The sequence below is a fragment of the Bilifractor porci genome (genome assembly GCF_009696005.1).
GTDB classification, from domain to species: Bacteria; Bacillota; Clostridia; order Lachnospirales; family Lachnospiraceae; genus Bilifractor; species Bilifractor porci.
Window position 1 is genome coordinate 1 of record NZ_VUMV01000009.1, and the last position, 110,437, is coordinate 110,437.

103 protein-coding genes, 2 tRNA genes, 1 rRNA gene and 2 pseudogenes are annotated in these 110,437 nt (G+C 47.6%); 85 read left to right on the plus strand and 23 right to left on the minus strand.

All coding sequences use genetic code 11. The annotated features are described in order from the left end of the window. Positions 1-89 (plus strand): 23S ribosomal RNA (locus tag FYJ60_RS10880); the annotation flags it as partial. Positions 90-234: 145 nt separating this feature from the next. Then, positions 235-305 (plus strand) — tRNA-Trp (locus FYJ60_RS10885). Positions 306-438: 133 nt separating this feature from the next. Here the strand turns inward: FYJ60_RS10885 and FYJ60_RS10890 are convergent. Both FYJ60_RS10890 and xylB read right to left on the minus strand, forming a co-directional pair. Further along, complete coding sequence (locus tag FYJ60_RS10890) at positions 439-1,461, minus strand: GntR family transcriptional regulator (protein ID WP_205839076.1); 1,023 nt, start codon at positions 1,459-1,461, stop codon at positions 439-441. 92 nt (positions 1,462-1,553) lie between these two features. Beyond that, a complete protein-coding gene (gene xylB, locus FYJ60_RS10895; protein WP_154458708.1) occupies positions 1,554-3,053 on the minus strand; it encodes a xylulokinase in 1,500 nt (499 codons plus the stop codon). 277 nt (positions 3,054-3,330) lie between these two features. On the opposite strand from xylB, the gene FYJ60_RS10900 reads away from it, so the two are divergent. The 12 genes from FYJ60_RS10900 to yfbR all read left to right on the plus strand — a co-directional run bounded on the left by FYJ60_RS10900 (position 3,331) and on the right by yfbR (position 18,469). Continuing rightward, positions 3,331-4,209 carry a glycyl-radical enzyme activating protein gene (locus FYJ60_RS10900; protein WP_154458709.1) on the plus strand — a complete coding sequence of 293 codons (879 nt, stop codon included), beginning with the start codon at positions 3,331-3,333 and terminating at the stop codon, positions 4,207-4,209. Positions 4,210-4,308: 99 nt separating this feature from the next. Next, complete coding sequence (locus FYJ60_RS10905) at positions 4,309-6,702, plus strand: pyruvate formate lyase family protein (protein WP_154458710.1); 2,394 nt, start codon at positions 4,309-4,311, stop codon at positions 6,700-6,702. Positions 6,703-6,917: 215 nt separating this feature from the next. Continuing rightward, on the plus strand, positions 6,918-7,337 hold the full coding sequence (locus FYJ60_RS10910; RefSeq protein ID WP_154458711.1) for an RrF2 family transcriptional regulator: 420 nt from the start codon (positions 6,918-6,920) through the stop codon (positions 7,335-7,337). Positions 7,338-7,381: 44 nt separating this feature from the next. Continuing rightward, entirely contained in the window at positions 7,382-9,289 is a 1,908-nt protein-coding gene (locus FYJ60_RS10915; protein WP_154458712.1) for an acyl-CoA dehydrogenase family protein, read from the plus strand. A gap of 217 nt (positions 9,290-9,506) precedes the next feature. After that, on the plus strand, positions 9,507-10,721 hold the full coding sequence (locus FYJ60_RS10920) for an FprA family A-type flavoprotein (RefSeq protein ID WP_154458713.1): 1,215 nt from the start codon (positions 9,507-9,509) through the stop codon (positions 10,719-10,721). 91 nt (positions 10,722-10,812) lie between these two features. Beyond that, positions 10,813-11,421 carry an ECF transporter S component gene (locus FYJ60_RS10925; RefSeq protein WP_154458714.1) on the plus strand — a complete coding sequence of 203 codons (609 nt, stop codon included), beginning with the start codon at positions 10,813-10,815 and terminating at the stop codon, positions 11,419-11,421. A gap of 204 nt (positions 11,422-11,625) precedes the next feature. Beyond that, on the plus strand, positions 11,626-12,435 hold the full coding sequence (locus FYJ60_RS10930; protein WP_154458715.1) for a type III pantothenate kinase: 810 nt from the start codon (positions 11,626-11,628) through the stop codon (positions 12,433-12,435). A 27-nt stretch (positions 12,436-12,462) separates the two neighbouring features. Further along, complete coding sequence (locus FYJ60_RS10935; protein ID WP_154458716.1) at positions 12,463-14,331, plus strand: serine hydrolase domain-containing protein; 1,869 nt, start codon at positions 12,463-12,465, stop codon at positions 14,329-14,331. Between the two features lie 531 nt (positions 14,332-14,862). Then, entirely contained in the window at positions 14,863-15,456 is a 594-nt protein-coding gene (locus tag FYJ60_RS10940) for an ECF transporter S component (protein WP_154458717.1), read from the plus strand. Between the two features lie 97 nt (positions 15,457-15,553). Next, complete coding sequence (locus tag FYJ60_RS10945; protein WP_205839077.1) at positions 15,554-16,699, plus strand: pyridoxal-phosphate-dependent aminotransferase family protein; 1,146 nt, start codon at positions 15,554-15,556, stop codon at positions 16,697-16,699. A 177-nt stretch (positions 16,700-16,876) separates the two neighbouring features. Continuing rightward, entirely contained in the window at positions 16,877-17,764 is an 888-nt protein-coding gene (locus tag FYJ60_RS10950; RefSeq protein ID WP_205839078.1) for a homocysteine S-methyltransferase family protein, read from the plus strand. A 96-nt stretch (positions 17,765-17,860) separates the two neighbouring features. Beyond that, a complete protein-coding gene (gene yfbR / locus FYJ60_RS10955; protein WP_154458719.1) occupies positions 17,861-18,469 on the plus strand; it encodes a 5'-deoxynucleotidase in 609 nt (202 codons plus the stop codon). 5 nt (positions 18,470-18,474) lie between these two features. On the opposite strand, the gene FYJ60_RS10960 is transcribed toward yfbR, so the two are convergent. Both FYJ60_RS10960 and FYJ60_RS10965 read right to left on the minus strand, forming a co-directional pair. After that, positions 18,475-19,446, minus strand: a complete 972-nt coding sequence (locus FYJ60_RS10960; protein WP_154458720.1) for a M15 family metallopeptidase — start codon at positions 19,444-19,446, stop codon at positions 18,475-18,477. 56 nt (positions 19,447-19,502) lie between these two features. Continuing rightward, positions 19,503-20,243, minus strand: coding sequence for a PrsW family intramembrane metalloprotease (locus FYJ60_RS10965; RefSeq protein WP_154458721.1), 741 nt, complete (start codon positions 20,241-20,243; stop codon positions 19,503-19,505). A gap of 119 nt (positions 20,244-20,362) precedes the next feature. Here FYJ60_RS10965 and pilM point away from each other — a divergent pair, with 119 nt between their 5' ends. The 5 genes from pilM to FYJ60_RS10990 all read left to right on the plus strand — a co-directional run bounded on the left by pilM (position 20,363) and on the right by FYJ60_RS10990 (position 25,131). Then, positions 20,363-20,875, plus strand: coding sequence for a type IV pilus biogenesis protein PilM (gene pilM, locus FYJ60_RS10970; RefSeq protein WP_154458722.1), 513 nt, complete (start codon positions 20,363-20,365; stop codon positions 20,873-20,875). 229 nt (positions 20,876-21,104) lie between these two features. After that, a complete protein-coding gene (locus tag FYJ60_RS10975) occupies positions 21,105-21,632 on the plus strand; it encodes a flavodoxin family protein (RefSeq protein ID WP_154458723.1) in 528 nt (175 codons plus the stop codon). 59 nt (positions 21,633-21,691) lie between these two features. Continuing rightward, complete coding sequence (locus tag FYJ60_RS10980) at positions 21,692-22,603, plus strand: TIGR01212 family radical SAM protein (RefSeq protein ID WP_330579197.1); 912 nt, start codon at positions 21,692-21,694, stop codon at positions 22,601-22,603. A 228-nt stretch (positions 22,604-22,831) separates the two neighbouring features. Beyond that, positions 22,832-24,349, plus strand: a complete 1,518-nt coding sequence (locus tag FYJ60_RS10985; protein WP_154458725.1) for a sodium-dependent transporter — start codon at positions 22,832-22,834, stop codon at positions 24,347-24,349. Positions 24,350-24,474: 125 nt separating this feature from the next. Next, positions 24,475-25,131 carry a lysoplasmalogenase gene (locus FYJ60_RS10990; protein ID WP_154458726.1) on the plus strand — a complete coding sequence of 219 codons (657 nt, stop codon included), beginning with the start codon at positions 24,475-24,477 and terminating at the stop codon, positions 25,129-25,131. A 69-nt stretch (positions 25,132-25,200) separates the two neighbouring features. Here the strand turns inward: FYJ60_RS10990 and FYJ60_RS10995 are convergent, their stop codons facing one another. Together FYJ60_RS10995 and FYJ60_RS11000 are read right to left on the minus strand one after the other, a co-directional pair. After that, on the minus strand, positions 25,201-27,636 hold the full coding sequence (locus FYJ60_RS10995) for a TRAP transporter large permease subunit (RefSeq protein ID WP_154458727.1): 2,436 nt from the start codon (positions 27,634-27,636) through the stop codon (positions 25,201-25,203). Beyond that, positions 27,633-28,181, minus strand: a complete 549-nt coding sequence (locus FYJ60_RS11000; RefSeq protein ID WP_205839079.1) for a TRAP transporter small permease — start codon at positions 28,179-28,181, stop codon at positions 27,633-27,635. Before FYJ60_RS11000 ends, FYJ60_RS10995 begins: the two co-directional genes overlap by 4 nt. Positions 28,182-28,544: 363 nt before the next feature. Between FYJ60_RS11000 and FYJ60_RS11005 the strand changes: the two genes are divergently transcribed. The 3 genes from FYJ60_RS11005 (at position 28,545) to FYJ60_RS11015 (ending at position 31,328) form a co-directional block, all read left to right on the plus strand. Further along, positions 28,545-29,420: a putative manganese transporter gene (locus FYJ60_RS11005; protein WP_154458729.1), complete on the plus strand. Its 876-nt coding sequence runs from the start codon at positions 28,545-28,547 to the stop codon at positions 29,418-29,420. Beyond that, positions 29,417-30,853 (plus strand): 23S rRNA (uracil(1939)-C(5))-methyltransferase RlmD, encoded by a 1,437-nt coding sequence (rlmD, locus tag FYJ60_RS11010; protein WP_235903408.1) that lies wholly within the window; start codon positions 29,417-29,419, stop codon positions 30,851-30,853. Before FYJ60_RS11005 ends, rlmD (FYJ60_RS11010) begins: the two co-directional genes overlap by 4 nt. A 178-nt stretch (positions 30,854-31,031) precedes the next feature. Then, entirely contained in the window at positions 31,032-31,328 is a 297-nt protein-coding gene (locus tag FYJ60_RS11015) for a type II toxin-antitoxin system RelB/DinJ family antitoxin (RefSeq protein ID WP_154458730.1), read from the plus strand. A 572-nt stretch (positions 31,329-31,900) separates the two neighbouring features. On the opposite strand, the gene FYJ60_RS11020 is transcribed toward FYJ60_RS11015, so the two are convergent. Continuing rightward, positions 31,901-33,412, minus strand: a complete 1,512-nt coding sequence (locus FYJ60_RS11020) for a DUF438 domain-containing protein (protein ID WP_154458731.1) — start codon at positions 33,410-33,412, stop codon at positions 31,901-31,903. A gap of 190 nt (positions 33,413-33,602) precedes the next feature. On the opposite strand from FYJ60_RS11020, the gene FYJ60_RS11025 reads away from it, so the two are divergent. Further along, positions 33,603-34,175 carry a DNA-3-methyladenine glycosylase I gene (locus FYJ60_RS11025; protein WP_154458732.1) on the plus strand — a complete coding sequence of 191 codons (573 nt, stop codon included), beginning with the start codon at positions 33,603-33,605 and terminating at the stop codon, positions 34,173-34,175. Between the two features lie 127 nt (positions 34,176-34,302). Beyond that, a complete protein-coding gene (locus tag FYJ60_RS11030) occupies positions 34,303-34,668 on the plus strand; it encodes a YraN family protein (RefSeq protein ID WP_154458733.1) in 366 nt (121 codons plus the stop codon). 39 nt (positions 34,669-34,707) lie between these two features. Here the strand turns inward: FYJ60_RS11030 and FYJ60_RS11035 are convergent, their stop codons facing one another. After that, complete coding sequence (locus tag FYJ60_RS11035; RefSeq protein WP_154458734.1) at positions 34,708-35,874, minus strand: ribose-phosphate pyrophosphokinase; 1,167 nt, start codon at positions 35,872-35,874, stop codon at positions 34,708-34,710. Positions 35,875-36,078: 204 nt separating this feature from the next. Between FYJ60_RS11035 and FYJ60_RS11040 the strand changes: the two genes are divergently transcribed. The 10 genes from FYJ60_RS11040 to FYJ60_RS11085 all read left to right on the plus strand — a co-directional run bounded on the left by FYJ60_RS11040 (position 36,079) and on the right by FYJ60_RS11085 (position 45,734). After that, positions 36,079-37,461, plus strand: coding sequence for a DUF512 domain-containing protein (locus FYJ60_RS11040; protein WP_154458735.1), 1,383 nt, complete (start codon positions 36,079-36,081; stop codon positions 37,459-37,461). Continuing rightward, a complete protein-coding gene (gene der / locus FYJ60_RS11045) occupies positions 37,424-38,755 on the plus strand; it encodes a ribosome biogenesis GTPase Der (RefSeq protein WP_154458736.1) in 1,332 nt (443 codons plus the stop codon). Before FYJ60_RS11040 ends, der begins: the two co-directional genes overlap by 38 nt. Continuing rightward, the gene (gene plsY, locus FYJ60_RS11050) at positions 38,752-39,417 is read left to right on the plus strand and encodes a glycerol-3-phosphate 1-O-acyltransferase PlsY (protein WP_154458737.1); all 666 of its coding nucleotides are present in this window, start codon (positions 38,752-38,754) and stop codon (positions 39,415-39,417) included. The genes der and plsY overlap by 4 nt, the downstream gene beginning before the upstream one ends. 24 nt (positions 39,418-39,441) lie before the next feature. Continuing rightward, complete coding sequence (locus FYJ60_RS11055) at positions 39,442-40,446, plus strand: NAD(P)H-dependent glycerol-3-phosphate dehydrogenase (RefSeq protein WP_154458738.1); 1,005 nt, start codon at positions 39,442-39,444, stop codon at positions 40,444-40,446. A gap of 73 nt (positions 40,447-40,519) precedes the next feature. Beyond that, positions 40,520-40,591 (plus strand) — tRNA-Gly (locus FYJ60_RS11060). 458 nt (positions 40,592-41,049) lie between these two features. Then, on the plus strand, positions 41,050-41,301 hold the full coding sequence (locus FYJ60_RS11065) for a 4Fe-4S dicluster domain-containing protein (protein ID WP_154458739.1): 252 nt from the start codon (positions 41,050-41,052) through the stop codon (positions 41,299-41,301). A 145-nt stretch (positions 41,302-41,446) separates the two neighbouring features. Beyond that, positions 41,447-42,412 carry a PfkB family carbohydrate kinase gene (locus FYJ60_RS11070; RefSeq protein WP_154458740.1) on the plus strand — a complete coding sequence of 322 codons (966 nt, stop codon included), beginning with the start codon at positions 41,447-41,449 and terminating at the stop codon, positions 42,410-42,412. Positions 42,413-42,429: 17 nt separating this feature from the next. Next, complete coding sequence (locus FYJ60_RS11075) at positions 42,430-44,028, plus strand: VanW family protein (protein ID WP_154458741.1); 1,599 nt, start codon at positions 42,430-42,432, stop codon at positions 44,026-44,028. A 201-nt stretch (positions 44,029-44,229) separates the two neighbouring features. After that, positions 44,230-45,228, plus strand: coding sequence for an AIR synthase family protein (locus tag FYJ60_RS11080; RefSeq protein WP_154458742.1), 999 nt, complete (start codon positions 44,230-44,232; stop codon positions 45,226-45,228). 2 nt (positions 45,229-45,230) lie between these two features. After that, on the plus strand, positions 45,231-45,734 hold the full coding sequence (locus FYJ60_RS11085) for a tRNA (cytidine(34)-2'-O)-methyltransferase (protein WP_154458743.1): 504 nt from the start codon (positions 45,231-45,233) through the stop codon (positions 45,732-45,734). Positions 45,735-45,799: 65 nt separating this feature from the next. Here the strand turns inward: FYJ60_RS11085 and FYJ60_RS11090 are convergent, their stop codons facing one another. Genes FYJ60_RS11090 through FYJ60_RS11100 form a run of 3 tightly spaced genes read right to left on the minus strand, consistent with a single transcriptional unit; the run spans position 45,800 to position 50,427 of the window. Then, positions 45,800-47,245, minus strand: a complete 1,446-nt coding sequence (locus tag FYJ60_RS11090) for a sensor histidine kinase (RefSeq protein WP_154458744.1) — start codon at positions 47,243-47,245, stop codon at positions 45,800-45,802. Positions 47,246-47,288: 43 nt separating this feature from the next. Then, positions 47,289-48,005 carry a response regulator transcription factor gene (locus FYJ60_RS11095; RefSeq protein WP_154458745.1) on the minus strand — a complete coding sequence of 239 codons (717 nt, stop codon included), beginning with the start codon at positions 48,003-48,005 and terminating at the stop codon, positions 47,289-47,291. Positions 48,006-48,042: 37 nt separating this feature from the next. Then, positions 48,043-50,427: an endonuclease MutS2 gene (locus FYJ60_RS11100; RefSeq protein ID WP_154458746.1), complete on the minus strand. Its 2,385-nt coding sequence runs from the start codon at positions 50,425-50,427 to the stop codon at positions 48,043-48,045. 761 nt (positions 50,428-51,188) lie between these two features. On the opposite strand from FYJ60_RS11100, the gene FYJ60_RS11105 reads away from it, so the two are divergent. The 3 genes from FYJ60_RS11105 to rlmD (FYJ60_RS11115) all read left to right on the plus strand — a co-directional run bounded on the left by FYJ60_RS11105 (position 51,189) and on the right by rlmD (FYJ60_RS11115) (position 55,283). After that, positions 51,189-52,616, plus strand: coding sequence for a S1C family serine protease (locus FYJ60_RS11105; RefSeq protein ID WP_205839081.1), 1,428 nt, complete (start codon positions 51,189-51,191; stop codon positions 52,614-52,616). 233 nt (positions 52,617-52,849) lie between these two features. Next, positions 52,850-53,812, plus strand: coding sequence for a 3'-5' exoribonuclease YhaM family protein (locus FYJ60_RS11110; protein ID WP_154458748.1), 963 nt, complete (start codon positions 52,850-52,852; stop codon positions 53,810-53,812). Continuing rightward, positions 53,802-55,283: a 23S rRNA (uracil(1939)-C(5))-methyltransferase RlmD gene (rlmD, locus tag FYJ60_RS11115; RefSeq protein ID WP_154458749.1), complete on the plus strand. Its 1,482-nt coding sequence runs from the start codon at positions 53,802-53,804 to the stop codon at positions 55,281-55,283. The genes FYJ60_RS11110 and rlmD (FYJ60_RS11115) overlap by 11 nt, the downstream gene beginning before the upstream one ends. 123 nt (positions 55,284-55,406) lie before the next feature. On the opposite strand, the gene FYJ60_RS11120 is transcribed toward rlmD (FYJ60_RS11115), so the two are convergent. The 6 genes from FYJ60_RS11120 to FYJ60_RS11145 form a co-directional block, all read right to left on the minus strand. Continuing rightward, the gene (locus FYJ60_RS11120; RefSeq protein ID WP_154458750.1) at positions 55,407-56,684 is read right to left on the minus strand and encodes a tyrosine-type recombinase/integrase; all 1,278 of its coding nucleotides are present in this window, start codon (positions 56,682-56,684) and stop codon (positions 55,407-55,409) included. Between the two features lie 145 nt (positions 56,685-56,829). Further along, on the minus strand, positions 56,830-57,585 hold the full coding sequence (locus tag FYJ60_RS11125) for a DUF1829 domain-containing protein (protein WP_154458751.1): 756 nt from the start codon (positions 57,583-57,585) through the stop codon (positions 56,830-56,832). 8 nt (positions 57,586-57,593) lie between these two features. Further along, on the minus strand, positions 57,594-58,028 hold the full coding sequence (locus FYJ60_RS11130) for a DUF6978 family protein (RefSeq protein WP_154458752.1): 435 nt from the start codon (positions 58,026-58,028) through the stop codon (positions 57,594-57,596). A gap of 102 nt (positions 58,029-58,130) precedes the next feature. Next, positions 58,131-58,517, minus strand: coding sequence for a PH domain-containing protein (locus FYJ60_RS11135; protein WP_154458753.1), 387 nt, complete (start codon positions 58,515-58,517; stop codon positions 58,131-58,133). Positions 58,518-58,791: 274 nt separating this feature from the next. After that, positions 58,792-59,490 (minus strand): Ltp family lipoprotein, encoded by a 699-nt coding sequence (locus tag FYJ60_RS11140; protein ID WP_154458754.1) that lies wholly within the window; start codon positions 59,488-59,490, stop codon positions 58,792-58,794. A gap of 54 nt (positions 59,491-59,544) precedes the next feature. Next, positions 59,545-60,189: a LexA family protein gene (locus tag FYJ60_RS11145; RefSeq protein ID WP_154458755.1), complete on the minus strand. Its 645-nt coding sequence runs from the start codon at positions 60,187-60,189 to the stop codon at positions 59,545-59,547. A gap of 151 nt (positions 60,190-60,340) precedes the next feature. Here FYJ60_RS11145 and FYJ60_RS11150 point away from each other — a divergent pair, with 151 nt between their 5' ends. The 33 genes and pseudogenes from FYJ60_RS11150 to ltrA all read left to right on the plus strand — a co-directional run bounded on the left by FYJ60_RS11150 (position 60,341) and on the right by ltrA (position 89,944). Further along, positions 60,341-60,553, plus strand: coding sequence for a helix-turn-helix transcriptional regulator (locus tag FYJ60_RS11150; RefSeq protein WP_205839082.1), 213 nt, complete (start codon positions 60,341-60,343; stop codon positions 60,551-60,553). 966 nt (positions 60,554-61,519) lie between these two features. Beyond that, the gene (locus FYJ60_RS11155) at positions 61,520-61,765 is read left to right on the plus strand and encodes a hypothetical protein (RefSeq protein WP_154458757.1); all 246 of its coding nucleotides are present in this window, start codon (positions 61,520-61,522) and stop codon (positions 61,763-61,765) included. Then, positions 61,762-61,983: a hypothetical protein gene (locus FYJ60_RS11160; protein WP_154458758.1), complete on the plus strand. Its 222-nt coding sequence runs from the start codon at positions 61,762-61,764 to the stop codon at positions 61,981-61,983. The genes FYJ60_RS11155 and FYJ60_RS11160 overlap by 4 nt, the downstream gene beginning before the upstream one ends. Before the next feature lie 82 nt (positions 61,984-62,065). After that, positions 62,066-62,425 carry a hypothetical protein gene (locus FYJ60_RS11165; protein WP_154458759.1) on the plus strand — a complete coding sequence of 120 codons (360 nt, stop codon included), beginning with the start codon at positions 62,066-62,068 and terminating at the stop codon, positions 62,423-62,425. Position 62,426: 1 nt separating this feature from the next. After that, the gene (locus tag FYJ60_RS11170) at positions 62,427-63,086 is read left to right on the plus strand and encodes a YqaJ viral recombinase family protein (RefSeq protein WP_154458760.1); all 660 of its coding nucleotides are present in this window, start codon (positions 62,427-62,429) and stop codon (positions 63,084-63,086) included. 27 nt (positions 63,087-63,113) lie between these two features. After that, the gene (locus FYJ60_RS11175; protein ID WP_154458761.1) at positions 63,114-64,040 is read left to right on the plus strand and encodes a DUF1351 domain-containing protein; all 927 of its coding nucleotides are present in this window, start codon (positions 63,114-63,116) and stop codon (positions 64,038-64,040) included. A gap of 8 nt (positions 64,041-64,048) precedes the next feature. Further along, entirely contained in the window at positions 64,049-64,750 is a 702-nt protein-coding gene (locus FYJ60_RS11180) for a DUF6291 domain-containing protein (protein ID WP_330579205.1), read from the plus strand. A gap of 98 nt (positions 64,751-64,848) precedes the next feature. Further along, a complete protein-coding gene (locus tag FYJ60_RS11185; RefSeq protein ID WP_154458763.1) occupies positions 64,849-65,133 on the plus strand; it encodes a hypothetical protein in 285 nt (94 codons plus the stop codon). Positions 65,134-65,154: 21 nt separating this feature from the next. Further along, entirely contained in the window at positions 65,155-65,589 is a 435-nt protein-coding gene (locus FYJ60_RS11190; protein ID WP_154458764.1) for a single-stranded DNA-binding protein, read from the plus strand. Positions 65,590-66,171: 582 nt separating this feature from the next. Beyond that, positions 66,172-66,480 carry a hypothetical protein gene (locus FYJ60_RS11195; RefSeq protein ID WP_154458765.1) on the plus strand — a complete coding sequence of 103 codons (309 nt, stop codon included), beginning with the start codon at positions 66,172-66,174 and terminating at the stop codon, positions 66,478-66,480. Between the two features lie 109 nt (positions 66,481-66,589). Next, positions 66,590-67,024: a hypothetical protein gene (locus FYJ60_RS11200; RefSeq protein ID WP_154458766.1), complete on the plus strand. Its 435-nt coding sequence runs from the start codon at positions 66,590-66,592 to the stop codon at positions 67,022-67,024. Positions 67,025-67,113: 89 nt separating this feature from the next. Further along, positions 67,114-67,581 (plus strand): hypothetical protein, encoded by a 468-nt coding sequence (locus tag FYJ60_RS11205; protein WP_154458767.1) that lies wholly within the window; start codon positions 67,114-67,116, stop codon positions 67,579-67,581. Beyond that, positions 67,553-68,854, plus strand: a complete 1,302-nt coding sequence (locus FYJ60_RS11210; protein ID WP_154458768.1) for a phage terminase large subunit — start codon at positions 67,553-67,555, stop codon at positions 68,852-68,854. Before FYJ60_RS11205 ends, FYJ60_RS11210 begins: the two co-directional genes overlap by 29 nt. A 14-nt stretch (positions 68,855-68,868) precedes the next feature. Further along, complete coding sequence (locus tag FYJ60_RS11215; RefSeq protein ID WP_154458769.1) at positions 68,869-70,233, plus strand: phage capsid protein; 1,365 nt, start codon at positions 68,869-68,871, stop codon at positions 70,231-70,233. Next, on the plus strand, positions 70,230-72,080 hold the full coding sequence (locus tag FYJ60_RS11220; protein ID WP_330579198.1) for a phage minor capsid protein: 1,851 nt from the start codon (positions 70,230-70,232) through the stop codon (positions 72,078-72,080). The genes FYJ60_RS11215 and FYJ60_RS11220 overlap by 4 nt, the downstream gene beginning before the upstream one ends. Positions 72,081-72,085: 5 nt before the next feature. Then, on the plus strand, positions 72,086-72,310 hold the full coding sequence (locus tag FYJ60_RS11225) for a hypothetical protein (protein ID WP_154458770.1): 225 nt from the start codon (positions 72,086-72,088) through the stop codon (positions 72,308-72,310). 161 nt (positions 72,311-72,471) lie between these two features. Continuing rightward, complete coding sequence (locus FYJ60_RS11230) at positions 72,472-73,032, plus strand: phage scaffolding protein (protein ID WP_154458771.1); 561 nt, start codon at positions 72,472-72,474, stop codon at positions 73,030-73,032. 13 nt (positions 73,033-73,045) lie between these two features. Continuing rightward, the gene (locus FYJ60_RS11235; RefSeq protein ID WP_154458772.1) at positions 73,046-73,882 is read left to right on the plus strand and encodes a hypothetical protein; all 837 of its coding nucleotides are present in this window, start codon (positions 73,046-73,048) and stop codon (positions 73,880-73,882) included. 16 nt (positions 73,883-73,898) lie between these two features. Beyond that, positions 73,899-74,279, plus strand: coding sequence for a head-tail connector protein (locus FYJ60_RS11240; protein WP_154458773.1), 381 nt, complete (start codon positions 73,899-73,901; stop codon positions 74,277-74,279). Then, complete coding sequence (locus FYJ60_RS11245; protein ID WP_154458774.1) at positions 74,276-74,656, plus strand: DUF6751 family protein; 381 nt, start codon at positions 74,276-74,278, stop codon at positions 74,654-74,656. The genes FYJ60_RS11240 and FYJ60_RS11245 overlap by 4 nt, the downstream gene beginning before the upstream one ends. Before the next feature lie 3 nt (positions 74,657-74,659). Further along, on the plus strand, positions 74,660-74,992 hold the full coding sequence (locus FYJ60_RS11250) for a minor capsid protein (RefSeq protein ID WP_154458775.1): 333 nt from the start codon (positions 74,660-74,662) through the stop codon (positions 74,990-74,992). Continuing rightward, positions 74,989-75,414, plus strand: coding sequence for a hypothetical protein (locus tag FYJ60_RS11255; RefSeq protein WP_154458776.1), 426 nt, complete (start codon positions 74,989-74,991; stop codon positions 75,412-75,414). The genes FYJ60_RS11250 and FYJ60_RS11255 overlap by 4 nt, the downstream gene beginning before the upstream one ends. Before the next feature lie 3 nt (positions 75,415-75,417). Further along, on the plus strand, positions 75,418-75,933 hold the full coding sequence (locus FYJ60_RS11260; protein ID WP_154458777.1) for a hypothetical protein: 516 nt from the start codon (positions 75,418-75,420) through the stop codon (positions 75,931-75,933). A gap of 19 nt (positions 75,934-75,952) precedes the next feature. Continuing rightward, positions 75,953-76,294 (plus strand): DUF6673 family protein, encoded by a 342-nt coding sequence (locus tag FYJ60_RS11265; protein ID WP_154458778.1) that lies wholly within the window; start codon positions 75,953-75,955, stop codon positions 76,292-76,294. Beyond that, positions 76,278-76,904 (plus strand): Gp15 family bacteriophage protein, encoded by a 627-nt coding sequence (locus FYJ60_RS11270; protein ID WP_154458779.1) that lies wholly within the window; start codon positions 76,278-76,280, stop codon positions 76,902-76,904. The genes FYJ60_RS11265 and FYJ60_RS11270 overlap by 17 nt, the downstream gene beginning before the upstream one ends. Positions 76,905-76,917: 13 nt before the next feature. After that, positions 76,918-80,859: a tape measure protein gene (locus FYJ60_RS11275; RefSeq protein WP_154458780.1), complete on the plus strand. Its 3,942-nt coding sequence runs from the start codon at positions 76,918-76,920 to the stop codon at positions 80,857-80,859. A 294-nt stretch (positions 80,860-81,153) separates the two neighbouring features. Then, positions 81,154-83,889, plus strand: a complete 2,736-nt coding sequence (locus tag FYJ60_RS11280; protein ID WP_154458781.1) for a Cna B-type domain-containing protein — start codon at positions 81,154-81,156, stop codon at positions 83,887-83,889. Positions 83,890-83,917: 28 nt separating this feature from the next. Further along, positions 83,918-84,568 (plus strand): flavodoxin family protein, encoded by a 651-nt coding sequence (locus FYJ60_RS11285; RefSeq protein ID WP_154458782.1) that lies wholly within the window; start codon positions 83,918-83,920, stop codon positions 84,566-84,568. 1 nt (position 84,569) lies between these two features. After that, positions 84,570-85,511: an MBL fold metallo-hydrolase gene (locus FYJ60_RS12945; protein WP_154458783.1), complete on the plus strand. Its 942-nt coding sequence runs from the start codon at positions 84,570-84,572 to the stop codon at positions 85,509-85,511. A 137-nt stretch (positions 85,512-85,648) separates the two neighbouring features. Further along, positions 85,649-85,864 carry a helix-turn-helix domain-containing protein gene (locus FYJ60_RS11295; protein WP_154458784.1) on the plus strand — a complete coding sequence of 72 codons (216 nt, stop codon included), beginning with the start codon at positions 85,649-85,651 and terminating at the stop codon, positions 85,862-85,864. 417 nt (positions 85,865-86,281) lie between these two features. Further along, a complete protein-coding gene (locus tag FYJ60_RS11300; RefSeq protein ID WP_235903409.1) occupies positions 86,282-86,785 on the plus strand; it encodes a replication initiator protein A in 504 nt (167 codons plus the stop codon). 437 nt (positions 86,786-87,222) lie between these two features. Then, positions 87,223-87,855, plus strand: a pseudogene (gene mobQ, locus FYJ60_RS11305) (MobQ family relaxase); the annotation flags it as partial. A gap of 691 nt (positions 87,856-88,546) precedes the next feature. After that, positions 88,547-89,944 (plus strand): annotated as a pseudogene (gene ltrA, locus FYJ60_RS11310) (group II intron reverse transcriptase/maturase). A 70-nt stretch (positions 89,945-90,014) separates the two neighbouring features. Here ltrA and FYJ60_RS11315 read toward each other — a convergent pair. Beyond that, positions 90,015-90,686, minus strand: coding sequence for a sigma-70 RNA polymerase sigma factor region 4 domain-containing protein (locus tag FYJ60_RS11315; protein WP_154458786.1), 672 nt, complete (start codon positions 90,684-90,686; stop codon positions 90,015-90,017). A gap of 268 nt (positions 90,687-90,954) precedes the next feature. Further along, the gene (locus tag FYJ60_RS11320) at positions 90,955-91,140 is read right to left on the minus strand and encodes a hypothetical protein (RefSeq protein WP_154458787.1); all 186 of its coding nucleotides are present in this window, start codon (positions 91,138-91,140) and stop codon (positions 90,955-90,957) included. Positions 91,141-91,449: 309 nt separating this feature from the next. Here FYJ60_RS11320 and FYJ60_RS11325 point away from each other — a divergent pair, with 309 nt between their 5' ends. After that, positions 91,450-92,052, plus strand: a complete 603-nt coding sequence (locus tag FYJ60_RS11325) for a helix-turn-helix domain-containing protein (protein WP_154458788.1) — start codon at positions 91,450-91,452, stop codon at positions 92,050-92,052. Positions 92,053-92,071: 19 nt separating this feature from the next. After that, a complete protein-coding gene (locus FYJ60_RS11330) occupies positions 92,072-92,353 on the plus strand; it encodes a helix-turn-helix domain-containing protein (RefSeq protein WP_154458789.1) in 282 nt (93 codons plus the stop codon). A 79-nt stretch (positions 92,354-92,432) separates the two neighbouring features. Here FYJ60_RS11330 and FYJ60_RS11335 read toward each other — a convergent pair whose 3' ends face one another. Then, positions 92,433-93,269, minus strand: coding sequence for an SHOCT domain-containing protein (locus FYJ60_RS11335; RefSeq protein WP_154458807.1), 837 nt, complete (start codon positions 93,267-93,269; stop codon positions 92,433-92,435). Positions 93,270-93,350: 81 nt separating this feature from the next. On the opposite strand from FYJ60_RS11335, the gene FYJ60_RS11340 reads away from it, so the two are divergent. Next, positions 93,351-94,556 (plus strand): hypothetical protein, encoded by a 1,206-nt coding sequence (locus FYJ60_RS11340; protein WP_154458790.1) that lies wholly within the window; start codon positions 93,351-93,353, stop codon positions 94,554-94,556. Between the two features lie 524 nt (positions 94,557-95,080). Here FYJ60_RS11340 and FYJ60_RS11345 read toward each other — a convergent pair. Next, the gene (locus FYJ60_RS11345) at positions 95,081-95,617 is read right to left on the minus strand and encodes a TetR/AcrR family transcriptional regulator (protein WP_154458791.1); all 537 of its coding nucleotides are present in this window, start codon (positions 95,615-95,617) and stop codon (positions 95,081-95,083) included. 311 nt (positions 95,618-95,928) lie between these two features. Here FYJ60_RS11345 and FYJ60_RS11350 point away from each other — a divergent pair, with 311 nt between their 5' ends. From FYJ60_RS11350 to FYJ60_RS11390, 9 genes are all read left to right on the plus strand, one after another. Further along, positions 95,929-96,861, plus strand: a complete 933-nt coding sequence (locus FYJ60_RS11350; protein WP_154458792.1) for an alpha/beta hydrolase — start codon at positions 95,929-95,931, stop codon at positions 96,859-96,861. A 4-nt stretch (positions 96,862-96,865) separates the two neighbouring features. Further along, positions 96,866-98,071, plus strand: coding sequence for a pectin acetylesterase-family hydrolase (locus FYJ60_RS11355; protein WP_154458793.1), 1,206 nt, complete (start codon positions 96,866-96,868; stop codon positions 98,069-98,071). A 1,205-nt stretch (positions 98,072-99,276) separates the two neighbouring features. Continuing rightward, the gene (locus FYJ60_RS12805) at positions 99,277-99,780 is read left to right on the plus strand and encodes an ORF6N domain-containing protein (RefSeq protein WP_330579201.1); all 504 of its coding nucleotides are present in this window, start codon (positions 99,277-99,279) and stop codon (positions 99,778-99,780) included. Continuing rightward, complete coding sequence (locus FYJ60_RS12810; protein WP_330579202.1) at positions 99,746-100,189, plus strand: hypothetical protein; 444 nt, start codon at positions 99,746-99,748, stop codon at positions 100,187-100,189. Before FYJ60_RS12805 ends, FYJ60_RS12810 begins: the two co-directional genes overlap by 35 nt. A 25-nt stretch (positions 100,190-100,214) precedes the next feature. Next, the gene (locus FYJ60_RS11365; protein ID WP_154458794.1) at positions 100,215-100,595 is read left to right on the plus strand and encodes an SdpI family protein; all 381 of its coding nucleotides are present in this window, start codon (positions 100,215-100,217) and stop codon (positions 100,593-100,595) included. Positions 100,596-100,981: 386 nt separating this feature from the next. Next, positions 100,982-101,671 carry a response regulator transcription factor gene (locus FYJ60_RS11375; RefSeq protein ID WP_154458796.1) on the plus strand — a complete coding sequence of 230 codons (690 nt, stop codon included), beginning with the start codon at positions 100,982-100,984 and terminating at the stop codon, positions 101,669-101,671. Next, positions 101,668-102,918 carry a sensor histidine kinase gene (locus tag FYJ60_RS11380; RefSeq protein ID WP_330579203.1) on the plus strand — a complete coding sequence of 417 codons (1,251 nt, stop codon included), beginning with the start codon at positions 101,668-101,670 and terminating at the stop codon, positions 102,916-102,918. Before FYJ60_RS11375 ends, FYJ60_RS11380 begins: the two co-directional genes overlap by 4 nt. A 112-nt stretch (positions 102,919-103,030) precedes the next feature. Beyond that, positions 103,031-103,705 carry an ABC transporter ATP-binding protein gene (locus FYJ60_RS11385; protein WP_330579204.1) on the plus strand — a complete coding sequence of 225 codons (675 nt, stop codon included), beginning with the start codon at positions 103,031-103,033 and terminating at the stop codon, positions 103,703-103,705. Beyond that, positions 103,702-106,131 (plus strand): ABC transporter permease, encoded by a 2,430-nt coding sequence (locus FYJ60_RS11390; RefSeq protein ID WP_154458798.1) that lies wholly within the window; start codon positions 103,702-103,704, stop codon positions 106,129-106,131. Before FYJ60_RS11385 ends, FYJ60_RS11390 begins: the two co-directional genes overlap by 4 nt. A gap of 97 nt (positions 106,132-106,228) precedes the next feature. On the opposite strand, the gene FYJ60_RS11395 is transcribed toward FYJ60_RS11390, so the two are convergent. Then, the gene (locus tag FYJ60_RS11395; protein ID WP_154458799.1) at positions 106,229-106,417 is read right to left on the minus strand and encodes a hypothetical protein; all 189 of its coding nucleotides are present in this window, start codon (positions 106,415-106,417) and stop codon (positions 106,229-106,231) included. A 77-nt stretch (positions 106,418-106,494) separates the two neighbouring features. Further along, positions 106,495-107,019 carry a nitroreductase family protein gene (locus FYJ60_RS11400; protein ID WP_154458800.1) on the minus strand — a complete coding sequence of 175 codons (525 nt, stop codon included), beginning with the start codon at positions 107,017-107,019 and terminating at the stop codon, positions 106,495-106,497. Positions 107,020-107,370: 351 nt separating this feature from the next. On the opposite strand from FYJ60_RS11400, the gene FYJ60_RS11405 reads away from it, so the two are divergent. From FYJ60_RS11405 to FYJ60_RS11415, 3 genes are all read left to right on the plus strand, one after another. Next, on the plus strand, positions 107,371-107,862 hold the full coding sequence (locus tag FYJ60_RS11405) for a GNAT family N-acetyltransferase (protein WP_154458801.1): 492 nt from the start codon (positions 107,371-107,373) through the stop codon (positions 107,860-107,862). A gap of 35 nt (positions 107,863-107,897) precedes the next feature. Next, positions 107,898-109,070, plus strand: coding sequence for an MFS transporter (locus tag FYJ60_RS11410; protein ID WP_154458802.1), 1,173 nt, complete (start codon positions 107,898-107,900; stop codon positions 109,068-109,070). A gap of 205 nt (positions 109,071-109,275) precedes the next feature. Then, entirely contained in the window at positions 109,276-109,932 is a 657-nt protein-coding gene (locus tag FYJ60_RS11415) for a nitroreductase family protein (protein ID WP_154458803.1), read from the plus strand. Positions 109,933-110,437 lie beyond the last annotated feature (505 nt).

Sequence of the window (110,437 nt, forward strand, 5' to 3'; positions counted from 1 at the left end):
CCTTGAAGACGACGAGGTAGATAGGGCAGAGGTGGAAGTGCAGCAATGCATGGAGCTGACTGTTACTAATCGGTCGAGGGCTAGATCAGGGAAGCGCGGAAGCGGAGCAGAAGAAGCGAGGCGGAGGTGTGGAGCGGTTCATGGAATTGCGGGACGTTTGGAAAGAGTATATGCAGTTTTGAAGGTACGAAAAAAATGGCGGAGACGTCATTTTTTTTTATAAACTTCATGACTAGGGGATTGGTCAAATGGTATGATAGGGGTCTCCAAAACCTTTGGTGGGAGTTCGATTCTCTCATCCCCTGTATTTTTATGAGAGAAAAAGAGAAGTCTGAAATTATCTGGTTTTCCAGAATTTCAGACTTCTCTTTTTCGAAAGTCCGCAGATAACAAATTAAATTTATATTCCTTCAAAACAAATATCAATTAAATAAAACATCACTGCTTTTCAATCAACTGACCGGCAATTGGATACACAGAAGCCTTCCACGTATCACCTTCGTGGATTTGAGAGTCAAGGCATTTAAAGATCTGGCTAACCATTTCATTGAGATTTTGCCTGTATACAAAAGTATGTAATTTACCGATAGAAGGAATATCATCTATACCTGCAAGTATATTGTCGCTTTTTTTCATCTGATCAAGTGCATAAGCGGCTGCGATTCCGCACTCGCGATTTCCATAAAAAATAATTTCTCCAGGTTCTCCGATTTTATTAAATAATTCTCGTGCCAGAATATCACTCGATTTATTTCTGTCCACCCAGGAAAGCCGCACGACGTTTCCTGCTGGAAAAGATTCTCGAAAAGCGTTTTCCCTGCTTCGACAACTGTACAAGGCTTCGGTATCCCATCCAATATAGGTGATTTTTTTATATGTATGTTTTCTGGCAACATCAGTAAGAAGTGTTTTAACAGCAAGATTGTTGTTCAGTGTAACACAGTCTGCGTAGGGCAGACCCAGATCGGAATCAAAAAAAACGAGATTCATACCCATCGCACGAAGGCGTTTTATTTTACTGTGGTCTACAGAACAATCGTCCGGCCAGACGACTGCATTTCGCAGACCTTTACGATAAAGACGATACAGGCTGTTGGCCAGATCTTCTTTTTGGGGCTTTTCCACATACAAAATCATGGATTCTTCTTTTTGCCCATATTCCTGGAATTTACGGATAAAACTTGAAAAAAATGAATTCTGAGCGGGAGCTATCAGTACAACCATATCCCTCTCGAATGCATTCCCGTGGTTTGGCATTTGTACAACGTTACCGCTTCCGGCGTCCTTGCGGATTAGACCGTCTTCACTGAGAATGTCCAAAGCTTTTCGAAGGGTTACCCTGCTGACACCCAGCTGCTCGGAAAGGTTCCTTTCAGCAGGAATTCGTTTTCCTTCCGGGAATGCACCGTTATAGATGAGGTCACAGATTTTTTCTCTTACGTTTTCATATAAATTATCCATAAGGGCTCTACCAGTATTTTTTACTTTATTTTTTGTATCCTTCAGAAAAAGGAGTTGAAAGCTGTCCATGCCATCAAACCTGATAGATGGAATCAGAGAATGTTTGCGTTTTGGTGCATAAGATCACGATTTATCGGATACAGGCTGCGAAATATCTGAAAACGTTCGTCATACAGTTTCATTCTTTCAGGATCCGGCTTAGTTACTTCCTCGCTGAAATGTACGATATGTGCGCAAGCCTCTTTATAATCTTTAAAAGCACCGCAGCCGACCGCCGCAATAATTGCTGCGCCGATACAGCCCTGCTCATTGATTTTATTCGTGAATACTTCACAGCCAAACATATCCGCTTCCAGCTGCCGGAACAAAGATCCTCTGGCACCGCCACCTGAAGCAAGGATGCGATTGCAGGATATACCCATGTCTTTCAGGATTTCCAATGAATTTTTCTGGTTAAAAATGATTCCTTCCATGGTAGCCCGGATAAGATCTGCCTTCGTATGCTTCAGGTTTAGGCCAAAGTAGATGCCTCTTGCATCGGGGTCATTCCATGGTGTCCGTTCTCCGCTGAGATACGGCAAAAATAGAAGGCCATCGCTCCCAGGATGGGCACTTTCTCCCAGTTTATTCATCTGATCGTAATTGTCCATACCCAGTATGTTGTTTTTCAGCCATTTTAATGAGACACCTCCGCTCAGGTTTGCCCCCATGATGAGCCATGTCCCTCTTTGTGAATAACAGAAAGTGTTGGTGCGGAATTTGGGATCATAGAAAGCATGGTCGGAAATGGTGACTAACTGACTGGCAGTTCCGATATTGGAGATCAGTGTCCCCGAGCTTACCAGACCGTTTCCGATTGCCTGAACAATGGTATCGCCACCGCCAAAAGTGACTTTTGTGCCGACCGGAAGGCCTGTTTCGGCAGCGCATGCTGTTGTAATTTTTCCTGCAATTTCTGAAGATTCATGAACAGATACGAAAATTTCCCTTTTTAAACCGAGACGGTCAATTAAATTCCATGCCCAGTCCATTTTGGCGTTATCAAAAATAAGAGTACTCGAAGCGTCCGACAGGTCTGTCCCGAGTTCTCCGGTCATTCTATAGCGTATGTAATCTTTGGGAAGAAGAACTTTGTCTATTTTTTCAAAATTCTGTGGCTCATTCATTCGCATCCAGATCAGGGAGCTGACCAGAAAACCGGTGCTGATAGAATTCAAAGTAATGTTCCGGTACTCGTCTGCGGGAATGATATGATAGATTGTGTGAATAGCATCTGTAGAACGCTGGTCAGCCCATATAATTGCATTGCGGATCAGCTTTCCATTTTTATCCAGGGGAACAAGTCCGTGCATCTGTCCTGAATAACTAATACCGTCCAGATTTTTTATCTGATCCGTACATTCGGATGAAAGTTTCTGAAGGGTTTCCTGTACAGCTTTCCAAAGTACGTGCATGTCCTGTTCTGCCCATGTCTGTTCGGGCTTGATAATATCATACTCTTTTTGGGCACTTCCGATCATTTTGCCATCTTCGTCCATCAGAAGAGATTTTACGCTCGAAGTTCCCAGATCGATTCCAAGATAAGTTCTCATATTTTACCTCTTTTTGATTTTTTATCTTGATTGGCATTATATAGGGATACCAATTTGATTGCAAGAAGAAATACTTAGAAAATATGAACAAATATGCAGGCTGTTTATATGTAGATTTTTTCCTGCTATATCAGCAAAATGTAAAAAACAGTTATTTGTTTTTCAGTAATAATTTTCATAAAAATCTCTTGCGCCTAAATTGGTATTACTATATAATGCCAATTGAAACAAGACAGGTATACCTCAGAAATATTGATCGAAAAGAGGAATATTGTCCATGAAGATTTTTCAGAAGGGCTTTAATTATTCTCAGGATGGACAGGGAAATCGGTTGGTCATACATATGCAGGGCTGTAACATGCGGTGTCCATGGTGCGCAAACCCGGAAGGGCTTTTGGCAGAAGGAGTTTTGATGACAGATCCGCAGTGGCTGGTACCCTCATTATGCGAACATGGTGCTGTATCGGAACAAGACGGCGGTTGTTTTTTAGATCGTCTGGTATGTTCCGGCTGCCCGGATCATGGGTGTATCTCAAAACATCGCAGCAAGGGAATCTATTATTCCTGTCAGGAAATGTCTGTTAAAGAACTCTTAGAATATATCGAGTCCAACAGCATGATGTTTTACGACGGGGGCGGAGTTACTTTTACTGGCGGCGAATGTACAATGCAGTTTGCGGAATTAATGGATACGCTGAAACAGCTGAAGAGAAAGAAAATTCATACAGCGATCGAATCAAACGCATCTCATGCCAGGCTTCCGGAGCTCTTTCCCTATGTGGATCAGCTGATTCTGGACTGTAAGCTTATTAATGGGGAGAAACATTGTTGCGTTACAGGAATTGGTAATGCGCAGATCCTGACTAATATTAGAAAAGCGGCTGCAGAACATCCGAACGTGCATATCAGAATTCCACTTATAGGTGGATTTAACAACAGCCCGGAAGATATAAAGGATTTTCTTGACTTTTTTAGTGAGATCGGAAATAAGAATATATCTTTTGAAGTCCTTAAATATCACGAGTATGGGAAAAAGAAATGGGAGGAATGCGGCTGGAACTACAGGATGGATCAAAAGGCGCGGGTGACAGCAGATGAAGTGCAGGCATTTCAGGAACAAATTGAGGCAAAAGGACTTCGATACGAAAAAACCTAATCAGGATGAGCCGTCGGCAGATCTGTTTGCCATGCAGGGAGCAAGAAGTGTATTAGAAGTTTTATATGAAGATTACAATTGTAGTCGAAAGGAGAGCATATGGAAATAGAAAAGATTGTAAACGCCGATCAGATTACAGATCTGGCCAAGAAAAGATTTCAGGAAGAACGCGGGATCAATCATTTGGAAGGATGGTTTCTGGCCAAAGAGATTCAGCGCAGTTGTGACAGCTTATTCGCAAACGAGCCGGACTGCATCCGTATCGCGAAGACACAGGTGAAGGTGGCAGAACAGCTGCCACTTTGGATCAGCGATTATTGTCTGTTTGCCGGTACGCAGGACGATGCATTTGCCAGATCTTACGCACTGATTAATCCGGCTTTTAAAGTGGATTCTTTTAAGGGATACTGCGATCCGGTTGCTGTTTTCGGTGACATCGATCCGATTGGGGACATCACGCAGGAAAGAATCAATGATCTGAGGGAATATAATAATCACACGAAATTTGCCGATACGCTTCGTCACGCATACGATATGGGTGATGGATTGATGGATGAAGCGATCTTTTTTGTGGAACAGGTAAGCGGACATCTGATCCCGGATGTTCGTCCGATGCTGAAACATGGTATCAGCGGTATCAGAAAGCAGATTCGCGCAAACAAAGAAAAAGAGACGGATGATTCTAAAAAAATATATTTCGAAGCAATGGATATTTCGCTTGAAGCTTGTCTGACTCTGGCCAGAAGATATCGTTTGCTGGCAGAAGAAAAGGTAGGGAATGCAGGGACAGAGGCGGATCGTGCCCGGTTCAAGCTGATGGCCGACACCCTCGCGAAAGTCCCTGAAAACGGAGCAGAAAATTTGTTTGAGGCAATTCAGTCTTTCATACTTATCTGGCAGACAATGTGTCTGGAACAGACACCGAATCCTTATGCCTTTTCCGTCGGCAATGCAGATCGGATTTTTGAACCATATCGTCAGGCAGAGGGTACAGACAGAGAAATGACGGCAGCGCTTTTTAAACATCTGCTGGTGTTTTTCAACGTGGCGGATCGCAGCTGGGCTATCTCACAGAACCTTTTGATCAGTGGGAAGTCTGTGAACGGTGAGGATCTGACGAATATGTCTTCTTACGCGCTGATGGATGCCTATTACGATATGAATCTTCCGCAGCCAATCTTATCAGCAAAGCTCCATAAAAATACGCCGGAAGAGCTTTATAGAGAGATGGGCAAATTTTTCTTTACACCAGGCTGTCTTACACCTTCACTCTTTAATGATGATTCCGTTCAGAAAATTGAGAGTGAACGCAACCACGTGAAAAAGGAAGACCTGGAGGATATTGCAGTTGCCGGATGTCAGGAGCCATTGATCATGGGAAAGGACAATGGAAATACAACAAACAGCTGGCTCAATTTGGGGAAAATATTGGAACTGTCCGTTAACGGAGGAGTTTCTGAGTTAACCGGCAGAAGATTCGGGCCTTCTGATGAGGAAAACGGATACCACAGCAAGCTTGAGGTCCTGAAGGATATTCGTAATCTTTTTTATAAGAATGTACAGAAATACACAGACCGTATGGTTGCCTGCGCCAATGCCGCTTCCGAGGCGATAGGACTTCTGCAGGTTCCGTTTCTCTCAACAATGATGGGCGGAGTGGAAAGTGGAATTGACTGCCGTGATACAAAGCGCCAGGGCACCAGGTATAATGGAAGCGGATGCCTGATTCACGGATTGTCAGTTGTAGCAGATTCCTTTGTGGCCATTGATATGCTTGTCAGAGAAAGACCGCAGGATGCAGACAGGATGGTAGAAGCACTTCGCACTAATTTTGAGAATGACGAGGAGATGCACCAGTATCTGCTGACTGCGCCGAAATTTGGAAACAATATTCCGTTGGTAGACAATGAGGCGGCCGAGATTGCAAAACGTGTCAGTGATATTGTAGATAGCGAGAAAAATTACCTTGGAAATCCGTTCCGTGCGGATTGGTCGTCACCGTCTACGCATCTGCTCTACGGATACTGGGTCGGTGCAACACCGGATGGCAGAAAAGCAAGAGAAGAACTGAATTATGGTGTGGATCCGCTCTTTGGGGATGCAACACAGGGACTGGGTTTCCGGATGCTGTCAAATATGAAGATCCCGTTTGAAACATTCAACGGTGGATATGCTTCCCATCTGGGCATTAATCCTAACTACTTTAAAGAACCGACGTATGAAGGAAAGGGGAAAGAGTTTCGGGATAAGATTATCAATCCGCTCTTTTACAATCCGAAAAATGACAAACTTTCGCCGTTTTACCTTTATGTAAATGTGACAACGCCGGAGATGTTGAGAAAAGTTCTTGCAAATCCGAAAAAATATGCGCCCAGTGGTGTTTACATCATGCGAATTCATGGGACATTTGTGAATTTCCTTGATCTTTCTCCGGATATCCAGGAAGATATTATCGCCAGACTGGATCCGGATTCAACAAGCATGGCCAGTTAAGCAAGTCCAAATGAATATAAGTATTCCGCCTCGTTCCAGGATCAGCGAGGCGGTTTTTTTATTCATTCTGCACTGTTTTCTATTGAAAAAATTATGCGTTCCGTAAAAAATGATTTATTTCCTGCTGAATTGTTGACTAAAAAAGTCAATAATTATATATTGATACTATCAAAAGACCTTTGCGAAGATGTGCATATCAGAAGTGGCAGGGAACTATGATTACAAATGAAACAGATTATGCAATCCGAATCATACGTGCGCTGGAAGACGGGCAGGTACATTCTGTGAAAGTGCTTTGTGAAGAGGAAAACATACCTCTGAAGTTTGCCTATAAAATTCTGGGAAAACTCAGGGATGCGGGAATTGTCTCAAGCACAAGCGGCGTACACGGCGGCAGCAGGCTGATTGGAGATCTGCGTCAGTTTACGCTGCTGGACCTGATGGGAATTTTGGAAAACAGGTCCGAGCTCAGAAAATGTCTCACACCGGGATACCGGTGTGACTGGAAGGATAAAAAAAACTGCTCCTGCCAGGTGCAGGAGGGACTTTTGAAAATTCAGAAAAAGATCGACAGGGAGCTGAGCCGCTATACCATCTATGATCTTCTGCACGGTAATCCGGATCTCAAGGAATAGCCACGAACGAAAAGTAAAAAGCTGATTGGAAAAGGAGGACTGCTATGCAATTCAAATGTACGGAGACACATGAAAAATTCCGCGAAGAAATCAGGGCATTTGCGGAAGCGGAGATTAAGCCTTATGCGTTCCAGTGGGACAGGGAAAACCATTTTCCCGGAGATGTGGTCAGAAGAATGGCGGATAACGGCTGGATGGGACTTCCTTATCCAGTGAAATACGGCGGAGCCGGCAAAGACATTCTGACCTATTCCATTGCAGTGGAAGAGCTTGCGCGGGTGGATGCCGGAACAGCGGTAATTCTTTCGGCTCATGTCTCGCTGGGAAGCTGGCCGATTTATGCCTTCGGGACAGAGGAACAGAAGATGAAGTATCTGGTTCCTCTGGCAAAAGGAGAGAAGCTTGGAGCCTTCGGCCTTACCGAATCGAACGCGGGTTCGGATGCCGGAGGAACTGAGACTACGGCTGTCCGGGACGGAGATTTTTATATCCTGAATGGAGAGAAAATTTTTATTACAAACGGCGGAGAGGCTGACACCTATGTGATTTTTGCGGTCACGACGCCGGGTATCGGCACAAAGGGTATCAGCGCATTCATCGTAGAGAAGGGCTGGGAAGGCTTTACCTTCGGCGACCACTATGACAAGATGGGAATCCGTTCTTCCGCCACCGCCCAGCTGATTTTCCAGGATGTTAAAGTGCCGAAAGAGAATCTGCTCGGCAAAGAAGGCGCGGGATTCCGCATTGCCATGGCAACGCTGGACGGAGGCAGAATCGGAATTGCCTCGCAGGCGCTTGGAATTGCGCAGGGAGCTTATGAAAGCTGTATGAACTACGCAAAGGAGCGAGTTCAGTTTCATAAGCCGATTGCCTTCCAGCAGGCTATCGGTTTTAAGATCGCGGATATGGCTACGCGCATCCGGGCGGCCAGAATGCTTGTCTACAGCGCGGCAGAGCTGAAGCAGAACGGGGAACCCTACGGCATGGAAGCGGCTATGGCAAAGCAATACGCTTCGGATGCCGCTGTCCGGATTTCTGAAGAAGCTGTCCAGATTTACGGCGGGAACGGCTATCTGCGGGGAATGGATGTAGAGCGGATGTACCGCGACGCCAAGATTACCCAGATCTATGAGGGAACAAATGAAATTATGCGTGTGGTTATTTCCGGACATCTGCTGGGAAAACCGCCGAAAAAGGAGAGCGCGGGGGCTGTACAGGCAGAAAGCGCCGGGATTACCGGCCCGCGTAAAAAACAGATTTTCAAGAAAGGCACCGCCCAGGAAAGGGTAGATGCCCTGGTGGAGAACCTGAAGGCGGACGGCTATGATTTTACGGTCGGAATTCCGGCGGATACCCCGATCAGCAAGGCGGAAAGAGTCGTCTCTGCCGGCCGTGGAATCGGCGATAAAGGAAATATGAAGCTGATCCGTGATCTTGCGGAGGCTGCCGGTGCCGCGATCGGATCCTCGCGTCCGGTTGCGGAGACGCTCCAGTATGTTCCGATGGACCGTTATGTAGGGATGTCCGGACAGAAATTCCGCGGAAATCTGTATATCGCCTGCGGCATCTCCGGGGCGGTGCAGCATCTGAAGGGAATTATTGACGCTTCTACAATCGTAGCGGTCAACAACAATGCCAATGCTCCGATTTTCAAAAACTGCGATTACGGCATTGTCGGAGATGTAAAGGAAATCCTTCCGCTGCTTGCAAAAGCCCTGGATACGGGAGCCAAGAAACCGGCGCCGCCCATGAAGAGAATCAGACGGGCAGAGCCGAAGAAGGAGAAACCGTCTTACAAAATGATGGTTTGTGACGGATGCGGGTATGAATACGATCCGGTAAAGGGAGATCCGTCTGCGGATATCGCGCCGGGGACACCGTTCGAGAAACTTCCGGACGATTGGGTATGTCCGGAGTGCGCGGAGCCGAAGGCGCATTTCCAGGAAGCATGAATGCTGCGGCTTTTTTCAGCCGCAGTTCCGGCCGGATACGTACCTTAGCACCTTATTACTTATCAGATGAAAGGGCAGGGGCAGAAGTCCCGGAGAAAGAAAAAGCAGGGACAGGAAAATAACCCGGAAAAAGCAGGGGAAAACGAGAACAATACTGAGAAGAACAAGATGACAGATTATCAGAGGAAAAGATGCAATACCAGACAGGAGGTCTCACATGCATATTGTTAGAAAGGTGACAGATAATTTATACTGGATCGGCGCCAATGACCACAGGCTGACGCTGTTTGAAAACATTCATCCTATCCCGGAGGGAGTCAGCTATAACTCCTATCTGCTGCTGGACAAGAAAGCGGTGATGTTTGATACGGTGGACTGGGACGGGTGCCGTCAGATGATGGAAAATCTGGAATTCGTCCTGGATGGAAGGGAACTGGACACGGTTGTGGTCAACCACTGGGAGCCGGACCATGCCGCTTCTCTTCAGGTGGTGCTGAACCGTTACCCGAAAGCGGAAATTATCAGTACAGAAAAAGGTTTTATGCTGATGAAGCAGTTCGGCTTTCATGCCGACGGACATAAAACAATAACGGTAAAAGAAGGAGACAAGACCTGTTTCGGAGAGCATACGGTTACGTATCTGGAGGCTCCTATGGTGCACTGGCCAGAGGCGATGGTCACACTGGATCTGACAAACGGAGCACTGTTTTCCGCGGACGCCTTCGGATCTTTCAAGGCGCTGGATGGAAAACTGTTTAATGACGAGGTGGATTATGACAGGGACTGGATCGACTCCAACCGTCGGTATCTGACGAATATTGTCGGAAAATACGGTCCGCATATCCGGAAGCTGCTGAACAAGGCGGCGCCGGTTCTGGATCAGATAAAGTTTATCTGTCCGCTTCACGGGCTGGTCTGGAGGAACAATCTGGACTACCTGCTGGACAAATACACTCACTGGGCTTCCTATGAACCGGAAGTCAAGGGCGTCATGATCGTGTATGCCTCCATGTACGGAAATACCGAGCAGGCGGCTCAGGCAATCGCGGCAAAGCTGGCGGAAGAAGGAATCCGGAATGTGTCTCTGTTTGATGTTTCCAGCACCCATGTGTCCTATCTGATTGCGGAGGTGTTCCGCGTCAGCCATGTGATCCTTGCTTCCTGCACCTACAATCTGGGAATCTTTCCGCCGATGTTGAATTTCCTGGAGGATATGAAGGCGCTGAATGTGCAGAACAGAGTATTTGCACTGATCGAAAACGGTTCCTGGGCGATTCGGTCCGGGGATCTGATGTACCGGTTCCTGGATGAAGAAATGAAAACCATTACGGTGCTCAATGAAAGGGTTACTGTGGCGTCTCATCTGGGAGAGAATCAGGAGGAGGATCTCGGGCTGCTGGCGGACGCAGTGGCGGATTCTCTGCGAGGATGAATTCTGATTCTTGTCACAGGTATCCCTATGCGTTATAATAATCCTGCGCTATATTCGGGATTGACCCGGAACAGCAGCAGGAGGTATAAAAATGAATAAGAAACAAGGTAACACGCAGAAACTCGCTGTACTGGCTGTATTAACAGCTATTGTCATTATCCTGCAGGCGGCGGTCGTCATACCGCTGGGGCCGTTTACAGTGACGCTGACAATGCTTCCTATTATTATAGGAGCCATTATGTACGGCCCGCTGGGAGGAGCTGTCCTGGGAACGGTATTCGGAGCCGTGGTGTCCATACAGGTTCTGACGGGAGCGGCAGGCGCTTTTTCTACTGCCATGCTGGAGTATCAGCCGGCAGCCACAATCCTGATCTGTCTGCTGAAAGGTATTGCGGCGGGTCTGGCAGCAGGTGCTTTTTTCTGTCTGTTTCGGAAAGTCAGTTTTTACTTCGGTGTGGTTATGGCAGCTGTCATTGCCCCGGTTGTGAATACGGGGATCTTCAGCGTGGGATGTCTTACCATCTTCAGAAGCTTGATCCAGGATGCGCTGGGAACCGGCAGCAATCTGCTCCTGGTTTTCCTCACGACGTTTATCGGCTTGAATTTCCTTGTGGAGTTTGGAATTAACGTCGCGCTTACACCGGTGGTGATGCGTATTTTCCGCGCGGTAAAGCTGGAGCCGGCAAAGGCGGCAGGCTGAAAGTAAAAAGAACAGAGAAGTAACAGTAGATGATAGAGGGACGCATAAGGGAATATTCTCTTCGGTGTCCCTCCTTTGCTATTTCGTCCGGCTGGCAGCAGAGAAGGAATTTATCCTGTCGAGGTGCCGGGACTTGCAGAAGAACCGCCGCGTCGGCGCAGATGCGGTTGGATCACCTGCGTGATTATTGATATGAGGAAAAAAATGATTCTGGCAATAGATATCGGGAATACCCACATGGTTCTGGGGTGTTTGAATGAAAAGAATGAAACGGTAAAAAGAGTGCAGATGACGACAGACCGGCAGCAGACCTCCCATGAGTATGCGGCCGGAATCCGCCAGGTGCTCCAGATGGAGAGGGAAGAAGCCGTTTCTTTCGACGGAAGCATTCTGTCTTCTGTTGTACCGGAGTTAACGGATGTAGTGGCGGAGGCAGTGCGGATTCTTACCGGAAAACGTCCCCTTGTGCTGGGACAGGGAGTGGAAACCGGCCTTGCCCTGGATATGAACGGCCTGACTGCCGACCAGATTGCGGGGGATCTTCTCGCAACAGCGGTTGCGGCCGTACACAATTACCCGCTGCCGGCTGTGGTGATCGACATCGGCACCGCAACGACCATGACGGTTGTGTCGGCGGAAGGGGTCTATCTTGGCGGGGTCATTCTCCCGGGTCCCGGAACCTCTCTGCAGGCGCTTGTAAAGGATACTTCCCTTCTTCCCGCTGTCGATTTTTCCAGGCCGGACAGGGCGATTGCCAAGGATACGGTAAATGCCATGCGCGCGGGAATTGTGTACGGATCAGCCGGGGCGATAGACGGAATACTGGACCGGTTCGAGGAAGAACTTGGCGTCTCCCCGACGATTCTTGCCACAGGAGGAATGGGGCGGATTCTGGCACCCTACTGCCGTCACCGGATTACCGTTGACGACAGTCTGCTGTTAAAGGGACTGGGTATTATCTGGAGAAATAACAGGAAGCCTGCGGAGAAGGCAGCGGAACCGGAAACTGTGTAAAGAGATGGCAAAAAAGGGAAGAAATATATGGCAGAAATCAGCTTTTCGTTTATTCAGCTTTTCTTCAAACTGATGGCGCGGCAGACCGGGCAGATCGGAAAAATCGATTTTATTCCGCAGAAACCTCATTTCCGGGGAGAACCTGTGGAACAGCCGTTTCCGAGAGAGTCGCCGGAGTCCCAGGGGGTGGAATCCGCTCATGTCAGGGAGTATCTGGAGGCTCTGAAAATGAGTCCGGATGCCAATATTCATCAGGCTATCGTCATCCGTCACGGGAAGATTATCGCGGAGTGCAGTTTTTCTCCATACCAGAGGGGAATGTGGCACATCACACATTCCATGTGCAAGACCTTTACCGGCCTGGCGGCCGGCCTTGCCATCCAGGAGGGGCTGTTTGGCCTGGATGAAAGCATTGATGATATTTTTCCGGATAAGATACGTCTGCTCAGCCGGATCGGAAGAAAAAAGGTGACAATTCGCCATCTTTTGACGATGACCAGCGGGGTGGAGTATTCCGAGGCGGGCGCCATAGAGAGCAGCGACTGGTGCACGAATTTTATGTCCGCGGGCTGTAAATTTGAGCCCGGAACAAAATTCGAGTATAATTCCATGAACTCCTTTATGCTTTCCGCTGCCATTCAGGAGCGCTCCGGAATTACCATGTTCCAGTTCCTGAAAACAAGGATTTTTGATCCGATGGGGATTAAGGAAATTTTCTGGGAGGAAAGCCCCAGAGGCTATACAAAGGGAGGATGGGGATGCTTTATCCGCCCGGAGGATGCCTGCAAAATCGGACAGCTGATGCTGAATAAGGGGCTGTGGAACGGACGGCAGCTGGTTCCCGCCTACTGGATTGAGAGTATGACCTCCCGTCAGGTGGAGAATGATAAATTCGGCTACGGCTATCAGTGCTGGATCGAACAGCGTCCGGGCGGTTTCGCCATGAACGGCCTTTTCGGACAGGATGTGATCTGTTATCCGGATGACGACATGATCCTGATGGTAAATTCAGGAAACCGCGAGCTTCTTCAGGAGGGCAGTCTGACGGAGATTCTGCGTAAATTCTGGGGAATTTCCTATCATCCGTCACCGGTTCCTCTCCGTGAAAATCCGAGGGAGCTGAAAAAGCTGGCGGAACAAATAGCTTTGTACAGCGGTCATGATACGTACGGGGGATCCGGCCTTGGGAGTGCGATTCTGGAGGATGCCGTAAACCGGAATCTTGCCCAGCTGCCTCCGGATTTCAAAAAGGCCAGAAGGACAAGGAGAGGCTGGGGTCTCTGGGCGCCAAAAGCCACCGTCATGTCGCCGCAGGAGATGCTGGAAACCCTGAAAAATCACACGTTCCAGATGAAAAACGGGAGAACCGGTGTTTTCCCCCTGATCTGCCAGGTGGTCCACAACAATTATACGGACGGGATCAGAAAAATAGGTTTTGCGGATGTAAACGGAACCATGAACGTTCTTTTGTATGAGGGAGAAGAAATTCTCCCTGTTAAGGTCGGGTTCGAGGAGCCTGCGGTCAGCGAGATCAGTATTCACGGAGAGCCGTATTACATCGGAACAGCCGGCCGGATCGCGACCGATGAGTATGACCGGGTTGTGCTTCTGCTGAACATTTCGTTTATCGAGGAAGCCTGCTGCAGAAAGATGAATCTTTATTTTGACGGAGAGGATCTCGAGGTGCGCTACAGTGAAACGCCGGGGGATGCGGTCATCGCGGACGCACTGGCCTATACGGGAGACAGCCAGGATGTTTTCCGGCTTCCGATTATCAGACAGATTGTGGAGCAGGGAGGAAAGGATTTTCTGGATGTTTCCATCCAGGGAACGGTCAATCCCACGGACAGGGGGCATCTGGTCAGAGAGGGAGAAAAAACAGGGGACAGGCCGTAAGCTTTGTCAATTTATGAACAATCTGTAACAGGAAAGTTTACGAAATGTCCAAATCGAATACACAGGGGAATCACATTTAGCCTATATGATAGGGAGCATAGAAACAAGATAAAAAGATTTCAAGTTTCTAGTTTCTTTTTCATATGAGTGGCTGAAATGCCACATTCTCCTTCCTTTTTAAGAACGGGAAAGTCAGTGCTGAGGCTTTCCCGTTCTTTGCGTTTCAGGCCGGGTGTTTTTAGCAGCCGGGGTCAAGCCGGATTATCTTTTGCCGCTATATGCAGAAAAATGAGCATATAACGGATGGAAACGTCCTCTGGCCAGCGCTTTTGCCCGTATGTGGGAAAAAGAGAGCCTCCGGTACAATTGATCATAAAAAATAATCAACAGTTGGCAATACCAATATAACCAGAAAAGAATTATACATGTGTATAGTCAGTGCGTGTGGAGCATGGGCTGTACAGTATTCGTTGAACCGGATGTTATTCAGAGAGTATCCGGCAGGCTGGACAAAGAAGGAGGAATTCTGATATGCAGAGCAGGACAGAAAAGGACGGAAAGAGCATATCAAAGAAAACGTATGCACAGGATGAAAACAGCAGGATTCAGGACATGGTGATTACCGCGCTGATGATAGCGCTGACCTATGTCGCGACCTGGCTGATTAACATCCGGCTTCCTTTTATGGGCAGCGGCGGACTGATTCACCTGGGCAATGTCCCTCTTTTCATAGCCGCTATTCTTTTCGGAAAGAAAACCGGCGCCCTTGCCGGGGGAATCGGCATGGGACTGTTTGATCTCCTGAGCGGCTGGACCGCATGGGCGCCGTTTACCTTTGTCATTGTCGGACTTATGGGGTATGAGGTCGGCTGGTTCGCCGAGCGCAGGCCGATCAAAAATACGGCGCTGAATGATGCTGTCTCCATGATCCTTGCCCTGATCATTAAGATTGTCGGCTATTATTTCGCGGAGGTTATTTTGTACGGAAACTGGATCGCCCCGATCGGGTCTGTTCCCGGAAATATCTGCCAGGTCGGTGTGGCAGCGGTTATTGTCATGGCAATGCTCCCCGTCCTGCGGAGAGTAACCCGTTCTATGAGGCGGCCGGCAGGCAGGACAGCGTAAGCGGAAAACAGCAGAAATGCAGCAGAAGGAAAACGGCAAATAAGCGATAAAGGACGGCCGCCGGTAAAAAACGGCGGCAGGAAAAGAGGCGGAAGAGATGTATAAAATAATGACGGCGGGACCGACCCAGGTAAGAGAAAATGTCATGCAGGCAAGAGCACTTCCTTTTCCCAACCCGGATATCGATCCTGCCTTTTTTGATTTTTATAAAGAAACCTGCGGAATGCTCTCCAAAGCACTGCACACGGATCATGAGGCGTTTATCCTTGGAGGGGAGGGGATTCTTGGACTGGAGGCCGCCTGCGCGTCTCTGACAGAACCGGGAGACCGGGTTCTGGTTATCGACAACGGGATTTTCGGAAAGGAATTTGCGGATTTCGTAAAAATCTATGAAGGAATCCCGGTCCTTTACACGGTGGATTATCATCGGCCGGTAGACCCGGACGCGCTGAAGCGGTATCTGGAGAAGGATCACTCTTTCAAATATGCAACCGTTGTGCACTGTGACACCCCCAGCGGCGTCCTGAATGATGTGGAGACAATCAGCCGGATTCTGGACTCCTACGGCATTATGACCGTGGCAGATTCTGTTGCAGGGATGTTCGGAGAACCGCTGGATCTCTCAAAAAGCAGGATCGACATTCTCTGCGGCGGCTCCCAGAAGGCTTTGTCCTGTCCTCCGGGGCTGACCATGGTCTGGGTCAGTGAGCGGGCATTCCGCTCCATGGAAAGAAGGAAGACTCCGGTGCGCAGCTTTTACGCGAGCATCCCGGCTATAAAAAATTATTACCGGGACCAGTGGTTTCCCTACACGATGCCGGCAAGTGATATCCGGGGGCTTCGCCAGGCTCTCGATAATTTTTTCGCCGACCCGGATGTGTATCAGCGGCATGCGCGGATTGCCGGGGCTGTCCGGAAAGCAGTCAGGGAATCCGGGCTGAAGCTGTACCTGGAGGAAGGAATGTCCAATACCGTTACGGTGATCTGCGTGCCGGACGGCATTACAGACAAAGAAATCCTGCGGGGGATGGCAGAGAAATACGGGATTCTGATTTCCGGCTGCTTTGATGTGCTTGCCGGAAAGGTCGTCCGGATCGGCCATATGGGAGAAAGCTGCAACCGGGAGGATGTGGCGGACACTCTGGAAGCCCTGCAGAAGGTCCTTGAGGAAAAGAGAATCCTGCTGAAATGCGACATGAAGCAGAGCTTTCTCTCCGCCTGGAAGGAAAACGCAGGGGAATAATGAAAAAGGGCAGCTTCCGCAGACAGCACCGGCGCAGAAGCAGGGCTGCTTAAGATGGGTCAGAAAAGAGGAAGAAAACCACGGGGACAGCCATAGGACGCTTCGCAGGTATGTCCCGGAGGAAAAGGGATGGAAGAGCGCGCATGGACAGCAGGAGGGCGCGGCAGGAGGACGGACATGACGAAAGAAGAGTTTCGGAAGATGGTTTCCGGGGGACCGGTTATTCTGGACGGCGCAACCGGAACCAATCTTTTTGCGGCTGGCATGCCGCACGGCGTATCCACAGAGCAATGGGTGCTGGAAAATCCGGAGGTGATCAAGAAGCTGCAGAGAGACTATATCGAGGCTGGGTCGCAGGTGATTTATACGCCGACCTTCGGGGCGAACCGGGCAGTACTCTCCCGGTTCGGGCTGCAGGACCACGTACGGGACATGAATCTCCGGCTGGCCGAATTTTCGCTCTCAGTATCCGCAGGAAGAGCCCTGACGGCAGGGGATCTTTCACCGACCGGGAAGCTTTCGGTTTCCGCGGGAGGAGACACGCCGGATGAGCAGATCTTCGAGATCTACCGGGAACAGGCGGAAGCGCTTCTGGAGGCAGGCGTGGATCTGTTTGCGGTGGAATCCATGATGTCCGTGACAGAAACGCTGATTGCCTGTGACGCGGTGAATGACGCGGCGGGCGGAAAGATTCCGGTGATTGCCAGCATACTCTCCGGAACCGACGGACACACCTATTACGACGGAACGGTCTATAAGGCGCTGCCGGTACTGGAGAGCGCCGGTATTTCCGCATTCGGCGTGAACTGCAACATGAACCCCATGCAGCTGGAAACGGTCGTGCGCAATCTTGCCGGAAGCGCGAAGGTACCGGTTCTTGCCAAGCCAAATGCCGGCCTTCCGGTATTTGACGCGAGCGGAGCTGCCTCCTATGACATGAACGCGGAGACATTTGCGAAGGGAATGGCCGTCCTTTACCGCGACGGGGCCTCTCTTCTGGGCGGCTGCTGCGGTACCGATCCGGATTTTATCCGCGCCATGAAAAAACAATTAAAACAGTTATAACATCCTGATCGATTCCGATGTAAATCCGGATGGCAATGATAAAAAAAACAATGAATAACAGTTATAGCATCCCGAAGCGGAAGAGGTGGAAGGCGTATGGATAAAAAAACAGACACTTGGCATTTTTTTGCAACCGTATCCCGGATGAAGTACATTGAGCGCTGGGCGTTGATGCGGAATACCAGGCCGGAAAACATCAGCGAACATTCTCTGGAAGTCGCCATGATCGGCCATGCGCTCTGCATCATCGGCAATGTGCGGTATGGGAAAAATCTGAACGCGGAGAAGGCGGCGCTGGTCGGGCTGTATCATGACGCCTCGGAGATTATCACCGGGGATATGCCGACGCCCGTCAAGTACAGCAGCCGGGATATCCGGGCCGCTTACCGGAAGGTGGAGGAAATGGCGGAAAACCGCCTTCTTGAACAGCTTCCGGAGGATCTGCGCCCTGTTTATGAGAAAATCTTCCGGCCGGACCAGACCGAGGAGGAGAGATACCTGCGCGCCATGGTGAAAGCCGCGGACAAGCTGTCAGCCTATATCAAGTGCCTGGAGGAAGAAAAGTCCGGAAATACGGAGTTCCGGACGGCAAAACAGACCATTGGAAAAGCGGTTAATGAGATGTGCGGCCGCTATCCGGAAGTCCGGGATTTTGTGGAGGAATTTCTTCCCTCCTACGGCAAAACGCTGGACGAATTGTCGTAGGAACATCAGCCGGCCTGGCCGGAGGCTTCCAGCGAGGCCAGGGCTGCCTGGTTGATTTCATCGAGACTGGTAAAGGGCTCCACATATTTCTGAAGGTACTCTTCCAGACAGAGGTTCTCGTCGTGGATGACTTTTGCGGCAGTTGTTCCTACATAGCGGTAATGCCAGGATTCATAGATGATGCCGGTGATGTCGGATTTCTCTGGAGGATACCGCAGGATATAGCCGTATTTCCAGCAGTTGTCCTGCAGCCAGAGCTGCGTCGGGTCGTTGTCCTGGGAGGAATTGATATCGGTATTGGCTGTGGTGCCGATGTCAACCGAGAGACCAAGTTCGTGTTCGCTTGTTCCCGGCACGGCTACCGATGTGGCGGCCTCGGCTTCCGCGGAAGCTTCGTCCATGCCCTGGTTAACGTACATTTGGACGGTATTGTTGAAATATAACTCCTGTGTCTCATGGGTTCGGTAGCCCGAGATTGCCAGCGGGTTGTATCCCGCGGCTCTGCAGTCGGCAAGCATCTGTGCCAGCGAATCCGCGCAGCGGATGTCTGTAGACTGGTTGTTTTCCACCTCCGTGACCTGCGGGATATACCCATCCGGCAGCGGGTGTTCTTTATTTACCAGTACCAGTGCCCAGACATCCCCGGTATTGTATTTTTCCGGATCCGGCGTCGGTTCCGGGGTGGGCGTCGGGGTGTCCGATACCACAGGCGTGGAGACAGAGACGGCGGAGACATCGGAAGTGTTCTCTGACACAGCTTCCGTTAAATCCGGGGAGACAGCGGTGCCCGAAGAGGCGGAGAATACCGAAGAAGCCCCGCTGTCCGGATCGGATCCGGAGGAAAGGCTTCCTACAGCCGGGAGCGGATGGCCGGTCATCGTCCAGACCATGGCAGCGATTCCCAGGCACAGGGCGGCAAGAACCAGAACCAGCAGTATAATTGTAATCGTATTTTTTTTCTTATTTTTATTTTCCATAGCAAATCAAAAACTGTTAAAAGCAATATGATATCCTGACGGATCGTCCCGCGCGGTCACACAGGCTGGTCGGACCGGGATTCTCTGCGGATGACAAAGAATATGACGATATAAATCAGAACAACCGACAGAATGAAAATCAGGGTGGATGTCCCGGTTCCTGTCATCAGGCAGGCGTCATAGGTGCCGTGGAACAGGACGGCCAGGGCGTAACCGATGATATTCTGTACCCTTGCGAGAGCTCTCCTGGAGGGCTGGTAATACGACAGATCGGCGTTCTTCTTGGCGTGCCCGTAAAAAATCCCGAAAATAACGGCGAAGGCCATATGTCCCGGTATAGACAGGAATGCCCTGGTGGCAAGCGTCCCGACGCCGTACCGGAATCCGTATAGAATATTCTCGAAGGCGGCAAATCCCAGAGAGGTAAACACAGCGTAGACAATTCCGTCGAAACGGAAATTAAACGCCGGATTTTTCCAGGTGATGGCAGCCATCAGCCCGTATTTGGTTCCTTCCTCTACGGCGCCTACGACAAGATAAGCCATCAGGATTGTGTACAGGCTTCCGGAACGGTCCGGAATGCCCAGGTCAAGAAAGACGGTGCCGATCTGTTCCAGAACCATGGAGAGCAGCCCGGCCAGGACACCGGCCCCGACCAGCTTCATCAGGAGGGCAGGCGGTTCCGGCTCGATTTTATCCTGACGGTAGACATAAACCATCAGGACAACGGCAGGAAGAATGGCAAGGAAGACGGGTATCATTGCAACCATGGTAAAACCGCTGAGAATAAAGAACATGAAGACCTCCCGGGAATGAAAACGGATTTACAAATGTAATCAAATAAAATACATTAATAATGAAGCGGTTTTATGTTATCATGTTTTGAGCCTGATGTAAAAGACATTATAAGGAACATTTGACGGTATGCAAAAAGCTGCGTGTTGCGTGTAAAGAGAAGATGGCCGTCTGCCAGAACCGTACGCTGAAGCAGTTTGTGTCGGAAAAAATACCCGACAACATGGTGAAGGACAATAAAATTGTATCTTGGGATGCTATGGCGGATTTTCTGAAGGAAGTGATCCGGACAAAAGGAGTCAAATGCAGGCACTGCGTGATTGCCCTTCCAGCGGATACCAGCTTTATCCGCCGTGTCACCATGCCGTTGATGACAGAGCAGCAGCTAAAGGTCAATCTACCCTATGAATTTCATAATTATATCAGCCAGGATATGGATAAGTATATTTATGACTACACGGTGATCAGCCGGACGGATAAGGAGATGGAGCTGCTGGCGGTTGCCGCCGCCAGGGACTTTGTTGATAAATATGTGGAGATGTGCCGCCGCGCCCTCTTGAAGCTGGTTCTGATTGCCCGGATATTATCGCGTTCCGGAACATTCTGCGCAGCTATGAGCAGGAGCATGGACTGAAACACGGATCCGCGGATTACGCGATTCTGAATGTCGGAGACCGGAAAATTGATCTTCATTTCTTTTCTCACGGCGAATATGAGGTGACCAGGAGCCTGGAAACCGGCTGCCATGAGCTGATGAAAGCTATATCCGAACTGACGGGGGAGGATGTGCAGCCAGAAGCTTATGTAAAAGGCTGTAAGGCAAAATATCCCGGAGAAAAGCGCAGAAAGGTTTGGATAATAATATGAAAAGTGAGCGCACAGCAGCCCTGCTTGTCGCGTCTGTCACGGGAAATACCCAGAAAGTGGCGGATGCACTGCAGGGAGAACTGGAGAGACAAGGCTGGAATGTGCTGCATCTGGTTAATCGGGAGCGGTTTGAGAAAACGGTAGAGGCGGATCTCTATCTGGTCGGCTTCTGGTGCAGGAAATCTTCCATGGATGATTCCAGCCGGAGATTGGTGAACCAGTATCAGGGAAAGCCGATGCTGGTTTTCGGAACGATGGGAAATTATCCGACGGGAGATTATGCAGATTTGGTCCGCGGAAACGTGCAGGAAATAGTGAACGCCCGGAACTGCTGCAGAGGAGTCTTTCTCTGTCAGGGAAAAATCCGTGAGGAGCGGACAGAGGCGCGCAGAAAACTTTCTCCTGAGGAACCGCATTACCTGGATGACGAAGGATACCGGCGCCACCTGGAATCGCGCAGACATCCGAACGAAGAGGATCTGCAGAACGCAGTCGGATGGCTGAAGGAAAGGCTGACCGCCTGAACAAACGACTTAGGAAAAGAGGCACAGGGGGAAAAAGAAGATTCAGGAGAAGCGGCGGAGTGAAAATTCTGACAATCTCAGAGTATATGAAACAAAAATACGGACAGAAGGTCTACCGGCTGTCTCTATCTTCCGGATGTACCTGTCCGAACAGGGACGGAACCCTGGGATGGGGCGGGTGCGCGTTCTGCTCGGCAGGCGGATCCGGGGATTTTGCCGCAGGCGCCGCGCCCCTGGAAGAGCAGATAGAGACGGCAAAACGCCGGGTTGACGCAAAGATTTCTGCATCTGTCCGTCCGGAGGATCGAAAATACATTGCCTATTTTCAGAGCTACACCAATACTTATGGAGATACAGGGCGGCTGCGGCGTCTGTTCATGGATGCGATTACAAGACCGGAGATTGTCACGCTCTCGGTCGGTACACGCCCGGACTGTCTGGAGCCGGACAAGGTTCAAATGCTGGCAGAGCTGAATCGTATCAAGCCTGTCTGGGTGGAGCTTGGCCTTCAGACGATTCACGAGCAGACGGCAGATGCCTTTCACCGGGGCTATTCACTGCCGGTCTTTCTGGATTCCTACCGGCGGCTGAAGCAGGCCGGACTGGCAGTGATTGTCCATGTGATTCTGGGACTGCCGGGGGAAAGCAGGGAGGATATGCTGGAAACCGTGCGCTTTCTTGCAGGGCTGAATCCGTGGTTGGACGGAATCAAGCTTCAGCTTCTGCATATCCTGAAAGGAACCGAGTACGGTTCTCTCTATGAAAAGGAACCTTCGGTTTTCCAGGCATCCGGTTTTACATTGGAGAGTTACTGCGATCTGGTAGTGGACTGCCTGAAGCTGCTTCCTCCGGAGACGGTTATTCATCGCCTGACCGGAGACGGACCGAAAAAGCTGCTTCTGGCTCCCAAATGGAGCGCAGATAAAAAAAGAGTGCTGAACGAGCTGAACCGCAGGATTCGGGAAGCTTAGGAAGTCATGGCTTTTTTACAGCCGTATTTTTTGAGGGCTTTTTTGAACGGTTGTTCCTTATTATAGACAATATTTTTCCTTTGCTTTATACTGGAACATGTCATTCTGAATCGCGGCTTTGAACGGAAAGGTTTATTTTTTTCGGACTGGAGTCCCGCGGGTTTTTTGAAAAAAGAAGAATCCGACGGATCAGAATGACATAGTTTATCTGAGGGGGAAACAAATCTTATGAATGATCATGTGACGAACAGCGCTCCTGCGGATGCCGCGCGGAAGAGGGAGAGCTTCGGCTCACGCCTGGGCTTTATTCTTGTGTCCGCTGGATGCGCCATCGGAATCGGCAACGTATGGAAATTTCCGTATCTGTGCGGAAAATACGGAGGGGCCGCGTTTATTCTGATCTATCTGATATTTCTTCTGGTTCTGGGAATTCCCGTCATGGTGTGTGAATTTGCCATCGGCCGCGCCTCCCGAAAGAGCGCGGCGCGAAGCTTTGAGGCATTGGAACCGGTGGGAACCAGGTGGCACTGGCTGAAATATATCAGTATCTTTGGCTGCTATCTTCTGATGATGTATTACACAACGGTATCCGGGTGGATGATGGATTACTGCGCCAAGCATGTGCAGGGGGCCTTTGCCGGAAAAACGGCTGACGAGATCAGCATCCATTTTTCCGAGATGCTGGGTAATCTTCCGGAAATGGTCTTCTGGACGCTTCTTGTCTGTGTCATCGGTTTTGTCATCTGTTATTTCGGAGTCCAGAAAGGGGTGGAGCGCATCACAAAATATATGATGATCGCCCTGCTGATCCTGATGGTCATCCTTGCCGTTCACTCGGTGTTCCTGAAAGGCGCCGGGGAGGGGATTCGTTTTTATCTGGTTCCGGATTTTCAGTCTCTTTCAGAGCTGGGATGGGGAAATGTTATTTTCGCGGCTATGAGTCAGGCGTTTTTTACACTTTCAATCGGTATCGGCGCGATGCTTATTTTCGGCTCCTATCTGGGGAAGGAGAGAAGCCTGACGGGAGAGGCTGTTACCGTGACCGCTCTGGACACCTTTGTGGCGCTGATGGCCGGGTTCATCATTATTCCTGCCTGCTTTGCCTATGGGGTGGAGCCGACCTCCGGACCGAAGCTGATATTTCTGACGATTCCGAATCTGTTCGCGCAGATGCCGGGAGGAAGAGTGTGGGGGGCTCTTTTCTTTGTATTTCTTTCCTTTGCGGCACTCTCTACCGTAATTGCCGTATTTGAAAACATTATTGCCTTTGATATGGATCTGTTCGGATGGAGCAGAAAGAAGAGCGTTTTTATCAGCGCTGTCCTGGTCATGATCCTGAGTCTGCCCTGTGTGTTCGGGTATAATATCTGGTCCGGTTTTCAGCCGTTCGGGGAAAATACGGCTGTTCTGGATCTGGAGGATTTTATAGTATCCAGCAACTTACTTCCGCTGGGAAGTCTGGTATTTGTCTGGTTCTGTATCCGCAGAAACGGATGGGGCTGGCAGAATTTCCTGAAGGAAGCGGATGCCGGGACAGGCATGAAGTTTCCGGCGAAGCTCCGATATTATTTTGCGTATGGCCTTCCGGCGCTGATCATTATTATCTATCTGAAGGGATATTATGACATGTTCTCGCCGATGGGAACCGGGACATTGATCGTATGGATGTGTATTGCCTGCGCATTTCTGGCATTTTTGTTCTATTGTATGCTGTATACGCCGGGGAAGAAGCGTCAGTCTAAATAATGCCTCTTCCCAAGTAGAGCGGCAGTATCCGTACAAGTTCCTGTCTCATTTCACATCATTTCCGCAGGGCTCAGGCCGGGTCCGGAACCTGCGGGAATCATCTGTTTGCGAAAGGAAAAACCCGCATGGCATTTGCAATTACGGTATTCGGACTTTTTATTCTGACAGCAGTTCTGGAATCTGCCGCGCACATTCGGGGTGATTCAAAAAAACAGAGGATTTTTAAGCCGCTCTGTATGCCCCTGCTTGCTCTTCTTTATCTTCTCTGTGCCGGGAGAGGAGCTTCCATCCTGATTATCATCGGTCTGCTGTTCGGAATGCTGGGAGATACCTTCCTTCTCAGCGATGATTCCAAAAATTTTCTGCTCGGCGCGGGTTCTTTTCTTGCCGGGCATATCTGCTATATCATTGCTTTTCTGACCCATACGGAATGGCCGCTCTCTGCGGGTATGGGGTGGTGCGCGGCCGCGGCAGCTGCTGTGTATGCTGTGTACCTCTGCCTGATTGCAAGGAAGCTTCTGCCATCGCTGGATGGTGCCATGAAGCCCGGAATTCTGGCCTATATGGGGGTGATACTCCTGATGAGCCTCTCGTCGTTCCTGCTTATGCTGTCAAAAGGGACCCCGGCAGCGGCGGTGCCTTTTGCGGGATCCCTTCTGTTTATTCTTTCCGATACGGTTCTTGCCTTTTCCGTGTTTCAGAAAAAAGCGCACTGGCCGGTTATGCCGACGTACCTTTCCGCGCAGTTTCTGATTATGCTGGGAGCAATGCTGGTTTTCTGAGTGCCCTGCTCGTCAAAAGAGAAGGGCAGAGCTGCCGGCTTTTGCGGCAGCTCTCTCAAAGTCCCACTGTTATCCTTCCTGGGATTCGCTTTGAGTAAAGGCGTCAATATAGGCCCGGGCATCTGTTTCACTCATCCCTCTTCCGGAGACCAGCTGTTTGGTAAACCAGTCATAGCATCCGGATGAGGCATTTTTAAAGGTGTCCGTGTCCATCTGGTCCGCCGTGGTTACAGCCATATCGCCGCTTTTTTCCCATCCCTGAACCAGCTGTTCGGTGTCCTTGCGGTTAATGGCAATCTGATACTCCACTGCTTTTTTTGCATTCTCATCAATAACGGCTTTCTGGGCGTCTGTAAAACTGTCGTAAACCTTCTGGTTGATACAGAAGAAAATACAGTCATAGTAGGCATTCCACAGAGAAATATAATCCTGGACATCCTGGACGGAGGCGGAGGCAATAGACGTCTCAGGGTTTTCCTGCCCGTCGATGGTACCCTGCTGTAGCGCTGTGTAGGTCTCCGACCAGTTCATGGCAGAGGCATCGCATCCCCATTCCCGGTACATTTCCGCACAGAGATCGTTGGAGCAGATACGCAGCTTCAGTCCCTTCAGGTCTGACTGGGAAACAATCGGCTTTTTGGAGTTGGTGATCTGGCGGAATCCGTTTTCCCCGATTCCCTCACAGACCAGACCATATTCCGCCAGCGTCTTTTTCAGTTCCTCTCCGCCGGCCCCGTCCATCGCACGATCCACCTGGTCATAATCTTCAAACAGGAAGGGCAGCGAGACCACGTTAAAGCAGGGATCAAAATTCGCGTAGATCAGGTTCGAGTGGAAGGAACACTGAATCGTGTCTCCGTCCATCAGCGCCTGAATTCCCGCCACCTGATCTCCATTGGTCAGTTGTTCTCCGGGATATACATCAACCTTGAATTTCCCTCCTGTGGACTGCTGCATCAGGGCGTTAAAGTAGTATCCGGCCTGCGCCCAGGTACACGTTTCCCCCGGAGAGCAGTCAAAATTCCAGGTCGTAACAGGCCAGGCTTCGGTACCGGTGTACTGCGCGGCGTTTTTGGCGGCGTCATATTCATCGGAATCTTCATAGTCATGATAGATTAGTCCGTTGGAGTTGATCTGCTTCACCTGAGAGGCGGAGCTTTCGCTCTCGCCGATAAAGGCCAGTGAAATTTTCGGAACATACGTCACCAGCCCGAGCACGCACAGGCAGGCGAGGATCATCGGCAAGACCGCCCTGGAAATAGAACTGATGGTCACGCGGTAGAAGATTTCCGCCTTTGCCCGCGCGGAAGCTGCTGCATCTTTGATTTTGAGTCCCATGGCGACAAAAAGGTTTACGCCGACAGGAGGCGTAACCTGTCCGATTGCCAGGTTGACAGTCGCCAGTACACCGAAGGCGATCAGGCTGCAGCCCAGAGACTGAGCCACGGGCGCCATGATCGGAATGAAAATGTACATGGCGGAATTCGCGTCGATAAAACAGCCCGCGATCAGGAAAATAATGTTGACAATCAACAGGAATACAACCCGGCTGCTTCCTACCTGGGCGAGCAGGGCTTCCGCCGCCTGGGAGATGCCGAACAGCGTGCAGCAGTAGGAAAAAAGAGAAGCCGCCGCGACAATCAGCATGATTCCTCCGGATGTTTTGGCGGAATCAATGAAGATTTCCGCCAGATCCTTCCAGGTGATTTCTTTGTAGATCACCATTCCCACAAAAAGACCGTAGATCACCGAGACGGCAGCCGCCTCAGTGGGGGTAAAGATACCTCCGTATATGCCTCCCAGAATAATCACAGGCATCAGGAGTCCCCAGAAGGCGTCCCGGAAAGTCGCCAGACACTCCCTGCCGGATCTTTTCTCGTGAGACGGCTGAATGTTTTTCCTGCGGGCTTCGATCATTACCACGACAATCAGGGCGGCGCCCATCAGAATGCCGGGTATGATACCGGCCATAAACATTTTTCCGACATCTGCCCCGACAATCGACGCGTAGACGACAAAGGCGATGGACGGCGGAATCACAATGGCAATGGAGCTGGAAGCCGCCATGAGAGCCTCGGAAAAAGCCGGGGAGAAGCCGGATTCGATCATTGCCGGGATCAGGACGGCGCCCAGGGCAGCAACAGTAGCAGGTCCGGAGCCGGAGATGGCGCCGAAAAAGCAGGCCACAACGACACACGTGATTGCCATTCCGCCGCGGCGGTGGCCGCACAGGCAGTCAATAAAGCGAACCAGGCGGGTGGAAATTCCTGCCCTTGCCATAATATTCCCGGAAAGTACGAAAAACGGGATAGCAAGGAGCAGAAACTTTGCGATTCCGGTATAGGTGTTGGTCGCAATAATGCTGAGGGTAAGGGTGTGAAACTGCGGGTCAAAATTTGCTGCGTAAAGGAGTGCCAGAATGGAGCTTCCGCCCAGGCAGACAGCGATCGGGACACCGATCAGCAGCATGATAAAAAAGGAAATAAAAAGGATTGCCGTAATCATTTATTTTTTCCTCCCCTGCATGCGCTGTTTTCCGGCTGTACGGATTCCTTACTGTCTGTGCCTGGGACAGAAGAAGCCGGCTGCTTCAGAAAGTCCAGACAGTTCTCGATAAAATGAAGGGTCAGAGAGACACCCCCAATTACCACAAAAATCCAGAAAAAAGACTTCGGGATGTGCAGGATGGGGCTCAGCGTATGATCTACCCGCACCCGGTTGATTCCTTCGGCTGTCAGGACAATCGAGTAAAAAAGGCAGACGACAGTGGAAAGAATCTGCAGAACATTTCTGCCCTTTTTCCCCAGACGGTCCGGGATCAGGCTTAAATTCACCAGCCCGCCGTCACGCGCGGCCACACCGGCTCCCAGAAGAGAGATCAATACAAAAACGGCAACCGTGATTTCCTCTGTGAAACCAAGAGAGTGCTGGAAAATTTTCCGGGCAATGACATTTCCGAAGGTAAGAACAAGAACCAGCAGGATGGAAAGCGCCAGTACAGCATTCTCAATCTTCACAACGATGCCCATGATTTTTTTATAGGTTTTCATGAAACAGACAGCCTCCTCATTTTGATATCCTCCGGCAGCCTGCATGTTTACAGAAACGCCGGAATGTACATATTTTTAAGTACGCACGTTCTCCATTATATTTAACGAAAATGAATTGTCAAATGAAGAATATTCAACTTGTATACATTGATCTTCTGTGTCTTTCACCTAAAAATTTGTCTCCATCCACAGCGCATGATCAAAAAAGTGACACAAAAGATGGACAAAAACAGGGCAGCAGAGGTATTGTTGGGGTAAATGCCAGCTTGCCTTACCTGTCGGCAGTCATGTATAATTAGACGACCTGTACACCTTATGGTGCCGCAAGAGCCGGCGCAGATATAAAAAGGAGTCGATTGAATCATGAATGTAAGCATATTGAGGGAGGTCCTGGCGGATGCCGTTATTGATACGGCAAAGCTGATCCCTTTTCTTTTCCTGACATACCTTCTTATGGAGTGGCTGGAGGAGAAAACAGGAGAAAAAACGGTTTCCATTATCCGGAAAAACGGAAGGTGGGGGCCGGTCATCGGCGCGGCACTTGGCGTGGTTCCCCAGTGCGGGTTTTCTGCGGCAGCCGCCAGCCTTTATTCGGGAGGGCTGATCACAGTCGGAACCTTGCTGGCTATTTTTCTGTCTACGTCCGATGAGATGCTCCCCATCATGATCTCAGAGGCAGTAAGCCCCATGACAATCGGTAAGATCCTCCTGGCTAAAATCCTGTTAGGCCTGCTGTTCGGCATCGGGATCGATACTCTCAACAAACTCCGTCACAGATGGAAGAAAGACAAGGAAAAACATATCCATGATCTCTGTGAACAGGATCACTGCCACTGCGAGGAGGGAAACGTATTTCTTTCCGCCCTGCGGCATACCATTCAGATTGTCATCTTTATTTTTATTTTCACATTTGTCATTGGCCTGCTGATTGAGCTGGTCGGAGAAAATGCTATCGGGACTTTTCTGACCAGCCGGCCCGTGACAGGAGTCCTTCTCTCTGCGCTGATCGGCCTGATTCCAAATTGCGGAGCGTCTGTTACCATTACAGAATTATATCTGCGGGGAATTCTTTCTTCCGGCCAGATGATTGCAGGACTTCTTGTGGGCGCAGGAGTCGGGCTGATGGTGCTTTTCCGGACGAACCGAAGACTTGTGGAAAACCTGAAAATTACAGGAATTCTGTATCTCTCCGGGGTGCTTGGCGGATGGATCATTGAGCTGACAGGAATTGTCTTTTGAGCGTTTTATACGACTATGAAATCAGGAATTTTATGCAGAACGAAAAGAAAACAAAAAAAATAAAAGAAGAGAAAAATAACAGAGAAAACACGGAGATCAGACGGGATAAACAGGCATCCGACAGGAAACTTCAGAAAACAGGAAAAAATGTCTCCGGAAAAACATTGAAGAGGGAAATCCGGGCCGCGGGCGGACAAAAGCATCCGGCAGATGCCAGGAAGACAAGAGATAGGATGGGGGATATCCCGAAAAAAGAAAAGAACCGTATCAGAGAATCCGGAGGACAAAACGGACTGTGCCCGTATGCTAAAAAATGCGGTGGATGTACCATGCAGGGAATCCCTTATGAGAAGCAGCTGAAGCGGAAAGAACATCAGGTCAGGGAGCTTCTGCGCGACATCTGTCCCGTGGAGAAGATTCACGGAATGGAAAACCCGCTGCATTACAGGAATAAGGTACATGCTGTGTTTGACCGCTTTCCAAACGGAAGAATTGTCTCCGGTATATACTCCGAGGGGACGCATCGGGTAGTACCGGTTACCGGCTGCCAGATTGAGAATGAGCAGGCGGACAGAATCATCGGAACAATCCGGAAACTGGTTCAGTCGTTTCATATCTTTATCTATAACGAAGATAACGGAACCGGGCTTCTGCGACATGTTCTGGTGCGCTGCGGGCATAAAACCGGCCAGGTGATGGTTGTGCTGGTCTGTGCTTCTCCTATTTTCCCGTCCAAAAACAATTTTGTCCGCACTCTTCGTGCGGAACATCCGGAAATCACAACAGTGGTGCTGAATGTGAACGACATGCAGACCAGCATGGTTCTGGGAGAAAGAAATATCGTCCTGTACGGAAAAGGGTATATCGAAGATGAACTCTGCGGAAAGACCTTCCGGATCTCTCCGGGCTCTTTTTATCAGATCAATTCTGTGCAGACAGAGTGGATGTATGAGAAAGCGATAAAACTCGCCGGTCTGACCGGGAAAGAACTTGTTCTGGATGCTTACTGCGGAATCGGCACTATCGGTATCATAGCATCCGATCAGGCCAGACAGGTAGCAGGTGTGGAGCTGAATCGAGATGCCGTGCGGGACGCTATTGCAAACGCAAAGCGCAATGCGATTAAAAATATCCGCTTCTATGCAGAGGATGCGGGAGAGTGGATGACCCGGATGGCAGCGGAAGGCGTCAGGGCAGATGTTGTATTTATGGATCCGCCGCGGTCCGGAAGCAGTGAGGCTTTCCTGGACGCAGTCGCTGCAGTCCGTCCGAAGAAGATTGTATATATTTCGTGCGGACCGGATTCCCTGGCCAGAGACCTGCGGTATCTGAAGAAAAGAGGGTATCACTGCGAATCGGCCTGGCCGGTAGATCTCTTCCCGTACACCGCACATACAGAGACTGTTGTATTGATGTCAAAGAAAGACACATAAAAGGGCTGAATAAGGGTTAAAAGACTTTCTCATTTATCTTAGGATACGAGCAGGCACTCCAGAGAAGTGGAACATCTGCTCGCATTCATTTTTTGAAAGCGGATCTAATTTGAAGAATACAAAATGTATTGTAAACTGCAAAACAATGTACTACAATTTAGATAAGGAGGTGTTCGTTATGAAAGATTCAACAGTCAGCGCTCGCGTTGAAACGAATATCAAAATTGAAGCAGAAGATATTCTACAGAAGCTGGGAGTTCCATCATCTGTCGTAATTAATTCTTTGTACCGCCAGATTATTTACCATAGAGGCATCCCGTTTTCGCTAACAGTACCTGCGGAGCCGGAAACAATAGACAGCATGCCGGAAGTCCGGCTTGATGCTAAACTGTCGCATAGCTATGCTCAGTCAATTGCAGGTGAAGGCAGGCCAATGGACGATGTATTTGATGATCTGGAGAGGAGTCTTAAATAAGTGGATTCCTTTGAGATTGTCATTACTCCCGATGCAGAGGCGTTAGAAAGATCATCGCTAAAAATTTTTATATCTACTACAGACCAGATGAATCTTCAGGCAGAGTCTATGTCATGAACGTAATTTACGCGAAAAGAGATCAGCTTAATGCCTTTAAGAAAATGCATATCGACAATTAATCGGATCAAGATCATGATGGGAAAGTAATGATATTTACATTAAAACAGATTAGGAAGTAACCGATTTGTCATATTCTCGAACACTGTGATGCAATTTCGACATATTCCTGCTCATGAGAAAGGTGTGCTGTAAGCCTTATTTTAAACCATTAAATCCGGAACGGGGACAGGAAATGCAGCTTCTCAGATTTTCTACTCAGTGTCTGGAAAATCTACGGAAGCTTGATGTGGCCACTAGCCAAGAAGCTTATAATACCAGCTGGATGAGACCAACATTGAATATACGAAGGTCATAGTCTCCAACTTAGCATTACGTTATATGATTTTGATCAGAAACGGGGAAGAAACGCTTTTGCGTTTCTTCCCTCGGCGTATGCTGCTGAATTTCAATTTTTATTTATTTACAAAATGTTCTTTGGCAAACTCCATATCCTGTACAAATTCTGCGGTGCCGACATAGTTTCCGTCTCTGTCCCGGACAGCCATATAGTTTACCAGCATGACGCGGCCGTTCTTCTCCATCCATACGGGAACGCTGTCTCGTCTGCCGCTGCGGAAATCTTCAATGATCTGCCGTACCATCGGCTCGATCTTCGGAGGATGGCAGGAGAACACCTCGCGGTCAATCGCCATGCCGGGGCGCTTGAATACCTTGTGACCCTCGTTAAAATAGCGGTTAATATTCTTTGCATCTACAAAGGTAATCTCCATCGGGATGGTGTTCAGCAGGGCAGTCAGCTGCTCCACAGTCATATGTCCGCCCGGCATCACAACCTCTCCGTCATAAGAGGTAGCTTTTTCTTTGGCAGTCTCGCTTTCCGCTTCCTCCCATTTTTCGCCGCGGATGCCGAAGCAGGCTGCGTAATCCTTCGCGTCACGGTAAATGTTCTTCCAATCCTCCTCGGAGAAGTTTACCGCGCAGATCGGGAATAAAATGTTCTGTTCTTTGTAAATCATTTCTTCGGCGCGCTTCAGAACGGCATTCAGCCGGGAATTCCATTCTTCCCCATGATCGGATTCTTTCCCTAATGCGCCGAGCTCATCACGGATCTCATCGTCAACGGTCCACATGACATCAGAGGGTCCGGTTACCCCGTATTTTACCTTCAGAAGTGTGTAGAGAAGGTCGCCTTTTTTCGCGTAATGGACGGAAAGTTCCCGAATTGCGGGGAGCAGCGAGAGATCACCATCTTCTTTAAATTTTTCCAGTAGTTCAGACAGTGCCTGATTCTCTTTTGTCAGCGTCTGCAGGGGATGGCCGGAAATCAGCTCCAGAGCGGCAGCCTTCTCCTTCTTCCCGCCATAATCTGCTTTCGGAGAGGAAGAAAGTCCGGATAATTCGGCGCCTGCTTTCTGTTTCCGAAGAGATTCTTCTACCGCCTTTTCGGCGTTGGCAATTTGTTCCTCCCTGGTTGCCCCGTGAAAAAGGGCGGAGTGAATGTCACAGAGCTTCTGAACCTCGGAAAGCGGGGTTCCTTCCCTCATCAATTCCTGCTCGGCATTCATAATCTCTGCCGCGTCGACCTGCTTAAATTCACGCACAAAATCAGCTCGGACTGATTCCAGCTCCTCTCCGCTGCCAAGACGGCGCAGGTAATTTTTCAGCTGTTCGGTACGTTCGTCAGACACAGCTGTCGGCTGAGAAGGATTGGCAGCAGCGGTTGTTCCTTCGGGCATGTCGCCGGAAAGAATAAATCCGTTATCCAGAAGAGCCTTTACGACTTTGATCATCGGTATGCTTTTTACTTTTGCGCCCTTGGGGATGGTCATTATTTTACCCACAGAGTTAAGAACGGGCTTTTTCGTAATTTCAGTAAAGCCAAGCCCCGATAAAATATTAATCAGTTCAGGATACTCCTGAGTAAGCTCAAATACGGTTTTGTTCAGATCTATTTTTTTTGCCATTGTTGTTTTACCTCCTTGATTTCTAAGCGGATTCTAGCAGATCGAAAAGAAAAATTATGTTGTAACTACAACATTTTTGTTTCACTATTTGATTTTGATCCCATGAAATTGTTTTTCTCAGATGCATCAGACCCCGGAGTATGTCATAATGTCTCTGTCTGTCAGTTGCTTTTTTATAAGGAGAAAATCATTGAGCGAACATAACTGCCGTGGGTGGTACGAGGGAGATCCGGTAATGGAAGCGTATCATGATTATGAATGGTGCAAGATCAATCACGATGACTGTTTCCAGTTTGAGATGCTTTGTCTGGAAGGAGCCAGTGTGGGTCTTTCCTGGAAAACAATCATGCATAAGAGAGAAGCTTATCGAAGAGCCTTTCATCAGTTTGACATAGACGCGTGCGCGTCCATGACCGACGAAGAACTGGAAGGGCTGCTGTCTGATTCCGGGCTGGTCCGGAACCGGAACAAAATTTTCAGTGTCAGAAAAAATGCGCAGGCTGTGAAGAAAATCCAGGCGGAATTCGGCTCACTGGACGCGTATCTGTGGAGCTTTACAAACGGAAAACAGATTGACGGAGGCTGGACAGCTCCGGAGGAAGTTCCGACAAAATCGGATGTTTCTGTAAAGATGAGCGCAGATATGAAGAAACGCGGAATAGCATTCGTGGGACCGGTTATAACCTATTCATTTCTGCAGGCGGTCGGGATTGTCAATGATCATCTTGCGGGATGCGAATACAGAGGTTCAGGATCTGACTAGATTGGAAATGGTGGATAGTTGAAAGACAAAAATAATTATGTAAACGGTGAAACTGCGCCGGGACTGTGTTAAAGTAAGAGTGTTACAGAACCATCTGATCCATCATCAGAATCGGGAGGAATGCCGGATGAATAAACGCAGGGTCGGATCCGTGTACGAAGAAAAGGCGGCGAAATATCTAGAGAAAAACGGATACCGAATCCTAAAGAGAAATTTTCGCTGCCGCAGGGGAGAGATTGACCTGATTGCCTCCGGGAAGGAAGGTGCGGATTCGGTTCTCGTGTTCATAGAGGTGAAGTATCGGCTTTCCGACAGCATCGGCCGACCGGAAGAGGCGGTGACGCCTTTGAAGATGAAAAATATCTGCAGGACGGCGGATTATTACCGTATCTGTAACGGCATTCCGGAAGACCGAACCTGCAGATTTGATGTCATTGCCATTCAGGGAGATAACCTGAGGCACTATAAGAACGCGTTTCCTTATGTACAATAAAGTAAAAGGGGGTGACAGACTTTGCTGCCTGCTTCAGCCTTACCGGTGACGCTTCAGCAGCTTGTTGATCTTCAGTGTATTGTCCCGCACTTTATTGATGGAAACGTCATGATTCAGAGTATCGATAATGCTTGCCAGATATTTGCCCATTTTTGCTGTCGCGTACCAGGGACGGGAGAGAAGCTCCGGTGTCTGGTAGATCAGATTGGTGGTTATAACTTTGCTGATAATTCCCTTCTCATAATACTCGTCAAATTTCTCCAGCCCGTCTGTAAAAAGACCAAACGTTGTGCAGACAAAAACATTTTCCGCACCACGTTCCTTCAGCTGGGATGCCACATCCAGCATGCTTCCGCCGGAGGAAATCATATCGTCAATCACGATGCAGTTCTTGCCTTTTACAGAATCCCCAAGAAATTCATGAGCGACAATGGGGTTCTTTCCGTTTACAATGACGGAATAATCGCGGCGCTTGTAAAACATTCCCATATCGACGCCGAGAACATTGGAAAAATAGACGGCCCGGCTCATGGCGCCTTCATCGGGGCTGATGATCATCAGATTTTTGTTGTTGATCTGCATATCCGGATAGGATTTCAGAAGCGCTTTCAGAAACTGATAGGTAGGAAAGAAGTTGTCAAACCCGTGCAGGGGAATGGCGTTCATCACACGGGGATCGTGCGCGTCAAAGGTCAGGATATTGGTAACGCCCATGCTGCTTAATTCCTGCAGGGCCATTGCGCAGTCCAGGGATTCTCTTCCGGTGCGCTTGTGCTGGCGTCCCTCATACAGAAACGGCATGATGACATTTACACGGTGGGCTTTTCCGTTAACTGCCGCGATGATTCGTTTCAGGTTCTGATAATGGTCATCCGGAGACATATGGTTTGTCTGCCCGAATGCCTGATAAGTCATACTGTAATTTGCCACATCTACAAGAAGAAAAAGGTCTACGCCGCGTACCGATTCCGAGATGTTTCCCTTGGATTCTCCGCTGCCAAAGCGGGGGCACTCACAGTCTGCCAGAAAGGTCTTTTCCGCATAGCCATACAGCTTTTCTTTGGAAGGATTGGCTTCTACAATTTCCTGACGGAACTGAACCAGGAAACGGTCAATGGTTTTAGCCATGTCTTCACATCCCGGAAGAGCGATCAGTTTGAGCGGAGCAACCGGCATGGAATTTATCAGGTAATTGATATTAGTCATAATGCCTCCTTAAATCAGGCTGTCTATGTTTTCCGGAAAGCCGGAAAAACAGGATGGCTGTAAATAAAAACAGTCCAGAAGTTAAATTATTGTTACCGGACTTACACGAAAATAATAGCAATTCATCCCTGCAGTGTCAATGTTGCTTCCTTGCTTTTTACAGGTTATCTTGCTATGATAATTCAGGTATATACGGAGGAAAATATGACCAGAAGCAGACATCTGATCCGGGCGGTAGAACCGGGAAGCATTGCGGAAGAAATGAATATGGAACCCGGAGATGAAGTCCTGGAAATTAACGGCCGGGAGATACAGGATATTTTTGACTATCAGTTTCTGGTGGAAGAGGAACAGATTACTGTTCTGATACGGAAAAAAAACGGGGAAGAATGGGAACTGGAAATTGAAAAAGACGAGGATGAGGATCTGGGCATCACTTTTGAAAACAGCCTCATGGACGAATACCAGTCCTGCCGGAACCGCTGTATTTTCTGCTTTATTGACCAGATGCCTCCGGGGATGAGGAAAACGCTGTATTTTAAGGACGATGACTCGCGCCTGTCTTTCCTTCAGGGAAATTATGTCACGCTGACCAATATGTCCGCGGATGATATCCGGCGGATTATCCGGTACAGGATGGAACCGATCAATATTTCCTTTCAGACAACCAACCCGGAACTGCGGTGCAAAATGCTGAACAACCGCCACGCGGGGGATGTTCTGGAGAAGGTGAGGCTTCTTTCGGACGCCGGGATTCTTATGAACGGACAGATTGTTCTCTGCAAAGGAATCAACGACGGACCGGAATTGGAGAGATCCATCCGTGACCTTCTGGAGTTTCTTCCGAATCTGAAAAGCGTTTCCGTAGTTCCTGTAGGACTCTCCAGGTTTCGCGACGGCCTTTATCCCCTGGAACCGTTTGCCAGGGAGGACGCGGAGGCGGTCCTGGACCAGATCGAGGGCTGGCAGAAGAAACTTTTCCCCCAATGGGGGCTTCATTTTGTTCACGCGTCCGATGAATGGTATCTTCTGGCCGGAAGGCCGTTTCCCGAAGAGGAGAGGTATGACGGTTATCTTCAGCTGGAGAACGGTGTAGGCATGCTTCGGCTCCTGCAGACAGAGGCGGAGGAGGAGCTCTCCGGCCGTAAGGGGAAAATCTGCCGCAGATCTGCGTCGATTGCAACCGGAGAACTGCCTGCTCCGTACATTCGGAAACTGGCAGAGAAAACAGCGGAGAAATACGAGGGACTGGATATCCGCGTATATCCAATCCATAATGATTTTTTCGGAGAGAGGATTACGGTGTCCGGGCTGGTTACCGGACAGGATCTGATTGCGCAGTTAAAAGAAAAGAAACTGGGAGAAGAACTTCTTATTCCTGCCAATATGCTTCGTGCGGGAGAAGAAATTTTTCTGGACGATATTTCGGTATCGCAGGTGGAGAAAGAGCTGGGAATACCGGTCCGGGTTGTAGATCCGTCCGGGCAGGCATTCGTAAAAGCTTTGCTGGGAGAGGAAAGCGGACAGAATCATAAAAGGAGGCAAAGCTATGAGCAAGCCGATTGTGGCTATTGTGGGGAGACCTAATGTGGGGAAATCCACCCTGTTTAACGCACTGGCAGGCGAAATGATATCCATTGTAAAGGATACGCCGGGTGTGACCAGGGACCGTATTTACGCGGATGTTTCCTGGCTGGACAGGGATTTTACCATTATTGATACCGGAGGTATTGAGCCGGACAGTCAGGATATCATCCTTTCCCAGATGCGGGAACAGGCGCAGATCGCCATTGATTCGGCGGATGTGATTATTTTTATCACGGATGTCCGTCAGGGATTGACGGACGCGGATTCACAGGTTGCGGATATGCTGAGGAAGAGCCGTCGTCCGGTGGTTCTTGCCGTCAATAAGGTGGATAATTATAAGAGCCAGCAGATGGACGTGTATGAATTCTATAATCTGGGGATCGGAGAGCCGTTTCCCATTTCCGCGGAGGGAAAACAGGGAATCGGGGATCTGCTGGATGCTGTCGTCAGCCATTTTCCGGAACACAGCGGAGAGGAAGAGGACAGTGAAATTCCGAAAATAGCCATTGTCGGGAAACCGAATGTTGGAAAATCTTCTATTATAAATAAGCTGCTGGGAGAAAACAGGGTCATTGTCTCGGATATTCCCGGCACCACACGTGATGCGGTGGATACTACCATTACAAGAAACGGGAAGGATTACATTTTTATTGATACTGCAGGCCTTCGCAGAAAGAGTAAAATCAAAGAGGATATCGAGCGGTACAGTATCATCCGGACAGTTTCGGCGGTGGAAAGGTGCGATGTAGCCGTACTGATGATTGACGCCGCGGAAGGGATCACAGAGCAGGACGCAAAGATTGCCGGGATTGCCCATGACAGGGGAAAGGGGCTTATCATTGCGGTAAATAAATGGGATCTCGTGGAAAAAGATAACAGTACCATGAAAACGTATACGGAAAAAATACGGTCGGTGCTGTCTTTTGCCCCATATGCGGAGATGCTTTATATTTCCGCAAAAACCGGACAGCGGCTGAATAAGCTGTTTGATGCCGTCGATCAGGTGCTGGAGAGCCAGTCGCTGCGGGTTCCGACCGGTGTGCTGAATGAAATTCTTACAGAGGCCATTGCCATGCAGCAGCCGCCGTCGGATAAGGGAAGACGGCTGAAAATTTTCTACATGACGCAGGTTTCCATCAAGCCGCCGACATTTGTGATATTTGTGAATGACAGAAAGCTGATGCATTTTTCCTATCAGAGATACCTGGAGAACAGAATTCGGGATTCTTTCGGCTTTCAGGGTACGGCCATTCATTTTATTATTCGGGAGAGACAGGAGAACGGGGAATCATGACTGCCAGAGTTTTGTGCCTGATTATCGGATACTGCTTCGGCCTTTTTCAGACAGGCTATTTCTACGGAAAAAGAAGGGGTGTTGACATCCGCACGATGGGAAGCGGAAATGCGGGCACGACCAATGCCCTCCGTTCCCTCGGACTGAAGGCAGGACTGGTTACCATGGCGGGGGATATCCTGAAGTGTATTCTGGCCGTGCTTGTCACGTGGCTGGTTTTCCGGAATGCTTACCCGGAACTGGTTCCGCTTCTGAAAATGTATACGGCGGCAGGGGTCGTGCTGGGACATGATTATCCGTTCTATCTGCATTTTAAGGGCGGAAAGGGTGTCGCGGCGACGGCTGGAATAGTCATAGCATTTGGAGATATCCGGCTGATTGTTGTGGTTATCGGACTGTTTTTTGTCATCTTTTTTACAACGCATATTGTATCGCTGGCATCGCTGCTGGCCTATACAGCCTTTTGTGTCGGAATCTGGATTTTTACGCTGATGGGAGACTACGGGCTGACAGGGGGACCGCGTGCGGAGCTGCTGGTGCTTGTTACTGCCCTGACGGTTCTTGCCTATTACGGACACAGGGGCAATATTCACAGGCTGGCACACAGAAATGAGAGAAAAACGTATCTGCGCAGAAAAGAAGAGGAAAAAGGGCGTCACTGAATCAGAACAACAGGAGAAAGAAACATGGTCAGAGTAGGGATGATCGGATCCGGCAGCTGGGGGACAGCCCTGGCGTGGCTGCTGGCGAATAACGGGCATGAAGTAGAGGTCTGGTCCCATAAAGAAGAAATGACAAGAATGTTCCGGGAACATCACGAGAATACGGATAAACTGCCGGGTGTCATTCTTCCGGAAAACATGATTTTTACGTCGGATCTGCAGGAGACCTGCCGGGATAAGGACATCCTTGTTCTTGCGGTTCCGTCGCCGGCAGTTCGGAGCACGGCCAAGAAGATGAAAGAGTACATCCGGTTCGGTCAGCTGATTGTAAGCGCCTCCAAGGGCATCGAAGAGGATACGCTGGATTATATGACAGACATCATTGAGGAGGAAATCCCCCAGGCAAATGTGGCAGTACTCTCCGGGCCAAGCCATGCGGAGGAGGTCGGACGGGGGCTTCCGACTGCTATTGTGGCAGGGGCGAGGGATAAGAAGGCTGCGGATATGGTACAGATGGTTTTTATGTCGCCGGTTTTCCGCGTCTATACCAGTTCGGATCTTCCGGGAATCCAGATGGGAGCAGCGCTGAAAAACGTGATCGCCCTTGCCGCCGGAATCGCGGACGGGATGGGTTATGGAGATAATACCAAGGCAGCGCTGATCACCAGGGGAAGCGCGGAGATCGCAAGATTGGGAAGCAGCATGGGGGTTCACATGGAGACACTGTACGGCCTGTCCGGAATCGGGGACCTGATTGTGACCTGCGCCAGTGCCCATAGTCGGAACCGCAGGGCCGGGTACCTGATGGGGCAGGGGAAGAGCATGGAAGAGGCTATGCAAGAAGTGCGCCAGGTGGTCGAGGGAGTATACTCCGCAAAAGCCGGATTAAAGCTGGCCAGGGAGTACCAGGTGGAGATGCCGATCATAGAAGCCGTCAATCGCGTCCTGTTTGAAGATTACCCTGCGCAGGAGGCAGTGAAAAACCTTATGCTTCGGGATGGAAAGGATGAAATCGCGGAGTGGGACTGAAAATCTCCGGTTGACAAATATACGGCTCTATTGTAGAATTTGCTTTATCAGTCAGATGTCTGGCTGATTATTTGCGCGAGTGGCTCAGGGGTGGAGTACAACCTTGCCAAGGTTGGGGTCGCGGGTTCGAATCCCGTCTCGCGCTCTTTTTTATGCGAAAGGGGGCTGCTCAGTGAGCTGCCCCCTTTCGCATAAACCGAGTCCGGCCGGATATTCGAAGGTTCGAAGTCTCGTCGGTCCTGCGGCCGACTCGGTCGGCGCTGCTGCTGCGCAGCGTGTGCCACCGGCACACCGCGCCGTCTCGCGCTTTTTTATGCAGAAAGGAAACTCTGTGAGCTGCCCCCTTTTGCATAAACCGAGTCCGGCCGGATATTTGAAGGTTCGAAGTCTCGTCGGTCCTGCGGCCGACTCGGTCGGCGCTGCTGCTGCGCAGCGTGTGCCACCGGCACACCGCGCCGTCTCGCGCTTTTTTATGCCAGAAGGGAAACTCAGTGAGCTGCCCCCTTTTGCATAAACCGAGTTCGGCCGGATATTCGAAGGTTCGAAGTCTCGTCGGTCCTGCGGCCGACTCGGTCGGCGCTTTTTTACAGGAGAAAGCTTGTCATGGCATTATATCAGATCCCTTGTGACGGGTGCTGCGATTGTCTGCCCTGTGCGGCGGAGTTAAATATTCCGGAGATTTTTCGGATTTATAATCGGTTTCTGCGCGGGGAAGAGACGGAGGCGCTGGAGGAGTATCACAGCCTGGCACACACAGCGGATGAATGCATCCGATGCGGAAGATGTGAAAAGCTCTGCCACAACCGGATCGGCATCAGCGCGGTTATGTTCGGAATACCGGAAGAGATGGAGTGACAGCGCTTCCGATGCAGGTGTTCTGCTGCTTAGAATATTTCAGGAATTGTTCGCAATTTGTTTTGACGTGTCAGCTTTCCTATGATATGATGATTGTTGAAATGAGACTGATTACAGCTTAAAAATCCAGAAGGAGTGTTTGGCTATGTTTGATATTACTGCATTAGGGGAATTATTGATTGATTTTACGCCTTGCGGAACCAGTGAAGCAGGAAGGCAGCTGTTTGAGCAGAATCCGGGAGGTGCTCCGGCTAATGTGCTTGTCTCGGTCAGCCGTCTCGGGCAGAAGGCGGCCTTTATCGGCAAGGTTGGCGACGATATGCACGGAGCTCTTCTGAAAAAAACGCTGGAGGAGAATGATGTGGATACGTCCGGCCTTATCGCAGATCCGAACGTTTTTACTACGCTGGCATTTGTAACCCTTACAGACGGGGAGCGTAATTTTTCATTTGCCAGGAAGCCCGGCGCAGACACGCAGCTTCGAGAGGAAGAGGTAAATCTGGAAATCCTGAAGAACACCAGGATTTTTCATTTCGGCTCGCTCTCGCTGACGGATGAGCCGGCCCGGAGCGCTACGATTTACGCGGTAGAACACGCGAAACAGTATGGCGCGCTTATCTCCTATGACCCGAATTACCGCGCGCCTCTGTGGAAAAGCAGGGAAGCGGCTGTCAAGGGAATGCGTTCGGTCATCAAATATGTGGATATTATGAAACTGTCGGATGAGGAGACGGCTCTTCTGACGGATATCGAGGACCCGAAGGGAGCGGCGGAAGCCCTGCTCCGGCAGGGGGTAAAGTGCGTTGTGGTTACCTTAGGGAAGGACGGCGCTATTCTGGTAACGGATAAAGTCTGCGTGCAGGCTCCCGCACAGACCAGAAAGGTGGTGGATACCACCGGAGCTGGAGATTCCTTCTGGGGCGGACTTCTTTCCAGGTTCGCGGAGTTCCATGTTAACCCTGCGGACATTTCGGAAAGCCAGGCCGGAGATTTTCTGCGCTATGCCAATATTGTCGCCGGTTTGTGTGTGGAAAAGCGCGGGGCTATTCCGGCTATGCCTTACCGGAAAGAAGTGGAAGAAATCTATAATCTCAGGCTGGACAAATTTTAACAAAAGGATGACTGGTAATGAGAGATAAAAAAAGACGCAGGATGTTTGCTGCTGTGTTAGCCGTTCTGCTTGCCGCGATGATGATTGTATCGCTGGCGGTGGTGGTGGTTCAGGCAGACGAGCTGCAGGCCGTCCCGGTCAGTGCCTCGGAGGAAGCAGTGTCTTCTTCGTCGGGGGCGGAATCTGTCACAGGAACGTCTCTGGCACAGGATCAGACCGGCCAGGAAAGTACGGAAACTGGCTCTGTGGACAGTTCCCGTAAGGTTTATATTGAAAATATCGATGTAACAGATATGACTGAGGACGAGGCCAATGCCGCGGTAAAAAAGAAAATGGAAGAACTTTCCGCGGACACAATCGTTTTCCACGGCGGCTGCCATACCTATGAGACTACGGCGGGGGATCTGGGACTTTCCTACAGCAATACCAATATTGTAAAGGAAGCACTCTCCATCGGAACCAAGGGCAGTGCCCTGAAACGCTTTCTGGCCAATCGTTCCATGGCGGAAAACGGACCGATCACTCTCTGTCTGGATCTCACGGTAGACGCGGACAAGGTTCTGGAAGCGGTAAAGAATTCCGAGTCTGTTCTGAACTGCGAACCGAAAAAAGCAGGGCTGAAGAAGAATTCAGACAATACTTTTTCCATCACGGAGAAAGAGGACGGCTGCAAGATCCGCGAGGATGCCGCCGCCGCGACCGTTGTAAATTATATGGATAACGAGTGGCACGGCGGAGAAGGCGGGGTTGTTCTGGATGCGGATATCACACAAGCCGAGGACAGCACCGACCAGCTGAAGGAAGTTACGGATGTTCTGGGAACCGGAACGACGCAGTATTCCAGGGACGAGGCAAACCGGGATACCAATATCACTCTTGCGGTAGAAAAGATAAACGGCACGGTGGTATATCCCGGAGAAGAATTTTCCGCAAATGATACGATCGGACCGCAGACGGCCGAGACCGGATTCAAGCTGGGCGGTACCTATGCTGACGGAGGCGTGATACAGACGTACGGCGGAGGGGTCTGCCAGGTTACCACAACGCTTTATCAGGCTGTTCTGCAGGCGGAGCTGGAGGTTACAGAGCGACATAACCATTCGTTCCTGGTCAGCTATGTCACACCGGGACTGGATGCGGCTATCGCGGAAGATTATATGGATCTGAAGTTTGTCAACAGTACAGATTATCCGATCTATATTGAAGGCTCTGTGGATGAAAGCGGAAATATTGTCTTTAACATCTATGGGCATGAATACCGCGAGTCCGGACGAAAAGTCGTTTATGACAGCCATATTCTGGAATATACGGATTATGATGTGGCTTACAAGGCGGATCCGAATGCGGACTTCGGCTCTCTGGCGGTAACCGGAGGACAGGAAGGCCTGGATTCGGAGCTTTACAAGCTGGTATACAATGGAGACGAGCTGGTCAGCAATGATCTTTACAGTACCAGTACCTATGAGCCGATGGATACGACTTACACGGCGGGAACCAAGAACGCAACCAGCGCGACGATTGCGGCGATTAACCAGGCGATTGCGGACAAGAGCCTTACGGAACTGCAGAGTGCCATTGCAAACGGCAGTACGGTGGATACCGATACGCAGCAGTAATTCCGCGGCGGGAGCCGATGCGGCCGGAGGCGGTTCGGTTTTTATGCAGATGGAAAGCAAGAGCTAACACAAAAGGACAGTATTACAGGTGCCGCCCGGCAACTCAGGCGGCACCTGATTTTTAAAATCTGAAATTTTTAGAATCGGAAACCTCGCTGCAGTTACTAACAAACAGTTTGACAGAAAAGACAGGGTAAAAGGATGAAAACAGGAAAACTTCCGGAGTCTGTGCTCCTTCGATCGGTAATCAGGCAGGTAAAACACAGAAGAGATGATGTACTGGCGGGGCCGGCGGTCGGCGTAGACTGCGCGGCGATTGCGCCCGGTGACGGAGAAGTGATTGTTCTTTCCACAGATCCGATTACCGGAACGGTAAAGAATCTTGGAAATCACTGTATTCATGTGACGGCAAATGATATTGCCGCTTCAGGTGCGGAACCGATTGGCGTTCTGCTTACGTTCCTGCTTCCGGAAACGCTGGAAGAGCCGGAATTGAGAAGTATGATGCAGGAGGCAGAGGCAGCCTGTGCCTCGCTGAACATGGAAATAATCGGTGGACATACAGAAGTCACGGACGTGGTCAGACAGCCGCTTGTCACGGTGACCGGAGTCGGTAAAATCCCGCGGGAGGTTTTTCTTTCTCCCAAAAACATCCGTCCCGATCAGGAGCTTGTAGTGACGAAATGGATCGGTCTGGAAGCAACGACAATTCTGGCGAAGGAGAGAGAAGCTGCCCTGAAAAAACGTTTTTCCGCGGATTTTGTGAACACAGCCAGAGAATTTGACCGATACCTTTCGGTCGTTCCGGATGCCCGTATTGCCATGCAGACAGGTGTCGTGTGTATGCATGACATTACAGAGGGAGGGGTTTTCGGAGCCCTCTGGGAGATAGGGGAAGCCGGAGAAGTTGGAATTGATGCGGATCTGCGGAAAATCCCGATTCGGCAGGAAACAGTGGAAATCTGCGAGTTTTTTGATGTCAACCCCTATAAGATTATGTCCAGCGGCTCCATGCTGATGATTGCGGAAAACGGACAGAAGCTGGCGGATGCGCTGGAAATGGGCGGCATACACGCCTCCGTGATCGGCCGGACGACAGCAGGGAATGACCGGATTCTTCATAACGGAGAGGAGATCCGCTACCTGGACAGACCGCAGGCAGATGAACTCTACCGGGCGCTGGAAAGGAAGTTCAACTGACGATGGCACATTTTAATATTGTTCTTCATGAACCGGAGATTCCGTCCAACACAGGAAATATCGGGAGAACCTGTGTGGCTGCCGGTGCCAGCCTGCACCTGATTGAGCCGCTGGGATTTCATCTGACGGACCGATATATCAAGCGGGCAGGGATGGATTACTGGAGCAGCCTGGATCTGCACAGATATATTGACTATCAGGATTTTACAGAAAAAATTCCGCAGAATTCAAAGATCTATTACGCGACAACCAAGGCGCCGCAGATGTACACGGACGTACATTTTGAGGACAACTGCTATATTATGTTTGGCAAGGAGAGTGCCGGCATTCCGGAGGATATCCTCTATGCGAACCAGGCGACGGCCATCCGCATTCCTATGCTGGAGACCATCCGGTCGCTGAACCTGGCAAATTCTGTGGCGATTGTTTTGTACGAGGCGCTCAGGCAGCATGGGTTTGATCACATGCAGGAGACCGGACAGCTGCGCAGCCGTCCCTGGCGGTAAGCGGTAAAGCCCGTCTGCAGGACAGAAAAGGGCATAAGCCTGTGAACGGTCTGCATAGCAAGGGGTTATTGTGCAACCGTGCGCAGATCATCCGCATGTTCCAGGGTAAAATCAAATTCCGTGCCAACCCCTTCTGTGCTGACAACCGTAATATTCTGGTTATGCAGATTGATGATTTCCTTTACAATGGCAAGCCCCAGACCGTTTCCTTTCCGTTCCCTGCCCCTGGAGGTATCTGTCTTGTAGAAGCGTTCCCAGATTTTATTCAGAGACGAGGCAGGAATCCCGCATCCGTGGTCCCTGACCGACACATGGACCTTCCCGTGACGGATGGAAGTTTCAATCCGGATGGACGAACTGTCCCTGCTGAATTTTACGGCATTATCAATCAGGTTATAGAGAACCTGCTGGATTTTTTCCAGATCTGCGGACACCAGGAGCTGTTCTCCGGTCAGGACAAGGTCAAAGGAAATCTGCCTTGGTGTGCAGATTCCCTCAAAGGTTGCCGCGGTATCCCGGATTACTTCGTTAATATCAAAGACGGTCAGGTTCAGCTTGCTCTGTTTCTGGTCGATGCGGTTGAGGGAGAGAATCCCGTTCGTCAGCTTGGTCAGCCTTTCGGTTTCAGCCAGGACGATGCGAAGATATTTTTCCTGCATCTCCGGCGGGATGGTTCCGTCTAATATAGCTTCCACAAAACCTTTCATGGACGTAAGAGGGGAGCGGAAATCGTGAGAAACGTTGGCGATAAAGTTCCGCTCATATTCCCCGCTTTTGTTCAGCTCATCCGACATATAATTCAGCGAGGCGGCAAGTCTGCCCATCTCATCGTGCGAATTTACCGGGATGTTGTAATTCAGGCGTCCGTCCGCGTATTCCTGAATTCCTGTCTGTATTTTCCGCAGAGGGCGGAGGACTGTCAGGTACAACAGAATAAAAACGGTCAGAAACAGAATGTAGACGATGATGCTGAGAAGATGAATAATGGCCAGAATCTCCTCGCGGTCCGTGAAAATATTATTCATGGGTTCATGAATGGCAATATAACCGCGGATGTCCAGATTCCCGGTAACCGGGCTGAGAACGGTCAGATGATCTTCCGGGTAATAATCAAAAAAGGTGCCTACAGTATAATAACCGCTTCCCAGCTTCAGCGGATCAAAACCTTCCAGAACAGGATATTCCGCATCTCCGGAATCATCTGTAGCAGATTCTCCGGCTGTGTTCATATAGATGGTTCCGTCCGAACCGAGCAGCCATATTTCACAGTCCTGATAGCCGGCCAGGGTATGAAGATTCAGGTACAGGCTGCTGAACGAATCTTTGTCAATTCCATTTGTCAGTACATCAGACTGAGCGATTTTTGCAGCCTCCTTGTACAGCTTCAGTCCCTCCGATTCCACCAGGCGGTGCTGGACGAGACGTGACCCCAGGGTAGATATCAGGACAAATTCCGCAATCCCGATAACAGCAAAAATCAGTATAAATTTATGGATCAGTTTTATATGCATTGCGTGATCTCCGTGCCGTGAAAAAGATTCAGACGGAAACTTTTTACAGAGTTTTCACTTCAAATTTATAACCTACACCCCAGACCGTGGCGATGGACCAGTTCTCGTTATCGCTGATTTTTTCCCGTATTCTCTTGATGTGAACATCGACCGTCCGTGTATCTCCCACGTACTCATATCCCCAGATATGATCCAGAAGCTGTTCTCTTGTAAAGACCTGGTTGGGCTGCGAAGCAAGAAAATACAGCAGCTCAATTTCCTTGGGAGGCATGTCGAGCGTGGTTCCACGATAGGTCACGGAATAGTTGGTAAGATTGATGACCAGATCCGGGTATTCGGCTATCTTTGCCGGGGCGGATGCGGGAAGAGAAACGGTAGGGGTCGGTTCCGGCGTGAAACGGCGCAGCACCGCCTTGACTCTTGCAACCAGTTCTTTGGAATCGAAAGGCTTTATCATATAGTCGTCCGCGCCCATTTCCAGTCCCAGAACCTTGTCAAACACTTCTCCCTTGGCGGAAAGCATGATAATCGGAGTGTTGGATTTATAGCGGATTTTCCGGCACACCTCGTAACCGTCCATGCCGGGCAGCATCAGGTCGAGAAGAACCAGATCCGGATGGAAGGAAGCAAATTCCTTCAGCGCGGATTCTCCGTCGTTTACGATCATGCACTCAAAGCATTCCTTTGTAAGATAGAGAGAGATCAGTTCTGCAATATTGTTGTCGTCGTCAATTATGAGTATTTTCTGTTTTACTGCCATATCCGGCTCCTGTTCTTTTCTGATGCCTGTTCCTCTGTTACTGTTTGAATTCCACGATTGTAACGCCGGCATCCCCTTCGCCGTACTCGGCTAAATGGAAGTCTGCTACATGCTTCTGGGTTCTCAGATAATTATGAATTCCTTTCCTGAGCGCGCCGGTTCCCTTTCCGTGGATGACACGCACACTCTTCAGATGGGCAATGTAGGCGTCATCCAGATATTTATCCAGTTCCGCAACGGCCTCATCGACGGTCTTGCCGAGAAGATTGATTTCAGAGCTGACGGAGGCAGACTTGCTCATCCGTATTTTCCCGGTAGAGGTGCGGGTCATCTTCGGTGTAATGATTTCCGGTTCATCCGCCAGTTCCAGATCGTCCATATGGACTTTTGTGCGTAGGATTCCGCACTGCACAAAAAGATTGCCCCTGGAATCCGGCCTTGTACTTACGGTTCCCTTCAGATTCATGCTGAGAATCCGTACCGGAGTCCCCGGAGTAAGATCCTGCGGCCGCGGCTTTTTACCGGGCTGCTTCGGCTCAGAAGCTTTTACGCCCGTACGGGAAGCGGTTTTATCGATCTGTTTCCGGAGGGCGTTTCGTTTACGTTCCATTTCCGCAGAGTTGACGCCTGCCTTCCCGAATTTCCGGAATTCCTTCATGGTCTGATCGGCGTATTCTTTTGCATCCTGAAGAACGGCATGTGCCTCTTCATTTGCCCTGGACAGAATTTGATCCTTCTGCTGTTCCAGTGTCCTTTCCCTGTTTTTTAATTCTGTCTCGCGCCGGGACAGGGTTTCCTCCAGGCGCTTCAGTTCCTCTTCCTTTCGTTCCTGTGCAATCCGGTTCTCTTCCAGACTGGATAAAACATCCTCGAAGGAAGCGTCCTGCTCGCTGATCTGTTTTCTGGCGTCCTCGATAATGGATTCCGGAAGGCCAAGCTTCAGAGAGATAGCAAAGGCGTTGCTTTTTCCGGGAACACCGATCAGCAGACGGTAGGTCGGCTGAAGTGTTTCGATATTAAATTCACAGCTGGCATTCTCCACCCCCTCTGTAGTAAGGGCGTAGACCTTCAGCTCGCTGTAATGCGTGGTGGCCATTGTACGGACGCCTTTCCGGTGTAGATAGGAGAGAATCGATATAGCCAGTGCCGCACCCTCTGCCGGATCGGTGCCGGCGCCCAGCTCGTCGAAGAGCACCAGGGAATTCCGGTCTGCCTTTTCCAGAAAAGAGACGATGCTCTTCATATGGGAAGAAAAGGTGCTGAGGGACTGCTCGATGCTCTGTTCATCACCGATATCCGCATAAACTTCCTGAAAGACAGAAAGCTCGGAGCGGTCTCCCGCGGGAATATGCAGGCCGGACTGGCCCATCAGGGTAAGGAGTCCTGTCGTTTTCAGCGACACTGTTTTTCCGCCCGTGTTCGGACCGGTAATAACCAGGAGGTCGAAAGTATCTCCCAGCCGTATGTCAATCGGGACTACTTTATGCTTTTCAATCAGAGGATGCCGGGCTTTCCGCAGATTGACCAGCCCGTTGGTATTAAATTCCGGCCTGGTGGCATTCATGACAAGTGCCAGCCTTGCCCTGGCAAAAATAAAGTCCAGCTCCGCCAGATTTTCATAGTTATACCGGAGTGTTTCCGTGTAAGCAGATGCGTCCGCGCTCAGTTCGGCAAGAACCTTGGCAATTTCCTCCTGTTCGCGTATTTCCAGCTGCCGGATTTCATTATTAAGTTTTACCACCGACATAGGTTCGATAAAAAGTGTGGCTCCGGTTGAGGACTGATCGTGGATCATGCCAGGTACCTGGGAGCGGTAATCAGAGCGGACAGGCAGGCAGTAGCGGCCATCTCTCATGGTGATCACCGCGTCCTGCAGGGCGGTACGCAGATTCCCGTTAATCATACTGTTCAGCTGGGCGTGTATTTTCTCACCGCAGCTTTTCATGGAGCGGCGTACCTGACGAAGTCCGGCGCTTGCGTCATCTGCTATTTCATCTTCCGAAAGGATGGCTCTCCGGATGTCGGAAGCTAAGGCGGACACGGGCTCCAGAAGATCAAAAACGGAGTCCAGGGAATCATCCGGGGTATCCTGCCGGTCATGGCGTCCGTATGCCTTTACACGGGCAGTGTTTTCCAGAAGAGAAGCGATATCGAGCAGTTCTCTGGCCGTCAGGGCAGCCCCGACTTCCAGCCGCCGCAGAGACGGACGGATGTCATGGACACTTCCGCAGGAGAAGCCGCTGTTCCGGAGCAGACGTCTGAGCGCGTCAGAGGTTTCCGCCTGCATTTTCTGGATTTCCTCCAGCTCTGTGGATGGAAACAGAGAACGACATTTTTCTCTTCCTGGGTCAGAGGTGGCACAGTCCGTCAGCTGCTGCCTGATTTTATCAAATTCCAGTATTCTAAGTGCTTTTTGGTTCATAAATCAATTCCTGTATTACTTTTTCTTGCTGCTTTTTACGCTGCCGCAAAAAATTATTCGGCAGCCATGCCTATTGTACCTTAAAATCGGCGCACTTGAAAGAAGGACTCGCATTTTCGTGCCGCCGAGGCGTCACTTCATGCTCATACTTGTTGTCGTTTCTGAAGCGAAAGCTTCCCGGTCCGCAAGCGGCCCGTAAGCTTTTGCTTCGAAACTGGACCTCCGGGTTATAGAGGTATTCTATATAAATGTATAAGTCCGCCGCGCTGCTTCGTTGCTTCGCAACTCACGCATCGCTAACAAGTATTCGCATTTCCGTGCCGCAAAGCGTCACTTCATGCTCATACTTGTTGTCGTTTCTGAAGCGAAAGCTTCCCGGTCCGCAAGCGGCCCGTAAGCTTTTGCTTCGAAACTGGACCTCCGAGTTATAGAGGTATTCTATATAAATGTATAAGTCCGCCGCGCTGCTTCGTTGCTTCGCAACTTACGCATCGCTAACAAGTATTCGCATTTCCGTGCCGCAAAGCGTCACTTCATGCTCATACTTGTTGTCGTTTCTGAAGCGAAAGCTTCCCAGTCCGCAAGCGGCCCGTAAGCTTTTGCTTCGAAACTGGACTTATACAGTATATTCATAATTTATTCATAAATCGGTGTTAAACTATTTTTCATATCAGCTTTTCTTTTTTATTCATTTCCGGGCAGTTTGCTTCGTTAACAGATAACACCGAACCTTTATTTGAATGTTCATTTGGAGTGGAAAAATGGACGATTTGAAAAAAGAAGAACCGGGCAGCGGAGCCGGCACAGATGACCGGGCTGTATCCGAAGGGGATAATAATTATAAGTTTATCAAACAGACGATCCGTAAGAAACCGGTTGACAAAAAGAAATGGATTCTCAGGATTGTCTGGACAGTTGTTTTCAGCGCCGGATTCGGAATTATCGCGGCTTTTGTGTTTGCGGCGTTTGCGCCTGCAGCGGCCAGAATTCTGGGTCTGGAGGTGGAAAACAAGCGGATTGTATTAACAACAGGAGATGAAACGACACCAACTCCGGAGCCGGAGAATGAGACTGTATCGGATGCATCGGCTGGTTCTTCTGTCTCTTCGGTTTCGTCGTCTTCTCAGGAAAGTTCCGCATCAAGTTCCCCGGTAACCAGCCAGGGATCGGAAGGCCAAGACCAGAAACAGGAAGAAGACGGTTCCACAGCGGATTCTCTGACCATAGACAATCTCAGACAATTATATGGAGATATGATTGCGTCCGCCAGGGAGGCGCAGAACGCGATCGTCCAGGTGACGGGCATCACAAATGAAATGGATTATTTCCGGCAGAATTATGAAAACCGGCAGCAGGTTTCCGGTCTGATTATTGCGCGGAATAACAATCTGCTGTATATTCTTACCCAGCAGTCTGTAGTGGAAAACGTACAGTCTATTCAGATTACGTTTTTTGACGGCACGACTGCGGATGGGGCTTTTCTTTCCAGAGATGCAGCGACAGGATTTGCGGTTGTAACGGTGGACTCCGGTTCCGTTTCTCCGACGACGGACTCCAGGATCACGACGGCCCCCCTGGGCAGTTCCTATCTGGTTTCCCAGGCTGATCCGGTACTGGCTCTTGGGAGTCCTATGGGTTACGGGGATTCGGTTTCCTGCGGGATCGTCACATCCGTGAGCAACACGGCGGAAACTTCTGACAGGGAGTATAAGCTGATTACCACGGATATTATCGGAAGCGCGTCCGGCAGCGGTGTTCTTGTGAACATTTACGGAAAAGTGGTAGGAATTATCAGCCAGAACTTTAAAGTGGGAGATACGGGAACGGTTACAGCACTGGCAATATCCGATATCAGCGGCCTGCTGGAAACATTGACCAATCATGATCCGATTCCGTATACCGGAATCACCGGCCAGATGGTGACGCAGGATATTTCCGGCAGAACAGGCATACCGGAAGGAGAACTGGTAACGGCTGTCGATGAGGATTCGCCTGCAATGCTTGCTGGAATCAAGGAATATGATGTGATTACTGAGGTAAACGGAAAAACCATCCGTTCGGTTTCCGACTATACCGACATTGTAAGCGCCTCAGCGGAAAATGATACGCTGAATATAAAGGCCATGAGAAAGGGAGCAGAAGGTTATGCAGAAGTTGATTTTGCAGTAACCGTGGCGATAAGGCAGTAACCTGTTATCTGCCATCCTATTATGGAAAGAATACTCGACTTCCTTTATGGTGCTGCGGCGGATGTGAATCAATAACCTGTTATTATCCATGTGGAAAGAACTGTTACATAAAATATTCCTCCGCAGCGTTGTATCAGCACAGTTTCAGAAATGCATGTTTCCGGAGTGCCGGAAAAAAGCAGAAAAAAGACAGAAAAAGGACAGAAAAAGGACAGAAAAAGGACAGGGAGAAAATGTTATATATTCAGGAAATGCATGAGGGTATGAAGGTTGCCGGAATTTATCTTTGCAAGTCAAGGACGGCGGCGGTAACGAAAAACGGAAAAAATTATGACAATGTGATCCTCATGGATAAAACCGGTACCATTGATGCCAAGATATGGGAACCGGATTCCGCAGGCATTGATGATTTTGATGCCTTGGAATATGTGGATGTAGTCGGTGATGTTACAAAGTACAACGGAAACCTACAGATGTCTCTGAAGAGGGCAAGAAAAGCCAGAGAAGGGGAATACGACCCGAAGGAATATCTCCCGACATCCGACAAAAACACAGAAGATATGTACAAAGCGCTGCTGACATTTGTGGACAAGGTGGAGAATCCGTATCTGCACAAGCTGTTGGAAAAATATTTTCGTGAGGATGAGGCCTTTGCCTACCGGTTCAAGACCGCATCTGCGGCGAAGACGGTTCACCACAGCTTTATCGGAGGTCTTCTTCAGCATACGCTGTATGTCACGAATCTCTGCTATTATTTTACAAAATACTATCCTATCTTAAACAAGGACCTGCTTCTGACAGCGGCAATCTGTCATGATATCGGAAAGACCGTGGAAATTTCCGCTTTTCCGGAGAATGATTATACAGATGACGGACAGCTTCTGGGACATATCATGATCGGCGCAGAGATGATTCATGATGCCGCGAAGGAAATTCCTGGATTCCCGAAGAAATTGGAATCCGATCTCAAACACTGCATTCTGGCTCATCACGGGGAGTATGAATTCGGTTCTCCCAAAAAGCCGGCGCTTGCGGAGGCTCTTGCCTTGAACCTGGCGGATAACGCGGATGCCAGGCTGGAGTTTATCACCGAACTCTTCAAAACAAATACGCAGAAACCGGACAGTGAATGGTTTGGTTATAACCGGCTGCTGGAATCCAATTTCCGAAAGACGGGAGATTTGAATGCACTCTGAAAAAAAGAATGAGACCGTTTCCCTGCATGTGACAGATTTGGGACGCCATGGGGAGGGGATCGGCAAAACTGCAGACGGATATACCCTCTTTGTTCCCGGCACGGTTCCCGGTGATGAAGTAGAGGCACTTATCCTAAAAGCCGGAAAAACATTTGGATACGGAAAACTGAGACAAATTCGGAAGGCCTCACCAGACCGGGTGGTTCCGGTATGCCCTTGCGCAGACAGCTGCGGAGGATGTCAGCTGCAGTTTATGAAATATGAGGCACAGCTGGCATGGAAGCAGAAAAAAGTCAGAGATGATCTGATCAGAATCGGAGGCATCCAGGAGCCTCCTCTTGAGCCGATCAGCGGTATGCAGAAAAAACTAAGGTATCGGAATAAAGCCCAGTTTCCGGTCGGCACGGGTAAAGATGGTAAGCCTGTGGCGGGATTTTACGCGGGACATTCCCACAGGATTGTTCCCTGCAGTGATTGTCAGCTTGGGGCAAAAGAAAATGCCACGGTTATCCGCGTAATTCTGGAATGGATGCAGGAATTTCATATACCTGCTTATGACGAACAAACCGGAAACGGGCTGGTTCGACATGTGCTGATCCGAAAGGGGACAGCAACCGGAGAAATTCTGGTATGCCTTGTGATAAACAGCACAGCTCCGGAAAAAGACAACAGAAATCCGGGATATTCTCAAAAAAGAAGAAAAAAGAAAAAAGCGGAAGGACTGCGTACAGAATGGAAAAACGAACTGATACGCAGACTCACAGAAGCCGACAGCTTTTTTGAGGAAGGCAGTTTTCTGACAGGATTGACAATTAACTATAATCCTGAAAACACAAATGTAATTCTGGGGAAAAGGACGGAATGTATTTGGGGAAAACCCTATCTGCTTGACCGTCTGACATCAGAAAAATACGGCTTTTCTGTCACGTATCAGATATCCTCGCAATCCTTTTACCAGGTAAATCACGAACAGACACAGAAAATCTATGAGAAAGTGCTGGATCTGGCAGAACTGACCGGTACAGAGACGGTTCTGGATCTGTACTGCGGGATCGGAACGATCTCCCTGTACCTGGCCCGCCGGGCTGCCCATGTTATTGGAGTGGAAATTGTTCCGCAGGCCATAGAGGATGCCAGAAAAAATGCGGAGCTGAATGATATTCAGCATGCGGAATTCTTTACGGGAAGAGCAGAGAAGGTTGTTCCGGAACTGGTTCGTCAAAAAAATATCCACGCAGATGTAGTCGTGGTGGATCCGCCCCGAAAGGGCTGCGACCCCGAACTGCTGCAAACAATCCTTCAGATATCTCCCGAAAAAATAATCTATGTCAGCTGCGATCCGGCCACATTGTCCAGGGATATAAAATACCTGACCGAGAATGGGTATCGACTGGCTTACGCAAAGCCCTACGACCAGTTTGGAATGACCGTCCACGTGGAGACGGTGTGCCTCTTAACCCGCATAAAATAAGGATTTTCATGGCTTTGATGTGCCTAAAATATGCGATTTGCCACCGATTTGCCACCGTAATTTCAAAAATGACATAAAAATGCCGCTGAGCGTTCAATTTGTTCAGCGGCATTGAATTCAGTATCATGCTAAATCTGTAATTCGTTCAAAGATTTCAACGGTTTCATTCTTCATGTTGTCAGTATCATGCACATATCGGTTAATTGTTGTCTGTACATCAGCATGCCCTAATCTGTTTTGGACATCTTTGATAGGTGCACCCGCCTCCAGAAGCATGGTGGCATGGGTGTGACGTAAGGAATGATAATTAAACTCCATATGAAGTTCAGTCCGGCATATCCGGCAGACGTATTTGAATGAATCTGTACTGATTGCTGAACCATCGGGTCGGACACAGACCAAATCAGCCTTTTCAAGAGAAACCGCTACATCTCGCGGAACACCGAACAAGCGGAAAATAGTGTCTCCCTTTTCGTCTTTTTCCGGTTTCAAGTAGTATTCTGTGAAATGTGATCCCAGTTCGATACGGTTCTTCTGCTTGCTTTTGTATGCGGCTTGCAATACGCCCTGAAGCGTTTTGCCGTATCGGATAACCCGCTTTGACGTCTCGGTTTTTGGTGATTGAAAATACCATTCTGACTTATCCATTTTTTCACGGCCTTTATCCAGAGAATCACGGACATCACCAAAATTCCGTTTTATAATCTGGCGGTCAATAGTGATCGTTTGATTCTTCAGGTCGATTCTGTCCCATGTAAGACCAAAACATTCAGAAATCCGGACACCGGTATAATAGCCTATCATAATTGGCACATAGAACGGAGAGGATTCCGGAAAACGCTCCAGAACCCGTTTCATATCATCCTGGGGGATAAAATGATGAATCCCCAGCCTTCCTTCCCCGTATTCGTATTTTGGAAACTTCACCCTGTCAACCGGATTAAATTGTATATAATTCAGCGGTTCAACTGCATAATTTAACGCCGCTGAAAACGTCAGAATTATGTTCTTTAATGTTGATTTTGCAAAACCCTGTTTCTTCAGGTCGTTTGCATATTCCTGAATAGGTGCAGCGGTCAGCGCTTTCAGGTGATATGAACCAAATTGCGGCTTCAAATGGTATTCTATAATTTTGACATAATTAAGCTGTGTATTGTACTTGCAATACATTTTTACATACTGATCAAACCATAGATCAAGGAAGTCGGCAACGGTGATTTCGGACGGTGTGAATATCGTACCGGCGGTATTGTACTGATTCAGGGCGGCTGCAAGAGCTGCTTCTGCTTCCTTCTTTGTGGAGAAACCTCCTTTTTCCTTCTTTTGTCGTTTTCCGTTCACGGCTCCCATGTCAAAATAATATGACCACGTTTTCCCGCGTTTCCTTGTTCCACCTTTCATAATGCTATACGTCCTTTCTGCATTGATTAGAAAGGCTGGACAGGGTATAATATATATGTTCAGCCCTTCATTGCCTTGATCGGTTGTTCGTTCTTTGCCGTCCGGTGTTGCAGCACTGGGCGGCTTTCTAGTCCTAAAGCAACTTTTACGCAACCAGAAGCTTCACAGAATCTTCTCGGCAGCTCCAAAGTACAGGGGTTATTCCATATTGGTTTAAGGCGTTAATTGCGTCTTTCGGTGAGCTCGATTCATCATTGATAAATGTAAACAGTTTCGCACCGTTATTCCTGGCATCCGTCGTATCTGTCCAACCGAATATTATACTTCTGGCGCTGTCGTTCGTAAGATGATTGACAACTTTGATGTTCCTTTCGGGACTTTTCTTTGACTTCGGAATGCTAAAATCGTACATGGTCGGGAGACCGCTTTTTCCCGTAAATGAAGCTCCTTGGATATACCGCACGTCATTGCTTTCAAGGAAATCATGTACATCATCAACGAACACAGATTTTGCATTTCTCTTTGAAAGAAAAAATAAATCATCTATTTTTAGCATACACTGAGAAAGCATGTGTTTTCGAAGCGGAAGATTATCTGGTGATGCTTCTGTATAAAGCGCCTGTTCTTCGTCCATCCGGATGCCGAACGATAGCAGGGTCTGGTCAAGCAAATCCTTTCTACGGCCTTTTGAAAGGCTTACACCGACGAGATCAAGATTGTGGATAGTTGCACCATCATCTGTCAGTATAAATCCATCTTTTTTTTCAAGAATGTATATATCCATCATATCATTGCTACGGTTCAGATACGGCAAAGTTATCCGGTATACACCTTCACGTATTTCTGACTGTTGGATATTCGCATTCAACCAGTCTAAATATTGCAACTTAAAATCTTTCATAGCATCACCTACAATACCATTTGAATATTATCGGGAACGATAATATTACAAAATTCACAAAATCTATAAAAATATTCTTGAAAAGAATTATAGATTTCAAAACCGTATTTGTCGATATCATAAGCCCATCGGTCTGCATAACCCTCTCTGTATATATGAATGTGATTTCTTCCAACTTTTGTACCATCAGGATTCATATGATCTGGAGAGTTAATATCCAATCGTACAAGAACGTCATTAGTTTCATATCTTTCTTGAAATTTACATTTAAATTCTATCTTCCCCCTTCTGTCAATATCAAAATAAAAAGTGTTTTTTCCTTTTTCATCAGAAAGCTCGAATATCCCTGATTCTCCAGATTTTGCAATTTTCCTATTCCGCCCATTGAAAATTTTTTTCATTGCAATCAGTGCGTCTGCTTGAGTTTGTGTTAATTCACTCATGAATCTGTTCCCTTTTCTAATCAATCTTAAAATAATTGACTGATAGCCCTTTACAGCTTTCCCCTTACATCCGTAACCCTTCCGACTTGTTGCAGATTGATCTTAATTTTCAAGGGCATATTCTGAGATCATTCTCCCTATAGCACCAATATCAACGTTTCCCTTAAATTCAAATGTTGCTTTGAATCCATTTGAAAACCATATCACCAGCTCAGAATCTGGAAATATCTCAGCAAACCCCACCGTTTGAATAGAGAAAAATTGTATCTTTGAATATGGCAAAGATGAAAATGATTTTCTTTTCCCGGTGATTCCCTGAACATCAATAGAAATAATCCGTTTATTTGTAAATAACAGTTGATCTCGAATAGTCTTAAATGCAGATAGGACAGTTTCACCCTCAACAAGAAGCCCGTTCACTTCTTTTATTACGTTTTTTGTATCAGTAGGTTTCAGATCCCATACAGATTCTTTATTGAAGTTAATCATAATTTCCCACCCATTTAGATCAATTATTTTGTTTTATGATAAACACCTATCATTTCCCCAACGATTGATACGTTTTCCGGGTTTTCTATAATGGGCTTGTATTGATCGTTGCATGGCTGCAAGATCAGATGCCCGTTTTACGGTGATGCAATTCATCAACAAATCAGGCAGAAATAATTCCAGCCGGCATAGCGACGACTATGCCATGCCGCTGGGTCATCTGCTTATAGGTCAGAAACTCGACCAGGTTCCGCGCAAAACGATCTAGGAGAGATTAAAGTCCGAGCTGATCTGCTGCATAGGTTGCCTGATCGACCGTAAATTTGTCACCGTAGTCAGAAGATAACTGGTCGATTAAGCTATCGCGTGAAAAGCCCCCCATATCCAGATAACTCTGCCCGGCTTCGACTGCTTCAGCATTCCAATCGGCACCACAATTATCTGCCGCGTAGGTTGCCTGTTCTACGGTATATTTATCACCGTAATCAGAAGATAACTGATCAATTAACCCCTGATAGGAAAATCCGCTGTAATCCAGATAATCTTTTGCAGATCGGAGTGCCTGTTCATTCCAGTCTGCGCCACAGTTATCTGCAGCGTAAGTAGCATCTTCTACGGAGAACTGATCTCCATAATCGGAAGACAGCTGATCTATCAAGCCCTGATAAGAAAAACCGCTCATTGCTAAGTAAGATTTTGCGGATAGAAGCGCTTGTTGCTGGCTGGCTGTTGCACCTTCGGGAAGCGCGGCGTCTGTTGGTTCAGGAGTTGATATCATTGTTGGCTCTGGGGTAGATGTTTCAGCCAGTTCCGAAGTTGTTACAGCTGTTGGATCTGGTGTGGATGTCGGTACTGAAGTGGCGGCTACAGTAGGTTTGGGCGTAGATTCTGCAGAGGTAGATCCGCTTGATGCTCCACATCCGGTAAGACAGAACGTAAGTGTAAGTGTTAATAGGACCATTTGCTTTTTCATTTTTCTTCTCCTCTTGAATTGAAATTATTATCAACCGTCCTATTACGGATTGATTTACAGTTTTCCTCTTACTTCCGTAACTCTTCCTACAATTTTCACAGGCAATTCTTCTATTTCCTGACGGGAATAATACATTGGGGCAATGCTGGCATTGTCGGATAGCAGCGCCAATCCGTCCTCATATCGTTTTATACGCTTGCATGTTGCATGATCGCCGTTTACGGTGGCAATAATTACGTCACCGTCTTCCCATCCCAAATCGGTGTCAAAAATGACTGTATCGCCGTCCTGAATCCGGGGAATCATACTGCTTCCTTCAATACGACAGGCGCGAACGTGATCTCCGGGGTCTTTGTCGTAGTCAATCCATTCCAAAACATCCTCTTCGGCATACATAGGCTTGCCAGCAGCTACAGTGGTTAGAATAGGGATGCGGTAGCGACCAAACGGAACATCAGTCCGGAGAACGTTTGAGCGGTCGGGATTATTTTCAAGTAAATCTGATTTATTAATTCCCAACCAGTTGCAAATACTTTGTACTTTATCAATTCTTGGCATGGTTTGACCAGTACACCATTTTGCTGTTGTTGCGGTAGTAACATGCATATAACGTGCGAGATCTGCTTGATTGTATCCATTTAACTCTAAATAATGTCTTAATCTTTTTGCAAAAATTTTTCTTAGTTCTTCGTCTGCCATTGATTTCTCTCTCCATTTGACTACTCATGAGAGCATGATACATCTTTTTAGTTAGTAAATCTACCAAAAAAATTACAGAAAAACTAACTTTAATATTGACAATACTAACTTATAAGTAGTAGTATATGCAATGAAAGGAGGGCGCTGCATAATGATTCATCTAAAAGCAGCCAGAGTTAATGCAGGAATGACTCAGGAGGATGTGAGAGAATTTCTTCTTAAAAATGGCTATAATACGGCAATATCCACCATTTCAAATTGGGAATCTGAAAAAACCTTTCCACCTGTAAATATTTTCAAATTGCTGTGCCGTAGATATGGGTTAAAAATGGATGATATTTTTATACCCGAAACACTAACTTAAAAGTAGTGAAATAAAGTGGGTTACTTTTCCTAATTAAAAAATTACAGACTAAGCCATAGGAGTGAAAGAACTGATTAGAGAAAACATGAAGCCAACAAAAAGAGAGGAGAAGCACAGAAAACGGCAATGATCGCAACGAAAAAGCTCGCAGGGATTATAAAAGAGAAAAAAGTGAATATCAGATGGCTTTCATCGGTGACAGGACTGCCGTATATGAACCTGTATAACAGCCTGAGAAGCTCCCAAAGAAGCAGAGAACTGCGAGCGGATGAGTTGCTCCTAGTATGTGATGCAATTGGTGTTGATCCACGGTGCTTATTACAAAAAAGCTGACAGAGATGTGGCCTCCATCAGCTTCTTGCCAAATTTGTTTACTCTTGGCGTTTTGCAGGTTTTCACCGCACCCGGCCACATCAAATGCTTCTATTAAACGCTTTGCCACTTTCGCTGTTTTGGTTCAGCACTGCCTAATCGCTGGCAAATGACCGGAGATTCATCATGGCGTGGCTATTCGCGGTAGCCATGATGTAGATCTACAATTACCCAGTTTTAAGTGTCGTGGTGCCACTATGTGCGGCCAATCAAAAGAGAGCAGGCAAAGTCAAAAGTTTGGTCAAAGGACCACGCTCCTTTCTTTGCCATGTAGGCATTTATATTTTAACACAGCGATAAAAGCATCAAAAGGGGTTTTCGGCTGTTATATAGGTTCGTATACGGCAGTTCCGACAGACAAAGGACATCACAGAAAAAAGAGGCGAGATAAAAAGAAAACGAGAAAGAGAGGAATAAGCAATGACCGAAAATAAGGGAGGCGATCATATGTTGTTTAAGGATTGTTTAGCCGCAGCAATGCGGGAGAAGAATATGACAGGCAGCGATCTTTCCCGAATAACCGGAATCGGGAAATCCAGTATCAGCTAGTATCTTACCGGAAAAAATATTCCATCCACGGAGAGAATGAGGGTTTTGGAGGAAACGCTTGAGGCAGATTTTTCAGCGTCCGCCATCAAGGAGGCTCATGATCCGTCTGGTTTTCACCGGGCAAAGGTTGATGCAGTGGCGAGGGCTATGGGGATGAATGCGGGAACCTTGAGAAAAGGGATTCGGCAGGGCGCGTTCCCCTGGGCGTATGGAATCCGCACATCATCCAACCGATGGGTGTATGTGATCAACCAGGAAAAGCTAGAAGCCACGGAAGGACTGAAACTATGATTCTGGAAATTTACCGGGGTAACGGCCTCACAGAGTTAATTGAGGAGTCAGAGTATGAGCTGGAAAAATCACATCAAGCTAATCAGCAGATTAGCAGCGGTATACCTTCTTTTCCTCCCAATAGCCGGAACAATGGGAAGGTCAAGGGGTACTTTATTGGCCGGGACGGCATCCCTATTGTATTTAATCGTCTGCTACATAGCGGACGGAAAAAATAGCGCGGACTGATGACACAGCCCACGCAAAGAAAAATATAAACGCACACACTAATTATAGCATAAAACGGAAAGGATGGATGATATGAATGCACAGGAAATCATAGACATCATTCCAACCGGCCATGAAAATGCGATTACGCGAAAGCGATTGCATGCAATCACAGGGCTTCCGGACAGGACAATCCGTGAGGCAATCAGCCGGGGAAACGAAGTGGTTATTAACCTGCAGGATGGGAAAGGCTATTTCAAGCCGGATCCGGTGAAGGACAGGGATTTTTTAAGAAGATACATGTTGCAGGAGCATAGCCGGATGGAATGCATCAAAAAGCGTGTGGAGTTGGCGAAAAAGTATCAAAAAGCTGGTGTGTCAGCCCATGAGCCACAGGATTCTGGGTTCCAAAAGCCATTCTTTCACCAGATGTCCCTGGAGGAGCTGCTGTAAAATGGCGGTCCATATGATCATTTTGAAGGACCGGAAAGACTGGTTGGCACATAGAAATGGAAGAATAGGAGGTTCTGACTGTGCGGCTATTCTTGGGATGAACCCGTACAAGACCAATGTCCAGCTGTGGGAGGAAAAGACGGGGAGATGCACCCCGGAGGATATTTCTGGAAAACCCTACGTGCAGTACGGACATGATGCCGAACCGCATCTCCGGGCTCTGTATGCGCTGGATCACCCGGACAGCAGGATTTTCTATACAGATAATAACATGTGGCTAAATGACAAATTTCCCTGGGCGCATGCGTCGCTAGACGGATGGCTGGTTGACAGGAATGGCCGGAAAGGAATTTTAGAAATCAAGACAACCAATATCATGCAAAGCATGACAAAGGAAAAATGGAACGACAGGATTCCGGATAATTACTACCTGCAGGTTCTTCACTACCTGATGGTTACGGAATTTGAATTCGTAGAGCTGAAAGCACAGCTGAAATACGAATATTCGGATCCGGAAAGCCTGTTCCTGAATACCAGGCATTACCATATCGAGCGGGCGGATGTGGAAGAGGACATTAAATTTCTGGAGAAAAAAGAAAACCAGTTCTGGGAAGACATCAAGTCAGACCACAGACCTGCGCTTATCCTTCCAGAAATATAGCAATCATACAATGGAGGATTGAATGCTATGAACAATTTGCAGCTGATTGTGGATCCGGTAAAGATTCCGGAGAATATTACATTTAACTATGCAGAACTGAGCACTGCCATCAAAACCAAGATGGAAGAGTACAAAGGCCTGGTTTATACGGATGACCAGATCAAGGAAGCAAAGACGGACAGAGCCGATCTGAACCGCCTGAAAGGAATCCTGAAGGACGAGCGAATCCGGATGAAAAAGGCATACCTGGAGCCGTTTTCTGATTTTGAGGACAAGATTAACAGCCTGATCAGCGTCATTGACGAGCCTGTTGCCCTGATAGATTCACAGATCAAGGAATACGAGAAGAAGCAGAAGGATGATAAGGAGCAGGAAATCCGTGAGAAATTCAAGGGCATGGGATTCCCAGATTATGTATCTCTGATCAAGGTATGGAATCCAAAATGGCTGAACAAATCCTATTCCATGAAAAATATTGAGGATGATCTGCTCTCCCGGAAGGCAGAAATCCAAAAAGATATCGATACGATCCGCGCCATTCCCGAATTTTCCTTTGAAGCGTTGGAGGCGTACAAGGTAAACCTGTCGTTGTCGGAGGCGGTTGCAAAGGGCAAGGAGATGGCCGACATCCAGCAGCGCAAGCAGGAGGCCGAAGAGAAAGCCCGGAAGCAGGATATAGAAGGCCAGGTTGCAGCTGAACAGGGGCAGATTCCCGGAGAAGAAGTAAATCCGTTTGGTGATGGGATGCTGGATCCCGGAAAGATAGAGAACTATCCGGAGCAGGAAGAAAAGAATCAGGATCCGGAACCGGTGCAGCAAGAAAAGAAGGAAACCCGGAAAAAAGTTGTGATTGAAATCATTGCAAAGGAATCCCAGTTCGAAGCGATCAATGATTTTTATAGGAACCTGAAACAGACAGCGGAGTCTATTCGGATTATCTCTAAGCTACACTGATCGCTTCTATCCCAACGGAACAGGCTGGGGAGCTAATCCAGGCGATTTGTAAGAAACGTATCGGCGAATCAGTTGAAATTACTGATCCTTCCGTAGCCGGGATGTTTGCCATGATTGCCCCGCAATTAGATGAGGATAGCAAAAAATATCAGGAAAAGTGCGACCGGATTAAAGCCGCCCGTGAAAAAACCGAGCTAAAGAATAGCGAATCAGAGCTGAAAAATGACGAATCAGCCCTGAAACGTGAAAAATCAGAGCTGAAAAATGACGAATCAGGCGGTGTATCTGTATCTGATTCTGTATCTGATTCTGTATCTGTACACCCTACGGGTGTAAATAAACGCGCGCGCGAGGCGAAACAGGAGAAGCAACGCCATAAATTCGGGCAGTATGGCCATGTTATTCTGTCGGATGATGAATTTAATACCTTGGCGGCTGAACATGGAGAACCGCAGACCAATGAGGCCATACGCGCCGTTGATGAATACTGCGAGCAATCGGGAAAGCGCTATAAGAACTATGCCCTTGTGCTGAAAAAATGGGGATTTAAGGCTGTTGAGGAGAAAGCCCGGTCAGGGACAACGAAGCAAGGCATTAAGCAGCAGGGTAATAAATTTAATAATTTTCAGCATCGGGATTATGATTTCGACGTTCTGGAGAGGCGTATTTTGAATTCGCAAATCCCTCCGGAGCCAAAAGAAACAGGATAAGCGGGAGGATGTATGAAAATATTTGTTTTTATCGTTGTGCTGTCCGCCATCGTTATGGTTCCGGACATCATCGACTACCTGACCGGCGGAGGGGATGATTGGGATTGAATACGCTGCGAATAGAGATTGACGGTATGGTGCACACGCTGAAAGAGTGGGCGGATATATCCGGCGTCAGTCCTGATACCATCCGCGGGCGGTACAACAGCGGATGGAGGGGCAGGAAGTTAATCCAGGTATCGCGGACATACAGCCAGAAGAAGCGCAGAAGTGAAATCCGGGAAACATGCATGCGGACAGACTGCTTTAACTGCCCGTATGATGACTGCGTGAATGGGGATCCGCCGTACCCGGAATGCGGGGATATTCAGGAATGGGTTTAGAAAACCCGGAAGGAGGGAAACATGAACAAGGTAATTTTGTTAGGCCGTCTGACCAAAGACCCGGAAATCAGATACACGCAGGGGGATGAACCGATGTGCGTTGCCAGATACACCCTTGCTGTGGACAGAAGGTTTCACCGTCAGAACGACGACCAGACCGCGGATTTTATTCGATGCGTGGCATTTGGGAAGGGCGGGGAGTTTACGGAGAAGTACCTGAAAAAAGGCATGAAAATCTGTGTTTCCGGAAGAATTCAGACCGGGAGCTACACGAACCGTGAAGGGCAAAAGGTATATACCACCGATGTGGTCATTGAGGAACAGGATTTTGCGGAGAGCAAGGCCGCAGGCCAACAGAGCAGTCAGTCCGATCAGACGCCACCACCGGCACCCACTGACGAGGATGGGTTTATGAGCATCCCCGACGGGATTGACGATGAACTGCCGTTTAACTAGACATAAACCATTTGGTTTATATACTGCCCCACGTAACCAAATAATCCCAACAGCATGACTGATGAATAGGGTTACAACAGAAAATTAAAAACAGGACGCAACATTGTGATGGTAACAGGTTGATTGCCGGATGGGGCAGCGGCACACAGACAGATTCTTCGGGGGATTGGATGACACTAAAAGGATTCCGCCGCCCGGAGGTCTGGGGAGGGTGAATGTCGAAGATATTTCCATGTTGTTCGGATTGTGAGTGCTATACATGCCTTTTTTATTGGTCTGGGCGTTGTACATGCTTCGACGATATTCGGTCAAATATTCGTCCGCGAGAAAAAGAAACCGGAGAACACTGGACCGGATGGAGCCGTTGCGAGGAACCCAGAGAACAGGGTCACTGGTGCAGGGGAGGAATATTAACCCCACAACACGGTGAGTGTCAGAAATATGTACAGGTAGACGAAGAGAAGATCACAGTTCAGGATTGCTTGAAGGCCGTAATCACAAAATATCAGGATGGCTATATTAGCTGCAGCCTGATCGAAAATTTTGGATGCGAAAAGTGTTACAGAGAATGGGAGGAAAAATATGGATAAATTCACAGATGACGAGAAGATCATCGCAAGGAACATAGATAAAAAGTATAAGTGGATGGCGAGAAATAAAAAAAGCGGAAACCTGATTGTATTCGCTCGGAAGCCTTATAAAGACCCCGTATTTGAACGCTGGACTTACAATCTTCCAATTCCAATATGTTCCATTCCTGTGTTTAACGATATGTTCAAATCGGTCACATGGGAAGATGCGGAACCGACACTGATCAAGGACATCTATGGTCCGCAGATTCTTTCCGAGACGTTCAAGATGGAGATTGAATGCGCGGAGGACAAGCAATGAAAGTTGTACTTGATGAAGATGCGTACATGCCGACGAAAGCGCATGAGGCGGATGCAGGATATGACCTGCGGACACCGAATGGTGACAGTAGATTCGGGAGCACGGGACGATGACAGCGAAAGAGTATTTAATGCAGCTGCATATTTTAGATACGAAAATAGCCCAAAAAATTGAGGAATATGAGCAGCTGCAAAGCGTTGTGAAAGGGAAGGGAATATCCTATGAAGGGGACAGAGTGCAGACATCTTCGGATAATATACAGGAAAAATGCATCGTTGAATACACGGATATTGAAAAAAATATCAATTCCCTGATAGTTCAGTATATCAAGCGGAAAGATAAGATCATAAACGAAATTCACCAGCTGCAGGATCCCCGCTTTATCAGAATCCTTTATGATCACTATGTCCCAGACAAGAACCACCACACAAAATGTCTGGAAGAGATTGCGGTTGATATGAAATACAGTTATGACCGGGTACGCCATATGCACGGACATGCGCTTTTGGCATTTCAAAAAATTATAAAACATGACACACAATAGCACATTCATCTGTGTTATTATGGCAGCATGAAAGATCGGGAAAGTCCCGGTCTTTTTTGCGTGAAAAATAAATGAAGTTGGTGGGGTGAATGGCAAATGAAGATAACTTAAGGCCAGTACGAACCGAGGAAGAAGCGAGAGAAAAAGGGACTAAAGGTGGAATTGCATCCGGAAGGGCGCGCCGCCGCAAAAAAGCCATGAAAGAGCGGCTTCAGGAAGCGCTGGAACTAAACGTGATAAACCCTGATGTGAAAGAGTTAATGTGGGAAATAGGTATGGAGGACGGCAGCACAAATTATGATGCCGTGACCGCAAGTATCGTAAAAGGGGCAATCCGTGGGCTTCCCGGATATGCGCGGCTGCTCATGGAACTGATCGGCGAGACTGGAGAGGAAAAACGGGCAGAGAAAGCCGATCGGAGGGATGCGAAACGTCTGAGGATGGAAGAAGAGGAATTCAAGCATAAGTACGCAGGGAACACAGAGGACAATGACATGGTGCTGGAGTTTATAAAAGGGATGCAGGAAAATGGTCCAACTGAGCAGAAAACAGATTGAATATCTGAACCATGCGGACAGGCGTTGGAATTTCAAGTCCGGAGCTGTAAGGTCGGGGAAATCATTTGTCGATACGGCAGCTGTCATTCCAAAACGAATTATTAACCGGATTGAAAAACCAGGTATTTCCGTAATCCTTGGCGTTTCGAGGGATAGTATAGAGCGGAATGTCCTGGAACCGATGCGGGAAATCTATACAGATAAACGTGTTGGCATTATCAATTCCAGGAATATTGTTTCTATGTTCGGGGAACAGGTGTGGTGCCTGGGAGCTGAAAAGATTTCTCAGGTGGCAAAAATACAGGGTTCATCCATTAAATATGCGTATGGGGACGAGGTGGCCAAGTGGAGCCCAAATGTGTTCCAGATGCTTAAATCCCGTCTGGATAAGCCCTATTCGTGTTTCGATGGTTCCTGCAATCCGGAGCATCCAACCCACTGGCTAAAGGAGTTTCTGGACTCTGACGCAGACATCTATGTTCAGGAATATACGATTTTTGACAACCCATTTTTAACAGATGAATTTGTCAAAAACCTATGCAGCGAGTATGCGGGGACAATTTATTATGACAGGCTGATTCTAGGGAAGTGGAAACGCGCAGAGGGAGCAATATACCGGAAGTTTGCTGACAATCCAGAATCGTTCCGGTGTGAGATTGTTGTCGGGGAGGTTAACCCACAATCTTCTGTGAAGCAGTTCCGGAAAGATGATATTGTATCTATCGAAATCGGTTTGGATTTTGGCGGGAACCAGTCCGGGCATGCATTTGTAGCCCGCGGATATACGGACAATTTTCAGGATGTCATTATCCTGGCATCCAGGCGGATTACAGCCGGTGATACGGATGCACCGATTGATAGCAACGTGCTGGATAAAATGTTTTGCGAATTCGTCGGGTACGTGGAGAACACATACGGACTGACATCGTGGGACGGGATTCATAATTTGGAATCCGTATACTGGGACAATGCGGAAACAGTGCTCGGTAATTCCATCCGGAATGCCGTAGAAAGGGAATTCCCCTGGATTACGGTACGCCCGGCTCAGAAAAGACGGATAAAGGACAGGATTGATTGTACGCTTCGGCTCATGGGGTCGGGGCGTTTTTGGTATACGGCAGACGCGCGGACGGTGGCTAAGGCATTAACAGAATCTGTTTGGGACAAGACAAAGGCGTATGATGAGCGCCTGGATGATGGGAGCACTGACATAGATTCATTGGATGCAATGGAGTACACGATCGAGCGCGACATGAAAGACCTGATTGCGTGAGGTGGTGGTTAGGAATGTTTGAAGGCGTCAGGCGCTGGTGGAAAGGGGTTGTCGGACGAATGTTCGGATATACGGAAATGAAGAGGATTGCCGGGACAGATGTTACGATGTCCCAGGCGATGATTACGGCCATAAACCGATGGAAGAACATGATAAATGGAAATGCGGAATGGCTGGACAGTGATAACGGCATTATTTCCCTTCGGTCTGAGGTTGGCATCTGCCGTGAATTCTCTGATATTGCGATCGGGGAAATGGAAGCAAAGGTTGATCATAGTGATCTTTTGAACGATGCTCTGCAGCTTGCCGTGCGTGATCTGAATGAAAACCTGCAGGACGGACTTGCACTGGGTTCCTTCATTCTAAAACCTCTTGGCGGCGATAAGTCTGAGTTTGTTTCCGCGGATAAATTCGTCCCGGTAAGCTTTGCTGATAACGGGGTGCCGAATGACGTCATGTTCCTGACGCGCAAGCGCACGGGAGAATCCAGCTGGTACACAAGGGTAGAGCGGCACCGGTTCAACGCTGACGGAAATCTAATGATTGAAAATAAATGCTATCACTCATCCGCGGAGTCGAATATCGGCCTCCTGTGTGGTCTGGACGCGGTTCCTGAATGGGCGAATATTGAACCGGGACCAATCATCTATCCGGGCATGAAGAAAAATGATTATGGTTACTTCCGTGTGCCTCTAAAGAACCGGGTTGACGGTTCTGCATGCGGAGTTTCTATTTATGCCGAAGCGGAAGAATTGATACGGAATGCAGATATCCAGTTTGGACGTCTGGACTGGGAGTACAACTCCGGGGAGCGCGCAGTCCATGTGGATGAGCGGGCGTTGCGGCACAAGGGTGGTGGTAAGGTTTCTGTTCCGCACGGAAAACAGCGCCTGTATCGGGGGCTTAACCTGGAGCAGAATTCCGGGGAGCTCTACAAGGAATATTCCCCCGCCATGCGTGATGAAGCATATATCAGGGGTCTGGAGAAGGCCTACCGTTCCATAGAGTTTGTTGTTGGGCTGGCTTATGGTGATCTTTCAGATGCCTCCGAGGTGGATAAGACGGCCACAGAGGTCAGGGCTTCCAAGCAGCGCAAATATAACAGGGTAAATTCAATCCAGGCGAATCTCCGGGATTGCCTGGCTGATTTTGTGGATGCCTTGGCATTCTGGAATGATGTTTATACCACAAATTATGAATTCAGCTGTGTTTTCAATGATTCTATCCTCACTGACGAGGAAACCGAGAGGGAGCAGGATAGAAAGGATGTGGCTATGGGTGTCATGTCTCTGGTCCAGTACCGGATGAAATGGTACCAGGAGGATGAGCAAACCGCAAAAACCAATCTGCCGGAACAGACTAGCAGCGTGATACAGTGAGGGAATCCTATCACAGCGCACTGGCTGCAGGTATAGAAAAACGATACCGACAGCTGGAATATGACATTATGGAGGATATTGTCCGGAGGATCCGGAAGGCGGGGAAAATAACCAGTACGGCAGACTGGCAGCTTAACCGGCTCCGGATTCTTGGAAACAGTGCTGCTGATATTCAGCGGATGATTGATCAGAATGTAGGGGAAGTGAAATGCGATGAGTTATATGAAAACGTAATTGACGAATATTACACCCGTGACCGGAAACTATATATGCAGAGCTCATCTGCTGAAAGGGCCGTTCCGTATGAAAAGAACGAGGAGCTGAAGCAGCTGACAAGTTCCTTAATCAGTCAGACCAACGGCGCATTGAAGGGAATCACCCGGTCAATGGGGTTTATGCTGGATTATGGCGGAGGGAAAAAAGTATGGACACCTCTGGCAGAGATATATAACCAGTACCTCGATCAGGCCGCTGTGGGAATTGCAAGCGGTGCATTTGACTATAATTCGATGATACGGAAGGCGTGCAAGCAGCTGACTGATAGCGGCCTCCGGACGGATCACAGGTTTACGATCAATCCGGAAGATGACCGGGGGATTGATTATCCCTCCGGGTGGCATAACAGGATTGATGTAGCCGCACGCAGAGCCATTCTGACGGGCGTTTCGCAGATGGCCGGGCGAATCAACGAGATGAATGCCGAAGCTCTTGGAACGGAGTATTTCGAGGTCTCATGGCATGCCGGAGCACGCCCCGATCATGCCGTATGGCAGGGTAAGGTCTACACTAAAAAACAGCTGGAAACCGTGTGCGGATTGGGAACCGGCCCCGGCCTTCTTGGGTGGAATTGCCGACATGAGTATTATCCGTTTATTCCGGGTGTTTCAGAACGCACTTATACGGATGAATGGTTGGAGGAGCAGAACCGCAAGGAAGCGGAGACAAAGACATTCCGAGGCAGAGAGTACAACACATATCAGGCAACACAGAGACAGCGTCAGATGGAAACCAACATGCGGGCCCAGCGCGAGAAAGTTAAACTGATGCAGGCCGGAGACGCTGACCCGGATGATATCGTAATTGAGAAGTGCAAATATCAGGCGCAGCTGGATGAATACCGGAGTTTCAGCAAGGCGTTTGGTATGAAGACGCAGACTGAGAGAGTTTATTATGATCTGAATGGGCGAATTGCTCCAAGCAAAAAACAATACGAAAAATGGAATGATGGATATTTCACAAAAGCTGCTGAGGAGAAGCGGGAACGGGAGCATATAAAAGATCTTGCGACCGGTCTTATTAGTAAGGCTCATAAAATGGAACCTTCCATTACTTCCGATTTAAAAAGTGCTGTTTCTCAGGGAACTGGTAAGTTGCAAGGCCTTGAACATAGATTTAAAACAGAAGCGTCACTAAAACGAAAGCTGGTGGATAAAGCAGATGCAAAAAAGATAACAACAGATGAATATGCAAAGCGGGTAACAGATGTCCTTCGTTATACAAATGTGTCAGTGGATGAAAATTTCACGGAAGATTATTTCACAATTATTGAATCAATGAAAAGGAAAGGTTATACTTTAGTTGAAGTTAATAATAGTTTTACGTCAAATGGTCCCTATCGTGGTGTAAATACCGTTATTATGAGTAGGGGGCGGTATAAGTTCGAGCTTCAATTTCATACGCCGGTGAGCTTTAAGATTAAAGAACAGAATCATAAACTCTACGAGGAACAGAGAAAAACAGGGGTTTCCGAAGAACGTAAGGCTGAACTGACTTTAGAAATGATAAAAAATGCGTCAACAATTCCATTGCCGATTGGAGTTGATAAAATCAAAAATGTTGGGGGATGATTTATATGCCAGAACTTGACTATTATCTTGCGTATGATGATGGCAATATTTTGATTAGAGCAAACAATAATGCGACTATTCCCGCAGAGGTTGTAATTGATCGGTACGATAGGACACTCGGAAAATGGATTCGAGATTTTGATATGTGCGGAATCTATTCCGGTGATATTCCTGTGAGAACGATAACAGAAGCAGAAGCGTATAGACGTATTGCCGCAGGTCAGAGGTGACAGGCGGCTTTTGTAAAATAGTTAATCAAGAGTTAATCAAGCATCGGAGCGATCCGGTGCTTTTTTATTGGCCGGATGATCAGGCCTTAAACAGTCAATCAGAGAGCCGGAAGTAACAGGCTTAAAACTACTTATATTCTGAAATTTGAAAGGAGAGGAACATGAAAACAGAGGATTTGAAAGCATTTGGACTTGAGCAGGAGGTAATTGATAAGGTTTTTGCCCTGAACGGAAAGGATGTTGAAGCTGAAAAAGCGAAAACAAAAAAAGCCGAAAATGAACGGGACAACTACAAAACCCAGCTCGACACCGCAAAAGAAACCCTGTCTAAATTTGACGGAGTGAATGTGGATGATCTGAAGGGACAGATCACGAAGCTTCAGGGAGATCTGAAGGCAAAGGATGAGGAGTATGCCGCGAAGGAAGCAGAGCGCACCTTCAATGAGATGTTATCCGGAGCAATCACGGCGGCAGGCGGTAAAAACGCCAAAGCAATTACTGCCATGCTTGATCTGGATGCTCTGAAAGCATCCAAAAATCAGAGCGAGGATATCAAGAATGCCATTGAAGCCGTAAGGAAATCCGATGCATACATGTTCGGATCCGAAGAGCCACACAAAAATGCAGTGGGGGCAACCGGAGGAGCGGATGGCAAGGAACCGTCAGGGGATGAGTTTGCAGCCATGCGTGCGTTGATGGGACTCCCCGCAAAAAAGAAGTAAAGGAGATTAAAAAATGCCTAATACAATTGCACTGAGAAAATTTTATTCTGAAGCACTGGACGAGGTGTACAAGCTTGCTTCCCTTACATCCGTACTGGATGGGGACAATTCTTTGGTAAGGGAGGGAGCCAATGCAAACGAACTGTTAATTCCCAAAATGGACATGGACGGACTGGACGACTATTCCAGACAGACCGGATTTGTGGATGGCAGCGTGACATTTGCGTATGAATCCAAAAAGATTGCGTATGATCGTGGCCGCATGTTCACTGTAGATGCGCTGGACGAGAAGGAGGCAACTCCGGTATTCTCCGCGCTGTCTGCGCAGTTTGTAAGAACCAAGGTAGTGCCTGAGCTGGATGCGTATCGCCTTGGTGCATACGCGACAAAAGCCGGGAATTCTGAAGCAGCAGCGCTTACCGATGGAAAAGCGTCTACCAAGGCGATTTCCCTTGCAAAGTCCACGATCAAAGACGCGGAGGCGAATATTTCCACAACGTACCTGTTCATTAACCCGACCATCAAAGCCATGATTGATGATCTGGACACAACGGCGTCCCGAGCGGCGCTTGAGGGTTGGGCTGGAGTAATTGAGGTTCCTTCCAGCAGGTTCTTCAAAACCATTACCCTGCAGCATGGTTCTTTCAAGGGAACAACGGCGATGAATTTCCTTGCGGTTGACAAAACTGCCCTGTTGCAGTTCCAGAAGCATATTGTCAACAAGATCATCACCCCTGATCAGAACCAGGACGCAGATGCATGGAAGTTCGGCTACCGTACCGCAGGTATCGCAGAAGTGCTTGATAACCGTGTGGAAGGAATTTATGCGCATACTGCAGCATCTGCGTAAGTAAAGGAGTCAGCCAATGGCATACGCTGATTACGCATTTTACCGGGACACGTACAGCGGTGATCTGATAAAGGATGAAATAGTTTTTGTCCGGCTGGCATTGCGCGCCAGTAAAATACTAGATCATTACACCATGCAGAGGATTGATCAGTCGGGTATCAGTAATGATGTCCGGCTGGCCGTTTGTGCTATGGCAGAAGTGCTGTTCTGGCAAGAAAAAAGAAAGAAAAAGTACGATGGCCGGGAGATTGCGAGCGAATCAAACGATGGCTATTCCGTATCATTCGCGGGAGCAACCGATTCAGAAAGGGCATCACTAACTGAGAAGGAGTTATACCTTGCAGCGTATAAATACCTTTCTCAGACGGGGCTAATGGATTTCGGGGTTGAGACATGATTACAAACGCAGACGTAACTTTATATCACCAAATGTATGACACGGCTACGAAAAAGACGACGTACAAAAAGACGGTTATTCAGGACGTTTCGTGGTATGCGTCATTTGGCATCGCAGCAGGAAATGCGGGTATGGTGGGGAAGGAAATTTTCAAGATCCGCATTCCTCCGGAAGCTCTTGCAGATGGAACCTCCGCCCTGGATTCTTACGGAAGTGACTGGGTGGTTGGGAACAAGGATTATTTTTGCCGCGGCGAAGGACCGGACATCGAAAAACCTTCCGATCTGGAGAAGATCAACGTCCGTTATGCACAGGTGTGCAGCTGGAGCGACAACCGAAGGGGATGTCTTCCACATATCCGGATTGAGGGGTGGTGATTTATGAGTACATCGGTAAGGCTGGAGATGGACAACACGGATAAGATTTTGCTGAAACGGAACCTCAACAAGAACGGAGAAGGACAGCGGTTTTTTACAAGCACTGTTCGCCGTATGGCGGATCCGTATGTCCCGATGAGAACCGGTGTCCTGAAGAACACGGCGGTTGAATCCACTTCGTCCATCACTTACGGACAGCCTTATGCCAGAAGACAGTACTACGAAAATAAGGGTAATGGCATGAGGGGCAAACAGTGGGATAAACGGATGTGGGCAGATCACGGAAAAGAGATCGTTTCGTCCGTAGCTAAGTTTTGCGGAGGCAGGTCAGAATGAGCGTAATTGGGGCTATTCATCGCTGGATAAATGAAAAATGTACGGTGCTGGATCAGTACCGGGAGTTGTTCATGGATTACCTTCCGGAAGATACAGAAGGTTATAGCCTTGAGGGTGTCCCTGCGGAGCCGGTGGTCCGGAGATATGTCAACGGGGACATGATCTGTAGAAAGGTATTTGCCTTCAGCTCTACAGAGGTCTATGACGGGATTGACAACATTGACACGGCGGATTTTTACGAAGATTTTGCGAACTGGATGGAGCATTGCACGGAGGATAAAAATTTCCCGGAATTACCGGAGGGTGAGGAAGGAATGAGCATCCGTGCGACAACGGACGGGTATCTGTATAACGAAAACGGTAAGCGGTGCCAGTACCGTATACAATGTGAATTTATTTATTTCAAGAAAAGGAGAATTTGAACAATGGCAGGAGTAAGAATGAGAGCCGACAATGCGGATTATCTTATGATCGGCAGCACATATGAATTTATTGGAAACGGTTTTACGAAGCTGGATGATGATCCGGCGGCATCCACCTCCAGCAAGCGGTATATCAACATGCGTTCTGAGGTGCAGAGTATTACCGGTTACGCATGGACGGCACCTTTCACATTTGACCAGATTGATTCCGAGAAAGCGATCGCCTTTCTGACGAAGATTGGCAAGGAGGAAATGACTGGAAGCGCAACAGAGACCAACTATGTATCTGTTGATCTGAACGGCACGAAAGACGAAACAAAAGGCTATCCGGCAAGAATGAGAAAGGTAGCGGTTGAGGTCGCATCCTTTGATGATTCTGACGGCGAGATCGAAGGCTCCGGGAATCTGCTTGCCAAGAGTGACTGGTCTTATGGATTTTTTAATGTGGAAACAAAGGCTTTCTCTGAGGATGAGACAGCGAAGACTAAATTTGCGTACTCCGTAACACTGGCAGGCTGAAAAAGGGAGGGAAACCGAAATGATTATCAACGGAGAAGAGTATTATTACGATGCAACACAGCCCAAAACCCTGAAGCTCACAAATAAAATGTTCCAGGATTTTGCAAAAGCAGATAAGGCAACAGGGGAAGATGTTTACAAGCGGCTGGACATTTTCAAGGAACTTGTACCTGATTATCTTGATAAGCTCTTTGGAAAAGGAGCCGGGGATAAAATATGCGGGAAAAAACACTCTCCGTTGATGGCCATGCAGGCATTTGCGGAAATCGAGAAGGAATACTACGAACAGTACGCCCGTATGGCTCAGATTGGCGCTGATGTTCAGACAACAACGGTAAAAATCAATGGGCTTGCAAAGTGAGCTTCACTACCTTCTCGATCCGCTTCCCACATCCTTGAATATAAACGGCGTGGAATATCCGATTCAGTCGGACTTCCGCGCTGTCTTATTTTACGACAGAATCCTTCGGCAAGGGGACCATTCAAGAGATGATAACGCGGCGGCGACGATAGCAGCCATCACCTACCTATTAGGCAGTGTTCCGGATGATGCTGAGGAAACGGTAACGCAAATTGATTGGTTTATCCGATGTGGCGTCACAGATCGCAAGCACAAGCCGTCTAACCAGCTCTTGGGTATCAATAGCGAAAAGCCTATGGACTGGAAATATGACAGCCGCCTGATATGGTCCGCGTTCCGGCGTGTCTATGGGGTAGACCTGCGGGAAGTTAAATATCTGCACTGGTGGGATTTTAACGAGATGCTTGCCGAACTTCCGGAGGATGTCCGGTTAAACAGGATCATCGAGATCAGGACAAAAAGCCTTGCGGACAAAAACCTGAATAAGGAGCAAAAGAATCTGTATAAAGCCCTGCAGGGCTACTACCGAATTACGGAGCCAAAAAGCGAGCGGGAAGAGAAGATAGCAGAAGCATTGAAGCGTGGAGAAGATCCAGCGCCCTATTTATAAGGGAACAGAGGTTATGGCAGACGGAAAAATTATTATTGATACTTCGCTGGACACGAAGGGCATAGAAAAAGGGCTGGCTGATGCTGAAAAGAAGGTTAAAAAGGCCGCAAATACTATCTCAGAAAGTGCAGAGAGGGCGGCTAAAAGCGTAGGTAAAGAAACAGAAGAGGCTAAAAAGAAGGTAGAAGCCCTTCGCGCCAATTTAGACGATCCTATGCGTTCTTTCACAGTGAAGGCGGATAACCTGTCTTCTGGCCCGATATCCCGAATAAAAACGGCTTTTGAGGATAGCGCGAAGGCCAGTTCACGTTGTTTTTCAGAATACACAGAAGACCTAGACAAATATTCAACGGCACTTGAACCCATAACGGGAGCTATCAAGGATAAAATTGGAAAGATAGCCGATTTTGCAAAAAGCGCGGCAAAAATCGCGGTTGGTGCAATCGCAAGCGTCAGCACTGCGATTGTTGGCCTTGGAACGATGGGGGTCTCGTATAACGCAGAAATAGAAAAATACCAGACTGCGCTTACTACGATGCTTGGTTCATCCGAAAAGGCGGAGGCTGCTCTAGAAGCGATTAAGAAGGATGCCGCAACAACTCCGTTTGATGTCAAAGGACTTGTACAGGCCAATAACTTCCTTATTTCTACCGGAGAATCTGCAGAGGAGTCCAGAAAGACTATCATGGCTCTGGGTGATGCTGTGGCGGCTACAGGAGGCGGTAACGATGAGCTGCAGAGGATGTCTCAAAACCTGCAGCAGATCAAAAATGCCGGAAAGGCGACAAGCGCTGATATCAAGCAGTTCGCTTATGCAGGAATTGACATATATGGGATTTTAGCGGATTACACCGGAAAGAGTACCAAAGATGTCAAGGAAATGGATATCACATATGAAGAGCTGACAGCGGCGCTGCAGCAGGCAGCTTCAGAGGGCGGGCGGTACTACGACGCCATGAATAATCAGTCAAAGACCTTCAACGGGCAGCTGTCCAACTTGAAGGATAATGCGTCTGCGCTTGTTGGTCAGGTTTTTGAGCCGATATCTGAAACATTGACAAAAAAGCTCATGCCAGCGGCAAACGATGCGATTCAGCAGCTGTCAGATGCTTTCCAGAAGGACGGCGTGGACGGGCTGATTGATGCAGGAGGGAATGTTATTGCCAATCTGCTGATCGGTATGGGTAAAGCAGCGCCGAAGCTGATTACAACCGCTGCCGGACTTATCAAGTCTATTGGCAGCAACATGATTAAACACAAAGACGAAATGCTCACGGCCGCCAAGGAAATTGTAAAAGCACTTGCAGACGGGCTTTTGTCGCTACTCCCGCGGTCTATCTCGGAGCCAATCCGGAAAATATTTGACGATATCGGAAAGTCGATGGAATCCGGAGGGCTGAAACGTGGCATAGAAAAAGCGGCCAAGCTGGTAGGAAAGCTGGTTCAGGCGTTTGGGGATATCGTTGATTCTGTAGGCCCGGCGGTTATAAAGATCATAGATTTTATCGGGGATCACTTTGATGTGATTGCCACGGCGGCCATTGGTGCGGTTACTGCGATTCTTACATTTAAGAAAACTGTGGATGTGATGTCTGCTGTATCAAAAGTGATTGAGACAGCACAACAGGCGCTGACAGCCTTGGGTGCAGCCGCATCTGCGAATCCTTTAATGCTGATTCCGGTGGTGATTGCCGGTGCAGCTTCGGCATTTGCTATGCTGGCGGCTAATGTGGAAACTACCGATCCACAGCTTCAGGCATTTTATGACCGGATTGATGCAATTAACCAAAGTGTGGATGAAAACCGACAATCAATGTCTCAGATGGATGATGAAATTCAGAACACGGTTTCATCCTATCAGCAAAGTGCGTCGGAGTTGGAAAATTGGAAGAGCCGACTTGGGGAATGCTTTGACTCACAGGGACGTCTAAAAGATGGGTGCGCAGAAACCGCAGATTACATCCTGAACCAGCTTAATGAGGCAATGGGAACACAATACTCCCTGACTGCTGATGGGTTTATTGAAAACACGGATGGAGCAAAGGTCTCCCTGCAGGAACTGAACGGAACCATTGACGAGAACATATCTAAAACGAAAGCACAGGCCATTCAAGCGGCTGCTATGGATGAATACACGCAGGCGGTTAAGGACAATGCCACGGCTCAGAAAGACCTTTCTGATGCAGAAAGCGCATATCAGGAGAGCCTGTCGGCATACATACAGGCCTACGCAGCTTATAGTGATGCAATAAAGGCAGCAAATGAAGATACAAAACAGTATGGCGAGGTGTCCTCTGACACAGCCAGCAGATTAGAGGAGGCTCAGACAGCGCTGGAAGATGCTTCCGGTGCATTTTCATCCGCAGGAGACGCCTATAGGGAAGCTGGTTCTGCTGCGGCGGAATCGCAGACAAAGGTGGCAGGATTAAACGCTGTGATTGATTCTCTTGCGACAGGTACAAGGGAAGGAACAGACGCTGCCGCTGAAATGTACGAACTGATTCCGCAGTATTCGCAGGAGGCTGCGTCCGGCATAATAGCCAGCCAGAACCTGATCAATGCGGCCCTGTCTGGTACAACACCAAACCTAACAGACCTTTCTGAAGGTTTTGAAATGGCTGCAAAGGCTATCCGTGAAAACGGGGGAAAGATTCCAGAAGAATTACAAAACTCATTGAATGAAGCGATTGCTTGCATTGACAAGCTTGGACCTGATGGCAAGAGCAGTATGATCGCGGCTATGGGCTCGGTTCTTGAAGGAATGGCTGACATGAATCCGAAATTCAAAGGGCTATCGGAGGCATCTGCTGATGAAATCCTATCGGCATTCCAGGAACTTGTGGATTCTGGAGCCGCACAGCAAAGTGGTGTGGATGCGGCCGAGGCGGTATCCAGTGGCGTGGAATCTGTGGATACCAGAACACCGGCTGCAGCGAAAGCCGATGATGTTGTATACGGGCTTACGGGAGAATTTGAAGCCAGAAGGTATTCTGTTGTAGCGGCTGCGCAATCTGCGGTGCAAGGAGCTAATGAGGGTATTGATGCAGCCCAAATGCCTGAACACGCGGCGGAAACCGCTCAGAGTGCATGTGATAACACCGTAAATACTTATGCAGCAGGAGAGGCAGGCGCTTATCATGCAGCGGCTGAGTATGCCAAAAATTCAAATGACGGGCTGGATTCTGCTAATGTGGATGGCCATTATGGCAGGGTTGCGGATGATGCCAAAAATGAATTTATTGGAAACCTAAGCAGTGGAAATGCGGGAGCGTATGCATCTGGTGACAGGCTGGGAAGTTCCGCAGATAGTGGCCTGAACAAGAATAATTATCCGGGAAAAGCGGGAGCCGTAGGGGACAGCTTTCAAAGCTATTTTCACGGAGCGATTGAAAATGGATATGAACTGGCCGGAACAGCCGGGGATCAGCTGGGCTCTATCGCCTATGGGCGGTTGAATTCCTATACTTCAAAGGCGAGAGCTGTTGGAGCGAACTTCAGCCGTGGATTCGCACAAGGCATTAACGCTAATACAGGGGCGATCAGGAGTGCCGCTGAAAATGCCGCACAACAGGCGCTTGACGCGGCAAAGAGGAGGTTGGATGTCCGGTCACCTTCCCATGTGATGGACAAGGAAGTCGGTCGTATGATCCCGCTTGGAATTGCGCAAGGTATTAAGAACAAAACGCCGGAGATGCTCAGGCAGATGGATAAAAGCGTGAGTGGGCTTATTGATCATTCATTTATCCTTGACAGGCTGCAAGATTCTATGAATAGGAGCGCCAGGGCGGCCGCAAAGCCTATGGGGGGACTGGCCGGGGCATCTGTAACGAATGTTTATAACAATGACAACAGTATGCATCAGGAGAACACCTACAACGTGCCCACTGCGTCCCCGTCTGAGGTCGCAAAAACACAGAGGCAGGCATTCAGAGCGTTTGCGGGAGGTGTGGCATGACGACTAATACATTAACCATATGATAAAAACGGGCGCCAGTATCAGTACGTCGTAAAGGAGACCATCCCTGCATCGGATAATGGAAATTATCAGGCGATCTATTACAAGGATGCTGATAGGAAAGAAGTAACGAATCTTGGCTGCCCGAATGGCGGAATCGTTCTGAATAAGAATGTCAAAAATACAACCAGCATCTATGTCCAGAAACACTGGGTTGCCAAGGGTACAACCTTAAAGGTCGCGGGTTATACAGTACACGTCGGCCTGAAACGGTACACGGATGACTCCTCTAAGGTGGAAATTGTCAAGGATAACACCGGAACTCCGCTTGTAAAAGAGATCAAAGGGTTTGCTGACTATAATGATTTGACGGCGGGAACGACCTTCAGCGACCTGCCGATGATCGATGAAAAGGGTAACTTCTATACCTATATTCCGTACGAGGTGCCAGAGTCAAACTATCTCTCAAAGGGAGCTGATGATGGTACGCTGGATCAGGGCGATGCCTTTACCGTCAATGCCAGTGGCGAAATCGACACATACAGTATCACGAACGTTACTTCCGCTGATTGCGCACGGCCGGACAAGAGAACCAGAGTTACGGAGATCACGAATACGCTGGGCGGTACGATCCGGTTTGAGCTGAGCAAAACATGGACAGCGAAACCGGGAAAAACCTCGGTTCAGTATGCGATTCACCGCGTGGATCCGTATGGAAAAGAAGAGGTTCTGGATCAGCACGGAAAGACATGGGTTGCCCTGGATGAAGCAAAGGCAAATAGGACTTATACAGGGGAGCTGACTGGAAACAAAGACGAACTGTACTGGGGCAGTATAGCGCCAGATATTGTTCTGCCACTGTATGACGAGAATTCTTCCCGTTATACTTACTTCGTCGACGAAGTGGGTGATGACTCCCGCCATTACTTTGACTATACCCTTAGACAAGATAATTCCGGCAAGGCAGATCTCGTTGAATCCGTTGCGATTACAAATAATAATGTCAATGGCGGCGATGGTCAGAACATGAACGTTGATCTTTACAAAACATGGGTCGACGGCGGCGATACCTCCACGCGACAGCCAGTTGTGATCAAGGTTTTCCGCAAAGATAAAAATGGAAAGATTGACCGTCCGGCAGACTGGGATAAGCAGAAGATCGGTGTTTACAAGCTTTCTGCCGATAACGGCTGGCATGTCACTCAGCTGTTTGGCTTAAGTAATGAACAAATGACAACCTATTTCGGCAGCGAAGAGAGTGGAGTAAGGACTCTTACTGACGAAAACGGAGAGACTCGAACATTTGACAACCTTTTAAAGAATGACATTGTTTACCGCGAAGTAAAAGTCGGAGATACTGACGTACCCGCTGGTGACAACTGTGCCTATCACAGTTATACGACTACACTGGTCTCTGAGAATGGCGTCGAGGTGCAACAGGACTATAAGGTTACCTATGCGGGCGATAACGGTAGTGAAGTAAAGAACGTCAAGCAGGGTAAGGTCATCTACCAGATCAACGCGAAGTGGTTTGATGGACATTATCTGAAGGGAAGACCGAAGGTAACCTTCAATCTTACGCGCGACGGGAGTCCGTATGCCACTTGTACAGTAACAGTTGATAAGGATGGAAAGGTTTCGACAACTGCAACCATCGATGAAAATGCTGCAGATCTGGGAAAGGATTATAGCTTTGCGCGTGGGAAGGGTGAATCCCTCAACGACTACATCATTACATTCAATGACTTCCCGCTGTATAATGAAGAACTCGGAACCAGGTATGAATATAAATGTGAAGAGAGTCTGACAGACAGCGGATATATAATTAACAGCCCGATCGACGTCGGATATACAGGGACAACAACTGGCGCGGATGGAGAGAAAAATGAAAATCTGAAAATCACCACAAATTTCACAAACCGCCGCGAAGACAAAGATGAAACGATCTCTTACAAGAAGATCTGGGCAGATCACAACAACAGCGAAAACATTCGCCCAGATGTCACACTGAACCTGGCGGCACGGGTGAAGAGCGCAAGTCAGATTAAGGCGGCAGGCGGAGATGAGGAGAACCTCCCTCTGATCCCGATTTCTTGTGATACCTATAAGGAAGCCGTTAAAGGCCAGGAAAATACAACCTATACTTATACCTTTGCTCAGAGCATGCCAAAGTATGTCACAGAAGACCTGGTGAGAGCCTCAAACAATAAGCTGACAGATGATGATATCGGCGCCGAGGTTACCTACTATGCTTCCGAGACGATGACTGGCGACGGTGCGGACAAATATAAGGAGACAGACACGCCGGCAGATGGAACTTCAGCTATCACATCCGGAGAGAAGACGTACCTCGCAAACGGCTCAACTTTCATCAATACCATGCATGCGACGATGGTGGCAAGCGGCACGAAGGTATTCAGCAAAGTCCCGTATGACATGGAAAGCGACCCGTTTGTCATGCCACAGGACGGCTCGATCATTTTTACTTTGATTCAGAAAAGGGTAACGGACACCGGGAACGGTTCGCCATATATGGTAAAGGATAAGCCTGCGACTGCCAGTCTGGTCGTAAAGAATGGCTCCTACACCTTTGCATTTAAGGATGAGGATGGCAACACTCTGCGGATTCCAAAGTATGATAAAAATGGAGACCCATATATTTACAGCGTAACAGAGTCCTTCCCGGATAATGCACTGACTTCATTTGATCAGGTCTTTGAGAAGAAACCATATGTCTCCAGAGACCTTCAGGTGACAAACAAGTACGTCGCAGCGCGACGTTGCATTACAGTTACCAAGACGTTTAACACTGAAGGCTGGACGAACGCTGAAAAAGAGGCAGGAAGATATCCGGATGTTGCGTTCACGCTTTACCGGGTAAAGCCTGGCGCTGAATTCAAAGAAAACGACAGCAGCCAAAAACTGAAGACAACGACGATATCCGGGACTCAGTTCAAGGCTGAAAAAGGGACCGTAACGGTCACGTTTGATAAGCAATTTCAGATGCGTTTAAGCCTGGGGCAGAGATGAAGAAGACACTCAGGAGAGGAGAATGCGTATGAGTAAAAGAATCGTTGCGGTCAACGCAGGACCGAGAATAGGGTGGAACACAGACACGCTGATTGATGAAGCGATAAAGGGTGCCGAATCTGCCGGAGCAGAGGTGGAAAAATTCGATCTTTTCAAGCTGGAAAGATATACCGGATGTATTTCTTGCTTTGGGTGTAAGAGAGAAAAGAATAAAGGTCATTGTATTTGCAGAGATGGTCTTACTCCGGTGCTCAACGCAATCCGGGAAGCGGACGGTCTGATCATCGGGTCTCCGAATTATCTTGGTGAGATGACGGCATCTTTCCGGGCACTCTATGAACGACTGATCTTTCAGAACCTGACCTATAATGCTGAAACGCCATGCTGCAATCAGAATGTGCTCCCGGTGCTTTTGATCATGACCAGCAATTCGCCGGATTATGGCTATCAAGCACTTTTGAATAATTACCAGCAGACAATGAGCAGGTTTGTCGGGCCAACTGAGGTTTTTGTCAGCGGCGAGACCTTACAGCTGAAGGACTATTCCGGGACGGACTGGGAATGGTCGATATTTGATCCGGAGGCAAAACGGATACGCCATGAGACGATTTTTCCGCAGGAGTGTCAGAAGGCGTATGAGCTTGGAGAAGCATTAATAAACAAAGCAAAGGAGGATTGAAATGGAGATCAAGGCAGTTAAATTCAGAACAGGCGGCTTTTATGCGCAGCCGTTTGTATTCGGCGGTGAAGAAGGAGCAGAGAACTTTGATCCGAAGGTCAGATATCGTGGCAGTCTTCAGAATTATCTCATCGACACAGGTGATGAGGTGATTCTTGTCGATACGGGTCTTCCCGCAGGCACCCCGGAAGAGGTGCCGGATGAGAACAGTACCCTATATACGGGAAAGGATATCTGCAGCTATATGGAGGCGTTTGCCGCTTTAGGATACAAGCCAGAACAGGTGACGAAGATTCTTCTCACACATAAGCATGGTGACCATTCCGGAGAGTTGAGGTCATTTCCGAATGCGAAAATCTATGTGAATGAGGAGGAACTTACTGCGGATGAACTGCAGGGAATTGACAATGTTGTTCCCGTCAGCTTTACGGATGGGGCTTATTATAATTTCCCTGAAAGCCAGAAAATACAGGATGGCATCTATCTGATTAAGGCAAAAGGCCATACAAATGGAAACAGCCTTGTAATCGTAGAAAATGACGACCTGTTCTATATGTTTGAGGCGGATATCACATACGTGGATGAAGCCCTCTATGAAAACAAGCTCTCCGTAGTCTTTGATGATCTTTCCGCAGCCCGTGAATCGCTTGACAGAGTACGTGAGTTTGTCCGCAATCATCCGACCGTTTATATGGGAACCCATACACCGCAGGGCTATGAGAACTTGGAAGCAAAGCGTGTGATGGATCTGGACAATCCGGTACCAACAGTATTCGCCGAAGTAGATTTTAGTAAGGCTGAAAGTTCGGGCAAGTATGTTTGTTCCATCTGTGGGTATGTCTACGATCCCGCCGAACATGAGGGAGTCGCATTCGAGGATCTGCCGGACGACTGGAAATGTCCGAGATGCGGGCAGGGTAAGGATAAATTCAACAAAGCATAACAGTTATATGATCAAAGTATCTTGGAGGCTTGCTGATTGCCAGTGAGCCTCTTTTTTGACCTTGCAGAACCAAATAAAATGATGTACTATAAGTTATACGAAATAGATAACCAATATTTTGATCACAGGTAGATGCTATGGTAAAAAATAATATAGAAGTCGATGTAAAAGTAAAATGTATAGAGCAGGGCAAGACACAGGTTAAGGTGGCAGAAGAGATTGAAACCACCAAGGCATATGTGAACCGTGTGATTAAGAAACCAGATGGGGTTGTGAACAGGACTTTTGTGCGGATGATGGAAGCTCTGGGGTATGATATTGAGCTTCACTATGTGAAGAGGAATTCGGAATAAGAATTGATAAATTCCGGTCTTTTAGAGTAATTCTGCAGTCGTGGACTTGTTTCCTCAAAGCATTTTTTCTCCGACAATTCCAAAGCGGAAAAATGCAAAACTGTTGACATTCATAGTGAAGTCTCAAGGCACGTCGAGACCATTGTGTTGCTATCACGCACGAACTCGTAGAAATCGCTGAATTCAAGCACTTTTGCGAACATTTCATCTTCGGGAAAACGGCTTGGTCTGACCGCGGAAAACAGTTCGAAAAATACATTACCGTGGTGATAGCGTTAGACCTCGTTACAGTAGCAATATAAAACCAGATAAGAACAGACAAATATACATAGTCATTAGAGGACGTTAGTTTACTGGCATTTCCAGCAGATTGACGTCCTTTTTCTTTGCAGAAATTCAGGAAAGGAGGGGAGGACGATGGTATTCGATTATTTCTACGGTCAGGAAGATGCGGAGCAGTTCCTGTTTTACCGGATCCCGAAGACATTGATCACGGGCGAAGAATTCCGCGAGGTATCCGTTGAGGTAAAGCTTCTCTGTGGACTCATGCTGGATCGCCTGTCCCTGTCAATGAAAAACGGATGGTTTGATGACCAGAACCGGGCATACATCATTTACACAGTCGAAGATATCATGAGCGACCTGCAGTGCGGAAACCAGAAAGCAGTCAAACTGCTGTCCGAGCTGAAGAAGAAAGCAGGTTTGATCAAGCGCAAGCGGCAGGGTCTTGGAAAGCCTTCGTTGACCTATGTTCTGAAGTTTTCCGCAGGCAGTCCGGACCGCACTTCAGAATCACATTTCAAGAAATGTGAAAATCACACTTCTGGGGCAGAGGAGAAAGTACCGTCACAATTCGGAATATGGTTTGGCAAGATGACGAGGACTGCGACAAGTGGTATCGCTGCTTCTACTACAACATGAGGTTGGAAGTGGAACACTTCGCCCATCACAAGTATCTGCCGAACAGCTGCTGACTTTCATCTTCCATAGCGAAGCGGTTCAAAAGAAGCTGAATATGCTGATTGAGAACCGAAAGGAAACAGAGCAACCGAACGGGAGCTAAAACCCTGTTTTGGAACAGGGCGTAATTATACACCACCTAAAGATGGTGATTGCGTTCTGCCGAAGGCCCCTTGCAGGGAGCTGGATGATTTCCGCAAAATTCTTTTGCTCCAATCATCCAGAGGAAGCTACACTTCCCCTGCGCTGGCTTTGCCAGCTACCCCTTTGTGGACTTGCCGCCGATGAGCGATTGCAAGCAATCATCCACCGCCAGCAAGCTTATACTTTCCCCATCTGACCGCTGCTGAAAAGTGTCGGTCATTTTTTATTGCACAGAGAAAGGAGGTTCAAACAAAATGCCAGTCCCCCATCTGGAGATACGAATTATTCAGAGAAGCAAAGGCAGCTTTGCCGTTGCCGGAGCAGCTTACCAAGCCGGAGAAAAATTGTTTTCCGAGTACGACCAGAAATTCAAAGACCACCACAGAAAACAGCATGAGGTTGTTTACACGGAAATCATGTTGCCGTCCAATGCTCCACCCGAATACGCAGACCGGGCAACGCTCTGGAACTCTGCCGAGGGAGTAGAGAAGCAATGGAACTCACAGCTTGCAAGGCGTTTCGTTGTTGCTCTGCCCAGAGAAGTACCGCTTGAAATGTGTCCGCAGATGTTGCAGGAATACTGCAATGAGTATTTCGTGTCCAAAGGAATGTGTTGTGATTTTGCAATCCATGACCCAGATCCTCCGGGACATAATCCCCATTGCCACATTATGCTGACGATGCGATCCATTGATGAAAATGGAAAGTGGCTTCCCAAGAGCCGCAAGGTTTATGACCTTGACGAGAACGGCGAACGCATCAAGCTCCCATCCGGCAGATGGAAAAGTCATAAGGAAGATACCGTTGACTGGAACGAACAGTACCACGCCGAAGAATGGAGACACGGCTGGAAGATTGTTCAGAACAAATATCTGGAGCTTGCCGGACAGCTTGCTGCCGTCAAAGAGGAATTACAGCCGATGAAAGATATTCGCTACTGGGTCGGTAAAGTCATCACGTCGGAACAGGCAGAACCCCAGAAGAAGCCCGAACCGAAGCACTCTATCACAGAGCGATTGAAGTATGAGCAGGAACAGCAGAAGCAGATACAGGAGCAGAAAACTCCGAAGCAGAAAAAACAGAATATGGAACTCTGACAGGCACTTGCCGTTTTCTCTCTGAAAATGTCGAGTGCCTTTTTGTTGTGCGCCCGGCGGCGCACGTTTCTAACCGGTGCAAGTCTGGAATCCGCCCGGTAGTGGGAAGGATACAGTCGAAGGCAAGGGTGTCCATCGCAAGGTGGAATCTGAAGGAAGCCGGATTCGGGGAACATACTAACCCGAGGGCAAACCTCCGGCCTGACGAACAGAAATCTCATATAAGGTTTTCGCTGAGGGTAAGACTGCAATACAAGCCGAAGCCCAGTAACTACACGGAATCAGCGGGAATAAATGAGGCAGGTAGATGGAGGGAAAGAAACGTGTGGTACCCGGGGAGGCCTGTACGATATGCTCTGAAAGGAGTAACCACCGTTGTGCTGAGCGTACTGGAGTCAGCAGAGGCCATAGTAGCGGCATTGCCGTGAAGGGCTGAATCAACAGGAGTCCCAAGTACGCCCCGGAAAGGAGGAAAGAGCGAATGGGTACAGAAAACGTCAGCAATGACGGCTGCTCACAAAGAGATAGTGTGGAACGCAAAGGGTATGTGAGAGCGCACCGCTCTTTCAACCGGATATGGAAGGAAAGGGATAGTGCAGAGCCGGACATTCTCGGGAGGGTACTGGATAAGGATAACCTTAACCGTGCCTATAAGAGAGTGAAGGCAAATAAGGGAGCGCCCGGAATCGATGGGATGACCATAGAGGACGCGCTTCCATGGCTGAAGGAGCATCAGAGCGAACTTATAGCGAAGATAAGGAGCGGACATTACACTCCGTCACCCGTGAGACGCAAAGAGATCCCAAAGCCGGACGACGGAGTACGTAAGCTTGGTATTCCGACGGTGATCGACCGTATCATCCAGCAGGCAATTGCTCAGCAGCTGATGCTCATCTATGAACCGCTGTTCTCAGACGGAAGCTACGGCTATCGTCCGGGAAGAAGTGCAAAGAATGCCATTCGGAAGATAAAGGAGTATGCGGAACAGGGATACACAAGGGCAGTTGTTCTTGACCTCTCCAAATATTTCGACACGATCAACCATGTGAAACTGCTCAATCTTCTGAGACAGAACGTCAAAGACGAGAGAGTAATCCAGTTGATCAAGCGTTATCTGAAGAGCGGAGTAATGGAAGACGGTGTTGTAGTTCCGACAGAAAAAGGTTCCCCGCAGGGCGGAAATCTTTTGTCATTGCTCGCGAACGTCTATCTGAACGAATTTGACCAGGAATTCAGAAGACGAGGGGTGCCATGCATCCGCTACGCAGACGACATCGTGCTGCTGGCAAGGAGTGAACGGGCATCACAGAGGCTTTTGGAATCCAGCGTGAAGTATCTTGAAGGAACCTTGAAATTGAAGGTGAATCGGGAGAAAAGCAGAACGGTCAGCTTGTTTGCAATCCGAAAATTTAAGTACCTTGGCTTCTGTTTCGGGAAAGGTAAGAACGGAGTGTACGTCCGTGTCCATGCGAAGTCATGGAAGAGGTTCAAGGAGAAACTGCGTATGCTCACTTCCCGGAGTAAATGAGGTAGCATAGTAGCGGCTATGAAGCGAATAGAGGTTTCTGCGCGCGGATGGCTGAATTACTACGGAATGGCGGACATGAAGACCAACATCGCCGCCCTGAACGGCTGGCTGTACAGACGCGTACGGACGTGCATCTGGAAACAGTGGAAACTGCCACGGACGCGCAAACGCAAGCTGATGGGGCTGGGTCTGCCCGAATGGGCAGCCTGTGAAGGCGCCTACAGCCGGAAAGCATACTGGCGAATGGCGAACACAGGTGTGGTTAAGACAGCTTTAACAAAAGAAAGACTGATACGCTGGGGCTTTTATGATCTAGCCGCAGCATATCAGTCTGTGCACGTCAACTGTTGAAACCGCCGTGTACCGAACGGTACGCACGGTGGTGCGAGAGGACGGCGGCTAATAACCGCCTCCTACTCGATTAATCCTCTTTGAAGAATTCTTTTTCCAGCTTCTCTATCCGCTTCCGATCTGTATAGATCGTGTTGATGGAAAGATCCAGTATTTCATGAATTTCCTTCACGCTATAGCCAGCGTCCTCCAGAAGCTTGATTTTAGCCAGCTTTTTCTGATGCTTCGCAAGAAAGTCAATGAGCTCATCGTGATTAATGTGATCCATAGCGACAGCACTTGTTGTGTCTTCAGTGGAAGGCTCCCAGCTGCTGTTCTTCTTCAGGTCTTCGATATAAGACGTCTGATTAGTTTCCATATCCTTTCCGGCTTTCGGGCATCCGACGCAGGATGCTTTGCGGCAGATAATCGGTGTTCCATGAGCGCCTTCAACACGACACTTGTGTGAACGGAGATTACGCTTATCCTCCGACCAGTCAGGCCGCATCATCACATTGAACAGTTCCTCAGGGACGGGTACCATGTAGCATTTGTACTGGCGGCTGCCTTTCCACCACATGCGGATAAGTTCTGAAGCATATCCGTGTGCTGAGGTGTCAGCAGTCTCAATATCCATTGGATACATCCGATATCCGTCAGGGGGTACGATTTCAACCCGCCCATTCTCATAGGTCTTAACTTCTACTGTTGCATAAATTCTACCATTGTCATAAAACTTTACTTCTTTGACTGGGATTGCCATCTTGGCTTCCTCGTTTCTTTCCGAAACGGGGAGTCCGTGATGACAGATTCAATTTTTTCTTCATTCAGGCCACCTTAGCGGGTTACCCCGTTTCTAATTGGCGGCCAGCTGTGCATGAAGCTGAACCAAAATTGCCTTGCTGCCTGCTCCATCCAGAGATGCACTCGTCTATCCGCGGTAGGGCGCACCGAGTGGAGCAGGGGATTACCTTGCCTTGGCTCAATCGTTAGCTGCGCGATGAGGCCGAAGGACTTTCGATATTCAGTTGTCAGTCGTAGTTCTCGATGTAGGCGTAAAGCTCAGAGAACACTTCTTCGTAGTCACCCGGATTCAAGTCATAGATGCTTCTTGCACCGTGCTCCCTGAGAATGAAGCGAACAACTTCGCTTCCGCAGATACCGGCGACCTCGTCTGCTGTGTTTTCCAGATTGATAATCCAATCTTCGTTTGACATGCTCTTGTCTCCTTTTGTCGTGGAGGCTTGCTTACCCTATGAGCAATGTCCTCGTTTGTAGGTGCATCACCAAGCGTTCGGGTCAGCCCTGATCAGAGGCTGTGACTTGTGATGCTCTCCTTACAATCACAGTGTAGAAAAGAAGCTACGAATGATAAAAGGAGCTGTTTGAAGGCTATTTTTCGTGGCGTTAATAGATGTTTCGTGACGCGAAATGTGAATTCGTTATGGTAATGAAGATGGGAAGTGCTATAATTTAATTATTCACTAGTCGAATATTTATATTCGTAAGCAGAATAAGAGGATAATATGTCTTTGAATAAACAGATAATTAAAGACAGGCTAAAAGAGACATTTAATGGTGATACGCAAGATAGAATCGCGGAGAAGATTAATTTGTCTCAATCGACGGTAAGTAAACTGCTTACTGGAGTACAGGTTCCAACAACTGATCAACTATTTGATATTTCCGAGAAGTACGGGGTATCAGTGGACTGGCTTCTTGGAAGAACAAATAAAAAAACAACCGAGACTAGTGATAAATTATCTTATGCTGGCGCGGTTGAGGATATTTTGGAATTGAAAGGAAAGGGAGCAATTGATATTACAGAAGCAGTGATTCCTTATTCCGAACATGAAAATCATTTGGTTATTGTTGACCCATTGCTTCAAAAACTCCTAAAAAAAGGCAAAGCATTGCAGGATGCAGACACATTGTCGCTTCAAGGCTGGATAGAAAACAGGCTCTGCGTTTTTAAAGGTAAAATGATCCTTCCTAAAGAGGCCTGGAAAGATCCGGATGTCGAGCAAGAATTAACTCAAGCTTTTGATGATGAACAAGATCTTTTAAATCTTTATGACCTGACCATAAAGGTGAATGAGGAAATGTTGAAGCAAATAGAAGACAAATAGAGAATGAGGCATTGAGATAATGACTGAATTTAATGATGTCATTAGTAGTAGACTGAATGAATTGTTTGCTGGTGAAACAGATTATATGACAGCGAGCAAGTTAAACATGTCTCTTGCAAATTTGAATAAAATCAGAAACGGTAAGCAACAACCAACAGCTGAAACATTAAAATTGATAAGTGAAAAATATAACGTTTCTGTTGACTGGATACTAGGCATTAAAGAGCATAGAGATATTAATGCACTAGACCTTACAACACTGACCTATGAGCAGGTATTCAGCTTAATTAGTCCGAAGTGATCACTTACAATTTCATTCAACTGCCTTGCAATCTTTGATAACTTCTGATTCGACCAGCTATCTTGTCCCATCTGAAGAATCACAAATTCAGTAACTGCTTTTTCTTCGCTTGATATTCTTCCTGAGTAATAGCCCCAGCATCGAGAAGCTTTTTATATTTGAGGATCTCGTCTGCGGCATCTGTTGTTTTTGAGTTCTCCGGAGCCCTTTGCGATTTTTGGCTCTCGCGAATGATCAGTTCAAGACATGACAAGATTTCCTGTGTTTCTTCAAGATTCTTTCGGTACTGTCCAGAGCTCCGCTTCATCCTTATTCTGACAGGATTCATATCGATATATTCTGTCGGATTATTCATATCCTTCACGGTCAGTCGAATTTTCATACTGTTCACATAATCTGATAATTTTTTCTTGCCTGTTGCCGCCCCTACAACAGCTCCGATACTTCCGAACAATGCTCCACCTATGACAGCGCTCCCAACGCCGCCGGAGACAACCGTTCCACCATCTTCCTGATACTCATAACTTACCAGATCAGAGTAATTATGAACCGGACCAAGAGCCTGCCACTTCTTATGAATCGTATCAATGTAAAATCTTTTATAGAAGCTTTTATCTGGTCTGAAGGTATCCGACACTCGTGCCTTTGCTCCAAGTCCAAGAGAAGACCGTCTTTTGTCAAACGTTTCCTTCATGATGTCGATATCACTTTTTTGTTTTTCCGGTTCTGCCTTGTTTATACCTGCAATTTCTGCTTGAAGCATATCAACGGTAGTCGACAGGTTTTTTGTCCATGTCATCGGATTATGCCCGGCTTTTTTCACACAATCAAAGCAGACAACATCGCCGCCCTTCAGTCTTACCTTATTAATTCCGAGCATTGGAAGATTTTTTCCACAAATCGCACAACTTGGCATCTTATCCCCCCTTCTCAATTTCCAAATGAACCTATAAAGCCTTTACAAAGATCTATTAGCATTAAATGAGGTGTAATGCTTATGACAACAAACAAAGACAGTCAGGACCCTCCTGTGAAATCAGAAGGTTCTCTTACATTTGAAGGGACTCTTCAGAAAATACGGATTATTTCTAATAATATTTGTTACGGTCCGGAACCTTATCCTGATGATGAAGTAGAACAGCGACTTTCGATTACTTCCGGTGGGGGCATCTGGCTAACACGTTATCGTTATGGTGGAATCGATGATAGGCCGCGGTTGCTTGGAAAAGAAAAAATTCCTGCAGATGGAGAAACCATACAAATTATTCTAGATGCCGTTGCCAAGGCCTTTAGCAAAAATGAAAACAGTATCTACGTAACAGATGTAGGTTTTTGGAATATGGAGCTTACTAATTCCAAGGGTCAAACGACAAATATAAGCGGATCGCTTGTTTCGGGTGTTCCGGAATCTTTTCCGAGTCTTTCTGATCTTATACGAGACAAACTTCATAGAAATGATCTGCTTTTATTTGATGGAAATCCTGATCGGGTAGATCGTATTGAAGTTTATTACGACAGGTACACTGAAATAAAGAATCCAAATCCTCAGGATCTGAAACTTCCATACATTAAATGGAATTACCACGAAGAAATAAAAATCGACAGAGTCACGGAGACAGTAGAACACTTTCGTCAGATTTTTGAGAGATGCGATGTGAAGAGCATTTATCACATTGAAGAGGGAGTTTCAAGTTTTCTTGATGACATGGATTTGAATGCTCTTTCGGAAGCAATAGGCAATCCGCCCGATGTTTACGTTGATCCGCATCATACAGATCAATATCAGATCCTCGTGACTACAAAGCTCGATGGTGTAAGAAAGATATCAGGTACCTTCGACAAAAATGGATTACCAAAGGATTGGCCAGAATTTGCAGATGATTTATATGATTTCCTTTCATTTTATGGTATAGGAGATTTCTTTGACAAACGTACATACGGAAAAGTTCGTCGAAAAATCAATGATCTGATTTTCTGTAATGTTGTTTTTGAAGACGGTGGAAAGAAATACTGCTATCAATCAGATGAAGATTTCGATATCGGTGACTTTGTTATTGTGCCTGCCGGAGAGGATAACCACGAGGCGGTTGTGCGAGTTGAATCGGTTGAATATCATCCGGCAGAGGAGGCTCCATTCCCACTTAATAGAATTAAGCATGTGATCAGAAAATTTGATGAGGAAAAAGATCGGGCTTTGCTTTAACACACATTTCTCTAATTCTAAATTTCCATTGTTATCTGTATACGAAAAGGCGACCATTGATCTGGCCGCCTTCTTTCAGTCTTTCTGATAAAACATGCATTCATAGCCGTCCGCCCGCAGCAGCAGGCCCGGCATCCAATCAGGGGTCTGTCCCATAATATTGCAGATCTCCTGCATGCTGGCAGCCATCGGCCCGCCTCCAGAAGCATGGTGGCATGGGTGTGACGTAAGGAATGATAATTAAACTCCATATGAAGTTCAGTCCGGCATACCCGGCAGACGTATTTGAATAAATCTGTACTGATTGCTGAACCATCGGGTCGGACACAGACCAAATCAGCCTTTTCAAGAGAAACCGCTACATCTCGCATCTGGCTGCTTGTATTGGTTTCTGGATCTGGCTGAGCAGGAATAGTGCAGATGCATGAGATAATGGAAGTCCTTTGCCTCACCGGAGAAAGAAAACAAAAGAATCACATCCATCATGTAGGCCAAAAAAAAGCAGCAGATCAAAGGAGAGCGGATTATCTATGTGTATACAGTTTGCTGAGAGTTGGCAAAACCTGTGTAAAATACTGACCAAGCTGCTGATTTATCTTTTCTGGCGTTTCTGGCATGCCTCTGTCGATCCATTCTTCAACCCAGCCGCTGATACCATCAGCGAAAAAGACCTTCTGATAGACATCCTCGTTTGAAAGGTCATTAGTCAATCCGATTTTGGCGCGGATTGCGGCACGCAGGATGTTGTCTCTTTCTGTTTTATGAAGAACTTCATAGAATGTCTGATGCTCTTTGAGGTGATGGAACAGGCTTTCGAATACGTTCCATGGCCGGGAATCAGGAGATGCTTCAAATTCCGCCGCCCATTTCTGAATCAAGGATTGAGCATGCCGATCCAGTATTTCTTCTTTGCTCTGATAATGACGGTAGAAGGAAGCGCGCCCGATACCTGCTTTATTGCAGAGTTCCCGAACGGAGATTTCATCTAAAGATCTGGTGTTTAACAAATCAATCAGTGTCTCCGCAAGTTTTTGTTCGACGTAATTATCTATGCTCTGCATGAGTCACTTTGATCCTTTCTGTCTCATTTTGTCTGAGACACTTGTCTCGATATCAGTTCTATGATAGCCTTTCGAAAAGAAAAAGGCAACAGAAGCTGATGAAAAGACCTTTTTCTTAAGGAAAGAAATTTCTTGAAGGTGAGTTGTTGAAAATGAAAGGACGGCAATAATGAGATTTCGGGATTTATCTTCACATTGGAAGAACGTGATCGTATTTCTATTTGCGGCGGCGCTGCTCCTGACTGTTTTCAGCATCCTGCATGTATATCTGACATTGGGATCGCTGATTCACGTCATGTTAGGGTGATGATATGAAATTTCGGGAATTATCAAAAAAATGGAAAGCGATTGTGGTCCTGTTTTCGGTGCTTTCGGTGCTGCTTGTGATATTCAATGTCGGGTTCGTATATTTTCTGAATTCGTACAGAAACAATTGTGCAGAGCAGAGGAATGCGATGAAAAAGGAAGATGCGGATCTGATCGGTCAAAGACTCAGCATACCCCGGAAGGATAACAATCCTGTGGCAGTAAACATATATGTTCCGGATCACGATGAACAGGAACGGATTCCGGTTGTCTTCAATATCCATGGCGGCGGTTTTGTAGCCGGGAATGCGGATGCGCTGGATACGCAGAGCAATCGTGTCGCTCAGCAGTGGAATGCAGTCATTGTCAGCGTGAACTATACAACAGCAGATCTAAAACCAATTTCTTACGGAGTGAGGGAGATTAGAGCTGCAGTCCATTATTTCTATGACCATGCAGAAGAATATCATGTGAATCCGGAAGAAATTTACATGATTGGGTATAGTGCCGGAGCGTATTATGCAGCGGAAGCGGCAAGAGATCTGGAAAAGGAAGACTGCCATTTGAAGGGCTTGATTCTTTGCTATCCGTGGACGACCGGTTTATCAAATGAAAATTTCGGAAGTGACTGGCCACAAACATTATTTATTCTTGCTGGGCAGGATCCCATCTCCCGGAAGGCAAAGAACTATATCTCCGGGATGGAAGATGCAGGTTTGGAACCGGATGTTCAGGAGTATACGGACGCGCAGCATAGTTTCATTGAGTCAAATAATCCGGAAGGGATGAATGATTCATCCGAAAGTGCGAAGAACGTGATTAATGAGAAGCAGGAGCAGCTTGCCAGAGAAGCAGAGCTTGATATAGGCAAATGGATCAATCATTCAAGCGGCATGGTATCTCTTCCGACTGAGAACAGGGCTCTGAGAGAAGGATAAGATTATGACCAGAAAAAAGAAAAGAAACATCTGTATTGTGTCAATACTGGCTGCCGTAATCATTACATTTGTGTTGTTCGGCAGTAACATCACGAATGCTGTGATCAGTATAACGATGGGAAGGGATTTACCACAGCTGTCCGGAGAACCCGAAGTCGGAAAATGGTACACGGTCAACGTTGACGATACCGTCAGCTCTGATGGAAGCAAATGGCAGGGATATTTCCGCAAAGGAAGTGAGAACAAAGTCATTCTGTATTTTTATGGCGGCGGCTTCAGTGTAAACGATTATACGGCAGCGAGGTCTATGGACGTTAAAGGGGGATTCTACAATCCCCGCATGGGTACAGGCTTAAACGTCATGACGTACGCTATAAGGAAATGGGGAATTGGAAATTCCGCTGATGACAATATGTTCAAGGACTGGACATTTATCGGAGTACCATATTGTAACGGAGACTTTCATGCTGGGACAGGCGAAAAAGAATATAGCGCATTGGATGGCAGTACCCGGACGATTTACTATCACGGATATACGAATTATCGCCACCTGATTGAGAAGATTTTTAACTATATTGATTCTTCACCGGATCAGCTGGTGATTGCAGGGTCAAGTGCCGGCGGCTTCGGAGCGGCTATACTGGCAGACGATGCCATTGAACGGTTCAATAATCCGAAAGACGTTGCGGTTCTCGTCGATAGTTCTCTGCTGATCAATGAACATTGGCATGACATCATGGTAAACGAGTGGCATACTCCCAAAGCATTCAGTGACGCCGTTACATCAGACAATATCACGCTGGATTCTCTCACTGCATTGGGTAACAATAGAGACAACGTAAAAATACTGTTTGACTGCTCCGTGCGCGACTGCAATCTGTCTTTGGCCCAACGATTTTTTGACGAAGGCTCACAGCAGGAGATGCCATTAAAAATTGGGAAAGCGGAAGGCGACAGGTTCCAGCAAATCCTGAAGCAGATGGTATCTGACATGCAGGAACAAATTCCGGGATGCGGCATCTACATCTGGGATGCGAAATCTCAGGAAGATGGGCATTTAACAGTGCATACCGCTGCGGGAACAAAAATATTTTTTGACAGCAAAAGCAGGAATCCGAGTATGGCACAGTGGCTTGAAAATGCAGTGAATGGGAAGGTGGAGAGCTTTGGCATGGAATTGCTGGATCGCAATTATTCAAATTCAAAATAAGTGTTGCGGACCGGAGATCGTTGCTAATCACGTTTTCGGTTTTTAATAGCCGAAATTCCGGCAAATATCGACACTGCATCCATCGATGCGGAATACATAACAGTCAGACGTCACATGTGAGGGCATCTGGCTGCCAGTGCCTTGATCCTGACCGGAATGGCGGTAGCCTGTTTCCTTGTCATCTTTGCGGCGGTTGCCATTGTTTTGCTGGAGATGGCAAGGGAAGGAATCGGAGGATTTATCCGCTCGTAACGTATCGACATAAAATCATTGTTGTCCGGGGACTGTCTTGCTTTTTCAGGTGGGATGGTCTCCGGATTTTTTTACTTATCGGCAGGTGGATAAAATGGCAGCGACAAGATTCATCGCTCTGCATGTGAACAGGGATAAAGACGCATCCGCCAGGGGGTGCGGACGGATCATCTGCTTTCCGATATCAAACAGAAGATTGGAGCGTTTCCCCCATGAGCAAAATTCCAGTTTTATGCCTTGGCGTTTGATAGATAAGTTTCCACAGAATATGAACGGATTTAGATATGTTTCCGAAAACAGAGGCAAATTCTGGATATGTTCCTACAGACAGCCGGGCAGCGTGATTATATTTTCTGCTGTCTCGGGGCACGTCGAGACAGTAGCTCTGCTAACGAGAACAAATTGAAAAAGTGGCTATAAAGCCCTTGTTTAAGCCATTTCTGCGGCATCAGTCTTTCTGAAAAGAGAGGCTGGTGCCGCTTTTTCTGTCAGGGAAAATGTGAATATCGCTCTGTCGTGACTGTGGAAAGGCTATTTTGATGAATTTTTGGCGGGCGAGACTTTGGCTTTGCTATTTTCAGGGGTCGAGACTGTAGAAAGGCTATTTAAGGTTTTGGTAAGATCATCATCACGAAGACATAAAAAGAGGGCGGTACGGCAGTGATACTGTATCGTCCTCGAAGACATTACAATTTATCGATGAGAATAGTTTATTCCGCCTCGGGATGCTGGGGCGTTTTTTTATTATGGAAGAAAGAAACGCCTAATGTTATCATATTACATAAACATTATGCGGAAATGAGGCTGTGGATAAAAAACAGAGGTATCTAGTTAATAAACTTTCCGCAAGAGTTGACCTGCAGAAAAAATCAGAATTTGTACAAGCATGCTTACACAATTAAAGACAGAACTTGAGATGCCCAATTGGCATCTCAAGATACATGAGGAACGTTATGGATAATGAAATCACAACAGTTGAATCGGCAGAAGTACAGACTGATACAAGGCCGATAAGGGATCTCATCTACATTGTCCGTGGGCAACAGGTCCTGCTGGATAGTGATTTGGCTGCTCTATATAAAGTGGATACGAAAGTTTTTAACCAAGCGGTTAAGAGAAATATAGAAAGATTTCCTGCGGAATTCCGGTTCCAGTTAACGCAGGAAGAATATGATTCTTTGAGGTCACAAATTGTGACCTCAAAGAAGGGGCGAGGCGGAAGGCGATATATGCCATATGTCTTTACGGAGCAGGGAGTAGCTATGCTATCTGCGGTTCTAAGGAGCGATACCGCCATTCAGGTCAGTATTCAGATCATCAAAGCATTTGTCGAGATGCGCCGTTTCATTGCGAATAATGCGGCCTTGTTTGAGCGTATTAGCTCTGTAGAATTAAAGCAGTTGGAATATCAGAAACAGACAGATGAGAAGTTCGATAAAGTTTTTTGCGTATATTGAGGATCGTGCGGAGCCAGAGCAGAAAATATTCTTTGATGGTCAGATTTATGATGCATTTGAGCTGCTGATCTCATTAGTGCAGAAGGCGACCAAGAAAATTGTTCTGATAGATGGATATGTGGATATTGGGACGCTTAATATTCTGGCAAAGAAGAATCCCGGTGTTGATGTGACAATTTATACCTTCAATAATACGCGGCTTAGTAATAGAGACATTAACACGTTTAATTCGCAATATCCAAATCTTATGGTAAAGCACATGATTGCTTTTCATGATCGCTTCCTGATTCTGGATGACACAGTCGGTTACCATGTCGGTGCATCACTAAAAGATGCTGGGAAAAAGTGTTTCGGAATCTCGCAGATTCAGGATGAGCAAACAATACAGGGCATACTGAACCGGTTGTAAATCTGAACTTGTTAGGAGAATAGCTATGACGGGATTCTGGGTTTTTATGTTGATCATGTGTCTTTTGACACCAGCTATGATGATTGGATTTGGAAAATTTTTCATGAAAGGCGGACCAAAACAGATTAATGATGCGTTTGGATATCGAACAACGAGATCTATGAAAAGTCAGGAAACCTGGAGATTTGCTCATCAATACAGCGGTAAAATATGGTTTTATAGTGGATTGGCTTTACTACCGATATCAATTGCGGCGATGCTATTCGTTTATGGAAAGAGTGTGGACATGACAGGCATTGCTGGATTGATTATCGTCATTGCACAGATGATTGTCATGATCTGCGCTATCCCGTTTACTGAAGCAACATTAAAAAGAAATTTTGATGATCTTGGAAGACATAGATAACTTCCAGTTTTATGCCTTGGCTTTTGATAGATAGCGTTCCACAGAAGGTGAACGAATTTAGATATGTTTCCGCAAACAGAGGCATATTTTCGATATGTTCCTACAGACAGTCGGGCAGCATGATTATGTTTTCCACTGTCTCGGGTCAGAGGATAACAGTGCTGACGATAGTTCCATTGTTTTATCTTTTAGAGATACAAACGATGAGAGAATTGAAGAAGCAGTACTCTGATATTAATTCAAGAATGCCTCTGCAATCCTGCCGGAGGCTATATCAGCTGGGGGATTGACTCCCCCACTGATACAAGCTTGTTTCTCACCACCTATAGAGGTGGGAGTCATCTCCCAGCTGATATATATAGTTAATAAAGAGAGGTGCATATGCTATGCCAGGTATACTCGTGGTTGAAGATGATGAAAATTTAAATCGTGGAATTACATTCTCACTGAAAAAATCCGGATATGAGGCTTTTTCAGCAGAATCAATGAAAAAAGCGAAAAGAATTGCAAGTGATAATAATGTGGATGTTACCATTTGTGATGTGAATCTTCCGGATGGGAATGGACTGGAATTTGTAAGGTGGATGAGATGCAATTATAATACATACATTATTTGTCTTACAGCACTAGATCAGGAGATGGATCAGGTCATGGGATATGAAGCAGGGGCAGATGATTATATTACAAAGCCGTTTAGTCTTTCGGTACTTCTTTTGAAAATAGAAGCACATTTCCGCCGCAGACATGAGAAAACAGAAGCCGGAAAGATGATTTCGGGAGATATCGTATTTATCGCAGGAGAAATGAAAGTCCTGATAAAGAGTCGTGAAATCAGTCTGACAAAAACGGAGTTGAAAATGCTGACTTTTTTTCTTCAGAATCCGAAACAGATTCTTTCAAAAACACAAATATTGGAAAATGTGTTTGATCTGGAAGGGGATTTTGTGGATGAAAATACAATCGCTGTCAATATCAGAAGACTCCGTGAGAAAATCGAAGACAATCCGGCTGCACCGGTTTATATAAAGAATATCAGAGGTCTTGGGTATATATGGAATCAGGAGGTAAGTCAGTGACGAAACGACATCGTAAAAAGTGGGTTGATGCCTTGTCACTGGTGCTGCCGGTTCTACTCTTTTTTGCGGTATTGAACTGCTTTACCACCTATTTATATTATCAGGATTATCAATGTAAAATGGATATCCTGACAGAAGTTGCGGCGGGCGCAGAGACCACCGGCATGGATGTTGCCGCAGGATGGCTGAAAGGAAACGACCATCAAGCCAATGAACAAGGTAAGCAATTATTAGAGCAATACGGGTACTGGGAAAACAAAGGGACTTCGTTTTATGTGCGCTTCCGGCAGAATATCATGATAACCGGCTGTACAAGTGCAGTGCTATGTCTGTCTTTGCTAACGTTCCTGTTTTACCGGAAGAAAGTTGAGTCGAAAGAAAGTCGGAAACGATTGGAGCAGCTAGAGCAAATCTTGATTGCATTTCGGGAAAATCACTTTGAGGTAGTGCCGGACACAGAAGATCATGTCGGGCAGGAAAGACTGAAATTTCAGCTTGAAGCAATCGGACATCATATCCAGCTGCTGCAAGAGGAAGCCAGAGCGGAGAAGGAAAGCACAAAGGAAATGGTATCCGACATTTCCCATCAGCTGAAAACCCCGATTGCAGCCTTGGATACCTGCTTTAGCATATTGCTGCGGAACAATCTGAGTGAGACGGAGCAACAGGAATTTCGCATCCGCTGCCGGAGTGCATTGGACGGATTGGAAACATTGTTGCAGTCTCTGCTGGAAATATCCAAACTGGAGACAGGTTTGATTCAGCTTGATCAGAAAACACTTCCCATTATGGATACGATCATCTCCGCAGTAAACCGAACGTATCCAAAGGCAGCGGAGAAAGGGATAGAACTTATTTTCGACTGCAACGAATCACTGGAGCATTGTGCACTCATGCAGGATAAACGTTGGCTTGGAGAAGCAATCATTAACGTTTTGGACAATGCCATCAAATACAGTCCAGAACATTCAAAAATCACGATCCGTCTACAAAAAAGAACCGGCTTTGTGAGAATTGAGATCGAGGATCAGGGAATTGGAATCCCGCAGAGTGAATACCATAAAATATTCCAGCGGTTTTACAGAGGGACTGCGCCGGAAGTTCGCGAAAAGAGCGGAACTGGCATCGGCCTGTATCTGTCCAGACAGATTATTGAGCAGCATGGTGGGACAATCACGGTAGCCTCCGGCAAAGTCAGAAAAGGAAGTACCTTTTTGATTCAGCTGCCGGAGAATGGACTTTCGTAGAGATGATGAGCAGAAGTCTTTCAAATCTGTAAGACTTCTGCTCTCTTTTTGAAAGTGAAATGAAAGGTTCCTTTGATACAATGCTGGTAAATAAGAAAAGGAGGCCATTGGAGTGGGCGTGATATTAGAAACGAATCAGCTTTGCAAATTTTATGGGACGGGGGAAAATCAGGTCAAAGCCGTCAATCATGTGAATATCCAGATTCAACAGGGAGAATTTGTCGCCATTGTCGGAAAATCCGGCTCCGGAAAAAGTACCCTGCTGCATATGCTGGGCGGGCTGGATACACCAACTAGCGGCAGCGTGATCTTGTCTGACAAGGACCTGTATTCCATGAAGGAGGATCAGCTTGCCGTTTTCCGGAGAAGAAAGATCGGATTTGTATTTCAGGCATTCAATCTGGTATCCTCCATCAATGTGTGGGAAAATATCGTTCTTCCGTTGGGGCTTGACGGAAAAAAAGTGGATAAAGCTTATGTCAATGATATTATCACCACACTGGGTCTTGAACACCGGATTCATAATCTTCCGAATACTCTCTCCGGAGGACAGCAGCAGCGCGTTGCGATTGCAAGAGCCTTGGTAAACAGACCGGAGATTTTGTTTGCGGATGAGCCAACCGGAAATCTTGATTCCAAGACAAGTGACGAGGTGATCGCGCTGCTGAAAATGAGCGCAAAAAAATATGGACAGACGATTGTAATGATTACCCATGATGATGAGATCGCGCAGGTTGCTGACCGTATTTTAGGCATCGAGGATGGACAGGTGGTGGATTTTAATTGAGGACGATCAGCAAAATTGCATTCAGCAACGACAAAAGAAATCGGACAAGAAGTGTCCTCATTATGACGGCGATTTGCCTGACTACCATGCTTCTGGTCATTATCAGTACAATTGGAAATGGACTGATCCTTTTACAGAAGGATCAGTCTGCAAGCTCATGCGGAAGCAACTACGGCCTGTTTATCGCCGCAGATGGTACGCAATTAAAAGAAGTGGAACGCAGAGCTGAGATATCTGATATCGGCATCATGTGTACGGAGGGCATCCTGAAAGGAAATGAAAATGGTGGCTTTGTCAGTGCGGATGAAACGGTCAGGAAAATGCTTCCCTATAATCAGGAATATGTGTTGAAGGAAGGTACCTATCCGGAAAAGGCGCAGGAAATTGCCGCAGGACGCGCTTTCTTTGATGCAGTGGGATACCATGATGTAAAGGTCGGAGACACCGTAACATTGGAGTACCGTTCCGGTATGCAGTCGGAATACGCACCGGTGGAATTTACTGTCAGCGGGATTTTATATGACCGGGATGAATATACCATCGAGGCTTCCTATGTTGTATTCGGTTCGCAGGATTTTTATAATGAGCGTGTTGCGGAGGGTGACAGGCAATATAATATCTATTTTACCTTGAGCGATTCTGCAAATGTATCTATGAATAATGTTGCGCCTGTTATAAAAGAAATCGCGGATTCCTGCGGCATTGACCAGAAAAACGTGATCATCAATGACCTCTACCTGCAGTGGGTATTGCAGCCGAGCTATGAAATGATTGTAGTTTGTGGAACCCTGATCCTCGGAATCGTGCTGTTTTCCGTTGTGGTCATTTATAATATCTTCCAGGTCGGGATCGCCCAGAAGGTTCAGGAGTACGGAAAAATCAAGGCGCTGGGTGCAACCAGAAAGCAGATGAAGCAGTTGATCTTTCGTGAGGGCATTCTTCTGGCGGTTCCTTCGATACCGCTGGGGCTGATGTTTGGTTTCCTGATTGCAAAAGTCAGCTTCAACTGGCTGGTGGAGCAGGGAAATCTGGTATCATCCGGAATGAAGAACCATCAGGTGCCTCTGTTTTCACTGACAATTATGCTCATCTGCATTTTTGTATCGTTTCTTACGGTCGTTTTGGCTCTGCGCAAACCCATGAAAATTGTTTCCCGGATTTCACCAATCGAAGCGACACGGTATCTTGGCGGCTCCAAAACGCAAAAACAGGGCAGACGAAAAGGCAGAAAAGATGTCACCGTTTTCTCCATGGCAATGGCAAATGTGACAGGCAATCCGAAAAGAACCATTGCTACGATTCTTACCATGGGGCTTTCCTGTGTATTGTTTGTAATTATCTCTAATTATGTTGGGAATATTGACACGGAGCACGAGGCTCGGATTGCAATCAACCATGGACAATTTGAGTTGCAGCTGGATTATTCCCAGAATTATGATGAAGCCTATTCGGAGAATAATCTGGACACAATCCTACAGAACAACCCACTGAATGATTCTTTGATTAAAGAAATCAAATCCATCCCCGGTGTAACGGATGTACTGACGAGAGAAATCGTCTCTGCAGATCTGAACGGAACAAAATTTCCGGTTGCAATCGTAAATCAAGAGGATTTTGAAATGATGCGCGGGGATGGCGATATCGGTTCCATGGACTATGCACAGGCTGTCAAAAACGGGGATGTTTTCTTTGGCTGGTACACGTGGATGGAAGCTGACGGGTATTCTGCGGGTGCACCGATTACATTCAACTTTGATAACGGAAGCGGAACCTATACCTATCATGGAAAAATCGCAGGCTCCTTTGTAAGCGCGGACACTTATCTGGTCATTCCGGAAGGTGTATACCGTTCCATGAATCCGAGGGGAACAGCCTATGGCTATCTGTGGGTGGACTGTGATAAAAAAGATGTTGCATCTGTGGAACAGAGTCTGAATACTTTGATTTCTAATACTTCGCATATAAAAATGGATACCTATCATGCACAGTTACAATCTGCAGAATACGCAAGCCGTATGATGAAGCTTGGCTGCTATATGTTCATGGCAATTGTCGGTCTCATCGGGTTTATGAATCTGGCAAACACCATGATCATCAATATCACCACAAAGAAGCAGGAATACGGTGTGCTGCAAGCGGTAGGCATGACCAATAAGCAATTGAATCTGAGCTTACAAATACAGGGCTTGATTTTTACGGTTGGCACCATCTGCGTCGCACTTGCTGCCGGTCTGCCCCTTGGCTATGCACTGTTTTCCTATGCGAAGCATAATGGGATTTTTGGAATGAACGTTTATCACGTTCCTCTTATCCCGATTCTTGTTATGATTCTTCTGGTTGGTATTCTACAAATTGTGCTTTCCTGTGTTTTAAGCAGTAATCTGAAAAAGAAAACGCTGGTAGAAAGAATAAGGTATCAGGGATAGCAAGTATTTCTGGGATATCCTCAGTATCATAACAGGAATTAAAAGCACTTGGTTTCAAAAAGTTTTGTACTTTTGACAAAATGCAACCGATTTTTCATCAATCAAGCCGGAGGCCCTCGGCCGCAAGCTTCAGCACATTCCTGTTATCCGAGGCAAATACAGAAACCAGTGTCCCGGTCATACTGTATCCGATGATCAGAAACAGAATACCCAGTATTCCCGCACCGGTCAGCGCATACCGGCGGTAATCCCGGACATGACCGGAGTTTCCCTTTCCATACGCCATTCCTAATTTGCATCAGAAATCATATTTATATCCTGTAACCACAGAAAAAGGGAGGCGCATAGGCCTCCCTGAAGCTGTCACTGTATTTCGTTTATAACATATTTATGTCCAGCCGGAATTTCACGCTTTGTATACACCTCGGTTGTTTTTCCGACAGCAAGAGCGCCAAGCGGGGTAAAACCATCCGGAATATTAAGCTTTCCGAGAAGGGCCTTATCCTGACTGAGTGCAGCGATCGCACCGTAGATATCGCAGTGGCCGATACCTTCCTCGACAGCGGCAAGAGACATGTTCTGGAGAATGAATCCGACGTTGGCACTGGCAACATTTCCTTCGCTGTTCGATGAGATGACGATCAACATAGGAGCGCCATACAGTGGATGCATCGATGGATTGCCGAAAAACTTCGCGGCATTGGCATCAATCTCTTTCAGAAGTTCCGGGTTGGTAATAATGGTGAAATGGATGCTGTCATACTTTCCCATTCCGATCGGTGCTTCGTATGCAGCGGTCAGGATAGAATCCAGCTGTTCCCTAGAGATCTGCTCTCCTGTATAAGAGCGGACAGATTTGCGAATATTCATGGCTTCTTGAAGTTCCATGGTTTTCATACCTCCTATATCAAAATCTATCCACATTATAAGCGCGTTTGATGAATAAAGTGTGAAAAAATAGTTAGCCCCGGAAGAGCAAATGTCATTTTCGATTACATCGTCCGGAAAGGACCAAAGAACTTGAGGTAAGAGTCGCATGACTGCAGAATTTCAGGAGCAGCAATCGAATATGAGAGATGTATCCATATCTTGAAAGTATAGGAATATTGTTATATACAATAAAGGGATGATTATGATGATTATTAAGATGGAATTGCGACAGGGCAATAGTATCTCGTAGTTATCCGGAAAAATGCTGTTCATCACGCAGTGATTTTACTTAGAATAGAAGGCATAGAGATGAATATAAAAATTAGAGAATATAGAAAAACGGATGCAGATGCGGTAATGAAGATATGGAATCAGGTTGTGGAGGGTGGCGTGGCTTTTCCGCAGGAAGATCCTCTGACTGAATACAATGCAGACGCCTTTTTCCGCCAGCAGACCTATACGGGTGTTGCCGAAGACACAGTCAGCGGAGATATTGTCGGGATGTATATTCTTCATCCGAACAATGTGGGACGCTGCGGGCATATCTGCAACGCTTCCTATGCAGTGAGAAAAGATGTTCGCGGAGAGCATATAGGAGAGCGGCTGGTAAATGATTGCCTTTTCATGGCGCGTGAAAAGGGATTTAGAATCTTACAGTTTAACGCTGTAGTAGCCAGTAACATTCATGCTGTTCATTTATATGAACGGCTTGGCTTTACGAGAATAGGAACGGTACCCGGCGGATTCCATATGCCTGATGGGACATATGAGGACATCATCCTTTTTTATCATGCAGTTTAAGGATAAATAATCAAATTCAGAACAGGAGACTTACGATGGGATTTTTAATCGCGGTTATTTATCTTATTTTTGTCAGCCTCGGGCTGCCGGACTCGCTTCTGGGATCAGGATGGCCGGCAATGCAGGCGGAACTTGGGGTTCCTTCATCCTATGCCGGATATATTTCCATGACAATCTCATTTATGACCATTATTTCCGCACTGCTGAGTCCGAGGATCATGAAGAAACTTCAAACAAAATGGATTGTTATCCTATCCATTTTGTTGACGATACTCGGCCTGGTCGGGTTTTCTGTTTCCGGAGCATACTGGATGTTTTTTGTTTTTGCAGTTCCTTATGGCCTCGGCGCCGGAGCGATTGACGCATCCATAAATAATTATGTGGCGAATCATTTCTCCGGATCTGTTATGAATTTTCTTCATTGTTTTTATGGAGTCGGAGCAGTCATCAGCCCGATCATCATGGGACTGGCGCTCAAGGTGGCACGATGGAATGAGGGCTACAGGTGGACGGCCTGCATCCAGACCGGGATCCTTCTGGTCTGCATTCTTTCTCTGCCGCTGTGGAAAAAGAATGAACAGCAAAACACGGAAATCTTATCGGAAAGTACAGGGATCAGAGAAGTTACAAAGGTTCCAGGTGTAATACCTACATTGATTGCGTTCTTTGCCTATTGTGCAGGAGAAGCAACCTGTTTCCTCTGGACGCCCAGTTATTTTGCGATAGAGAAGCAGGGGCTGCGTGCGGAACAGATCGCTTCTTTCGGTTCGCTTATTTTTGGCGGACTGATGCTGGGTAGACTGATCTCCGGATTTGTCTCCGATAAACTTGGAGACAGAGTGCTTATCAGAATCGGCATTGCGGTTGAACTTGCCGGAATTGTAATGGTCATGCTTCCTATACCGCATTACCTTGTGTCAGCCATAGGGTTTGTGGTCATCGGTACAGGAATGGGGCCGGTTTATCCTGCTATCCAGCATATGGCGCCGGAGAATTTCGGGAAAAGAAACAGCGCGGCAGTTATCGGTCTGCAGATGGCATCCGCGTATGCCGGAAGCACGTTTATGCCGATGCTGTTCGGAAATCTGCAGCAATGGCTGGGAATAGGAATCATGCCTTATTATCTGCTGCTGTTCGCACTTTTGAATTTCGGGCTCCTGGAGTATTCCTACAAGGCCATTAAAATCGGAGAAGCACAGATCAGATAAGAAGAATACCTTCATCAGAAAGCAGCGCAGCTGCAGGAATCAGGAAATGAGAATACAAAATGCGTGAATACAGACAGGATGCTATGCCGGAGGTTCCTCCGGCTGTTTCTGTCTCGACTTTCTTTACAGACGGTTTTCCGGCGACTTTCTATGATACAATCAGTTCGTTTCCTTAAACAGATTAACAGGAAGGAAGTAAGGAATCATGGAAAATATTGATATCATGAAAGCTCGTCACAGTGTGAGACAGTATGAGGATAAACCTGTTCCGGAAGAGATAAAACGGCAGATCATAGAAAAAGCAGCAATGCTGAATGACAAAAGCGGTCTCAATATCCAGCTTTTTTTCAATGAACCGGAATGCTTTAAGGCCGCAAAGCCGCATTACGGGAATTTTGTCGGCGCCAGGAATTATTTTGTTATTGTGGGCAAAAGAGACGCGGATCTGGAAGAAAGAGCCGGGTATTATGGGGAAGATCTTGTCCTTTTCCTGCAGAGCCTTGGACTAGGCAGCTGCTGGGTGGCACTAACACACGGAAAAACAAAAGCGGTTGTGCAGAGGGAAGAAAAGCAGGTTATTGTGGTTGCATTCGGCTATGGAAAGACACCGGGAGTACAGCACAAGAGCAGGCCGGTGGAAACACTCTGTTCCGTTACAGGGGAAATGCCTGACTGGTTTAAAACCGGTATGGAAGCAGCCTGTCTGTCGCCCACAGCCATGAATCAGCAGAAATTTGTGATCAGCTGGGATGGAGAAAAACTTTCTGCAAAAGTGAAGGGTCTGGGTGTTTATACGAAACTGGATCTGGGAATTGTAAAGCACGATTTTGAGCTGGCAAGCGGGCATAAGTTTGACGAGTGAGGATGGTATGACAATGGAAGAAAAAAAAGAAAAACTGGCTGAAAAGCTGAAGGCTTCGCAAAGTTTTTAGACCAGAAGCACCCTTGTATCGAGTGCTGTACCGGACAGAAGCTCGCACAAATGGAATTATGCACTCCTATAATTGTCATTCGTGGGAGGAGCAGAAACTACTCGGACCGGTCTATAATGTTGAAGACATGAAAAAAACCCTTCGTTGGGTAAAAAAGTTAAGCAGCGCCCCGGCATGTATCGGGATCTATGCCGCGCATGATCCGGAGGGACCCGGCGGAGGCGAAAATCTGTAAATGATAGGGCAAACCATATGAGATGTCGGAAAACCAGAAAGCAGGCTGGCCTTTCTGTCGGAAAGATGCTATGATCCCGTTTTCAACAGTTTCGAGATAAAAAGAGCCCAGGAATGGTTGTGTTTAAGCCATTTTCTGAGCTTTTTTACTCCCTGCAAATGTTGTATTGGTACACTGACCTGATATAAAATATTTCACAA

Excerpts from the sequence above, each read along its gene's own strand:
- FYJ60_RS11035 (WP_154458734.1), bottom strand. The coding sequence starts at position 35,874 with ATGACTAATATCAATTACCTGATAAATTCCATGCCGGTTGCTCCGCTC.
- FYJ60_RS11285 (WP_154458782.1), top strand. The coding sequence starts at position 83,918 with ATGAGTAAAAGAATCGTTGCGGTCAACGCAGGACCGAGAATAGGGTGG.
- FYJ60_RS12945 (WP_154458783.1), top strand. The coding sequence starts at position 84,570 with ATGGAGATCAAGGCAGTTAAATTCAGAACAGGCGGCTTTTATGCGCAG.
- FYJ60_RS11350 (WP_154458792.1), top strand. The coding sequence starts at position 95,929 with ATGAAATTTCGGGAATTATCAAAAAAATGGAAAGCGATTGTGGTCCTG.
- FYJ60_RS10935 (WP_154458716.1), top strand. The coding sequence starts at position 12,463 with ATGGCAGAAATCAGCTTTTCGTTTATTCAGCTTTTCTTCAAACTGATG.
- FYJ60_RS11215 (WP_154458769.1), top strand. The coding sequence starts at position 68,869 with ATGTTTGAAGGCGTCAGGCGCTGGTGGAAAGGGGTTGTCGGACGAATG.
- FYJ60_RS11345 (WP_154458791.1), bottom strand. The coding sequence starts at position 95,617 with ATGCAGAGCATAGATAATTACGTCGAACAAAAACTTGCGGAGACACTG.
- FYJ60_RS11105 (WP_205839081.1), top strand. The coding sequence starts at position 51,189 with ATGGACGATTTGAAAAAAGAAGAACCGGGCAGCGGAGCCGGCACAGAT.
- FYJ60_RS11130 (WP_154458752.1), bottom strand. The coding sequence starts at position 58,028 with ATGAGTGAATTAACACAAACTCAAGCAGACGCACTGATTGCAATGAAA.
- FYJ60_RS11365 (WP_154458794.1), top strand. The coding sequence starts at position 100,215 with ATGACGGGATTCTGGGTTTTTATGTTGATCATGTGTCTTTTGACACCA.
- FYJ60_RS11075 (WP_154458741.1), top strand. The coding sequence starts at position 42,430 with ATGAGAGATAAAAAAAGACGCAGGATGTTTGCTGCTGTGTTAGCCGTT.
- FYJ60_RS11190 (WP_154458764.1), top strand. The coding sequence starts at position 65,155 with ATGAACAAGGTAATTTTGTTAGGCCGTCTGACCAAAGACCCGGAAATC.
- FYJ60_RS11070 (WP_154458740.1), top strand. The coding sequence starts at position 41,447 with ATGTTTGATATTACTGCATTAGGGGAATTATTGATTGATTTTACGCCT.
- FYJ60_RS10985 (WP_154458725.1), top strand. The coding sequence starts at position 22,832 with ATGAATGATCATGTGACGAACAGCGCTCCTGCGGATGCCGCGCGGAAG.
- FYJ60_RS11170 (WP_154458760.1), top strand. The coding sequence starts at position 62,427 with ATGGCGGTCCATATGATCATTTTGAAGGACCGGAAAGACTGGTTGGCA.
- FYJ60_RS11005 (WP_154458729.1), top strand. The coding sequence starts at position 28,545 with ATGAATGTAAGCATATTGAGGGAGGTCCTGGCGGATGCCGTTATTGAT.
- FYJ60_RS10945 (WP_205839077.1), top strand. The coding sequence starts at position 15,554 with ATGTATAAAATAATGACGGCGGGACCGACCCAGGTAAGAGAAAATGTC.
- FYJ60_RS11335 (WP_154458807.1), bottom strand. The coding sequence starts at position 93,269 with ATGCCAAGTTGTGCGATTTGTGGAAAAAATCTTCCAATGCTCGGAATT.
- xylB (WP_154458708.1), bottom strand. The coding sequence starts at position 3,053 with ATGAGAACTTATCTTGGAATCGATCTGGGAACTTCGAGCGTAAAATCT.
- FYJ60_RS11250 (WP_154458775.1), top strand. The coding sequence starts at position 74,660 with ATGAGTACATCGGTAAGGCTGGAGATGGACAACACGGATAAGATTTTG.
- der (WP_154458736.1), top strand. The coding sequence starts at position 37,424 with ATGAGCAAGCCGATTGTGGCTATTGTGGGGAGACCTAATGTGGGGAAA.
- FYJ60_RS10910 (WP_154458711.1), top strand. The coding sequence starts at position 6,918 with ATGATTACAAATGAAACAGATTATGCAATCCGAATCATACGTGCGCTG.
- FYJ60_RS11270 (WP_154458779.1), top strand. The coding sequence starts at position 76,278 with ATGGGCTTGCAAAGTGAGCTTCACTACCTTCTCGATCCGCTTCCCACA.
- FYJ60_RS11120 (WP_154458750.1), bottom strand. The coding sequence starts at position 56,684 with ATGAAAGGTGGAACAAGGAAACGCGGGAAAACGTGGTCATATTATTTT.
- FYJ60_RS11355 (WP_154458793.1), top strand. The coding sequence starts at position 96,866 with ATGACCAGAAAAAAGAAAAGAAACATCTGTATTGTGTCAATACTGGCT.
- FYJ60_RS11340 (WP_154458790.1), top strand. The coding sequence starts at position 93,351 with ATGACAACAAACAAAGACAGTCAGGACCCTCCTGTGAAATCAGAAGGT.
- FYJ60_RS11210 (WP_154458768.1), top strand. The coding sequence starts at position 67,553 with ATGGTCCAACTGAGCAGAAAACAGATTGAATATCTGAACCATGCGGAC.
- FYJ60_RS11255 (WP_154458776.1), top strand. The coding sequence starts at position 74,989 with ATGAGCGTAATTGGGGCTATTCATCGCTGGATAAATGAAAAATGTACG.
- FYJ60_RS11140 (WP_154458754.1), bottom strand. The coding sequence starts at position 59,490 with ATGAAAAAGCAAATGGTCCTATTAACACTTACACTTACGTTCTGTCTT.
- FYJ60_RS10920 (WP_154458713.1), top strand. The coding sequence starts at position 9,507 with ATGCATATTGTTAGAAAGGTGACAGATAATTTATACTGGATCGGCGCC.
- FYJ60_RS10905 (WP_154458710.1), top strand. The coding sequence starts at position 4,309 with ATGGAAATAGAAAAGATTGTAAACGCCGATCAGATTACAGATCTGGCC.
- FYJ60_RS11400 (WP_154458800.1), bottom strand. The coding sequence starts at position 107,019 with ATGGAACTTCAAGAAGCCATGAATATTCGCAAATCTGTCCGCTCTTAT.
- FYJ60_RS11165 (WP_154458759.1), top strand. The coding sequence starts at position 62,066 with ATGAATGCACAGGAAATCATAGACATCATTCCAACCGGCCATGAAAAT.
- FYJ60_RS10900 (WP_154458709.1), top strand. The coding sequence starts at position 3,331 with ATGAAGATTTTTCAGAAGGGCTTTAATTATTCTCAGGATGGACAGGGA.
- FYJ60_RS10915 (WP_154458712.1), top strand. The coding sequence starts at position 7,382 with ATGCAATTCAAATGTACGGAGACACATGAAAAATTCCGCGAAGAAATC.
- FYJ60_RS11160 (WP_154458758.1), top strand. The coding sequence starts at position 61,762 with ATGATTCTGGAAATTTACCGGGGTAACGGCCTCACAGAGTTAATTGAG.
- FYJ60_RS11395 (WP_154458799.1), bottom strand. The coding sequence starts at position 106,417 with ATGGCGTATGGAAAGGGAAACTCCGGTCATGTCCGGGATTACCGCCGG.
- FYJ60_RS10890 (WP_205839076.1), bottom strand. The coding sequence starts at position 1,461 with ATGGATAATTTATATGAAAACGTAAGAGAAAAAATCTGTGACCTCATC.
- FYJ60_RS10995 (WP_154458727.1), bottom strand. The coding sequence starts at position 27,636 with ATGATTACGGCAATCCTTTTTATTTCCTTTTTTATCATGCTGCTGATC.
- FYJ60_RS11260 (WP_154458777.1), top strand. The coding sequence starts at position 75,418 with ATGGCAGGAGTAAGAATGAGAGCCGACAATGCGGATTATCTTATGATC.
- FYJ60_RS10965 (WP_154458721.1), bottom strand. The coding sequence starts at position 20,243 with ATGTTCTTTATTCTCAGCGGTTTTACCATGGTTGCAATGATACCCGTC.
- FYJ60_RS10960 (WP_154458720.1), bottom strand. The coding sequence starts at position 19,446 with ATGGAAAATAAAAATAAGAAAAAAAATACGATTACAATTATACTGCTG.
- FYJ60_RS11320 (WP_154458787.1), bottom strand. The coding sequence starts at position 91,140 with ATGTCAAACGAAGATTGGATTATCAATCTGGAAAACACAGCAGACGAG.
- FYJ60_RS11065 (WP_154458739.1), top strand. The coding sequence starts at position 41,050 with ATGGCATTATATCAGATCCCTTGTGACGGGTGCTGCGATTGTCTGCCC.
- FYJ60_RS11150 (WP_205839082.1), top strand. The coding sequence starts at position 60,341 with ATGATTCATCTAAAAGCAGCCAGAGTTAATGCAGGAATGACTCAGGAG.
- FYJ60_RS11315 (WP_154458786.1), bottom strand. The coding sequence starts at position 90,686 with ATGGCAATCCCAGTCAAAGAAGTAAAGTTTTATGACAATGGTAGAATT.
- FYJ60_RS11055 (WP_154458738.1), top strand. The coding sequence starts at position 39,442 with ATGGTCAGAGTAGGGATGATCGGATCCGGCAGCTGGGGGACAGCCCTG.
- FYJ60_RS11175 (WP_154458761.1), top strand. The coding sequence starts at position 63,114 with ATGAACAATTTGCAGCTGATTGTGGATCCGGTAAAGATTCCGGAGAAT.
- FYJ60_RS11240 (WP_154458773.1), top strand. The coding sequence starts at position 73,899 with ATGGCATACGCTGATTACGCATTTTACCGGGACACGTACAGCGGTGAT.
- FYJ60_RS11110 (WP_154458748.1), top strand. The coding sequence starts at position 52,850 with ATGTTATATATTCAGGAAATGCATGAGGGTATGAAGGTTGCCGGAATT.
- FYJ60_RS12810 (WP_330579202.1), top strand. The coding sequence starts at position 99,746 with ATGAGAAGTTCGATAAAGTTTTTTGCGTATATTGAGGATCGTGCGGAG.
- FYJ60_RS11405 (WP_154458801.1), top strand. The coding sequence starts at position 107,371 with ATGAATATAAAAATTAGAGAATATAGAAAAACGGATGCAGATGCGGTA.
- FYJ60_RS11230 (WP_154458771.1), top strand. The coding sequence starts at position 72,472 with ATGAAAACAGAGGATTTGAAAGCATTTGGACTTGAGCAGGAGGTAATT.
- FYJ60_RS10940 (WP_154458717.1), top strand. The coding sequence starts at position 14,863 with ATGCAGAGCAGGACAGAAAAGGACGGAAAGAGCATATCAAAGAAAACG.
- FYJ60_RS11085 (WP_154458743.1), top strand. The coding sequence starts at position 45,231 with ATGGCACATTTTAATATTGTTCTTCATGAACCGGAGATTCCGTCCAAC.
- FYJ60_RS11000 (WP_205839079.1), bottom strand. The coding sequence starts at position 28,181 with ATGAAAACCTATAAAAAAATCATGGGCATCGTTGTGAAGATTGAGAAT.
- FYJ60_RS12805 (WP_330579201.1), top strand. The coding sequence starts at position 99,277 with ATGGATAATGAAATCACAACAGTTGAATCGGCAGAAGTACAGACTGAT.
- FYJ60_RS11265 (WP_154458778.1), top strand. The coding sequence starts at position 75,953 with ATGATTATCAACGGAGAAGAGTATTATTACGATGCAACACAGCCCAAA.
- FYJ60_RS10975 (WP_154458723.1), top strand. The coding sequence starts at position 21,105 with ATGAAAAGTGAGCGCACAGCAGCCCTGCTTGTCGCGTCTGTCACGGGA.
- FYJ60_RS11095 (WP_154458745.1), bottom strand. The coding sequence starts at position 48,005 with ATGGCAGTAAAACAGAAAATACTCATAATTGACGACGACAACAATATT.
- FYJ60_RS10990 (WP_154458726.1), top strand. The coding sequence starts at position 24,475 with ATGGCATTTGCAATTACGGTATTCGGACTTTTTATTCTGACAGCAGTT.
- FYJ60_RS11020 (WP_154458731.1), bottom strand. The coding sequence starts at position 33,412 with ATGGCAAAAAAAATAGATCTGAACAAAACCGTATTTGAGCTTACTCAG.
- FYJ60_RS11295 (WP_154458784.1), top strand. The coding sequence starts at position 85,649 with ATGGTAAAAAATAATATAGAAGTCGATGTAAAAGTAAAATGTATAGAG.
- FYJ60_RS11100 (WP_154458746.1), bottom strand. The coding sequence starts at position 50,427 with ATGAACCAAAAAGCACTTAGAATACTGGAATTTGATAAAATCAGGCAG.
- FYJ60_RS10925 (WP_154458714.1), top strand. The coding sequence starts at position 10,813 with ATGAATAAGAAACAAGGTAACACGCAGAAACTCGCTGTACTGGCTGTA.
- FYJ60_RS11245 (WP_154458774.1), top strand. The coding sequence starts at position 74,276 with ATGATTACAAACGCAGACGTAACTTTATATCACCAAATGTATGACACG.
- FYJ60_RS11410 (WP_154458802.1), top strand. The coding sequence starts at position 107,898 with ATGGGATTTTTAATCGCGGTTATTTATCTTATTTTTGTCAGCCTCGGG.
- yfbR (WP_154458719.1), top strand. The coding sequence starts at position 17,861 with ATGGATAAAAAAACAGACACTTGGCATTTTTTTGCAACCGTATCCCGG.
- FYJ60_RS10930 (WP_154458715.1), top strand. The coding sequence starts at position 11,626 with ATGATTCTGGCAATAGATATCGGGAATACCCACATGGTTCTGGGGTGT.
- FYJ60_RS11415 (WP_154458803.1), top strand. The coding sequence starts at position 109,276 with ATGGAAAATATTGATATCATGAAAGCTCGTCACAGTGTGAGACAGTAT.
- FYJ60_RS11325 (WP_154458788.1), top strand. The coding sequence starts at position 91,450 with ATGTCTTTGAATAAACAGATAATTAAAGACAGGCTAAAAGAGACATTT.
- FYJ60_RS11275 (WP_154458780.1), top strand. The coding sequence starts at position 76,918 with ATGGCAGACGGAAAAATTATTATTGATACTTCGCTGGACACGAAGGGC.
- FYJ60_RS11015 (WP_154458730.1), top strand. The coding sequence starts at position 31,032 with ATGAAAGATTCAACAGTCAGCGCTCGCGTTGAAACGAATATCAAAATT.
- FYJ60_RS11125 (WP_154458751.1), bottom strand. The coding sequence starts at position 57,585 with ATGAAAGATTTTAAGTTGCAATATTTAGACTGGTTGAATGCGAATATC.
- FYJ60_RS11330 (WP_154458789.1), top strand. The coding sequence starts at position 92,072 with ATGACTGAATTTAATGATGTCATTAGTAGTAGACTGAATGAATTGTTT.
- FYJ60_RS11135 (WP_154458753.1), bottom strand. The coding sequence starts at position 58,517 with ATGATTAACTTCAATAAAGAATCTGTATGGGATCTGAAACCTACTGAT.
- FYJ60_RS11040 (WP_154458735.1), top strand. The coding sequence starts at position 36,079 with ATGACCAGAAGCAGACATCTGATCCGGGCGGTAGAACCGGGAAGCATT.
- FYJ60_RS11225 (WP_154458770.1), top strand. The coding sequence starts at position 72,086 with ATGCCAGAACTTGACTATTATCTTGCGTATGATGATGGCAATATTTTG.
- FYJ60_RS11235 (WP_154458772.1), top strand. The coding sequence starts at position 73,046 with ATGCCTAATACAATTGCACTGAGAAAATTTTATTCTGAAGCACTGGAC.
- FYJ60_RS11300 (WP_235903409.1), top strand. The coding sequence starts at position 86,282 with ATGGTATTCGATTATTTCTACGGTCAGGAAGATGCGGAGCAGTTCCTG.
- FYJ60_RS11200 (WP_154458766.1), top strand. The coding sequence starts at position 66,590 with ATGACAGCGAAAGAGTATTTAATGCAGCTGCATATTTTAGATACGAAA.
- plsY (WP_154458737.1), top strand. The coding sequence starts at position 38,752 with ATGACTGCCAGAGTTTTGTGCCTGATTATCGGATACTGCTTCGGCCTT.
- FYJ60_RS11030 (WP_154458733.1), top strand. The coding sequence starts at position 34,303 with ATGAATAAACGCAGGGTCGGATCCGTGTACGAAGAAAAGGCGGCGAAA.
- FYJ60_RS11195 (WP_154458765.1), top strand. The coding sequence starts at position 66,172 with ATGGATAAATTCACAGATGACGAGAAGATCATCGCAAGGAACATAGAT.
- rlmD (WP_154458749.1), top strand. The coding sequence starts at position 53,802 with ATGCACTCTGAAAAAAAGAATGAGACCGTTTCCCTGCATGTGACAGAT.
- FYJ60_RS11205 (WP_154458767.1), top strand. The coding sequence starts at position 67,114 with ATGGCAAATGAAGATAACTTAAGGCCAGTACGAACCGAGGAAGAAGCG.
- FYJ60_RS11375 (WP_154458796.1), top strand. The coding sequence starts at position 100,982 with ATGCCAGGTATACTCGTGGTTGAAGATGATGAAAATTTAAATCGTGGA.
- FYJ60_RS11145 (WP_154458755.1), bottom strand. The coding sequence starts at position 60,189 with ATGGCAGACGAAGAACTAAGAAAAATTTTTGCAAAAAGATTAAGACAT.
- FYJ60_RS11090 (WP_154458744.1), bottom strand. The coding sequence starts at position 47,245 with ATGCATATAAAACTGATCCATAAATTTATACTGATTTTTGCTGTTATC.
- FYJ60_RS11080 (WP_154458742.1), top strand. The coding sequence starts at position 44,230 with ATGAAAACAGGAAAACTTCCGGAGTCTGTGCTCCTTCGATCGGTAATC.
- FYJ60_RS10950 (WP_205839078.1), top strand. The coding sequence starts at position 16,877 with ATGACGAAAGAAGAGTTTCGGAAGATGGTTTCCGGGGGACCGGTTATT.